The following is a 109,453-nucleotide window of genomic DNA, read 5'->3' as shown; positions in this document are numbered from 1 at the left end:
ACCTGCACTTCACGCTGGTGCCCGACGGTGCCGATTCGTATGGCGAGATCCGCGCCGCCTTCACCACCACCAAGGCCGTGCTGGACGCGCTGGCCTACGCCTACACGCCGCGCTCCACCAACTGGGCCGGCGACGTCTGGCTCAACGGCACCTCCAACTGGACCAATCTGGCCAACGGCAGCTACAACTTCATGGCGCTGATGCACGAGGTCGGCCATGCGCTGGGCCTGTCGCACCCCTTTGGCGGCAGCAGCGCCTTTGGCGGCTCGCTGCCCACGGAGGAGGACAACTACAGCAACACCATCATGGCCTACAACGCCGTGTCGGGCTCCGCCAGCTCGCGCGCCAACACCTACGCCACCACGCCCATGTCGTACGACATTGCCGCCATGCAGTACCTGTATGGCGCCAACATGAGCTACCACACCGGCGACGACAGCTACACCTTCGAGCAGGGCAGCAAATACTTCCAGACCATCTGGGACGCCGGCGGCTCTGACACCATCGTCTGGAAGGCCAGCGCCGCTGCCGGCGTGGCCGCCGAAGGCGCCGCCATCGACCTGCGCCCCGGCGCCTGGAGCGACCTGGGCGACGCGATTGCCTACCGCGACAAGGCGGGCAACGCCCTGTCCACCTCCAACCTCACCGTGCAGATCTACGCCACGGTGACGATAGAAAACGCCACCGGCGGCGACGGTGCCGACACCCTGACCGGCAACGACGTGGCCAACGTGCTGACCGGCGGCGCCGGCAACGACACGTTGAGCGGCGGCGCCGGTGACGACCAGCTGCTGGGCGGCGCCGACATCGACACCGCCGTCTACACCGCCGCGCGCACCGGCTACACCATCACCCGCGCCGACGACGGCACGTTGACGGTCTCTGGCGGCGAGGGCAAGGACACCCTGGCCGGCATGGAGCGCCTGAAGTTCGCCGACGGTGGCCTGGCGCTGGACATGGCCCACGACCAGGCCGGTGGCAAGGCGGCACTGCTGCTGGGCGCGCTGCGCGGCACCGCTGGCCTGGCTGACGCCGCCGAGGTGGGCAAGTTGCTCGCCTACCTGTCCACCCCCGGCGCCAATGCGGCGCTGCCCTCCATCTATGAGGCCGCGGGCTTCCTGATGAACGCCGCCGACTACCCCGCCGCCGCCGACAGCACCAGCAGCCGCACCCTGGTCACCGTGCTGTTCAAGAACCTCACCGGCACCGACATCGACGCGGCCACGCTGCAGGTCTTCGCCAGCCTGCTGGACGACCACCTGGTGACGCAGCCGCTGCTGCTGGGCATGGTGGCCGATTTGCCGCTGAACTGGCAGCAGGTGGGGCTGGTGGGGCTGGGGCAGACCGGGCTGGTCTACGCCTGAGGCCCCACACATGCCGTCACCCAACAGCAGCGCCGCCGCTTACTCGACCCTTCTCTCCAGCGACGGCACGCTCAATGGCCTGCTGGGCGGCGCCTACTGGGCCAGCGGGTCCCTGAGCTACAGCTTTCCCTGGACCAGCAACAGCAGCGCCTACTTCTCCGGCTACAACGGGCAGGCCTACTCCAGCACCGGCGAGAACACCGCCGCCCAGCACTTCGGCTTCAACAGCACCGAGATGTCGGCGGCGCGCGCCGCGCTGGCCGCCTGGGCCAATGTGGCCAATCTGTCGTTCACCGAGGTGTCCGACGGGCAGTCCAACGTCGGCGACATCCGCTTTGCCTTCACCTCGGCAGGGCAGGCCGCTTCTGACGGCTCATCGGCCTGGGGCTGGGCCAACTACCCCAATGCCTACTGGCCCAGCGCCGGGGACATCTGGGTCAGCGCCAGCCATGGCAACGACACGGCCTGGGGCGCGGGCTCCTACGACCTGATGGCGCTGGAGCACGAGATCGGCCACGCGCTGGGGCTCAAGCACCCGTTCGAGGACGAACGTGCCTGGGGCGGCGGCCCCTCGCTGGAGGGCACCAGCTGGGACAGCCGCGTGCTCACCATCATGAGCTACAGCACGCTGGCCTCGCACCCCGACGCCATCGACTTCAGCTACAACCCCACCACGCCCATGGTGCTGGACATCGTGGCCATCCAGTACCTGTATGGCGCCAACCGCGCCTACAACGCCGGCAACACCACCTACAGCTTCAACGACAACCCCGGCCAGTATTACTTCCAGACCATCTGGGACGGCGGGGGCAGCAACACCATCGTCTTCAGCGGCAACTCCAATTCCTCGGTCGACCTGCGCGAGGGCTACGGCAGCCAGATCGGCAACCCGGTCTACGCCGGCACCTACAGCAACGACCGGGCCTACCGGGTCTACAACGTCTGGATCGCCTACGACACCGACATCAACACCGTCACCCTGCTGGGCTTTGGCAACGACACCATCCAGGCCAACAACAACGGCGACTACCTGGACGCCGGCGCCGGCAACGACACCCTGACCGGCGGCACAGGCAACGACACCCTGATCGGCGGCGCCGGCAATGACCTGCTGGAAGGCGGCTCGGGCACCAACACGGCGGCCTATGCCGGCCCCCGCTCGGACTACACCATCAGCTACAACAGCGCCACCGGCACCTTCACCATCGCCGACAGGGTGGGCTCCCGCAACGGCACCGACAGCGTGCACGGGGTGCAGAACTTCTCCTTCACCGACGGTCTGGCCACCTCGGCCCAGCTGATCGGCCTGGACAACACGCCGCCCTTCGTGGTGACCTACAGCCCGGCCGACAACGCCAGCGGCGTGGCCACCACAGCCACCATCACCATCAGCTTCAGCGAGACGGTGAAGCTGGGCGCGGGCAGCATCCAGCTCAAGGACGCCAGCGGCCGCGTGGTGGAGAGCTTCACCAGCGCCTCCATCAACCTCAACATCAACGGCAGCCAGCTGGTCATCCGCCCCAGCAGCACACTGTCGCCCAACACCACCTACACGCTGTCCCTGGCCGCCGGCAGCGTGCTGGACCTGGCCGGCAACGCCTTTGCCGGCAACAGCAGCTACCACTTCACCACCGTGTCGCCGGTGGACACCACGCCGCCCACGGTGCTGTTCTACAGCCCCGCCGACAACGCCACCGGCGTGGCCACCAACACCTTTGTCACGCTGACATTCAGCGAAGCCGTCAGGCTGGGCAGCGGCAGCATCCAGCTCAAAGACGGCGCCGGCCGCGTGGTGGAGACCTTTGCCCCAGGCTCCAGCGCGCTCAGCGTGTCGGGCGCACAAGTCAGCATCAAGCCCACGGCGGCGCTGCTGCCGGGCGTCAGCTACACACTGTCGCTGGCCAGCGGCAGCGTGCTCGACCTGGCCGGCAACAGCTTTGCCGGCAACACCAGTTACCACTTCACCACCGCCGCCAGCGCCGACACCACGCCGCCCACGGTGATTGCCTACAGCCCGGTGGACAACGCCACCGCCGTGCCCACCAACGCCGCCATCACCCTGCTGTTCAGCGAGGCGGTGAAGCTGGGCGCTGGCAGCATTCAGCTCAAGGACGGCAGCGGCAAAGTGGTGGAAACCTATGGCAGCGGTTCCGCCGCCGTCACGGTGGCAGGCGCGCAGGTCATCGTCAAGCCCGCCGCCGTGTTGTCGCCGGGCGTCACCTACACGCTGTCCTTCGCCGCCGGCAGCGTGCTGGACCTGGCCGGCAACAGCTTTGCCGGCAACACCAGCTACCACTTCACCACCGCCAGCGTGCTGGCCGGCGACACCACGCCGCCCAGCGTGCTGGCCATCACGCCGGTGGACAACGCCACCGGTGTTTCCGTCACCGGCGCCATCACGCTCACCTTCAGCGAGCCCATCAGCCTGGGCGCCGGCCAGATCCTGCTGAAGGACGGCGCCGGCAACGTGGTCGAGGCCTTCTCCGGCAGCTCGGTGGCGGTCAGCGGCAACCTGCTCACGCTCACCCCGTTCAAGGCGCTGGCCTCGGGCACGGGCTACACGCTGTCGTTCGCGCAGGGCAGCGTGCTGGACCTGGCGAGCAACGCCTACAGCGGCGCCATCTACCACTTCACCACGCAGGTGAGCGGCTCCACCGTGGTGCCCACGGCGGGCAACGACGTGCTCATCGGCACCAGCGGCAGCGACACCATCGCCGCGCTGGACGGCAACGACCTCATCACCGGCGGCGCYGGCAACGACGTGCTCGACGGCGGCGCCGGCATCGACACCGCGCGCTTCCTGGGCAAGATGGCCGACTACACCATGACCTTTGGCAACCTGCTGATCGGCGGCGCCACCACCGTGTCAGACACGCGGCTCAACCTCACCGGCAACGACGGCCGCGACACCCTGCGCTACATCGAGCGCCTGCGCTTCTCCGACGTCAGCCTGGCGCTGGACGTGGCCGCCAGCCAGCCCGCCGGCAAGACCATCCTGATGATGGCCGCCACGCTGGGCACCGGCTTTGTCAAGGACAAGACCTATGCCGGCATGTTCCTCAGCTACTTCGACACCGGCGCCAGCCTGCTGGAGGGCGCCAACCTGCTGGTCAGCGCGGGCGTCATGGCCGCCTTTGCGGGCGCGGCGGACAACACCACCTTTGCCAAGTTCGTCTACCAGAACGTCTATGGCGTGCAGCCCGACGCCGCCACGCTGAACCAGATCGTGACCGCGCTGAACAGCAAGGCCACCACGCAGGCGCAGTGGATGGCAGACCTGGCCGCCTCCACGGCCAACGAGAACCACGTGGCCCTGACGGGTTACACGCTCAGCGGGTTTCAGTTCCTGGGCTAGGGGCAGCGCTGGTTGAAGGCATCTCGTCAAAGAACTTCCAGGTGTCTGCGCCGTCAAACTTGCGCGCCCTGATCGAGGCGATCAACTCCGGATCAAAGTTCGCCAGGTGCACGCCGTGCTTGGCGCCTGGCTTGGGCTCCAGCGGCTCCCAGTGCGTCACGCACCCGCAGGTGCGGCAACGGATCGTCCGCATCGTTCTGTCGCCCTGGATGTACTCGGCCGTGTTCTCAGGGTGCCCCTGGATCTCGACCGTGCCGAACTCGAAGTAAACCCACGGCCCGCCGATGCGGCGACACAGCGAGCAGTTGCACAACGTAGCCACAGCGGGTGTGGTCGGTAACGTCAGCTTGACAGCGCCACAGTGGCAGGAACCTTGGTGCATGGGAGTGTGCTTTCGTAGATTGCGGGAAGCCGCTGCGGGTGGGAATGCTGGCCTAACGCAAGAGGTGTGGGGCAACGCAGGTGTCCCGCTCGAATGATTGGTTAGCCCGTCTTTTTGAGAACTGCGCCGTCGAGTGTACTCCGTGCGCCGCAAAGCAAATTGCACTTTTCCGACGCGACCGTGTGAACGGAGCGATCAAAGAAGAACAACGTAAGTTGGCACTCGGACTCTGCATTTGAATACAGAATCGCCCTGTCTCGAAGCCACGTACCTGTACCTTCGAACGTGCAGTTATTCCAATTCGTTCCATTGAGCAACACCTTTGCAGCGATGCCATTTTCCTTGCGCCAGACGGCAACCGAGTCAATGGCGGATTGGCAGTTGACCCATTCAAAACTTCCATTGGGTTGCACAGGTCCCACCTCGCAAACTCGTTGTTTAAAGCTGTACGTCCCAAAAATCGAGGCTGGTGGAACATGGATATTTGCCTGTCCCCAACAACGTAGCGTGGAACCCAACAGGCAAACAAGAACAATTGCTTTGGCAAATTGCATAGTGGGCTAACTTTGATATGGCCCGCAAAAGTGCGGAATTACATGGCCGCATGCGGGAACACATGTCGAGCCGAATTCGGAAAGTCTAAATGGTCCCGCGCAATCTCCCAATCCCCCAACGGAAGGAAAGAAGCGAACGATGTTGTTACACGCGCCAACCACGCCGGCAAGATCAGGTCGATGCGGCATTCGGCGCAGCGGCATCAAGGAGGAGGCCGCAGGCCGGGGGACAGCCGCGGAGCCGAGTGCCGCGTCGGCCTGATCCCGCAAACACTGCCGGCAGCAGCCTCAGCGCAGCGCCACTTCCATCTCCACGCGATCACGCCCATTGATCTTGGCGCGGTACATCGCTTCCACCGCGCGGTTCACCGCGTCCGCCATCTTTTCGCCTTGCAGTGCCACCGACACGCCAAAGCTGCAGGTCACCGGCTGCCCGTGCGGCCACTCTTCTGCGCCAATGCGCATGCGCAGGCGCTGCGCCAGCACCATGCCGGCCTCACCACTGATGGCGGGGCAGATCACCAGGAACTCGCCACCACCCCAGCGCGCCACCAGCTCACCATTGCCCAGCTCCTCGCGCACCAGCTCCGCCGCGCCCTTGATCACCAGGTCGCCCACGTCACCCCCGTGGGCTTCGTTGATCTGCCGGAAGTTGTCAATGTCAAACAGCAGCAGCGCCAGCGGGAACAACGCCGGGCCCGTGCGGTCGGCCAGGTGCTGCAGCTCGTCTTCCAGCCCGGCGCGGTTGTACACGCCGGTCAGCGGGTCGCGCCCGGCCACTACGGCAAAGGGCGCGGCCTGCAGCTTCAGGTTGGCATTCACCCGGCCAAAGGCCGGCTCGCCCGAGCGCCGCCCGGGGCGCCGCCGCTGCATCATCAGCCGGTCGGCCACCAGGTAACCGCATGCGGCCAACAGCCACGCCGCGATGATGATCAGCTGCAGCGTGGCGGCAGAAATGAGATCGCCGCCGACGAATTCCATGCGCTCCACCACGATGCGGTGCGCGCCCGGCTGCACATTGCCGGCGGTGGAAATGTCCAGCGCCACGATGTTGTCGCGCTCCAGCCCCTTGAACTGCGCCGGCACCACATGCTGCGCGGCCCACCATGACGCCACCGACATGGCGTTGAGCTTCAGCTCCATCGGCTGCGGGCTGGTGCCCGGCTCCAGCACCATTTCCATGGGCTTGTATGAGCCTGAATCCCCGGGCTTGGAGTAAGCCGGGTTGTACTGGCGCAAAAACACGCGCACCTGCTGCTGGGGCTCGGGCCCTTCGCTGTGCAGCCAGATCTTCAGGCTGTCGTAGCTGCTCAGGTTGATGCCCTGCGGCACCTCGCCCAGCTCCACATTGATTTCACAGTAGGGCCACTGGTAACTGGCGTCGATGGTGCATTCCACCGCCAGTGCGCCGTTGCCACGCAAGAGCCGCGAGCGGCTCTTGCCACCCGAGGCCCGGTCATCGATCGCGCGCATGGTGAAGGGCGAGTTGGCGTCCACCACCAGCACGCGCCCGGGCGCGAAGTGGTGCCAGGCCAGCGCCAGCAAGGTCGCCAGCACCAGCCCCAGCACGAGACGGTTGATGTGCTTGCGGCTCATAGGATCCTCATCATACCCAGGGCGCAGCGCACCCTGTGTGCGCTTGGCAACAGTGTGGCGCCATCTCCTGGCTTACGCTGTACCCATGGCTTACCAGTCTTCCCTGCTCATGCCCCCGGCTTTCGCGCCTGCTGCCCAACAGGTCTTCACCTGGTGGCGGGGCGCGCACGGGCTGTGCGCCGTGCTGGCACTGGCGCTGGCCTTCGGCTTGGCATCTTCCCTGGCCCTGGGCAGCCGCAGCGCGGCCGGCACGCCTGCCAAAGAGCGCCTGGCCACCTATGTGCCGTGGATAGAGAAGACCATGCAGCTGCCCGTGCGCGGCAGCAGGGCAGGGGAGTTTGCCCGCTACTACGCCTGGTCCAAAGGCTACCCCGGCGATGTGCGCGTGGTGCTGATGCGCGACCCCGGCCACGCAGGCACCCACATCGTGGAGGTGGACGACATCCCCACCTCAGCCGCCGGCGCCTGTGACATGGCGGCGCGGGTGGATGTGGTGCGGCGCCGCGTGCTGGAAGTGGGCTGCAACCCCGGCGCCTGACGCCCCGGCAGGTCAGCGTGCCACCGCGTAACTGCGCCAGCTCGCCACAATGGCAGCACCGGTGGAAATGGCCGCCCCGGCCACCAGCGACGCCAGGAACCACAGCACCGTCGTCAGGGCGACCACCTGGTCTTGCGCCGTCCACGCATGCGGCAAGGCCGCGCTCAGCACGATCAGGATGCCTGCCATCACCGTGCCTGCGACGATGGTCGCCACGGCCCAGGCCAGCAGGCCATGCACGCCTTCGCGGGCTGGTGTGGCGCCCCGCCTTTCGCGCGCGAAACCGGTCACGTAGCCACCCGCCGCGCTGGCGGCCAGCTGCATGAAGATCAGCCACGCCCCCACCGCATTGGTGGTCAGCTGGCTGGGCGTGGTGGGTGCGTTCCAGAACGAGACCAGCGCCGCCAGCCCCATCGCCGCGCCCACGCTGGCCAGCACCAGCGACAGCGCCAGCGCCGTGCCGGCGCCCGCCAACACCGAGCCCCAGGAGATCGCCAGGCCGGTGGCCGTGGTGGTGGCGGGCTGCTGGCGGTTGCCTGCCGGCTGCTGTGGGGCATACGGCCCCGGCTCGTGGGGAAAGGTCAACGTGGACATGGGCGCCTCCAGCTTTGGATGATGGCAAAAGCATAGAAACGGCCAGCCCGTGCCGATGCAGGCCTGCAGGTGGTTTGCTTGTCAGAAAAGTCTGAGTTACACCTTGACCGGGTGCGGGCGCCGCAGGCTTGCTTTAAAGTCTGACCGAAAACCACAGCCGCCGAGGAAACCATGACCATGCCTGCCCGCCACTGTTCCCGTCGTTCCTTCACCATGGTGCTGGTTGCCGTGGCCTGCGCCACCGCAGCGTGGGCGCCGCAGGCCTGGAGCGCCGACCCGTCCAAGCGCAAGCCCGACCTGGCCGACGCCGCCGAGGGCCAATACTTTGGCGACGTGATCTCCGATTCCAAAGGCTCGTCCAAAGATGGCGTCACCCTCACCGTCACCCGCGTCGGGCCCAACCTGGTCAAGGTCAGCGCCGACTACGCGCGCCTGCCCACCGTGCAGGTGCCGCTGACGCAGGCCATGGGCAAGATCGTGCAGGCGCGGGGCGACAGCGTCTTCCTGCTGGACCGCGCGCAGGCGCAGCTGGACGTGTCCTTCCTCAACGAAGTCAGCTGGTCTGGCAAGAAGCGTTGACGAGGAGGGCTGCAGCATGACCGTCAAGCGCATGGACAACGTCGGCATCGTGGTGGAAGACCTCGACTCGGCCATAGCATTCTTCACCGAACTGGGCCTGTCGCTGGAGGGCCGCGCCCCCATCGAAGGCGACTGGGCTGGCGATGTGACCGGCCTGCCCGGCCAGCGGGTGGAGATCGCCATGCTGCGCACGCCAGACGGCCACAGCCGGCTGGAGCTGTCGCGCTTCCTGGCGCCGGCCATTGCCGAAGACCACCGCAACGCCCCGGTCAACGCCCTGGGCTACCTGCGCGTGATGTTCACCGTGGAAGACATTGACGACACGCTGGCGCGCCTGCAGCAACGCGGCGCGCAGCTGGTCGGCCAGGTGGTCAACTACCAGGGCGTTTACCGGCTGTGCTACATCCGCGGGCCCGAGGGCATCCTCATCGGGCTGGCGCAAGAGCTGGGGAAATAGCGCCTGCGCGGCGCAACAGCGTCAGCCCGCGCGCCGGTAGCGCATGGCCACCGCGCCGTTGCGCAGCGGCTTGGCCGAGATCAACGCCAGCCGCCGCGTGCTGGGCAGCCCGCTCTCAAACAGCCTCGGGCCGTGCCCGGCGATGCGGGGGTGGACGAGGAACATGTAGTCGTCGATCAAATCCAGCCGGTCCAGCGCGGTCGCCAGCTTGCCGCTGCCAAGCAGCACGCCGGCAGGCGTCGCGTCCTTCAGCTGCTGCACGCCCGTGCGCAGGTCGCCAGTGATGTGGTGGCTGTTGGTCCATGGAAAGTCTTTTCGCGTCGACGACACCACATACTTCGGCTTGGCCTGCAGCTTGTCCGCCCACGCGCGTATCGCCGGCGGTGCGGGCGTGTCGCCGCTGGCGACCCCTGGCCAGTGGCTCTCCATCATCTCGTAGGTCACGCGGCCCCACAGCATCGCCCCGGCTTCGTCCATCAGGCGGGTGAAGAAGTCGTGCGTCTCGTCGTCGGCGATGCCTTCCCGGTGGTCGATGCAGCCGTCCAGGGTGACGTTGATGCTGAAGGTTAAAAGTCCCATGGTGTCCTCTGTTCGGGATGCGCAACGAGCCGCTCGCCGGCCGGCTCCTGGTTCACGAGCCCAATGCGCGAGGTGTTCACACTGTATCGCCTAGACAGACGACTGTACCGATATGCCATAGCGTTCCCTGAGAAGGGCGGCAAGCCCTTCAACGTCATTTCTCTCGTCGTCGAAATGGACCGTTGCCATGCCGAGGCCAGCCGCGGCGAGCAAGTTCTTCGGCGTGTTGTCGATGAAAACTGAATCTCGGGGCGCAACATGGAGCTGATCCAGCGCGTGCTGAAAGATTCTTTGCGATTGCTTGTCGCAGCCAACCGCAGCTGATACGACGATCGGAAAGAACACCTTGTCGAGCGCCTGATGCCGCGTGAGGTGTTCAAACCGGTCGGCCTTGTTGTCCGTGATGATGCCCACCGCATACTTGCTGCTCAAGCCCTCTGCGAGTTCAAGCATGGCGGTGTTGATCGGCGTGCTCTCGAACGCTGCGACAAGGAATTCCAGCGGCAGGTCTTGCCCAAGTGTTTCGCACACCGAGCCCCAGATGTCTGCGTATGAGGTTTCGCCAAGGTTCAGGGCGGCATTGTGAGGCTTGAAGGCCGCCGCCACCGCCGCGTAGGGAATGCCAGTGCGATCGCTCAGATAGCGGCAGGTGGTGACTGATCCAGTTCTGTCGGTAGTCAAGACACCGTCGTAGTCGAAGAAGATCGCTTTCATGGACTTGCGCTACGCGCTAAGCTGAGCCGTCTAACGTTGGAGCTGAGCCGACCGCAGCGGCTGGCTGCGTAAGGCCAAGCATGAAATGGTGGCCTGAAGCAGACAGGCACTGCGAGTCGGTCCGAGCGACCTGTTAGCCTTCACTTGGAACCCGTCTCAGCACTCCTCGTGCCGCCATACCAAATATTGGAAGTCCAGTCTTGCCAGGATCGAGATTGTTTACAACCCGGCTCCACTCAGCAAGCACAGTGTCATCATTTTCAGCCGTGAGCAAGATCGACCAATTCTCTATCCAACCTCGTGTGCCGTCATGATCGGACATCACCCCAACAATTGACGCATTGGTCATGACATTAGATAGCATGAAGCGTCCGGGCATCATCTCAATCCACTTGCCGTTTTCGCTCAAGTAAACGCGGGCTTCTTCTCCATCAATTTTGATTCTGAGGACTATGTCAGTAGCTACTGGTGGCGTGTTTTTTCTGGTTGATGTCAATGGCAATCTCATCACCAGCGTGCCTTCCCATTGACCGTGCAACACCGTCTCAATGCGCCTAGTGAATCTTGACTTCGGAACCAATTCAGTCGAAGTTGCTTCGGCTGTACTCACTTCTTTTGCGGGTTGACTTGGTTCCTTTGGAGCATCTACTTGTGGCGACGCGCAACTGGCCAAGACGGCAGTCAAGCAACAAGTTGTCAATAGGCGTGCTGTTGTGAGCATTTGATCTACAGGTGAAGGCTAAGTTTGATGTATCCCGCAAACCTGGGGAACAACATGGCCGCCTGCAGTCTACGTGCTCAAGCGCCATCCCCCAATCCCCCATCAGGGGGAATGTAGAGGTCGGCCCTTGTGCTTCTGATACATTCAAACCGTCGAGAAAGGGCCGGTTCGGTAAATTGGTAAGCCCGAACCCTTCCACCCGTTTGGAAGAACCTGTTTTCGCTTCCGCGAGAACCCGCGACAAGCCTGTGGCGTGCTGTACGCCATATGCTTGTTCGTGCGCGTTCATTCATTCAATCGTGGAACCCTCGCCGCACGGGCAAGCGCTTTTCTTTCAAGGAAAAAAGCCATGCCAACCATCCAAGCCAACCCCGATGTGGTGACACAGATCAATGTGTTCACCACCACGCCCGAGAACCAGCAGGCGCTGATCGACCTTCTCACAGCTGCTGCGCGCCACGTGCAGCACGTGCCCGGCTGGCTGTCTGCCAGCATCCACCGCGAAAGGGACGGCACCCGCGTCGTCAACTACGCGCAGTGCGCCAGCCATGCGGCGTGGGAGGCAGTGATGGCCAAGCTCATTGAAGGGGGCTTCCTGGCCCGCAACAAGCAGCTGGGGCAGGCCGCGCCTGGGCTTTACCAGGTGGTGTTCACGCTGGAAAACTAGCCAGCGCCAGGCGCTTTTTTTGCGCCCGCCAAAAGCCCGCCTGGTGCGGGCTTTTTTGCTTGCGTACGCCTGCCACGGCAAGTTATCCACAGCACATTTCCACAATTTATCCCCACAAGATACATTGAACTGATATTGAACTATAGATCAATTTCGGTTTAATATCGGTGCATGCCCGGCACCTTCATCAAGCAAAACCTGCCCAGCCCACAGGCCTATTTCGAGGGCCAGGGCCTGGTGCTGCAGCCCGGTGGCAAGCGCTGGCGCACCACGCGGTGCGAGTTCCATGGCGGCAGTGATGCCATGCGCGTGCACCTCGGCACAGGCGCCTGGGTCTGCATGGCCGGCTGCGGCGCGCGTGGGGGCGACGTGCTGGCCTACCACATGGCCGCGCACTGCCTGAGCTTTGTGGAAGCCGCCAAGGCGCTGGGCGCCTGGCAAGAGCACCCCGCTCAAGACCATGGCCCAGGCCATGAACACCGGCGCACGCGCCACCAGCGCGACGACAGCCACCGCCACCCGGCCCAGCCGTCCCCCCGCAGCGCCATGGCGCTGGTGCGCGAAGAGCTGCTGCTGTGCGCCATCCTGATTTCTGATGCCTTGCGCGGCCGCCTCACGCAGGAGGGCCACGCCCGCCTGTGCCAGGCGGCCGGGCGGGTGCGTTTTGTGGCCGAACTGGCCGGTATCACCGAGGAGGAGTTTGCAAACCATGATTGACGATCACCAACCCAACCACCACACCGACGAGCGCCCCCCGTGGCGCCGGCCGCCGTCGGCAGCGCAGCGCGGGCGTGCCGAGGTGGACGCGGCCATCCAGGCCCGCCGGCGCGAAGACCCCTATGCCGAAGGCGAGGCCCAAAACGCCGAGCAAGACACCGCGCTGCGTTGGCCCGACCCCGGCGCGCTGCTCGTCAACGGCATGGATTTGCACCCCGAGCCCGTGCGCTGGCTGTGGCCCGGCTGGCTGGCCCTGGGCAAGCTGCACATCCTGGCCGGCGCGCCGGGGCAGGGCAAGACCACCATCGCCATGGCGCTGGCCGCCACCGTCAGCCGCGCCCAAGTGTGGCCCGACGGCTCGCACTGCATGGCGCCCGGCAACATCCTGGTGTGGAGCGGTGAGGACGACCCCGGCGACACCCTGCTGCCGCGCCTGATAGCCGCCGGCGCCGACCGCGAGCGCTGCTACTTCGTGCACGGCACGCGCCGCGCCGACGGCCGCGTGCACCCCTTTGACCCCGCCACCGACATGGCGCTGCTGCTGCAAAAGGCCCAGCAGATAGGCGGCGTGCGCCTGCTGGTGGTGGACCCCGTCGTCTCTGCCGTGGCGGGCGACAGCCACAAAAACGGCGACGTGCGCCGCGCCCTGCAACCGCTGGTGGACCTGGCCCGCGCCCTGGACGCCGCCGTGCTGGGCATCAGCCACTTCAGCAAGGCCGGCGGCAGCGGGGCAGACCCGGTCAGCCGCGTGGTGGGCTCCATCGCCTTCACGGCAGTGGCGCGCGTGCTGATGATCGCCGCCAGCGTGCGCGGTGGTGGCGGTGGCGGCCTGCCCGGGCCCGACGGCGTGCCCGCCACCCGCCGCATCTTCGCCCGCGGCAAAAGCAACATCGGGCCGGACGACGGCGGGTTTGAATACCAGATCGAGCAGCTGGATGCACTGCCCGGCCTGCCCGATGTGCCGGCCTCGCGGATTGTGTGGGGGCAGGCGGTGAGCGGGTCGGCAAGGGAGCTGCTGGCCGAGGCAGACGACAGCAGCGACGAAGGCGCCGCCGGCCGCAAAAGCGCGATGGAGGCAGCCCAAGACTTCCTGCGCGAGTTTCTCGGCGACGACCAGGTGCCGGTCAAGTCGGTGATGGCTGAGGCCGACAAGGCGGGCGTCTCCTGGGCCAGCCTGCGCCGCGCATCAGAGCACCTGTGTGTCATCAAAAGCCGGGGCGGCGTCAGCGGGCAGTCGTTCTGGAAGCTGCCCAAAAAGCTCAGCTAGTTGCTCAATGTGTTCAGCGTGAAAAGTTGAACAAGTTGAGCAAGTTGAACAACAACAGAGAGAAGAAATAGAGGAGAGAGATATGAAAGAGAACCCAGGTGTTCAAGCGGTTCAACTTGTTCAAGCTTATACGCTGAACAAGCTGAGCAAGTGCTTGAACAAGTCACCGAATGCCACCAACACCACCACCATGAAAGGAACCACCATGTTTGAAATCCACCTCGTCAAGGGCGACAGCATCCCCGTGCTGGTCTGCGGCATCTGCGGCGAGCACCTGCACGACGCATCCGCCGCCGCCGCTGTCTACAACGCCAAAGTTCGCGACGGCGAACAGGTGCAGCCCCTGTATGTGCACAAGGGCCGCATCGATGGCCACACCTGCCACGACGAAGCCGACGCGATGATAGAAGCCAACGGCGGCATACCCGCCTGGCAGGAACTGCGCGGCCACCTGATGAGCCTGGTGGCGAACTGCGGGATTACGGTGGAGCAGTTGTTGGATGAGGAGCGGAGGAATCCGAGGGAGTGAATAGGGGCGGGTGATCGTGCAGTCGCTCACCGGCCACCAAGTGGCTGGTGGCTCCCTCAATCAAAACTCCGAATACCGGTCGCTGGTCTAGGTCGGCTTGGTGCCCAAAGCAGCTGTAGTCTGCGTGCCGCCAAGTCCGATATTGCTCACCTTGCGGATTCAGGCGCGACAGTCCACAAGCACATCCTGCAGACTCGTGGCGCCACCCGCCGCTGCCTTGGGCGCATTTGAACACGCCAGCTATGGCGGATGCTGCCGCTGTGCGGCATGGGCGACGCCCAGACGTTTCGACTAAGCGGCTTGTTGCCTTCGCTCCCTTAACGCCGCCAGGTGCAAGCAGATTGTCCATCGTTGCTTGCGGGTGTGCATAGGCTTATAGTTGGCGCAATGCCCCAACCTGCACGGAGCAATGGGTATGGCGCATTGGGAGGATTCGATGACCAAGTCCCGCGCCATTTTCAAACGGTTGATAGCCCTAATTGCCTTAGCTGGCTTGCAAGCCTGCTCTACTTGCTACACCAGGGACATGGTGAACGTGCGACCCAAGGTACTCAGCCCGGACTTTGAATTGCAGGAAACCCAGCCTTATGTCACCCGGCTGCTAGTGCCTAACGTTTTGGACGTGCGGCTTGGTTTGTGCGGCGACCCAGAGCCTTACGTTTGCGTGCATCTGCGCGTGAGTCCCGGACAAACGGCAACTCTCACGCAGTCAGAATTTCGCCTTATCCGGTCCGATGAATCAGTTCGGGCGCTGCCATTTCCATCTCAGAAGTACAACATCGTCTGCCGTTCTGAAGGCAACGGCCCCATGCAGTGCCCAAACCCTCCAGAGATCGCCAACCAGCCCAATGCCCCCAGAGTGCAGACCACCTTCTTCCGTACTGAAAAAGGCGCGGTTGAAGTATGGGTGCACACCGTAGAACCTTTGAAGTCATTCGTAGGCATGAGTGGCAGTTCCGATCCGCCAGGATGGAAGTTGTTTTCAAAGTATTCTGATTGGCGCGAATACACACTGCGGCTCGCACCAGCAGCAAATTTCAACGGCACGGAAACTTTGCTCGAACTGCCCGATATCGTGATTTCCGGCAGGCGGCTCAAGATACCGCCAATGACTGTCAAATCGGTCCCCACCCGACTGTGTCCTGTCTATGTCTAGGACGAGATACTCGTCCATGTTCTTGTGGCGCCGACTTGAATCCGTTATTGAGCGCCAGAATCTTTAGCGCAAGCAGAAGGAACAGGCGCATGCGGTTTAACAGGTCGGCCCACGCGGACACACGACACCAGGTTGCCGCTTCGCGGCGAGTGTTGTGCGTCGGTGACCTCTAGCTTTAAGCGTCCGCTCTCCTACGAAGCGGTCATTCGACCGGAAGGTGCCGACCGTCCGCAACTGGTCGAAAGGCGCCTTTCCATGAGCCGACCCCATGCCCCTGAAGCTGACATCCAACTGTCAGCAGGCTACGGTGTCTGATCTAGAAGCGTGGGACGGCCCCACCCGCAGCGCCCGCAGCGGGGGGCAAACAAGGTTGCCAGCGGCCGGGCTTGCTGATATGGTCTGGCCAACGAATTCAGGGAGTTGCTCAGCGCATGTCCAGCCAGCCCTCGCCGCCTGCCGTGGCCGAACCGGCAGCAACACCCGCAACACCAGCAACAACACCCCCGCCGGCGCTGGGCAGCCGCTGGCTGGCCACCCTCAAGCGTCTGAAGGCGCCCATCATGGCCGTGGCTGGCGTGGGCGCCGTCCTCAGTGGCCTGGTGGGGTGGTACACCACCTACAACGCCGTTAAAACCGCTGCGCTGCCCCCGGCCAGCAGCGCGGCCGCCGCTGGCATTGCCGGTGGCAAGGCGGAGGACGCCATCTACCCCTTGTCCATCATGGTGCTGCCGTTTGCCAACCAGACGGGCGACGCCGCCAAGGCCTACATGGCCGACGGGCTGACCTCCAGCATCACCTCCGACCTGTCGCGCATTCGCGATGCCATGGTGATGGCGCCGGGCCAGGCCTATGCCTACAAGGACAAGGCGGTGAACCTGCAGCAACTGGGGCGCGAGGCGGGCGTGCGCTTCATCGTGCAGGGCGCCTTGCAGGCCAGTGCCGACAAGGTGCGGGTGGCGGTGCAACTGGCCGAGACCGGCAGCGGCGCGCTGCTGTGGAACGACACCATCGAAGGCAACCTGGTCGACCTGTTCAACCTGCAGGACACCGTGACGCAGCGCGTCAGCGCCAGCATGGATTCCGCCATGGTCGTCTCGGCGGCGCGTGCCAGCGAATCGCGCAAGAGCAACCCGCGCGCGGTGGACCTGATCCTGCGCGCCCGGGCGCAGACCCTGCAGCCCATGAGCCGGGAGTCCTACCAGAAGATTGAGGTGTTGTTCCGCCAGGCACTGCAGATCGAGCCCGACAACATCGCCGCCCAGTTCGGCTTGGCGGGGGTGCTGATGGGCGAGGTGACCAATTTCTCCAGCATGGTCACCGCCGAGCAGACGCAGAAGGCCACCCGCGAGGCGCAGGAGCTGGCCACGCGCGCGCTGCAGCGCGAACCCGACAGCCCGCGCGGGCTGGCGGTGCTGTGGGCCATCTCCCGCAATGTGCGCGATTGCCCCAAGCTCGCCACCATCGGCCCGGCGCGCCTGGCGCTGGAGCCCAACAGCCCCTCGGCCAACACGGTGTATGGGTTTGCCGTGGCGCTGGCCGGCCAACCCGAGGCCGGCATGCGCTACATCAAGCGCGCGCTGGAACTGAACCCGCGCCGGCCCGGCATCGCCAAAACCATGCTGGGGGCGGCGTATGTGCTGCAGGGCGACGCGGCGTCTGCCGTCCGGTCGCTGCAAGAGGGCGTCCAGGCGCAGCCGAAGTTCCCCGACACCTATGCCTGGCTGGCCATGGCCTACGAGCTGCAGGGCGACAAGGAGCAGGTGAAGGCGACGCTGGCGCAGCTGCACGCCTTGGCCCCCGGCTTCAGTGTCAACGACCTGGACCCACCGGCTGCCACCTGCTCGCAGGCGGAAAAGGATTACTGGAACACCCGCGTGGCCGCCATCGCGCAGCGCGTGGGCCTGCCGCGCTGAGGCTTGCGGGCTTGTGTCAGCGTGGCGTGCTCATTCGGGCAGGCCCGCCAGCCGCCATGCGGGCAGGTACTGGGTGTCGAAATAGCTGGCGTACTGCGCTTCCTTGCCGGGCCAGGGCAGGTTGTCCTTGGTGTTTTTCAGGCGCAGGCTGCTGTTCAGGCGCAAGGCCTCCGCGCCGCTGCTCCTGGCCAGCGCCAGGTTGCCCTGCATGGCATAGGCCAGCGCCAGCTTCTCGTGGCACAGGTAGTAGTTGGGGTTGGCGGCCACGGCCTTCAGCGCCCAGGAGACGGACTCGTCGGCCCGCCCCAGCATGAAGGTGGCGGTGGCCAGGTTGGCATAGGTCTCGGCCGGCGGGCGCATGTGCCCGACCAGGCGCAGCCCGGCTTGCAGGATGTCGATGGCCTGCGCGGCGTCACCCCGCATGACCAGCGCCTCACCCAGGTTGTTGTGCACGCTGGAGCTCAGCGGTTGCAACTCACGCTGCTGCATGAAGGCATGCACCGCCTCGTCCACCCGGCCGGTGCACAGGCCGTGGATGGCGATGGGCAGGTAGACCGCCGGGTTGTTGGGCTCCTCAGTCAGCACCTGCCGGGCCAGGTCGGCGGCCTGCCTGGCCAGGGCCGCGCGCGCCGCCGTGTCCAGCCCCAGCTGGCCGAAGAAATTGCCGGCCTGAATGCTCAAGGCACCCGCAAGCCCCACGGTGGCCTTGCTGTTGCCGGGCTCCAGCGCCAGGGCCTGGCGGTACAGGGCTTCCCTGGCCTGCAGGTTCTCCAGCGTCTGCTGGCGCAGCGCCAGCGCGCTGGCGCGCATCAGCAAGTCGGCCACCTGGGGCGTGCCCTTGCGCTTTTCGCTTTCGCGGGCCGCGGCGATGACGATCTCGGGGCGGATGCTGCCGGCAATGCGCGTGGTCACCTGGTCTTGCAGGCTGAACAGGTCGCCTTGCTCGCCATCGAAATGCGCGCTCCAGAGTTGCGAGCCGGTGTGGGTGTCTGACAGCTGCGCGCTGATGCGCAGCTTGTCGCCGCTGCTGGTGACGCTGCCCATCAGCACGAAGTGCACGCCGGCCTCACGGCCCAGCTGGGGCAGCGTGAGCTTCTTGTCCTGGAAATACAGCGCGGTGGAGGCAGGGACGATGAAGCTGTCCTGGATGCGCGACAGGTCGCTGGTGACGCTTTGCGTCAGCGCGTCGGCCACATAGGCCTTGGCGGGGTCGCCGGTGTGGTTGGCAAACGGCAGCACCATGATGGACAGCGCGGCGTGCTCAGCCTGCGCCGCCGCCTCGGTGGGCGCGTGCTGCGCGGCACTGGCGGGGGCGGCCACTTTCTTCACCGTGTGGTAGGTGTTCCAGTAGCCGGCCAGGCCACTGAGCACCGCGCCCACGCTGGCCACCGTGACAGTGACCTTCCACAGCACGCTGAGCTCGACAAAGAAGACCAGGCCGCCGCCCAGCGCCAGCAGCGCGCCGCCCACCAGCAGCCAGACCTTCCACCGCGCCAGCTTGCGCCCCCAACGCGCCATGCGCGCCGGCGGCTGCGCCTGTGGGGCGTCCGCGGCGGCTGCGGGAAGGGACGACGGCTGTTCGCTCATGCATGAACCCCTTGGCGGTAATTCCGGGCTGCTGCCGGAGTGGCCTGCATTCTATCCAGGCGGCTTCGCTGCTCAAATGTCGAGAGTTTCCAGGGCCATGCCTGTGCCACCGGCAGGTTTGGCGGCACCGTCTTACACTGCCGGCTTTTCCAAGCGCCCAGGATTTCTCTGATGCCCTCTCTCTCGACCCACCCCATCACCCACAAGTGGCCCGCCCAGCACCCCGACCGCCTGCAGCTCTACTCCCTGCCCACCCCCAACGGCGTCAAGGTCTCCATCATGCTGGAGGAGATCGGCCTGGCGTATGAGGTGCACCGCGTCGCCTTCGACACCAACGACCAGACGTCGCCCGAGTTCCTGTCGCTGAACCCCAACAACAAGATTCCCGCCATCATCGACCCCAACGGCCCGGGCGGGCAGGCGCTGCCGTTGTTTGAGTCCGGCGCCATCCTGCTGTACCTGGCCGAGAAGACGGGCCAGCTGATCCCGGCAGATGCGGCGGGGCGCTACACCTGCATCCAGTGGCTGATGTTCCAGATGGGCGGCATTGGGCCGATGTTTGGCCAGGTGGGCTTCTTCCACAAGTTTGCCGGCAAGGACTATGAGGACAAGCGCCCGCGCGACCGCTACATTGCCGAGGCGCGCCGCCTGCTGGCCGTGCTGGACGCTCACCTGGCCGGGCGCGAGTGGATCATGGGTGAGCAATACACCATTGCCGACATCGCCACTTTCCCCTGGGTGCGCAACCTGGTGGGCTTTTATGCCGCGGGTGATCTGGTGGGGTGGGACGACTTCAAGCACGTGCAGCGCGTGCTGGCGGCCTTTGTGGCGCGGCCGGCGGTGGTGCGGGGGTTGGCCATACCGCCGGCACCTGTGAAGGGCTAAGGCGCCCCGGGGCGCCGTGTGCCGGGCGCGTCCGGCGCGGTGATGGCGTGGTTCAGCCTGTCCAGCACCGCCTTGGGCACGCGCCTGGCGCACATCACATACACCTTCTGGCCCTCGGCGTCGGGCAGGTAGGTGGCCTGCAGCGTGCTGGGTTTGGCGGCGGGCTGCTGCGCGCGATAGGCCTCCAGCACGTCCATGGGCAGGATGGTGAATTCCACCCGGCCGGCCTCCACCATTTTCAGCAGGCCGGTGGGGCTGTCGCCGGTGCGTTCGGGCCTGGGCCACATGTCGGCGATCAGGCCGTCCACATACTTGCCGTGCGACAGGCCGGCCAGGAACACGGCGCGCAGCGGGGTGTGCGTCAGCAGCTCCTTCAGCGTGCCGGCTTGTTTGATGGGGGCCACCGCCTGTGCGCGGCTGATCACCGGCCAGGGCTGGTCCTGGTGCATGGGCAATGAGAACTGGGCAAAGGCCTCGCGCTCGGGCGTCTTGTACACGCCCAGGGCGCAGCTGTCGCTGGCGTTGGCGCTGATGATGGCGTCGCGCCGGCGCTGCGGCACCGCGCGCAGCTGCATGCGCAGGCCGGCGTGGCGAAACAGCTCTTGCACCCGCTCCAGCACAAGGCCCTTGTAGTGCTTGCTGCCGTCGGCCGCGGTTTCCACAAACGCATAGTGCGGGCGCTCGGCAAACACCATGTCGATGTCGGGCAGGGGCTGGGCTTGCGCGGGCGGGCCGCCAGCCAGCAGCAGCGCAGTCAACAACAGCGCAGGTGCGCGGGCAAGGGCAGGGCGGCGGCGCATGGGGGTGCGGTGCAGTGCAGGGGCGCTCAGGATGGCTTTGGCGTTTCGACAGCTTTCTTCACCAGGCGTTCCACCGCATGCTGAAAATCCTGGATGAACAGCGCGTTATCCCCCAGCGGCTGCTGGCGCAATTGCGCGCGCAAGCCGCTGCGCAGCGCCTGGCGGCGCGGCAGGTCGGCCGCCAGCGCCAGCGCCTTGGCGATGTAGTCGTCCCGGCTGAAGGCGCACAGGTCGGCCAGGCCGGCGTTGACCAGCACGCTGTGGCTGAGCCGCTCAAAAAACGCCTCGCCCACCAGGGTGACCACGGGCACGCCCATCCACAGGCATTCGCAGGTGGTGGTGCCGCCGGTTTGCGGAAACGTGTCCAGCGCGATGTCGATGGCGTTGTAGTGCTGCATGTGGGTGCCGCGCACGGCTACAAAGTCCAGCCGGTCGCCGCTGACGCCGCCGGCCTCAAACGCGGCGCGCATGTTGTCGCGAAACGCCGGTGTGCCGCCCTCGGGCCGCACGAAGACGAAGCGCGAGCCGGGCACGCTGCGCACCACCTCGGCCCACACGGCCAGCGTGGCCGGGCGGTATTTGTAGGGGTTGTTCATGGTGCCGAAGGTGACGTGGCCGCTCTGGCCGGTGCCTGCGGCTGCGCGCTCTTGCGGCGTGCCGGGGGTGATGGCCGTGCGGTCGTTGAAGCCCAGCCGGCCCAGCGTGAGCCAGGCGTGGGCCAGCTCCAGCGGCTGCTCCATCATCAGGCCCAGGTCCGACGGTTTCACATACGGGTCCACCACCAGGTGGTCGATGGCGGCCAGGCCGCTGGAGTGGGGGTAGCCCATCCAGCTGACCTGCAGCGGCGCGGGGCGCCAGGCCATGGCCTCGAGCTTGTTCATCTCGGTGGTGCCGCCCAGCTCGAACAAAATGTCCAGCTCGTCATCCATCATCAGCTGCGCGGCGTCGCGGTTGGACACATCGGGCACGCATTTGAAGCTGTCGACGATGGTGGCAATGTGCTGCTGCACCTTGTCGGCCTCGCGCGCTGACCACGAATAGCCATAGATCTCAAACCGCGCCTTGTCATACCCCTCCAGCAGCGGCAGCAGGAAGTAGCTGACCGGGTGGTTGCGCAGGTCTGACGACATGAAGCCGATGCGGATGCGGCCGGTGCTGCGGTCTCGCGTGGGCGGCTTCTTCACCAGCGGGCTGCGCGCGGCCATGGCTTCCACACTGCGGCCCCACAGTTTGTGGTGTTCCAGCAGGTCGCGCCGGTCTTGCGGGGTTTGCACCCGGGCCAGGTGGTTCAGCAGCGCGCCGGGCTGGTTGGTGCTGGCCCAGAAGCGGCCCAGCGCGTCAAACGTGCCCAGGCGCTGCGTGGCGGCGTGGTTGCCGCAGCGCTCCAGGATGGCGCCCAGGCTGCGCGCGTGGCGCAGCAGGTTGCCGGGCATCTCCAGGCAGCGCAGGGCCAGCGCGTAGGCCTCTTGCAGGTTGGCGCCTTCGTCGCCTGTGCGGGTGCGGTGCAGGCTGTCGGCCAGCTCGGCCACGTGTTCCAGGCGCGGGGCCAGGTCCATCGCGCGGCGGTAATGGGTGTTGGCCTGCGCGCGGTCAAACGGCGCCGTGGTCAGCCCCAGCTGAAAATGCGCCCACGCGGCCTGTGGGTCGTCCGCCACCACGCGCTGCAGCAGCGCAATGGCGTGCGGCGTGCGGCCGGCGGCGCGCAGCACCTGGGCTTGCGTGGCGTCTATGCCGGTCAGCGGCTGCACCACGGCGCGGGCCTGCTCCAGCAGCGCCAGCGCGTCGTCGTGCCGGCCCATGTCGCGCAGCAGGCGGGCGGCGTCTATCCAGGCGCGGTCACCCGCGGGCTGCTTGGCGCGGGCTTGTTCAAACTGGCGCAGCGCCTCTTCGGGCTGGCCCAGCAGCCGGTAGGCCAGGCCCAGCTGGCGCTGCGGCTCGCCTTGCGCGGGCAGGGCCTGCACCAGCTGCTGGAACACCGGCACGGCGCGCGCACCATCGCCCAGCTCCAGGTAGATGTCACCCTGGTGCACCAGCGGCGCCAGGTGTTGCGGGTTGGCCTGGCGGGCCAGTGCCAGCGCCTGCAGCGCGGGCTCAAACTGGCCGCGCATCTTCAGCAGCACGCCCAGCAGGTTGTTCAGCGCAAAGTCTTGCGGCAGATGTTGCAGGCCCTGGCGCAGCCGCTGCTCGCAGGCGGCAATCTGCCCGTGCTCAAACAGCATCAGCGCCAGCGGGTAATACACGCTGGGGTGCACCGTCTGGCCGGTGGCCTGGGCCAACTCCAGCCCCTGGGTCATCAGCGCGATGGCTTTGGCGCGGTCGCCGGCTTGCGATGCGGCGGCGGCTTCGCGAAACAGGTCTTGCAGGGCCGGGGACGGCGAGGGTGGCTTGGCGGTGGGCATGCGGTGTGAGCGGATTCTAGCCAGCGAAGGTTGCAGCTTCGCCGGTCGTGGCAGGTTGGCGGGCACGCCCCGGGATGCTTCGCCGGTCGTGGCCGGTTGGCAGGCGCACCGGGCAGCCGTATCCGGACTGCCGGCGGACCGCGCGCAGATGATGTGTGTGGCGCGCCATGAAGTTGGCGCGACCACCGTGGTTGGGGCGCGTGACTCTGTAGCATGCGTCGCATGCCACCGGCAACCCGGATACGTCAACCCGGCACGCCGCGTGTCGGGGTTGGTGCGCGAGGGCTTGCACGCGATGGCCTCTGCGGTTCGCGTGGCGAAGCGGCTGTTCGGCTGTTGGTCACGTTCACCAAGCGCGACACGCGGCGCGCCGGGTGGCTGCATTGGGGCGCAGGGGACATTCGTGCCCACGAGTAGCTATCCCGACCAGAAGCGGTGTTGAGGCCAGCCCAGCCCGCGTGAGAAGGGCCTGCCACCGTGCGGCTCCCCGGAGAACCAATGCGGACGCCCGGCGTGCCTGCCAACCGGCCACGAGCGGCGAAGCAAGCCAGGAAGCGACGTTATATACTTCCGTATATCGCGCTCAGACACATCCCCAGCCGCCCGCCCATGCTCAAAACCGCTTCCTTGCCGCGCGCCCTGGGCGCTGCTGCGCTGGCCCTGGCAAGCCTGGCCGCGCAGGCGGCTGACCTCACGGTGTCGGCTGCCGCCAGCCTGAGCAATGCCTTTCGCGAGCTGGCGCCTATCTATGAGGCACAGCACCCGGGCACCAAGCTGCTGTTCAACTTCGCGGCTTCCGACGCGCTGCTGGCGCAGATCGCCAACGGCGCGCCGGTGGACGTGTTTGCCTCGGCCGACCAGGACGCCATGGACAAGGCCGCCGCCCAGAAACTGTTGGCCCCCGGCAGCCGGCGCGACTTTGTCAGCAACAGCCTGGTGCTGGTCACCCCCCGCGACAGCGCCATCGGCCTGAAGACGCTGGACGACGTGCAGCGGCCCGAGGTGAAGCGCGTGGCCATGGGCAACCCGGCCAGCGTGCCGGTGGGCCGCTACACGCAGGGCGCGCTGGAAGCGGCCAAGCTGTGGAGCGTGGTGCAGCCCAAGGCGGTGCTGGCGCTGAACGTGCGCCAGGCGCTGGACTACGTGGCGCGCGGCGAGGCCGAAGCCGGCTTTGTCTACGCCACCGACGCGGCCTACGCCCGCGACAAGGTGCGCGTGGTGACCACGGTGACCACTGTGAAGCCGGTGACTTACCCGATCGCCCGCATCGCCCGCACCGACGGTGGCCCCAACGCGGCCGAGGCGGCGCGCTTTGTGGACTTCATCCTGTCGCCGCCGGCGCAGGCCGTGTTGGCGCGCCATGGCTTTGGCAAGCCCTGAAGCATAGACATGGATGAAGCCACCTGGATCACGCTGGCGCTGACGCTGAAGGTGGCGGCCTGGGCCACGGCGCTGAACCTGTGCCTGGGCGTGGGCCTGGGCTGGCTGCTGGCGCACAAACAGTTCGTCGGCCGTGAGCTGCTGGACGCGGTGCTGACGCTGCCCATGGTGCTGCCGCCCACGGTGCTGGGCTACTACCTGCTGGTGCTGCTGGGCAAGCGCGGCTGGCTGGGCCACTGGCTGCAGGACAGCTTGGGCATCAACCTGATCTTCACCTGGCAGGGGGCGGTGATTGCCGCCACGGTGGTGGCGTTTCCGCTGCTGCTCAAATCGGCCCGCGCCGCCTTTGAGGGGGTGGACCCGCAGCTGGAGCGCGCCGCGCGCTCGCTGGGCTTGAGCGAGTGGGCGCTGTTTTTGCGCGTCAGCGTGCCGCTGGCGTGGCCGGGCATATTGGCTGGTGCGCTGCTGGTGTTCGTGCGCGCCATGGGTGAATTTGGCGCCACGCTGATGGTGGCGGGCAGCATCCCCGGGCGCACGCAAACCTTGTCCATCGCGGTGTATGAGGCGGTGCAGGCCGGGCAAGACTCGCTGGCCAATACGCTGGTGGTCATCATCTCGGTGGCGTGCACGCTGGTGCTGCTGGCGGCGGGCAAGCTGGGGCGCGTGCAGCGCTGATGGGCCGGGCACCATGAGCCATTTCGACGTCGACATCAACAAGCGCGTGGGCAGCCCGCGGCGCTATTTCAACCTGCGCGTGCGCTTTGCCACGCAGGGCCAGCGCACGGTCATCTACGGCCCGTCGGGCGCCGGCAAGAGCCTGCTGCTGCAAGCCCTGGCCGGGCTGCTGCGGCCGGACAGCGGCCGCATCAGCTTCGACGGCGAGCCGCTGTTTGACAGCACGGCCGGCACCGACGTGCCGGCACGCGCACGCCGCTTTGGCTATCTGTTTCAGGACTACGCGTTGTTCCCGCACCTGGACGTGCGGCAGAACGTGGCCTTTGGCCTGCATGACGGTTGGCGCAACCCCGGCAGCAAACTGCGCGTTGAGGCGGTGGAGCGCTGGCTGGCTGCCTTCGAGCTGCAAGAGGTGGCGCACCAGCACCCGGCCGACCTGTCGGGCGGCCAGCGCCAGCGCACCGCACTGGCTAGAGCCCTGGTGAACACGCCGCGCGCGCTGCTGCTAGACGAACCCTTTTCCGCGCTGGACCCCGCCCTGCGCCTGACGCTGCGCCGCGAGCTGGACCAGCTGCTCACAAGCCTGGACATCCCGGTGCTGATGATCACCCACGACCCCGACGACCTGCCATGGTTTGGCGCCCAGACGCTGCAGCTGCGCGATGGCGTGCTGGTGGAGCAGGGGCCTGGGCAACCGTTGACAGCGCGCGGGGCCCCGATAGCATTGGTGTCCGCACACACGAGGCCGTCGCCATGAAAACCAGCGCCAGAAACCAGTTCCTGGGCACCGTCACCTTGGTGCGCGAGGGTGCCATCAACGACGAGGTGGAGCTCACCACCGCTGGTGGCCAGCACATCGTGGCCACCGTCACACGCGAGAGCCGCAACGCGCTGAAGCTGGAGCCGGGCGCGCGTGCCTTTGCGCTGGTCAGGGCCTCGTCTGTGGTGCTGGTGACGCAGGACGAAAACGTGCGCCTGTCGGCGCGCAACCAGCTGCGCGGCAAGGTGACCAGCATCGCGCCGGGCGCCGGCAACGTTGAAGTGGTGCTGGAGCTGCCCGGCGGCGCCAGTGTGGCGGCCGTCATCACGCAGCACGGCATGCATGCGCTGGGGTTGGCGCCGGGCGACCCGGCCACGGCGCTGTTCAAGGCTTCCAGCGTGATTCTGGGTGTGGTGGTGTAAACACCACCGTATAAGCACCATCTCTTGGTGGGGCCCAAACCGTTTAGGATGCGAGCCTGAACACATCAGGAGGCATTTTCGTGTCCGTCATCACCCACCACTTCACCGCAGCGGCGCGCCGCGCATTCCTGGCACTGGCTTGCGTGGCCAGCGTGGCGGCGCAGGCGCAGCCGTCCATCGTGGTGGCGTCCACCACGTCCACCGAGCAGTCGGGCCTGTTTGCCCATTTGCTGCCGGCCTTCACCCAGGCCAGCGGCGTGCAGGTGAAGGTGGTGGCGGTGGGCACCGGCCAGGCGCTGGACATGGGCCGACGGGGCGACGCCGACGTGCTGTTTGTGCACGACACGGCGGCGGAGGAAAAAATCGTCGCCGAGGGCTTTGCCGTCAAGCGCTTTGCAGTGATGTACAACGACTTCGTGCTGGTCGGCCCGGCCGCCGACCCGGCCAAGGTGCGTGGCAAGGACATCGTGGAGGCGCTGAAGAAACTGGTCGCCACCAACGCCACCTTCATCTCGCGCGGCGACAAGAGCGGCACGCACGCGGCTGAGCTGCGCTACTGGAAGGCCGCTGGCGCCGAGGCCAGCAAAGGCAGCGGCTACAAGGAATGCGGCTGCGGCATGGGCCCGGCGCTGAACATTGCCGCCGGCTCCGGCGCCTATGCGCTGACCGACCGTGGCACCTGGCTGAGCTTCAAGAACCGGGGCGACCTGCAGGTGCTGGTGGAGGGCGACACGCGCCTGTTCAACCAGTATGGCGTGATGCTGGTCAACCCGGCCAAGCATCCGCATGTGAAGGTGGCCGAGGGTCAGAAGTTTGTCGACTGGGTGGTGTCGCCAGCCGGCCAGGCGGTGATCGCCAGCTACAAGATTGGCGGCGAGCAATTGTTCTTCCCCAACGCCGGGCGCTAGTGGCTGCACGCGCACTGTGACGTTGCGACGCCGTTCCCTGCTGAGCGCCGCGGCGGCTTTGCCGCTGGGTGGCGCGCTGGCGACTGGTCTGGCCAGCCAGGCGCCGGGCAAGGCCGCGCCGCTGCGCCTGGCGTATTTCGAGACCTACAGCCCGTTCAGCTTTCGCGAAGGCGGCACGCTCAAGGGCGTGCTGGTGGACGTGCTGGAAGAAATCTTGGCGCGCCAGCTGGGCGTGACCGTGCGGCACAGTGGTTACCCCTGGGTGCGCGCGCAGGCGATGGTGCAGAACGGCGACGCCGATGGTTTCTGCACCACCGTCACGCCGGCACGGCTGGCCTTTGTGGAGCCGGCCCATGAGCCGGTGCTGGTGCAGCACAGGCGCATGTTCGCCCGCGCCGACAACCCGCTGCTGCCGCAACTGCAGCAGGTGCACAACCTGCAGGAGCTGCGCCAGCTCAATCCCCGCATCGTCACCTACGTGGGCAATGGCTGGGGCAGCATCAACTTCGCTGGCTTCCGCGTCGAGACCGGGCACGACTACATCAGCGCGCTGCGCATGCTGGTGGCCCGGCGGGCGGACGTGATGATCGACTACGCGCAGTCCATGCAGTACAGCCTGCGGCGCGTGGCTGGCGGCGACGCGGTGGTGATGCTGCCCGCGCCGATGGCGCAGACGTCCTTTCAGCTGATGCTGAACAAGCGCTCGCCGCACGTGGGTCTGCTGCCCGCTTTTGACAAGGCGCTGGCGCAGTTCAAGAAGGGGCCCGGTTACGCGGCCATCTTCTCGCGCTACGGCGTGTCGCTGTAAGCTTGCGCGGCCCGTTGCGGCCGTGTCCTTGACCGAACAATTGCTGGCAGTTTGTCGCTTTCAGTTACAGGCGCTTCGCAGTACTACATGGTAGAACCACAGGGCTGGCGCACAGTGGTGCCCAGCGTCTTGTGTGTCATGTTCATGGAGCCCCTCATGTACCCTGAGGAAAGCAGCCAATCCGCCGCGCCCGCCGTGGCGGCGTCCGTCATTCCCATTCCCGAGCTGGTGGGGGAGGTCTACGAATCCGCACCACCTGCCGTGCGCCGGCGCATGCTGGCCCAGCTGGTGACCCAGGTGTATGAGGCGGCACCCCTGGCGCTGCGCGGGCGCCTGCTGGAGCAGATGCTGCGCCCGCTGGGCGTGTTGTCGCTGGTGGCGGTGGCCAATGGCATCTTTGCCAATATCCGCTTTCGCGCCGGCTGGCCCGAGGCCCAGGTGCGGATGGAAGACGCGCAAAACGTGCGCGCCGACGATGTGATGGCCCTGGCAGACCATGTGCAGCAGGTCAGCATGGAGGCCTTGTACAGCCTGGCGCGCACCATCAGCGCCTCGCCGGTGCTGACCGGCTCGGCTGCCGCTGCGGTGCTGGTCACGCTGCTGCTGCAGCGCGCGCGCCAGCGCCGCGCGGATGACGCCAGCGGCCCCGACGCCGGTTGAACCCATTGCGGGCCAGCGCCCACCTGGCGCTCTCCCGGCGATCACCTGGTTTTGCACCGGGCGCCCGCCGGGCTTTTGCCGCTGTGGCCCCCTGCCTGCCCTCATGCCCGCTGTCTTGGCGCTTGCCCACTGTTGGGCCGACGCGCCAAGATGTGTACTAGTACCGCTTATAAAAGTATTAGTATAAATAAAATAGTTGATGAAATTATTGAATTTATGTTTTCTGTAAGCATAATAGTTACAAAATAAACGTACTGTACGCGTAATTCATATGCCTACTCAAACAGCAAATCCTGTTGTCAAACCCAAGGCCACGCGCCGCCGCTCTGCGGCCAGCCAGGCCGAATTCCGCCAGCAACTGCTGGCGCGCGCCAAGGACATCTACCGCACCCAGGGCTACGCCGCGCTGACCGTGCGCGCCATGACCCAGGCCATGGGCATGTCGCCGATGGCCTTTTATTCGTATTTCCCCAGCAAGCAGGCGCTGGTGGGCCACATCTGGGTGGACATCTTCCGTGAGCTGCTGGACCAGTTGCTCGCCGCCGGGCGCGACTCCGGCTCGCCGCGCGAGACGCTGCGCGCGCACGTGGTCGCCTTCATCGACTACTGGGACGAGCACCAGGACCACTACCGCATGGTCTACGGCACCGATGGCCGTGGCCCGGACACCGAGCAGCCCGACATCGCCGCCGACCCGGTGTACGCCAAGGTGATCGACCTGTTCCGCGAGCGCGTGGTGGCCTGCGCCATCACCGGCTCGGTGCCCGAGGTGGACGCCCGGCGCATCACCGGCCTGGTGATGGTCAAGCTGCTGGGTTACCTGCATGCGCTGCTGGGCGTGCCCGGCGGCGCCATGGTGGCCGACCCGGAATTCCGCCAGCTGCTGGTGTTTGACGTGGTGAAAGCCGGCGAGCGCGCCGTGTTTGACGCCGTGCGCCGCGCCGAGAAGGCGGAGGCTGCCATTGCGGCTGGCCCGACCTTGGCAGCAGCTTGACTCGGCGCTGAACCTGAACGCCGCTTGGCGGCAGCTCTGAATTTATCGGCCGCTTGACGCAGCCGGCGAGGGCAGGGCGCTGGCCTCGGCAGCCTGCCCGGGCTTGGCCTGGCCGGAAGCCGCGCGCAGGGCCTCGGTGGTCAGGCCCTGGCCATCGGGCCGCCAGCCCGGCGGCATGAACAAGTGGCCCAGCACGGCGCGCAGGCTGCGCGCGGCCAGCAGGTCGCGGCCCAGCTTGCCCCATTCGGTGAACTCCACCCGCACGATGTTGTAGCTGGTCAGCGGCTGCACCCAGCCGTAGCGGCAGGGCACATCGGCACGCTCGGCCACATAGGTGCCAAACAGGCGGTCAAACACCACCAGCACGCCGCCGTAGTTGGCGTCCAGGTATTCCAGGTTGGCGGCGTGGTGCACGCGGTGGGCGGAAGGGGTGTTGAACACGTATTCCATCCAGCCAAGCCGGGGGATCCAGGTGGTGTGTATCCAGAACTGGTACAGCAGGTTCAGCGTCAGCGTGGCGGCCACCACGCGCGGTGAAAAGCCCAGCCAGATCATGGGCAAAAAGAACGCGGTGACACCGGTCAGCTTGCCCAACATGCCGATGCGGTAGGCGGCGGCCAGGTTCAACTCATTGGGCGAGTGGTGCACCGCGTGGTTGCACCAGAACCAACGCACCCGGTGCGCCGCCCGGTGGTACCAGTAGTAGCAAAACTCTTGCAGCACAAACAGCAGCAGCACAGCCTGCCAGCTGTCCAGCTCTATCGTGGTGTAGCGGTGCTGCCAGGCCAGCGTGACCAGCGGCGCCACGATGGACAGCGGCAGCAGGATGGTCACCGTGGTGCGCAGGAACAGGTCGCCGATGGACACCGCCATGGACTTCCAGTCGTAGGCCTGGCGGCGCGACAGCACCCAGGCCTCCAGCACGGAGAGCAGCAGCACGCCGGGCAGGGCCACGAACAGCAGGAATTTTTCGAGCGGGTAAAACGTGTACATGGGCGCAACAGAGGGGCTGGGCGAATTGTGACAGGGCCCATGGGGTTTGGCACGCCGCTTTACCTGCCGGGGGCGGCCAGCGTCTAACATGCGGGTTTGCGCAACAGCGGACCTGCCGCAACAAGGCAGGCCCCCACACCATGAAAATCTGCGTAGTCGGCGCCGGCGCCATTGGCGGCATGCTGGCCGTGAAGCTGGCCGCCACCGGACACACCGTGACGGTGATCCTGCGCGGCGCCAACCTGGCCGCCGTGCAGGCCAACGGCATGCTGCTGATCGAGGAGAACGGCACCGAGGTGCTGGCGCAGGTGCGCGCCACCGACCGCATCGCCGAGGCGGGGTTGCAAGACGTGGTCATCCTGGCGCTGAAGGCGCACCAGCTGGCGGCCGTGGCGGCCGAGCTGCCGGCGCTGCTGGCGCCGCACACCCGCGTGGTGACGATGCAAAACGGCATCCCCTGGTGGTATTTCCACAAACTGCCGGGCGAGGCCGGCAAGGCTTACCAAGGCATGGCGCTGAAAGCGGTGGACCCGGACGGCAGCATTGCGCAGCACATCCCGATCGACAGCGTGATCGGCAGCGTGGTGTACCCGGCCAGTGAGGTGGTGCGCCCGGGCGTGATCCAGGTCATCGAGGGCAACCGCTTCTCGCTGGGCGAGCTGGACGGCAGCGACACCGAGAGCCTGCGCACGGTGGCCGATGCCTTTAAGGCTGCCGGCTTCAAGGCGCCGATTGCGCGCGACATACGCTCCGAGATCTGGCTGAAGGTGTGGGGCAACCTGAGCTTCAACCCCATCAGCGCGCTGACGCATGCCACGCTGGAAGACATCTGCACCTATGCCCCCACGCGCGACCTGGCCGCCAACATGATGCGCGAGGCCCAGGCCGTGGGTGAGCAGCTGGGCGTGCAGTTCAAGGTCAGCCTGGAAAAACGCATCGATGGCGCCCAGGCCGTGGGCCAGCACAAGACCAGCATGCTGCAAGACGTGGAGGCCGGCCGCCCGCTGGAGCTGCAGGCGCTGGTGGCCTCGGTGATGGAGCTGGGGCGCATCACCCACATCCCCACGCCCACCATTGACGCCGTGCATGCGCTGGCCAGTTTGCTGGCGCGCACGCTGGAGCAACAGCACGGGAAGTTGCGCATCGCTGGCTGAGGGCGCTTCGCTAAACGTGTCCGGTTGGCAGGCACGCCGGGCGTCCGCATTGGTTCTCCGGGGAGCCGCGCGGTGTGAGGCCCTTCTCACACCAGCTTGGCTGGCCTCAACACTGCTTCTGGTTGGGGTGACTGCTCGTGGGCACGAATGTCCCCTACGCCCCAATGCAGCCACCCAGCGCGCCGCGTGTCGTGCGTGGTGACGCGCCCAACAGCCGAACGGCCGACAGCCGCTTCGCCACGCGAACCGCAGAGGCCATCGCGCGAAAGCCCTCGCCCCTCAACCCCGACACGCGGCGTGCCGGGTTGACGTATCCGGGTTGCCGGTGGCATGCGACGCATGCTACAGAGTCACGCGCTCAAACCACGGCGGTCGCGCCAACTGCATGGTGCGCCACACACACCATCTGCGCGCGGTCCGCCGGCAGTCCGGATACGGCTGCCCGGCGCGCCTGCCAACCGGCCACGAACGGCGAAGCGTCCCAGAAGTACGCCTGCCAACGGGCCACGACCAGGCGAAGCACGCCAAGCAACGCGGTACCATCAGCGGCGAGCAGTCAACTCATTGGGTTTCCATATGGCCACCACCTTCACCACCCTGCACGAAATGATCGCCGCGCACGCGCGGCAAACGCCCGACGCCACCGCCATCACCGGCCCCAGCGCCGTGCCGCTGAGTTACCACGGGCTTGAGAAACTGGTGGAGCGCACCGTGGCGCGGCTCAACGCCTTGGGCATAGGCCGTGGCGACCGCGTGGCCCTGGTGCTGCCCAACTGCCCTGAGATGGCCACTGCCTTCGTGGCCGTGGCCAGTGGTGCCACCTGCGCGCCGCTGAACACCGCCTACCGCGCTGAAGAGTTCGAGTTCTACTTGAGCGACCTGAAGGCCTGCGCGTTGGTGGTGGCCGCCGGCAGCGAGTCGCCCGCGCGCGCCGTGGCCGAGCGACTGGGCGTGGCGGTGCTGGAGTTGACGGCACAGCCCGAACTGGGCGCCGGCACGTTCACGCTCCACGGTCCGGCGGTGGCTGAGGCGCCCAGCCGGGGCGGGCCGGCGCAGACGGATGACGTGGCGCTGATCCTGCACACATCCGGCACCACTTCGCGGCCCAAGATCGTGCCGCTGACGCACACCAACGTGTGCGCGTCCGCACGCAACATCAGCAACACGCTGCAACTGACGCCGGCCGACCGCGAGCTGCACCTGATGCCGCTGTTCCATATCCACGGGCTGATCGCCGGCGTGCTGGCGCCGCTGGCGGTGGGCAGCCAGATCTTCTGCACACCGGGCTTCAACGCGCTGAAGTTCTTTGGCTGGATGAAGGAATGCAAACCCACCTGGTACACGGCGGTGCCCACCATGCACCAGACCATCCTGGCGCGCGCCAGCGGCAACATGGACGTGATAGCGGCCAACCCGCTGCGCTTCCTGCGCAGCTCAAGCAGCAGCATGCCCACGCAGGTGATCGCGGAGCTGGAGCGTGTCTTCAAGGCGCCGCTGATCGAGTCCTACGGCATGACCGAGGCTGCGCACCAGATGGCCAGCAACCCGCTGCCCCCGGCCAAGCGCATCCCCGGCTCGGTGGGCATTGCCGGCGGGCCGGAGGTGGCCATCATGGACAACGACGGCAACCTGCTGCCCCCGGGAACGATAGGCGAGGTGGTGATACGCGGCGACAACGTCACGCTGGGCTATGAGAACAACCCCAAGGCCAATGCCGAGGGCTTCACCCACGGCTGGTTCCGCACCGGCGACCAGGGCAGCATGACCGAAGACGGCTACCTGACGCTGACGGGAAGGCTGAAGGAAATCATCAACCGTGGCGGCGAAAAGGTGTCGCCGCTGGAGGTGGACGAGGTGCTGATGGACCACCCCGCCGTGATGCAGGTGGTGACCTTCGCCATGCCGCACGACAAGCTGGGCGAAGAAGTGGCCGCCGCTGTGGTGTTGCGCGAGGGCCAGGCGTTGACGGAGAAAGAACTGCGTGAATTTGCCGCCAAGCACCTGGCGGACTTCAAGGTGCCGAAGAAGATCCTCTTCATGGCGGAGATACCCAAAGGCGCTACAGGCAAGTTGCAGCGGATTGGGTTGGCGGCGAAGCTGGGGTTGTAGGGGTGATTGTGGAGCACGCGGTGGACACTCCAGATTCGTATCGAGTGCAGTGGAGCGGGCTCGCGCAGAAACTATTGAGTGACTCAGCCCAGTCGAGGCTTTCCCCTATTCATTTCATTCCGGTTGCCTTGAATGTAGGCGTATCAATTGCCCGGCTTGACTATGTGACGACACCGTGGGGAGCACCATTAATACTTGGTCACAGAGGTTTCGATTCAGACGGTGCTGAGAGGTTAGTCATTTCTTACGAATGGCCTATCGCCTTATGGCCAGCGGCTCTTTCCATGACCAAAAATCAGAAGGAGGAGACTCACCTCCGCAGGTTTGTTAACGACTACTCGGTTGCAACCGGGAGTGGCGAGTTGTATGACAAAGTCACAGCCGGGGCAGATCCGCCAGATTTCTTATGTCAGAAGGATGATCGAACAGTAAGTGTCGAGTGCACCCAATTCGGTGTTGGGGAGAGAAGAAAGCCACTTGCTTTGCTTGAAGGCGTTCGTAGGAAAATCATGAGGGAGGAGATAGCCCTCTCAAACCTACGTGGATTCTTTATTTACATGGTTTTTGACTTTGGCCAGGGCGAGATAGAAACTGGAAGACCGCCGCACCCCAACGAAAAGCCGTCGATCGATTCACTGGTCGAGGCTTTAAAAGAATACAAACCAAAAAAGGAAATTTTGATGTTGCCTACCGGTGCGCTTCCTGAAGTCGCGCCGGACATCGATGCCCGTAAAACACCTCACGGCGCAATGTTTTATGCGGTGCCGTTTGTTAACGGTACTCCGGCCACGGATTTTTGTTCAAAGTATGGATTTGAGTTGGGGCTTGCATATACCTCGATACATGAAAAATCTGCTCTTCTGAAGGAGTTATCACAACGCATAGACGCCAAGGACAACGACGGCGTTGATCATCTTCTGGTGTCGGTTGGAGCGCCTGATGAGCGGGGAATTTGTTATCCCGCAGAAAGTCTGCTGGTTGACTTTGCCCTTGCGGATCAGAAGCTAGACCTCTCTCCCAAGCATCTAAAGGAGATATACCTTCACTTTTGGTCCACTGGCCTAATTTTCAGACTTTGGCCAAACCCCGAACGATTCACACCGGTGCATCATGGGGGATATCAATTGTCTTGGTACAGCTTTCAGCCTGTCTGATGAAAGTCATTTGCAGTTTTTCTCAGCGCCAGCGCCGCGCAGGCCCCAGTCCATTTGAGTGATGAACGAATGGGCCGGGCCGATGGCGCGGTCATTTAGCAGGGAGGGCTGCATGGTGTTTGGCCATTGCACTGGAACCGACAGCCCGTGAGCTCAATTGGCGTCGGGGCGGTGCGATACTGTTAGCCCTCCTTGGGTTTTCCGGTGTCGCATCCCTTCATCTCTCTCCTGTTTTGCCTGTTCTGGCTACTGCCCAGCACCGCGCACGCCTGCTCCAAGCCCCTGCGCGTGGGCATGATGACCTGGCCGCCTTACTTCTATGCCAACGACAAGGGCGAGGCGGTGGGGGCGGACATCGAGATCATCCAGGCGGTGTTCAAGGAGGCCAAGTGCTCCCTGCTGATCGACCCCGAGACGCCCAGCCAGCGCCGCAACGTGATGTTCACGGAAGGCAAGCTGGATATGCTGGTGGCCGGCACCGACACCGTGCAGCGCCGCGCCTATGCGTGGTTTTCCAAGGCCTACCGCAACGAGACCATCAGCCTGTTTGCGCTGCCCGGCCAGCCCGATGTGCTGCGCGACGTGGCCGGTTTCAAGACCATCCTGACGCGCCGCCTCACCGTGCTCAGCCCGGGCACCGGCTGGTTCGGCACCGAATATGACGAGTTCGCCAAGCCGCTGGAGCGCGCCGGCCTGCTGTCGCATTTCGACTCGTACGCGCAGGGCCTGACGATGCTGAAGGCCGGGCGCGGCGTGCTGATCATGGCCGACCGCGCCTCGATGCTGAGCGAGGCGGCGCGGCTGAACATGGTGTTGGTGGAGTTGCCGCGCCCGGTGTCGCGCACGCGGGTGCACATGATGTTCAACAAGCAGACGGTGGACCACGCCGATGTGCTGACTCTGGACGCGGCGGCCGAGCGACTGGAGGCGCGTGGTGTGCTGAAGCAGATTCGCAAGCGCTACGGCATGGAGTGACGCTGGCTGCGCCTTGGCGTGCGTCGATGCCACGGGGCGACAGGGTCTTTGGCTGCCGACGCCGCTGGTGCGCGTGGCTCCGCGAATGTCCCCCGGCCCTGCGGGCCTCTTCCTTGATTTCGCTACGCCACGCGCCCCAGCGACATCGGGTCACTTGGCATGCGCAACGCTTGAATGCAGAAACACCGGCCCGCCAACCACGCTGGCAGGATCGGGTCGATGCGGCATTCGGCGCAGCGGCATCAAGGAGGAGGCCCGAAGGGCCGGGGGACAGCCGCGGAGCCGAGTGCCGTGTCGGCCTGATCTCGCAATCCAGGTTTGAGCGCAGGCTGCTTCCGTCAGCGTCTGGCTTGTCAGGGGCGAGGTTTTCAGCCAGCAGCAGGCGCCACTGTCGCACCCTGGATGCCATGCCGCGCCAGCGCCTGGGCCACGAAGCCGCTGGCCTTGGCCCATTCGACGAAGCCCTTCAGGGCCTGCTGCACTGCTTCGCCGCGCTCGGCCGGCACACCCATGGCCTGTTCGATCACCATGAAGCGGCCGGGCAGCAGGCGCAGGCCGCCTATGCGGGCGGCGTCCGCCTGCAACTGCTGCTTGACACCGGCGGCCACATCGGCGCGCTCGGCCACAAAGGTGTCCACCACCTTGGGCGAGGTGGGCGCGCGCAGGATCTGCGCCGCCTTCAGCGCGCGGCTCAGGTGCAGGTCATAGGCGCTGCCCTGGCCCACCATCACGCGGGTGCCGGCGGTGTCCACCTGGGCGTTGTCGGTCAGTGCGGAGTCGTTGCGCACCAGGTAGGCGCCCTCGATCAGCACATAGGGCGCGGTGAAGCGTATGCCGTCACCCCGCAGTGGGTCGATGGCGAAAAAGCCGATGTCTGCGGCGCCAGACTTCACCGCCGCCACCGACAGCGCGGCGCCTTCCACCACGTTCAGCTCCAGCGCCAGGCCCAGCTGCTGGGCCAGCGCGCCAGCCAGGTCCACCGACACGCCCTTGACTTGGCCGCTGGCGGCGTCTTTGTTGGCCAGGATGGGGTTGCCCAGGTTAATGCAGGCGCGCAGCTTGCCTGTGGGGGCAAAGGCGCCGGCCAGGGCAGGAGACAGGGATGCGGAGCTGGGGGCGTTGGCGGCAGAGGACATGGGCTTGGCGGGGAGGTTGGCGCATGCGCTGACAGACAGCCATGCAGGGGCGGCGAGCCAGTGCAGCACATGGCGTCGGTGTACTTTGTACATGTACGGCACAAAAAAACAGTTGTAAAAAAACGATAGATTGGCTGGCTTTTACCCAATTCAGTTTATCCCAGCGGCATTCAGGTATCCGCCGGTACCTAGAATGGCGCGGACAAATTCAATAGATCGAAGGAAAGCTCGGGAGTGATTCGATTGCGGACGACTATCAGGACTCAGTGTTGAACTACGCGTTGGCCATCAGCGTCGCGATCAATCTGATCATCGGCACCGCATTGCTGATGGTCTGGCGGGGCAACCCCCGGCAGTCCTTCACCTTCTACATGGGCCTGTGCTACCTGATGGCGGCTGTCGTGGCCACCGGTTACGGGCTGTCGCTGCGCGTGGACCCTGAGCTGAGCCTGGCCGGCTTGCTGGCCCTGCTGGTCAGCTCCATGGGCTACACCACGCTGCTGGCGATGGGCGTGGTCTCGCTGGCACGGCGCCAGATGCCGCTGCGCCAGACCCTGCTGCTGATGCTGGGCGTGCTGGCGCTGACCGGCATGTCCTACGGGCTGGGCGGCGGCACGGCGGCACGCATCTGCACCGCCACCATCAACATGACCGTGGGCCTGTTCGCCACCCGCTGGCTGTGGAACGCCGATGGCCGGCAATTCAGCGCGCTGCGCCTGGTGGGCCCGCTGCTGACGGTGATGGGCGCCAGCCAATACCTCTATGTGCTGCCGATGGAGGAGGGCGTGCTGCTGCAGGTCAACATCTCCTCGGTGCTGCGCGTGGCGCTGGGCGTGGCCATGCTGTATGCGGCCTGGAAGCGTGCCGAAGCGGAGTCCCGGCGCGAGCACCAGCGCTTCGAGGTGCTGACCGAGCGCTCGCACCAGGGCATCCTGATCGCCATCCAGGGTGACGTGGTGTACGCCAACCCGGCGTTGCGCGCCATTTATGGCGTGCCCGAAGGGGAGGCGCTCAGCATCGGGCTGTTCACACGCTTCCTGACGCCTGAGCAGCGCGACGACACGCTGGCGCAGTACCAGCGGGTGCTTGACGGCCAGGCTTACCAGCTGGTGTACGAGGGTGAGCGGGTGTTTGAGCATGGCCGCACCCGCTGGCTGCGGGTGGAGGCCTTTCGCACCGAGTGGGACGGGCAGCCGGCGGTGCAGGCGCTGGTCACCGACGACACCGACCGCCACGGCGTCACCCAGGCCCTGTTGCGCCAGGCCTTGCAGGACGAGCTGACCGGCCTGCCCAACCGCGCCGCCTTGCTGCAGGCCCTGCGCGAGCGCTGCGCCGCCGGCCCGGCGTCCTCACCGTTCGTGCTGATGCTGCTGGACATCGACCGATTCAAGCTGTTCAACGAGGCGCATGGTCACGAGATGGGCGACCAGGTCATCCTGGCCCTGGCCAAGGGCCTGAGCGCGGCCATGCGGGCGCACGGCGCCGGCCATGTGGTGATGCGCCAGGGCGAGGACGAGTTCGCGCTGCTGTCCGGCGCCGGCAGCGGCGAGGACGCCGCGCTGGACATGGCGGCCGTGGTGCGCGAGCTGTTGTCCAACCCGCTGGAGGTGGCCAATCGCGAATTCTTCGTCGACGTCTCCATGGGCATCGCCCTGTTCCCGCAGAGCGCGGCCGACGCCGATGCGCTGTTGCGGGCGGCGAACGCCGCCTTGCATGCGGCCAAACGCACGCCGGGCACCTCGCATGCGCTGGCACGGCCGGAGTTCGAGCGCGGCGCCAGCAACCTGCTGGAGCAGGAGCAGGCACTGCGCACGGGCATTCTGAACGCCGAGTTCCACCTGGTGTACCAGCCCAAGGTGGATGCGCACAACACCGAGCTGGTCAGCTTCGAGGCACTGGCGCGCTGGGAACGCCCGGGCGTGGGCTACGTCAGCCCGGTGGAGTTCATCGCCGCGGCCGAGCGCACCGGGCTGATCGGCGAGCTGGGCAGCTTCTTCCTGTGGGAAGCCTGCCAGCAACTGGCCAGCTGGCAGGCCGACTATGGCTACTGCGTGCCGGTGGCCGTCAACGTGTCGCCGCTGCAGTTGCTGGACGCCGACTTCCCCAAGCTGGTGGCCCGGGTGCTGGCCGACACCGGCACGCCACCCGAACTGCTGACGCTGGAGATCACCGAAAGCTCGGCGGTGCAGAACCTGGAGCAGACCATCCTGCAGATCACCCAACTGCGTGAGATGGGTGTGCAGGTGGCGCTGGACGATTTCGGCGCCGGCTTTTCGTCGCTGAACATGCTGCGCTCGCTGCCGCTGCGCAGCGTCAAGGTGGACCGTGGCCTGGTGGACCCCCTGCCGGCACCGGAGGCGGTGGCGGTGGTGCGCGCCATCTGCCAGCTGGCCGAGGCGCTGCAGCTGACGGTGGTGGCCGAAGGCGTGGAAACCGAGGCCCAGGCCCAATGCGCGCGCGACGCCGGCTGCGCGGAGCTGCAGGGTTACCTGTATGCCAAACCCCTGAGCCGCATGGACGCCGGCCGCTGGCTGTTGGCCAGCGCGCGTGAGCGCGGCCTGCCCGCGGTGCCTCTGGTGTCCTACTTGGTGGCGTAGCCGCCAGCGGGGCGGTCCGGCTCAGCGCGGCTGCCTGTGTCTCGGCGCTGGTCCAGCGCGTACTTGTCCTTCACCGAGTAGTCATTCTGGTCGAACTGGATGCCGCGCTGCGGCAAGGGCTGCGGTGGCGTGGCACCGTTGCCGGGTTGGTCGGCAATCAGCAACGGCGCATTGCGCGGTGTGGTGGGCAATGGGGTGCAGGCGCCCAGCAGGGTGGCGGCAACGCACAGGGCAGTCGCGGCCGCCGGCAGCGCGCGCAGCGTGCGTCTAGGTCTAGGGGGTGTCAGGGGTGAAGGTGTCATGCCAGTCTCCCAGCTTGGGGTGGGGGTTGTGGCGCAGTGCCTTTGCGCCAGCTTTACACCATCGTAGGTGTTGTCCCACAACCTGACTGTGCGCTCTCAAACAGACTTGCGCGCCACACCGAACTACAGTGACTTTACCTGTGGAGAGAAGGCGCAGTGCGCTGCGCAATGGTGCCTCAAGGCCCCGGCTCTGCAGCATGTAGTTTCAAGAATTCCGCAGGAAGGAGAACCCTCATGAAATTTCGCAAAACCACTTTGACGCTGGCCAGCATCGCCGCCCTGGGCGCGGCTCTGGCCATGCCGGCGCAAGCCATGCCTGACGTGACCGTGTACTACGAAACGGCGCCGCCGCCACTGCGCGTGGAAACCGTGCCGTCGCCGCGTTCGGGCTATGTCTGGGCACCCGGCTATTGGGAACTGCGCGATGGCCGCCATGTGTGGCGTGCCGGCCACTGGGAGCGTGAGCGCGTGGGTTACGTCTACCACGCACCCAGTTGGGTACAGCGCGACAACCGCTGGTATTTTGAGCCTGGCCGCTGGGCCAACCGCGACAACGACGGCGACGGCGTGCGCAACGGCGCCGACCGTTCGCCCAACAACCCGTACCGCAACTGACCGTTCTGCGCCGGTCTGACCGACGCTTCGGCCAAGTACGGGGCCTGCGGCACGCCAGCGCGCTGCCGCCCGGCCTCGCATAATCTGCCTTCCACCTTGTCAAAGGGGGGAGGCAGTTGCGCTTTTGGGCGCCGCCGACCCCATCACCTGTGCACGCCTTCTACGCTGACCAGTTTGTGTTGCCGCTGCCGCCGCAGCACCGCTTCCCCATGCCGAAGTACCGGCTGCTGCGCGACCGCCTGCAGGCTGAGCTGCCGCAGGTGCAGATGCAGCCGGCGCTTCCGGCCAGCGATGGCGAGCTGGCGCTGGTGCACACGCCGCTCTACATCGACGCCATCCAGCACGGCACGCTGCCGCCGGCCGCGCAACGCGAGATCGGCTTCCCTTGGAGCGAGGCCATGGCCGAACGCGCGCGCCGCTCGGTGGGCGCCACCATCTCGGCGGCGCGCGTGGCGCTGGGCCTGCACCAGGGTGCGCAGCAAGACGGCCAGGGCCCGCAAGGCCTGGCCGCCAACCTGGCCGGTGGCACCCACCATGCCTATGCCCACAAGGGCGGTGGCTTTTGCGTCTTCAACGACGTAGCGGTGGCCGCGCGGCTGATGCAGGCCGAGTGGCGACGCCAAGGCGGCAGCAGGGGGCGCCAGCCCTTGCAGGTGGCCGTCATCGACCTGGATGTGCACCAGGGCAACGGCACCGCCAGCGTGTTTGCCGGCGACCCGTCAGTGTTCACGCTGTCACTGCACGGGGCCAAGAACTTCCCTTTCCGCAAGGAGGCCAGCAGTCTGGACGTGGAGCTGCCCGACGGCTGCACCGATGCGCCCTACCTGCAAGCACTCGAAGAAGCGTTGGACGAGCTGGAGCGCCGCTTCACACCCGGTTTGGTGCTGTACCTGGCTGGCGCCGACCCGCACGAGGGCGACCGCCTGGGCCGCTTGAAGCTGACCTATGACGGCCTGGAAGCGCGTGACCGCCGCGTGTTCGACTGGGCCTGGCAACGCCGCATTCCGCTGGCCTTCACCATGGCCGGCGGCTATGGCGTGGATATCCACCAGACGGTGCAGGTGCAGGTGAACACCTTCAAGGTGGCGTTGGCTTACTGGCAGCGCTGGGCCGGCGCGGGCAAGGCCGCAGGCGCTGCCGTTTCGTCATAATCCGGCAGCCGCTTTTCGCCAGCTTCGATGACCAACAAACCCCTGCAATCCTTCCGCGTCCGCGTGCCCGCCCTGTGGCGGCAAATCTTCCCCATTGGCATTGTGCTGACCGCCGTGCTGCGCCTGGGCAGCTGGCTGTCAGGGCAGCCGTTCTCATGGCCCTCCACGTTGCCACTGGCCGTGGCCGCCGGCTTCATCGTGCTGCTGTTCTACTTCCTGCGCCCGGTGCAAGCCGGCCCCGAGGGACTGATGCTGCTGAACCGCCTGGGTCGCCGCCGGCTGGTGGCCTGGGACGAGGTGCGCGACGTCAGCTTCGGTCACCGCCAGCCGCTGGAGCCCGCCTTTCGCGTGGCCGACACCCAAGGCAAGGTGCATTGGATACCCCGCCACACCAGGGACCTGCGCGCGCTGCAACGCCTGGCGGTGCAGTACGGCGGCCCGCGTCATCCGTTGGCCGTGGTGCTGGAGACGCCTTTGTGTGACGTGCCGTGAACAGCCGGTGAATAGCCCTTGGCACGCTTCCGACGCCGCTGGTGCGCGTGACTCCGCGAATGTCCTCCGACCCTGCGGGCCTCCCCCTTGATTTCGCTGCGTCACGCGCCCCAGCGACATCGGGTCAATTGGCACACATGACGCCGGAATGCCGGATTACCGCACGCCAGCCACGCTCGCAGGATCAGGACGTCATGGCACTCTGCGCAGCGGCATCAAGGAGGAGGGCCGAAGGCCCGGGGGACAGCCGCGGAGCGGAGTGCCGTGGCGGCCTGGTCCCTGCGAATCGCGTAGGCGTGAAGGGCTTGTTTGGAGGGTGGGGGGCACAGGGTGGGGCCAGAGGCGCTACCAGCGCTCCATGTAAGGCCGTAGGTCCAGCTCAAACGTCCAGGCATCGCGCGGTTGGGTGTGCAGGTACCAGTAGTTGTCGGCGATGTGCTCGGGGTTCAGGATGCCGTCCTGGTCTTTCAGCGCATAGCGCTCGGGGAAATTGCTGCGGATGAACTCGGTGTCGATGGCGCCGTCCACCACCACGTGGGCGACGTGGATGTTCTTCGGGCCCAGCTCACGCGCCATGCTCTGGGCCAGCGCGCGCAGCGCGTGCTTGGCGCCGGCAAAGGCGGCGAAATTGGCCGAGCCGCGCAGGCCCGCCGTGGCGCCGGTGAAGATGATGGTGCCGCGCCCGCGTGCCACCATGCGCCGCGCCGCCTGCTGGCCGGTCAGGAAGCCACTGAGGCAGGCCATCTCCCAGATCTTGAAGTACTTGCGTGCGGTTTCTTCCAGAATGCTGCACGGCACATTGGCGCCGATGTTGAACACCAGCACCTCCACCGGGCCGTGCTCGGCCTCGATGCGCTCGAACAGCGCCGCCACCTCTTCCTCCTTGCGCGCATCGCTGCCGTAACCGAAGGCCTGGAACCCCTCGGCGCGTATGCTGTCCACCAGCGGCTGCAGCTTGTCGGCTGAGCGGCGCGTCAGGCAGGCGGTATAGCCTTCGCGGGCAAAGCGGCGTGCGATGGCGCCGCCGGTGGCGTCGCCGGCGCCGATGACCAATGCCACTTTCTGGGTGTTGTCGTTGCTCATGGGGGGTCTCCTGAGAGGCTGTGTCAGCCCTGTTGAATTTTGTCCACCTGGCGCCGGCCGGCGGCCAGGATGTCCTTGCGCGCTCTGTCACTCTCCACCACGCGCGCCAGCATCAGCGTGCCCACGCATTGCGCCAGCAGGGCCCAGGCATCGTCGCCATCGCCCAGGCGATCGGTCCAGCCTTGTTGCAGTGCCTTCAACTGTTGTTCCACCTTGCCGCGCAGCGCGGGTGTCGAACGGGCAATCTCCGCGCCCAGCGTGGGCAGGGCGCAGCCTTGCTGCGGGTTCAGCGCGTGCGCGCTGCTGAGGTAGCCGCGCAGGCGCTTGGCCACGGAGGCGGTGGACTCCTCAGGCTCACCGGCCAGCAGGTCGCGGCTGTTGGCCAGCTCGTCTTCCACCAGTGCCTCAAACAGTGCCTGCTTGGAGTCGAAGTGGCTGTAGAACGCGCCGCCGCTCAGGCCCACGGCGGCCATCAGCGCGTCCACGCCGGTGGCCTCGAAGCCGCCTTGCTTGGCAATGGCGCGGCTGCTGGCCAGCAGCTTGGCGCGGGTTTCGGCTTTGTGGCTGGCGGGGTAGCGCATGGCGGGCAGGGCAGGGTTGTTCGGGTTGACAGTGCTGGCAGGATAGCATAACGTTCGTTTGCCAAACGTTCGTTATTCAAAATAAATCAGGAGCCCCTGCCGTGAGCAAGACCGTGGAGTTTTATTTCGATGTCGGTAGCCCTGCCTCCTACCTGGCCTGGACGCAGTTGCCCGCGCTGTGCAGCCAGCAGGGTGCCGAGCTGGTTTACAAGCCCATGCTGTTGGGCGGGGTGTTCCAGGCCACCGGCAATGCGTCGCCCGGCACCGTGCTGCCCAAGGGGCGCTACATGGACATCGACCTGGGGCGCTTTGCCAAGCGCTACGGCGTGACGCTGGTGATGAACCCGCATTTCCCCATCAACACGCTGATGCTGATGCGTTTGCTGATCGGCGTACAGATACGCCAACCGCAGCGCTTCGACGCGCTGCTGACCGTCGTGTTCAACGCCATGTGGGTCAACGCGCGCAACATGAATGACCCCGCTGTTGCAGCCCAGGCACTGGGTGATGCGGGTTTCTCCGTAGACGAGGTGGGCGCGCTGGTGGGCGACCCTGGCATCAAGGCGGCGCTGAAGGCGCAGACCGAAGAAGCGGTGGAGCGGGGTGTGTTTGGTGCGCCCACGATGTTTGTGGGTAAAGATATGTTTTTCGGCCAGGACCGGCTGGACTTTGTCCGCGAAACGCTGAGCTGATGCGTTAGTGGGGTCACTGCGGGTTGTGTAGCATGCAGCTGCCAGCCAGGTGCGCGTGGCATCGTGCTGCGCCGGGCTGCTCCCGCGTTGAATGCCCATGCCGACAAAAACTTTGCCTGCGCCGCTTGCCGGCGCCCTCAGCAGCGCGTTGTTGTGTGCCCTGGTGTTGGCTGGCTGTGCCGCCCCCACGCGCGCACCTGATGCGGCCCTTGCTGCCAGTGAATCCCAGCAGCGCTATGCGCTGATCAACCGCCTCAGCTGGGGCGCCACGGCGTCGCAGATGGAGGCCAGCACGGCCCTCAGCCCCGAGGCCTACCTGGCCAGCCAGTTGCGGCCGGCCCCGGCTACATTGCCCGAGCCGGTGCAGGCGCAGATCACCGCCATGACCATCAGCCAGCAGCCGCTGCCGCAACTGGTGCAGACCATGGAGCAGCGCCGCAAGGATTCCGACGCGGTGGTGGACAACGACCAGAAGAAGGCCGCGCAGAACGCCTACCAGCAGGAGATGAACCGCCTCACGCGCGAGGCCGCCACCCGCCACGTGTTGCGCGGCCTGTATTCCAGCAACCAGGTGCAGGAGCAGATGACCTGGTTCTGGCTGAACCACTTCAATGTGCATTCGGGCAAGAGCAACCTGCGCGCCATGGTGGGCGATTACGAAGAAACCGCGATACGCCCCTATGCGCTGGGCCGCTTTCGCGACCTGCTGGGCGCTGCGACGCTGCACCCGGCGATGATCCGCTACCTGGACAACGAGCAGAACGCCGCCGGTCGCATCAACGAGAACCTGGCGCGCGAGGTGATGGAGCTGCACACCATGGGCGTCACTGGCGGCTACAGCCAGCAGGACGTGCAGCAGATGGCCCGCGTGCTGACCGGTGCCGGCGTCAACCTGCAGGGCACCGAGCCCAAGGTGAAGCCCGAGCTGCAGCCCTTTTACGTGCGCCGTGGCCTGTTCGAGTTCAACCCCAACCGGCACGACTTTGCACCCAAGACGCTGCTGGGCCAGCCGCTGCAGGCCAAGGGCCTGGCCGAGGTGGACGAGGCGCTGGACCGGCTGGCCCGCCACCCGGCCACCGCTGCCTACGTGAGCCGCAAGCTGGCGCAGTTCTGGCTGGCCGACGAGCCGGCGCCGGCGCTGGTGCAGCGCATGGCGGCCAGTTTCCTGGCCAGCGATGGCGACATCCCCACCACGCTGAAGACGCTGTTCACCGCGCCCGAGTTCGCAGCGGGTGGCGGTGCCAAGTTCAAGGACCCGATGCACTACGTGATGTCGTCGGTGCGGCTGGCCTACGACGACAAGCCCATCCTGAACGCCAACCCCATCCTGTATTGGCTCAGCCGCATGGGCCAGCCGCTGTATGGCAAGGCCACGCCCGATGGCTACGCGCTGGACCAGGGCGCCTGGGCCAGCCCGGGCCAGATGGCCACACGCTTCGAGATCGCCAAGGCCATTGGCACGGGCAATGCCGGCTTGTTCAAGACCGAGGGCCCGGCTCCGCAGGAGCGGCCGGCATTCCCGCAACTGTCGAACGCGCTGTATTTCCAATCCATCAAGAAGACGCTGGGTGCCGGCACCCTGGCCGCGCTGGACCAGGCCAGCACGCCGCAGGAATGGAACACCTACCTGCTGGCCTCGCCCGAAATGATGGTGCGCTGATGCCAGCCTATCTGTACACAAGGAGCTAACGATGATGCACCGACGTCAATTCCTTCAGGCCGCCGGTGGCGCGGCAGCTGCCGTCAGCGCCGGTCGCCTGTTTGCGGCAGGCAGCACGGGCAGCCCGAAGTTCCTGCTGGTGTTCCTGCGCGGCGGGTATGATTGCGCCAACCTGCTGGTGCCCATCAGCAGCGATTTCTACTACCAGTCGCGCCCCACGATCGCCATCGCCAAGCCGTCCACCGAGCTGAACACGGCGCTGCCGCTGTCCGCCGACTGGGGCCTGCACCCGGCGCTGCGTGACAGCGTGTACCCGTTGTTCCAGGCCGGCCAGGCGGCCTTCATTCCGTTTGCCGGCACGCCCGACACCTCGCGCAGCCACTTCGAGACCCAAGACAGCATCGAGCTGGGCCAGCCGCTGGACCAGAGCAAGAACTACCGCTCCGGTTTCATGAACCGCCTGGCCAGCATGGTGCAAGGCAACAAGTGCATGGCCTTCACCGACCAGTTGCCGCTGGTGTTCCAGGGCACGGTGGGCGTGCCCAACACCTCGCTGCGCAACCCGGCCAAGCCGGGGGTGGACGCGCGCCAGAGCGGCGTCATTGCCAGCATGTACCAGGGCACCCCATTGGCCGGCACGGTCAGCGAGGCCTTTCGCGTGCGCGACGAGGTGGCGCGCGAGATGGGCCAGGAGATGGAAGCCGCCAGCCGCAACGCCATCACCGCCAAGGGCTTTGAGCTGGAGGCGCGCCGCATCGCCCGCCTGATGCGCGAGCGCTACAACATGGGTTTTGTCGACGTCGGCGGCTGGGACACCCACGTCAACCAGGGTGGCGCCACCGGCTACCTGGCCAATCGCTTCGACGAGCTGGGCCGGGGCCTGGCCGCCTTTGCCGACGAGATGGGCCCGCAGTGGCGCGACACCACGGTGGTGGTGGTGAGCGAGTTCGGCCGCACCTTCAAGCAAAACGGCAATGCCGGCACCGACCACGGCCACGGCAGCGTTTACTGGGTGCTGGGCGGCAGCCTGCGCGGCGGCCAGGTGGCCGGCGAGCAGGTGCTGGTGCGGCCCAACACGCTGTTCCAGAACCGCGACTTCCAGGTGCTCAACGACTACCGCGCGGTGCTGGGCGGCCTGTTCGCGCGCCAGTACGGCCTGAACGCCGGGCAGGGCGACCAGGTATTTGCCGGCGTGCCGGCGCGGGACCTGGGGCTGCTGTAATTGTTGGCGTTGGCGTGGCTCCGCAGCGCGCCAGCCTGAAAATTGGCCTTCCCAGGTTTCACATGGGGCCCTTTGCCAATTTTCAGGCTGACACGCCGCTTCCTTGTTAACGGAAAAGTACTGGCGTGAAGCTTTTTCAGTACTTGCAGGTTTTCGCCGGTGTTCCGCATTCAGACGTTGCGCGTGCCAATTGACCCGATGTCGCTGGGGCGTGTGGCGGAGCGGAATCAAGGGGGAGGCCGAAGGCCGGAGGACATCCGCGTAGCCACGCGCACCAGCGGCGTCGGCAGCCAGAGACCTGATGCCCTAGTGGCGTAGGCTGTTGATAGTCACAGGTCAACGCCGGTGTTACAGTGTCCCCCGTGTTCGTGTCCCGATTGACCTCATGAAGCGTGGCTTTTATGCCGTGATGGCCGCGCAGTTTTTCAGCTCGCTGGCCGACAGCGCCTTGCTGGCCGCCGTGCTGGTGCTGATGCAACTTGATGGTGCACCCAAATGGCAGCAGGCCGCGCTGGTGCCCATGTTCGGCTTCTTCTACGTCGTGCTGGCGCCCTTCGTTGGCGCCTTTGCCGACGCCGGCCCCAAGGGGCGGGTGATGTTCAACGCCAACCTGATCAAGGTGTCCGGCTGCCTGCTGATGCTGTTCGGCGCCGACCCGCTGGTGTGTTATGCCATTGTGGGCCTGGGCGCGGCGGCGTATTCGCCGGCCAAGTACGGCATCCTGACCGAGATGCTGCCGCCCTCCATGCTGGTCAAGGCCAATGGCTGGGTGGAGGGGCTGACCATCGCCTCCATCGTGCTGGGCACGCTGCTGGGCGGCCAGCTGCTGCGGCCCACGGTGGCCAAGCACCTGCTGGAGCTGGACCTGCCCTTCATCGACCTGGGCATCTGCAACCCGCCGGAGGCGGCCATTGCCATGCTGCTGAGCTTTTACCTGCTGGCGGCGCTGTTCAACCTGCGCGTGCCGGCCACCGGCGTGGAATACCGCCCGGTGCCCGAGCGCCTGCTCAGCCTGGTGCCGGACTTCTGGGCCTGCAACATGCGGCTGTGGCGCGACAAGCTGGGCCAGATCTCATTGGGCGCCACCACGCTGTTCTGGGGCGTCAGCGCCAACCTGCGCCTCATCGTGCTGGGCTGGGCCGCCGCCGCGCTGGGCTATGACGTGCCGCACGCCACCACGCTGGTGGGCGTGGTCATCATCGGCACGGCGGCCGGCATTGTGCTGGCGGCGATGAAATCCAAGCTGGAAGACGCACCGCGCCTGCTGCCTCTGGGCATAGGCATGGGCGTGCTGGTGCTGGGGCTGAACTGGATTACCAACGTCTGGGTGGCCGCGCCTTTCCTCATCTTGCTGGGCGCATTGGGTGGTTATCTGGTGGTGCCCATGAATGCGCTGTTGCAGCACCGTGGCCACAACCTGATGGGCGCCGGCCGCTCGATTGCCGTGCAGAATTTCAACGAGCAGGCCTGCATCGTGCTGCTGGGCGGCATGAACGCCGTGGCGGCTGGCGCGGGCATGTCGGTGTTCTTCGCCATCGGCCTGTTCGGCATCCTGAATGCCGGCGTGATGCTGCTGATACAGCGCCGGCACAGCAGCAATTGCCGCCACCATGGGGAAGAGGTGGGCCGCCTGCTGCAGATTGCGCGCGGCGAGAAGGCGCACGGCTGAGCCGCCGCCGGGCCGGGCAAGGTCCCGGCATGATCATCTCAGACAGGGCCGGGCGTCAGGCCGGCTTGCCGTTCTCGTACAGCACCAGCCCGCGGTACACCGCGCTGTGGCCCGGCGTGGGCACACCCAACTCCAGGCCCAGGCCGTGCAGCCGGCCCGACAACCAGCGCAGTTCCAGCGGTTTGCCGCGCTCCAGGTCTTCCGACATGGAAGAGCGGAAGGCCGGTGGCATGGCGGCCAGCCGGTTCATCACCTCGCTCACCAGGCCCTCGCGCATGGGTTTGCCGGCGGCGCGGGCCACGGCGATCACCTCTTCGATCAGTTGCTGCTGGAAGGCACGGGTTTCCGGGTGGCCCAGGATCTGGCCCGTGTTGGCGCGTAAGAGCGAGGTGGCGCCCGACAGCGAGGCCAGCGTGACGAATTTTTCCCAGATGGTGGTGTCCACCGCATCGCTGGCTTGGGCCTCCAGCGCCTTGGCGCGGTCGCAGGCGGCGCAGAAGGCCACCACCACGGGGTCGCCACCGGCAGCGTCCAGCACGATGCGGTGCATGCCCCCGGGGCTGCGTATCACACCGGGCCGGTCGATCACGGCCGACACATAGATCACCCCGCCCAGCACTTTGGCCTGCGGCAGCGCACTCTGGATCATCGCCACCGAATCAATGCCGTTTTGCAGCGTCAGGATGCGGGTCCGGGGGCCGGCAATCGGGGCCAGCTGGCGGGCGGCGGTGTCGGTGTCCCACAGCTTGACGGCGAACACCACCAGGTCCACGTGGCCCAAGGTGGCCGGGTCCTCGGTGGCGCTGACCTGCGGCAGGTGCAGCGGCTCCAGCGGGCTCTCCAAGCGCAGGCCGTCGCGCTGCATGGCCTGCAGGTGGGCGCCACGGGCGATGAAGTGCACGTCCTCACCGGCGGCCTGCAGCCGCGCCCCGACATAGGCGCCTACGCCTCCTGAACCCATGATGGCGATGCGCATGTTGGTGCTCTCCTCAAGCGAAATATTCCCAGCCGCTTTGAGCGTAGCCGGTCAGGTTGACGTGGTTCTGGTTGGCGTTGGAAGCCACCATGTCGGCCATCCACTGCGCGGCGGTCTGCGTGCCGGCGTTCAGCGGTGCCACCAGGGTGGCCAGCGTGGCGGCGCTGGGGGCGCTGCCGTTCACATTGGTGTACACCAGCTTGACGATGCTGGCATTGTCGCTGCCGCCGGCAATGGCCTGCATGATGCCGGCCGCAAACAGCAGGCTGGTGCCGTCCGCAATGCTGGCGCCGCTGTCGAAAAATCGCAGGAAGGTGCCGGCCCAGGCCTTGTCGGTGGGAAAGGCCGCGCCCAGCGTGGCCGCCATGGTCAGCAGCGCCTTGCCGCCGGCTTGGGACAGTCCCAAGTCCAGCGCCAGGCTTTCGTTGGCGAACTGCAGGCGCTCGACGTTGACCACCGTGTCGGTGCCGTCGCTGTTGGCGCCGGTGGTGGTGTCGCGCACGGTGCTGGTGGCGCTGGTGCTGCCGCCCAGGGTCAGCGCATAGTTGCGGAACGGGCCGACGAAGACGGCGATGTCGGTGCCGGCGCCGCCGTCCAGGTTGTCGTTGCCCTGCTCGGTGATGAAGGCCTCGTTGCCGGCACCGCCCTTCAGCGTGTCGGCGGTCGTGCTGCCATTGACCACCGTGGGCACCAGCGTGGCGCTGGGGCCGTTGGTGCTGTTGTAGCCCCAGGTGCCGCCCAGCCCATCACCCCCGTACAGCCAGCTCAACACGGCGAGGTCGTCCGGGCTGTAGGTGTCGCGCACACCACCCACGCGGGTGTAGGACATCAGCGAGTGGGCCGTGTCGTCCTGGTCGCTGGGCAGCGTGGGGGTGCCGGCGAAGGGGTGCTTCAGCCCCATGGCGTGGCCGATCTCGTGCAGCAGCAACTCGAAGCCGTAGACGCCGTCCACCGGCGCGGCGTTGATGGCGGCATATTGCACATTGTCCAGGTAGATGTAGGCGTCGGCGGTGTAGCTGGTGACGGTGTTGCCGCTGCTCTTGTAGTTCCAGAACCAGGCCGTGTAGCCGGCAAAGCCGGGGTCGGTGATGTCGGCCTGGCCGAAATGCATGTCGGCCGCGCTGCCACTGGCCACCTGCGTGAACACGATGCCGGTGACGCGCCCTACATAGGCCAGCGCGGCGGTGACGGCCGCCTGCTGGGTGGGGTTGAAACTGGTGACGGCACTGGACAGGATGTTGGACGCATTGGGGTTGCCGTCGGCCAGGTCAAAGGTGTAATACAGCACATTGCGCACCGGGGCCAGCCAGTTCCAGCCCGGGCCGGTGTCCATCACCGAATCGATGGAGGCGATGCCGCTGCTGGGGCGGGCCGTGACTTCGGCGATGGTGGCCATGGCGAGACTCCTTGAACCTGCCCTGAAGGCGGGCAGGCCACTGATTCTAGGAGGTCAGCGGCCCTTGCGCTGGCGCTCCTGCCGCCGCCAGTATTGGAAGGCATCCTCGTGGAACTCGATGTCCAGCTCCTGCACACGCTGCTGCAGCCGCTCCTGCAGCTCGGTCACCGCCTGGTTGTACACCAGCGGCCCCAGCTCCTCCAGGAAATAGCCCAGCAGCGCGCCGGCGGCGATGTTGCCGATGCGCTCGTCCATGTTCTCTTCGAAGTAGCGCTGGATGGAGGCGATGGCTTCCTGCCGCGCTTCCTTGGGGATGTCTATCGTCACGGGCTTTTCTCTCGGGAGGCGAGTCAGGCGGCAGCCGCGCAGCCGGCGGGCTTGTGCACGCGCTCGGTGGAAGCCGGGTACTTGGTCAGCTTGTCGGCCGGGCGGCGTGGCCGGCGCACAAATTCGCCGCCACAGTTGGGGCATTTGCCTTGCAGCACGCCGTCGACACAGTCGGCGCAGAAGGTGCACTCAAACGTGCAGATGCGCGCCTCGGTGGAGTCGGGCGGCAGGTCGCGGTCGCAGCATTCACAGGAGGGACGCAGTTGCAGCATGGTGGGGCTTCCTTTCAAGGCAAGCCACGATGTTAGCGCCCCGCGTTGCGCAACGCGCGCTGCGTGAACAGCGCGATGGGCACGCCCACGCCCAGCATGTGGATCAGCAGGCCGCCCACCACCGGCCACAGCGCGAAGTTCTGCGGGTTGGGAAAGGCCGACAGCGGCAGCACGATGAAGTTCATCACCGCGTAGATGCCCAGCCCATACGCCATGCCGGCGGGCACGGGGTGCTGCCCCAGCCACGGCAGCCGGCGGGCCGCGGTGTAGAACACCAGGGCCATCACCACCGTCATGCCGAAGTGCAGGGCCAGGCCCAGCAGGCCCGTCAGCCAGCCGCCGCTGTAGGCCGCCCGGCCCAGCAGGCCGCTGGCCACCGACTGCAGGATGCGCAGGGGCGGCACCCCGGCGCGCAGCGCCCAGAAGATGATGGCGTAACAGATGTCCAGCACGCCGGCGGCCATGCCACCGGCGATGACCGCACGCAAGTGGTAGTGGGCTGGGACCATGGCCATGGGATGCTCCTGCCGTTGACGGACAAGTTCTAAGCCTTGGGCGGCTGGGCGATGAACTGCTTGGGGTCGTAGAAGAACTGCTCCTGCGCAATCCGCTCGCCCTCCCAGCGCTGCCAGGCCAGTTCCTCGATGCGGCGCTGGCTGCCATCCGGGTAGCCGAACTCGAAAATCCAGCGAATCACCACGTGGTCGCCGTTGGCGAAGGCCGGGCGCACGCAGGCTGAGCGCACCCATGCGGCGCGCGCCAGCGCGGCGGCCTCGTGCGCCATCAACACCTCGCGGCCGACGCGCGGCGGGTTGTTGTTCTCCTGCATGGAGGCGCCTTCGGTGTAGAACTCGGCGATGGCTTCCACGTGGGCGTTTTCCTCCACGCGGGCGATGAAGCGTTCCAATGTGTCCATGCTCGGCATCGGCAAACTCCTTGAAATGGGGTGTCAGGCTGCGTCCGCCCGCGCCAGCGGCAGCACCAGCGGCAGCCGTATCAGCACCCGCGTGCCCCGGCCGATGATCGATTGCACCTCGATGTCGCCGCCCAGCGACTTGGTGACCAGGTTCTTCACGATGGCCATGCCCAGCCCGGTGCCGCCCTGGCCGATCTTGGTGCTGAAGAAAGGCTGGAACAGCTTGGCCAGGTTGTCCGGTGCGATGCCGGCGCCGTTGTCGCTGAAGCTCATGTGCACCTGAGCGCCCTCGGCCTGCGCGGCAATGGTCAGCACGCCGTCGCTGCGGCCCTCAAAGGCATGCTGGTAGGCGTTGTTGACCAGGTTCACCACCACCTGGCCCAGCGGGCCGGGCAGGCTGTCCATGCGTATGCCTTCGGGAATCTCCAGCACCACCTGGTGGGCGTGGCGCTTCAGGCTGGGCGACAGCGTCTGCAACACCTCGCGCACCGCGGCGGCCAGGTCGAACTGGCGCCGTTGCTCACTGGCCTGGTCGGCCGCCACCTGGCGGAAGTTTTTCAGCAGTTCCTCGGCGCGCAGCAGGTTGCGCTCCACCAGCTCGGTGCCGTCGGCCAGCGTGGTCAGGAAATCGTTGAATTCGCTGCGCTTGAGCGCGCCGCTGTTGAGTTGCTGCTGCAGCTTGCGTGCCTGGTCCTTCAGCGTGGTGGCCACCATCACGCTGTTGCCTATGGGGGTGTTCAGCTCGTGCGACACGCCCGCCGCCAGCGTGCTCAAGGTGGCACGGGCCTGGCTGTGCGCCAGCTCTTCCTGCGACTCGCGCAGCCGCTGCACGGCGGCCTCCAGCTCGGCGGTGCGCTCGGCCACGCGCTGCTCCAGAAACTCGTTGAGCTGCACCACTTCCAGCTCGGCCGCCTTGCGCTCGGTGATGTCCTGCACGGTGCCCGACACGGCCACCGGCTGGCCCTGGGCGTCCAGCCGCAGCTTGCCCCTGCTGTGCACCCAGCGCGTTTCACCGTCGTTCTGGCGCACGATGAGGTATTCGCGGTCGAACGGCAGGCGCTGCTCGTACACGGTGTTCCAGTAGGCCTGGATGTCGCCGCGGAACTCCTCGACGATCAGCTTGAGCATGCTGTGGATGTCATGCGGATACTCGGGCCCGATGCCGAAGATGCGCAGCGTGGTCTCCGATGCGCTGAGGCGCAGCGTGCGCAGGTCGACGTCGAAATTGCCCAGGTTGGCGATGTCCTGCGCGGCGCGCAGCGCCGCCACGTCGCGCTGTTGTGAGCGCCAGGCGCGCGACAGCAGCCGCGCAAAAACCCAGGACGACAGCATGAAGGCCAGCACCATGGCGCCGGCGATCCAGGCATGCTTGCGCCACTCGGCATAGGCCACCTGGTCGCTCAGGCCCACGGTGACCACGAAGCCGTATTTGTCGCTCTTGACGAAGGAGAAATGGCGCAGCACGCTGTCCAGCTTGGTGCTGTTGCTGGTGTAGCTGTTGGCGCGCGGGTTGGCCTTGAAGGCGCGCTGGAAGTCGGCCGACATGGTGCGGTCGCCCACCGGCGTGGGGTAGCGCTCGGCGCCGTTCAGGCGGCCGGCAATCAGCCCGAAATTGGCGTCGCGCAGCGCCAGCGTGCTGTTGGGGTAGAGCTGGATCTGCGCCAGCACCTTTTCGATCTCTGTCAGCTCGATGCGGGCAAACACCACGCCGCCAAAGCTGCCATCGGGCTTGTTGATGCGCCTGGCAAACAGCCACAGCCACTTCTTGATGATGCGGCCTATCAGCGGTCGGTCGATGATCAGGCCGGCCTGGGGGTTGTCGCGCAGCTTGGTGAAGTAGTCGCGGTCGGTGATGTCGGTGGCCAGCGCCAGCGCGCCTGGCACGAACACCACCTGGCCTTGCTCGTTGCTGGCGCGCAGCACCACGCCGGGCAGGCGGCTGGTCTGGCGTTCCAGGTAGGTGTTGATGGCGGCCGCGTCGGGCTTGCCGGTGGCCAGCTGGCGGCTGATCTCGTCGGCGCTGGACAGCAGGGCCACGTCGATGGTGTCTATCAGCCCGTTGAAGGTCAGCTCCATGGACTTGGCCAGGTTCTGCGTCGTCACGGCCACCCGCAACTCGGCCTGCTCGCGCGCATAGAACAGGCTGGCCCAGGCCAGCACGGCGGCCAACAGGTTGGCCGCCACAACGGCCACCACCAGCAGGGTGCGGGGCGGCAAGGCGTTGGGGCGCGGGGCGCCCGGGCTGCTGTCAGGCATGGTGGCGTTCGTGGCGACGGTGGGGCGGGGCGAAGCGGCTCAGGCACCCCCCCGGTGCGGCATCATACTGTGTGGCGGCGTCACTTCAACGGGATGGCCTGGCCCGCAGCCACGGGCACCGCCGTCACGCTGTTCTTGGGGCTGCCGTCCACCAGCCGGTCCGAATACACCAGGTACACCAGCGCGTTGCGCTTGGGGTCCACCATGCGCACCACCCGCACATGCTTGAACAGCAGCGAGGCGCGCTCGGAAAACACCTCTTCCTGCTTCGGCAGCGGGACGCTGAAGCGTATCTCGCCCACCTGGCGGCAGGCCACGGACGAGTCCGCCTTGTCCTCGGCCAGGCCGATAGCGCCCTTGAAGCCGCCGGTCTTGGCGCGCGACAGGTAGCAGGCCACGCCGCCCACCTTGGGGTCGTCAAACACCTCCACCACCACCTTGTGGTCGGGGCCCAGCCACTGGAAGGCGGTGTCCACCGAGCCCACGGTCTCGGCGCGGGCGCTGCCCAGCAGGGCCAGGCACAGGGGAAGGGCGAGCAGGTTGCGGGTATGGGGCATGGTGGTGAACCTCCGGTTGGTGCAGTGGGTGCGCGGTGCGCGTAAAGTCATCGCGCACAGTGTATCGAGCCGGCGCCGGTGCTAAGCTGTGTTTGATGATCCGGCAACACCTTGGCTCACGGCACTTTTTTGCCACCCGCCCATTGGCGTACGCAGCCGCCTGCGCGCTGGCATGGGCCTGCACCGCCGCGCTGGCCGCGCCGGATGAAGAGTTGCTGGGCAAGTCGCGCGGCTACCCGGTGGGCACGGCCAGCACCTGGTTCACAGACCCCAGCGTGCGCGTGGGCTCGTTCACCCACCTGGCCGAGATCCCTGGCGTGCAAAACGGCCAGGTGCATGAACTGCCGCCCAGCAGCCAACCCCTGCCATTGCCGCGCGCACCGCAAGAGCCCGCCTACCGCTGGAGCGTGGGCGCCGAGCGCGAGCTGACGGTGGACGACTACCTGGCGCGCCAGCGCATCATGGGCCTGATCGTGGTCAAGGATGGCGTGGTGCAGCTGGAGCGCTACCAGTACGGCCGCACCGCCCAGGACCGCTTTGTGTCGCAGTCCGTGGCCAAATCCATCACCGCGCTGGCGGTGGGCATGGCCTTGCAGGAAGGCCGCCTGCGCGCGCTGGACGACCTGGCCGAGCAATACGCGCCTGCCTTGCGCGGCACGCTGTACGGCGAAACCAGTGTGCGCAACCTGCTGCGCATGGCCTCGGGTGCACGCTTTGTCGAAGACTACAGCGGGCATGATGACTCGGCGCGCTTCTCGCAGGCTTCCGCTCGCAGTGGCATCGAAGCGGCGGCGCGCGTCATCACCGAGCGCGAAGCGCCGCAAGGCACGCGCTTCAACTACGCCAGCGCCGAAACCCACGTGCTGGGCGCGGTGCTGCGCGGCGCCACGGGTGTTTCCGTCAGCGACTACCTGGCGCCGCGCCTGTGGCAGGCCATGGGGGCCGAGACCTCGGCGCTGTGGCGCACCGATCGCACCGGGTTGGAGCTGGCCGCCGGCTACTTCAACGCCACGCTGCGCGACTATGCGCGCCTGGGGGTGCTGCTGGCCAACGACGGCGTGCGCACGGACGACCCCGAGCGACGCCCGCTGATCAACCGCGACTACCTGCTGGACGCCACCGACGCCCGTCGCGTGGCGCCGCCGTTTCGCCCCGGCACCGCCACGCCGTACTTTGGCTATGGCTACAAGTTCTGGCTGTATCCGGGCACGCAGCGCCGCTTTGCGCTGCTGGGCGTGTACGGCCAGATGATCCTGGTCGACCCGCAGCTGAAGCTGGTGATGGTGCAGACCGCCGCCAACGCCACGGCCAAGGCCGGCCAGACCAGCCTGGGGCGCGAGGCCGATGCGCTGTGGCGAGGGCTGGTGCGGCACTATGGGGCGACCTGGTGAGCCTGCCATGTGCAAAGGCAGGGCCGGCCCGCTCAAGCTGATCCCATGATGCGCCACTTTAGCTTGCTGTTGTCTTTGGTGGTGGCCTTGCTGCAGGGCTGCGCCTCTCTGGCGCCGGTGGCCAAGCCGGCAAGCCAGGCGTTGCCGCTGTCGGCGCGGACCGAGCTGGGCCGCATGGCGCAGCTCAGCCTGCCGCCGCAGGCCAGTGCCGGCGTGCGCCCGCTGGTGCAAAGCGACTTTGCGATGGACGCGCGGCTGTCACTGGTGCACCGCGCCAGCGCCAGCCTGGACGTGCAGTACTACCTGCTGCAAAACGACGGCACCGGCAAGGCTTTGCTGCGCGCGTTGCGCGACGCCGCCCAGCGCGGCGTGCGGGTGCGCCTGCTGGTGGACGACCTGTACACCGCCAGCACCGACCACCTGCTGCTGGCGCTGGCCGCCCACCCCAACACCGAGGTGCGGCTGTTCAACCCGTTTGCTGCCGGGCGCGGTTACCTGGCCACGCGGCTGATGTTGTCGTTGTTTGATTTCGCGCGCATCAACCACCGCATGCACAACAAGATGTTCATCGCCGACGGTGCCTTCGCCGTGGCCGGCGGGCGCAACATGGCCGACGAGTACTTCTTCCACAACCCGCAGGGCAACTTCATCGACTTTGACCTGCTGCTGGCCGGCGAGCCGGTGGCCCAGATGGCCACCATCTTCGACGACTACTGGAACAGCCCCTACGCCTACCCGGTGCAGGCGCTGGCCTTGGGCGCGCGCCAGCCCGAGCAGCTGCGCGCGCAGTTCGAACGCGAGACCACACCGGCGCCTGACAGGCCCCCATTCACCACCGGCACCCTCACCGCTGCTTCCCGCGACGTGGTGGGCTACCGCCCGCTGAGCGTGGACCTGGCCCATGCCCCCTTGCGCCTGTTGCCCGCCAAGGTCACGGTGTGGGCCGACAGCCCCGACAAGGTGGACGGCCGCGCCGAGGGCGGGCGCGACCCGAGCACGGTGACCATGCGCTTCATCCGCGCGCTGGCGAGGGTGCGCGGCGAGGTGTTGCTGATCACGCCGTATTTCGTGCCCGGCGAGATCGGCCTGGACGCGCTGCGCCGCGGCATTGCCAACGGCCAGCACCTCACGGTGATGACCAATGCGCTGGGCAGCGGCGACGAACCCTTTGTCGGCGCCGCCTACGCCCGTTACCGGTTGGCGCTGTTGCGCATGGGGGTGGAGCTGTACGAGGTCAGCTCCGGCGAGCTGAAGAAAGACCCGCTGATCGCCAAGGCGCTGGGCAGCTCGCAGGGCCGCTCGCACGCCAAGCTGGCGGTGATGGATGGCCGCGCGGTGTTTGTCGGCTCCATGAACCTGGACGCGCGCTCTTCGCGCGAAAACACCGAGCTGGGCCTGTGGGTGGAGTCGCCCGAGCTGGCCAGCATCGTCAGCCAGGTGGCCAAGCGCGTGCGCGAGGTGGGCAGCTACCAGTTGCGGCTGGAGGCCGGCGGGCAGGGCATTGAATGGGTGACGCGCGACGATGGCGTGGAGCGGGTGCACAAGGACGACCCCGAGGTTGACCTGCTGACGCGCTTGCAGATCTTCCTGCTGTCGCCCTTCATTCCCGACCGGCTGCTGTAGCCGGTGGATTTTGCTGTGCCGCGTCAGCTTCGCAGATGGCAGGCCACCCAGTGGCCCTCGGTGGTCTGCTTCAGCTCGGGCGACTGCACGTCGCACAGGCCCTTTTGCGCGATCGGGCAGCGGGTGTGGAAGTGGCAGCCCGTGGGCGGGTTGATGGGGCTGGGCACGTCGCCCTGCAGGATGATGCGCTTGCGCTTCACCTGTGGGTCCGGTATGGGCACGGCCGACAACAGCGCCTCGGTGTAGGGGTGCAGCGGGCGCGTGTACAGCGCATTGGCGGAAGCCAGCTCGACGATGCGGCCCAGGTACATCACCGCCACCCGGGTGCTGATGTGCTCGACCACGCTCAGGTCGTGGGCGATGAAGATGTAGGTCAGGCCCAGCTTGGCCTGCAGGTCTTCCAGCAGGTTGATCACTTGCGCCTGGATGGACACGTCCAGCGCCGACACCGCCTCGTCACAGACGATCAGCTTGGGGTTGACCGCCAGCGCCCGGGCAATGCCCACGCGCTGGCGCTGGCCGCCAGAGAACTCGTGCGGGTAGCGCCGCATGTGGTCGGCGTGCAGGCCCACCGTCTCCAGCAGTTCCACGATGCGGTCGTTGTAGGCGCTGCGGGTGGGGGTCAGCTTGTGGATGGTCAGCGCTTCGCCAATGATGGAACCCACCGTCATGCGCGGGTTCAGCGACGCAAACGGGTCCTGGAAGATGATCTGCATGTGCCGCGCCATGCTGCGCAAGGCCTTGGCGTCCATGGCCGTCACGTCATGGCCCTCGAACCAGACACGGCCAGAGGTGGGCTCGATCAGCCGCAGGATGCAGCGCCCGGTGGTGCTCTTGCCGCAGCCTGATTCGCCCACCACGCCCAGCGTCTCGCCGGCCTGCAGCTCGAAGCTGACGCCGTCCACCGCGTGCACCTGACCCACCACGCGGCGCATCACGCCGCCACGCAAAGGGAAATGCTTGACCAGCCGCTCCACTTTCAGCAGCGGTGTCTTGGTCGCCACAGGCGCCGGGGATTCTTGCAACACGGCGCTCATGGCTCAATATCAAAGATGCAGGCCACCTGGTGGCCGGGGCTCACCTCGCGCAGCGGCGGGGTGGCGGTGGTGCAGGCCGGCTGCACGTGCTTGCAGCGCTGGGCAAAGCGGCAGCCCTCGCCCGGCGCTATCAGCTTGGGCACGCTGCCGGCAATGGTCTCCAGCCGCACCTTGTGCGTGGCGGCGGTGTCTATGCGCGGGATGGAGCGAATCAGCCCCTGGGTGTACGGGTGGCGCGGGCGGGCGAACAGCTCGGCCACCGGGGCCTGCTCCACCACCTTGCCGGCATACATCACCACCACGCGCTGCGCCACCTCGGCCACCACGCCCATGGCGTGGGTGATCAGCATGATGGCCATGCCGAACTCTTCCTTCAGCTGCTGCAGCAGGTCCAGTATCTGCGCCTGGATGGTCACGTCCAGCGCGGTGGTGGGCTCGTCCGCAATCAGCAGTTGCGGCCCGCAGGACAGCGCCATGGCGATCATCACCCGCTGGCGCATGCCGCCGGAAAACTGGTGCGGGTAGTCGTTGACGCGCCGCTCGGGTGTGGGGATGTTGACCCGGCGCAGCATCTGCACCGCGCGCGCCAGCGACTCCTTCTTGCTCAAGCCCTCGTGCAGGCGCAGCGCTTCGCCGATCTGCTCGCCCACCGTGTACACCGGGTTCAGCGAGGTCATCGGTTCCTGGAACACGATGGCGATTTCCTTCATGCGCAGCGCGCGCATCTCGTCCTCGCTGGCCTGCAGCAGGTCGCGGCCCTTCCACAGGATCTGGCCACCGGCAAAGTGGCCCGGCGGGCGGGCGATCAGCCGCATCACCGACATCGCGGTGACCGACTTGCCGCAGCCCGACTCGCCGACCACGCAGACCGTTTCGCCCTTGTCGACGCTGATGTCCACGCCGTCCACCGCATGCAGCCAGCCGTCGTCGGTCTTGAAGTGGGTCTTCAGACCCTGAATCTCTAACAGTGCCATTTCGTTACATGACCCGGCGCGGGTCCAACGCATCGCGCAGGCCATCGCCTATGAAGTTGATGCTCAGCACCGTGAGGAAGATCGCCAGGCCGGGGAACAGCGCCCAGTGGGCGGCAATGTCCAAGTAGTCCTTGCTGTCGAACAAGATGCGGCCCCAGGTCGGGATGTCGGGCGGAAAGCCCAGGCCCAGGAAGGACAGCGTGGACTCGGCGATGATCGCCGCTGCCACGTCGATGGTGCCGGCCACGATCACCGGCCCCAAGGCGTTGGGCAAGATGTGACGCAGCACCTGGCGTGGCGTGCTGGCGCCCAGGGCGCGTGCGGCTTCCACAAATTCCTTCTCGCGCAAGCTGAAGAACTGGGCGCGCACCAGGCGCGCCACCGGCATCCAGCGGAAACCGCCCACCACCAGCACGATCATGATGAACACGCCCACCTCGGGGCCGAAGCTGGCCTTCAGCGCGTCGCGAAACAGGTAGATCAGCAGCAGCAGCAGCGGCAGTTGCGGCAGCGACAGGAACAGGTCGGTCAGCCACATCAACGCGCTGTCCACCCAGCCGCGCGAGATGCCGGCAATGGCGCCCAGCGTCACGCCCACCGTGATGGCCATGGCCATGGCCGCCAGGCCCACCGCCAGCGAGATGCGCCCGCCATACAGCATGCGTGCCAGCAGGTCTTGGCCCAGGTCGTCGGTGCCCAGCGGGTGCGCCAGCGACGGGCCCTTCAGGCGGGCGGTGAAATCAATGTCGTTGATGGCCAGCTTCCACACCCAGGGGCCAAAAATCACGGCCGCCATCAGCAGCAGCAGCACCACCAGGCTGGTGAAGGCAAGCTTGTGGCGCCTGAAGCGGCGCCATGCCTCGGCGGCTGGCGTCACGCTGCGGCGTTTGGCCTCAGCAGCCAGCGGCGCGCTAGCGGAGGGAGATGCGGGGGTCGAGCCAGCCATACAGCAAATCAGCAATCAGGTTGAACAGGACCACCAGGCAGGCGAACACGAAGGTCACCGCCATGATGACCGGCGTGTCATTGCGCAAAATGGCGTCGATCAGCAGCGAGCCAATGCCGGGGATGCGGAAGATCTGCTCGGTGACGATGGCGCCGCCGAACACCTGCGGCATGGTCAGCGCCACCAGCGTCACCACCGGGATCAGCGCGTTGCGCACGATGTGTTTCATGATCACCACGCGCTCGGACAGGCCCTTGCTGCGCGCCGTGGTCACGTGGTCCAGCCGCACCACGTCCAGCATGGACGAGCGCACATAGCGCGTCCAGCTGGCGCCCTGGAACAGGCCCAGCACCATCACCGGCATGATGGACTGGCGCAGCTGCTCGCCCCACCAGGCCCAGCCGGTGGCGGCGATGTCGGCGCGGTAGACGAAGGGCAGCCAGTCCAGCTTGATGGAAAACAGCAGGATCAGCAGGATGCCGGTGAAGAAGGTGGGCAGCGAAAAGCCCACGAAAGCCAACGAGCTGGCGATGCGGTCAAACCAGGAGTAGGGGCGCACCGCCGAATAGATGCCCACCGGCAGCGCAATGGCGATCGCCAGCAGCTGCGAGGCGCCGATGACGGCCAGCGTCACCGGCACGCGCTGCCAGATCAGTGTGTCGACATCCACCCGGCTGATGAAGGAAAAGCCCCAGTTGCCTTGCAGCATGGCCAGCAGCCAGCGCACATAACGCTGCCACACCGGGTCGTCCAGGCCGAACTGCGCGCGCAGGTTGGCGCGCACCTCGGGCGGCACGTTGGGGTTTTGCACCAGCTCGGAGAACGGGTCGCCCGGTGCCAGCGCCAGCACGGTGAACAGCACCGCGCTGATGCCCAGCAGGCTGGGCAGCGCGATCAGCAGGCGACGCAGTAGGTAGGGACCCACGCTTTAAGCGTCTCGGTACCAGTTGTGCAGCGCAGAAAAGTCCAAATCCCAGCCGGACAATTGCGCCGTCAACTTCAGCGACACGCCGCGCACGCGCGGGCGGCTGATCAGCGGCACACAGTAGCCGTCCTTGATGACCAGGTCGTTCATCTTGATGTACAGCGCGGCGCGCTTGACCGGGTCCAGTTCCACTTGGCCGGCGCGGAAGGTGGCGTCGTATTCGTCGTTCTTCCAACGGTTGATGTTGCGGCCCTGCCACTTGTTGGCCTTGCTGGAAATCTCCCAGGACACATACTGGTCCATGAAGCGCTCGCCATCGGGCTGGGTCATGGTGGTGGTGTACATCTGCATGTCGGCCCAGAATTTGCCGTAGGTGTCCGGGTTGGCAACGTCGGAGGAGAAGAACACCGAACCCACCACGGATTTCAGTTCCAGGTCGATGCCGGCTTTCTGACAGGCCTGCTTGATGATGGCCTGCTCCTTCTGGCGCGTCGGGTTGATGGACGTCTGGAACAAGAACTTCATCTTCTTGCCGTCTTTTTCGCGTATGCCGTCGCCGCCCTTTTTCCAGCCCGCCGCGTCCAGGATCTGGTTGGCCTTGTCCACGTTGAACTCGTACTTGGTGTTGGGCGACTTCAGCTTGGGCGGGTTGTTCAGGAAGTTGCTGGTGGCAAAGCCGGTGCGGCCATAGATGTACTGCTGTATGCCGGCGCGGTCCGCCAGCAGCGCCATGGCTTGGCGCACCTGCGGGTCGGTGAAGGCGAAGTGCTTGGACTTGATGCTGCCGCGCTCGCCGTCGACCTCGTTGGCCGGGTCGGTGGGGTTCAACTGGATGAACTCGATGTCGCCGCTGGGAATCACGTGGGCCTTGCCCTTGCCGCCGGCTTCCATGCGCAGCAGCACTTCGTCTTCCACCTGCAGGTTCCAGGCGTAGTCAAACTCGCCGGTCTGCAGCACCGCGCGCGCGGCCGAGGTGGCGTCACCGCCGCCCTTCATCTCGATGGCGTCGAAATACGGCTTGTTGGGCATGTGGTAGCTGGTGTTGATCTCGCCGCGCACGATATCGCCGGGCTTGAAATCCACAAACTTGTAGGGGCCGGTGCCCACGGGCTTCAGGTTGTTGGGTGCCTCGCGCGACTTGGCGCCGATATAGGGCCCGAACAGGTGCTTGGGGATGATCATGCCCTCGGCCGCCACGAAGGCTGCCGCCCAGAACGGCGTGGGCTTGGAGAAGGTGATTTTCACGGTGTGCGAATCGACCTTCGTCACCGTGATGTCCTTGTACACGCCACTGGTCACGGCCGCCGTGGCCGGGTCCTTGGCGTATTCCCAGGTGAACACCACGTCGTCGGCGGTGAAGGGCTTGCCGTCGTGCCAGGTGACGCCTTTTTTCAGCTTCCAGGTCACCGTCTTGCCGTCCTTGGACAGGCCGCCATTGGCGATGCTGGGGATTTCAGCGGCCAGGATGGGCAGCAGGTTGCCGTCGTTGTCCCACACGGCCAGCGATTCGTAGAAGATGCGCGAGCCTTCCTGGTCCTTGGTGCCGTTGGCAAAGTGCGGCTGCAGCAACGTCGTGCCCTGCCACCACAGCACCTTCAGCAGACCGCCGCCGCCGCGCTTGGTGGGCTTGTAGGGCGCCACGTTCATCTGCGCATTGGCCACGCCAGCGCTCATCAGCAGTTGCGAGGCCAGCGGAGCCGACAGGCCCAGGGCGGCCATGCGCTGTATGAAACCCCGGCGCGGCAACCGGCCGGTACGTACGCGTTCAATCAGGGCGCGCAGCTTGCGTTCTTCTTCCATGGGGTAGCCTTCCAACGGTGTGGGCGGAATGTAAAGTGATTGAAATGTAGCGCAATCCCCGAGCCGGCGACAAGATAAATGGCTAGTGGTTTGCCCTGTTATTCAATATGGGCTGGCTTGGTGCGAAAAGGGCACTGTCGCAGTGCGGTGTGGTCGTTTTATTCCCATTTTTGGTGAGCTGTAGGTCGCCTGGGGTTGCCTGGCGGCCATGTGGGTGGCCATGCGAGCATGGTGACCCTCCTCAGGGAGCAATTCGGATGCCACCTGCCTTCAAACCCTGCTGGGAGGCAGATGGCGGGAGCGCCACGCAGTACCGACAAGCTCATGGCGCGGAACGTGTTGCATCGAACGGACGGAAGGGTGGTGGTTGCGGCATAGTGGCGGCATGTTGTCACACCCCGCCGTCTTCCTGGGCCACCGTGGTTGGCTGTTCGCCGCCGCCGTGGGCCTGATGGCCGCGAGCGGCGGCGCCTGGGCCCAGGCGCCTGCTGCGGAACCCTCGCTGCCCCAGGTCACGGTCAAGGCCACGCGCGACCCGGTGGAGAAGTCTTATCGCAAGATGGTGCAGGGCATGGACGTGTTCGAGCGCCTACACGCCATGGCGCCGCAGGCCACGCTGCGCTACAAGCTGCTGCCGCGCCAGCCCGGCACGCCGCTGGACGGCATTGTGCTGAAGGTGGTGGGCGACACCATGGCGCTGAACATACCCATTGCCGCCGACTACACTTTCACACTGCCGCGCGACAAGCGCGCCATGGACGAAGACGCCCAGGTCATTCCCAACCGCAAGACCCGCAGCATGACCTGGCGCACCGACATCCGCACCCCCGGCTTGCCGGCCAACGTGCGCCGCCTGGGCGACCTGCGGCTGGAATGCGAGGTGGGGGTTGAAGCCAACCTGCTGTCCGAGAACCTGCCGCTGCTGGGCCCGCTGGTGCGGCTGATGTCCGGGCCCGAGGGCATCTGCCGCAGCCAGCCGTCGCGCTACCTGCTGTTTGCCGACAAGCCGGTGTTTGGCGTCACCATGGTCCATGGCAGCCGCCGCTGGGTGGTGCCGGTGAATTACCTGTACATGGCGCAGTCGGTGCAGAAGGTCTCGGCCAGCGAGCTGAGCCGCTCCGACGCCCAGTCGCTGCTGGACCGCACCTATGCCGTGCCGCTGGGCGACCGCAGTTGGCCGGACGACACGCTGATCGAGTTCGACTGGATGGAGGACGGCGCATGAACGCCCGCATCGCCTCGTTGTTGCTGGGCCTGGCCGTCTGCGTGGCTCTGGGCGGTTGCGCCGCCACATCGGTGGCGCGCAAGCTGGCCAATCAGGCCGGCGCGCGCACGCCGGTCAAGTCCGAGCCGGCAATGGCCCAGGTGCGGCCGGGCGCCAGCACCCGCGAAGAGCTGCTGGCTACGCTGGGCCCCACCACGGTGGTGCGCTTTGACACCGGCTACGAGGTCTGGGTCTACCGCCTGAATGCCGAGCGGCCCGATCTGCCGCCCAAGGGCGAATTCGTGGTGTTGGTGGCGCCCTCGGGCCTGGTCACCAAGACCCGCGTGCGCATCACGCCGCTGGTCGCGCAGGACAAGGGCCCGCCCGTGCCTGAGGAGGAAAAGGACGAGGGCGGCGCCTGACCGTACGCCCTAGGGCGCGTTGTAGGGGGCCGCAGCCCACCCGCCGCCCAGCGCCTTTACCAGCTGCACGCTGGCGCGGCGCTGGCGGTTGCCCAGGTCCAGCGCATTGCGTTGCGCCTGCAGCGCAGCGGCCTGGGCGGTGACCACTTCCAGGTAGTTCACCACGCCTTCGCGGTAGCGGCCGGTGGCCAGGTCCAGCGCGCGCTGGGCGGCGGCCACGGCGGCGCGCTCGGACTGGGCGGCACCATGGTAGTGGTTCAGCAGCGCCAGGTTGTCCTCTACCTGCTGGAAGGCGCCCAGCACGGTGCCGCGGTAGCGCGCGGCGTTCTCTTCCAGCACCGCCTGCACGCGCTCCACCTCGGCCTGGCGCCGGCCGCCGTCGAACAGCGACACGAACAGCGTCGGACCTATGGCCCAGAACAGGTTGGGCGAGCGCACGAACTGGTTGATGTCGCTGGTCTGGTAACCGGCCTGCGCGCTCAGGTTCACGGTCGGGAAAAAGGCCGCCTTGGCCACGCCCACGCTGGCATTGGCGGCCACCATGCGCCGCTGGGCGGCGGCGATGTCGGGTCGGCGCTGCAGCAGCGTGGAGGGCACGCCGATGGGGATCTTGGGCAGCGTGATCTCCCCGGTCTGCGGCGCCAGGCTGAAGCTGGAGGCCGACTCGCCCACCAGCGCCGCGATGGCATGCTCCAGCACCGCGCGCTGCGCCAGGTTCTGCGCGGCTTGCGAGCGGGACGACTCCAGCTGTGTCTGCGCCCGCGCCACGTCCAGCCCCGAGGCGATGCCGCCGCTGTGGCGCGACTGCGTCAATTCGAGTGCGCGGGTGTAGGCCGCCACCGTGTCACGCAAGAGCGCGCCTTCGCGGTCCAGCCCGCGCAGCGCAATGTAGCTGTCGGCCAGCTGGGCCTGCAGGCTCAGGCGGGCCGATTCCAGGTCGGCCTGGGCGGCCTGCTGGCTGGCGTCGCCGCTGGCCACCTGGCTGCTGACGCGGCCCCAGAGGTCGAATTCGTACTGGAAGTCCAGCCCCAGCGTGTAGGCGCCATACTGGTCGGGCGAGGTCGGCCCCAGCACGCGCAGCGGCCGCATCTGCGACTGCTGGTTGCGCTGCAGGTTGGCGTTGGCCCCCAGCGTGGGGAACTGCGCGGCGCGCAGCTGGTCGGCGCTGGCGCGCGACTGCTGGTAACGCGCCAGCGCGGCGGCCAGGTCGGGGCTGTTGGCCAGCAACTGCTTTTGCAGCGCGTTGAGCTGCTCGTCGCCAAACAGCGTCCACCAGGCTTCGCGTGGCAGCGCGTCGGCGGGTTGGGCCGGCGTCCACGGCGCGGCCTCCTTGAAGGCGGCACCGGCCGGCACCTCGGGCACTTTCAGCACCGGGGCCTGCGAGCAGGCGGCAAGCACCAGGCTGGCCAGCAGCGCACACAGCGGCAGGGCCGGGCGGGGCATGCGGTGGTGCGGCTTCACGTGCGGCCCGGGCATCACTTGGCGACGGCCTTGGGCGCGGCGGCCTGGGCGATGCGCACCTCGTCGCCATCCACCACACCGTCGGGCGGGCTCTCGATCACCTTGTCGTCGGCCGACAGGCCCGAGGCCAGCTCGATCGTCTTGCCGAAGTCGCGCAGAATGGTCACGGGTTTCAGCTTGACCTTGTTGGCGCCGTCCACCGTGGCCACGCGCAGGCCCGATTTGTCAAAAATCAACGCGCTGGGCGGAATGCTCAGCGTCTGCTCGTTCACCGGCAGGTCCAGCTTCACGCTGGCAAAGCTGCCCGGCAGCAGCTCGCCCTTGCTGTTGTCCACCGACAGCTGGATCAGCATGCTGCCAGAGCCGCTGGCCACCGCCTGCGACATCGATTCCACTGCGGCGGTGTAGACCTGGCCCGGCCGCTCGGGCACTTTCAGCTGCGCCTTGCCGCCGCGCTTGATCAGCGCCACATAGTTCTGCGGCAGGCTCACATACACGCGCAGTTTGCGCGTGTCCGACACCACGAACAGCTCCTGCCCGGCGCCGCCGCCCCCGGCGTTGATCAGCGCGCCCACGTCGGTGGTGCGGGCCGTCACCGTGCCGTCAAACGGCGCCACGATGCGGGTGAAGTTCTTGGTCGCCAAAAAGCGGTCCACATTGGCCTGGGCGGCGTTCACCATCGCCTGCTTGGTGGCGGCGTCGTTGGCCTTTTCGTCGGCCTCCTGGCGCGACACCGAGTCGCTGGCCAGCAGCGACTGCCAGCGCTTGGCGGTGGCCGTCGCCAGCGAGGCGTTGGCCTGCGCGCTGGCCAGGTCGGCCCTGGCCTGCAGCAGTTGCTGGTCCAGGTCGGGCGTTTCGATTTCGGCCAGCAGCTGGCCGGCCTTCACCGGCGTGCCGATGTCCACCTTCCAGCTCTTCAGGTAGCCGGCCACGCGGGCATAGATGGGCGCGCGCGCCTGCGCCTCCAGGCGGCCGGGCAGCTCCAGGCCGCTGCCGGCGCCGGTGCCAGCACGGCCCGGCGCGATCAGCACCACGGTGGGGATGGCCTGGGCGTCGGCGCGCTCTTTCAACGCGGCGGCGTCGGAGCGGCGGCCCACCACGCCGATCACCACCACGGCCAGCGCCAATACGGCCAGCGTGATGCCGCCCAGCCGCAGCGCGCGTGGCGAGATGGCGGGGGGGCTGTTGGGGGTCGGGTTCTCAGGCTGCATGCAACTCTCCGGAAACGGGGCGGGGCGCGGGTTTGTGGCGCGCGTGCGCCATGCTGAACACCACGGGCACAAACATCAGCGTGGCCACGGTGGCAAAGATCAGGCCGCCGATGACGGCTCGGCCCAGCGGCGCGTTCTGCTCGCCGCCTTCACCCAGGCCCAGCGCCATGGGCAGCATGCCGATCACCATGGCCAGCGCCGTCATCAGCACCGGGCGAAAGCGCACGAAGCCGGCGTCCAGCGCAGCGGCGGTGGCGTCGCCCAGCTCTTCCAGCCGCTCGCGCGCAAAGCTGATCACCAGCACGCTGTTGGCGGTGGCCACCCCCATGCACATGATGGCACCGGTAAGCGCCGGCACCGACAGCGTGGTGCGGCTGGCAAACAGCATCCACACAATGCCGGCCAGCGCCGCCGGCAGCGCGGAGATGATCACCAGCGGGTCGCGCCAGGACTGGAAATTGACCACGATCAGGAAGTAGATCAGCACGATGGCGCCCAGCAGGCCAAACAGCAGGCCGGAGAAGGCGCTCTCCATGGTGCGCACCTGGCCCATCAGCGCCACGCTGGAGCCCTTGGGCACATCCGCAGCGGTGTCGGCCATCAATTGGCGGATGTCGGCCGCCACCGCGCCCAGGTCGCGGTCCTGTGTGGTGGCGTTGATCTGGACCATGGTCTGGATGTCGTACTGGCTCAGCACCGCGTTGCTGGTGCGGCGCGAGAACTCGGCCAGGCCGCCCAACACCTGCGGCGTGGCGTTGCCGGCCGCTGCGGCGCCTGCGCCGTTGATCGGCAGGTTGGCCAGCGCCGCCATCGAGTCCAGGCTGTACTGCGGCACCTGCATCACGATGGGGTAGGACACGCCGTTGGCCGGGTTCAGCCAGAAGGTCGGCGCCACCTGGCTGCTGCCGGCCAGGTTGACCACCAGGCTGTTGGTGACGTCTCGGGTGGTGATGCCCAGCTCCTGCGCCCGCGTGCGGTCGATGCTGACGTCAAACACCGGGTTTTTCATCGACTGCTGGATGCGCGCGTCCGCCACCCCGGGGATGCGTTTGATCGCCTTCAGAAGCTTGGTGGCGTATTCGAAGTTGGCCTGCAGGTTGTTGCCGCGCACCTGCAGGTCAATCGGTGCAGGGGCGCCAAAGTTCAGGATCTGGCTGACGATGTCGGCCGGAGGGAAGGAAAACGTGGTGTCCGGAAACAGCCGGGGCAGCACCTCGCGCAGCTCGCGCACGTAGTCGGCGGTGGGGCGGTGGTCCTTGCGCAGCGCGATCTGGATGTCGCCGTCCTGCGCGCCGATGACGCCGGTGTTGTTGTAGGTCAGGTTGATGGAGCTGGGCGGCAGGCCGATGTTGTCCACCAGCGTGGTGATTTCCTCGGCCGGGATCACCTTGGCTATGGCCGCTTCGATGGCGGCGAAGCGCGCGGCGGTTTCCTCCACCCGGGTGCCCACTGGCACGCGGGCGTGCATCAGGATCTGGCCACCGTCCACCGACGGGAAGAAGTTGCGCCCCAGGAAGGGCGCCAGCGCGAACGAGCCCATCACCACCGCCATGAAGCCGACCACGAACACCTTGCGGTGGGCGAGGGCCAGCGCCAGCAGGCCGCGGTAGCCATCGCGAAAGCGCGCAAAGCCGGCCTCGAAGCCGCGCTGAAAGCGAATCAGCGGGTTGCGCGTGGGCGGCAGCGTGGCGGCGTTGCCATGCAGGTCGGTGTGCGGCGCGTGGGGTTTGAGCAGGTACTTGGACATGGTGGGCACCAGCGTGCGCGACAACACGAACGAACACACCATGGCAAACATCACCGCCTCGGCCATGGGCACGAACAGGAAGCGCGCCACGCCCTGCAGGAAAAACATGGGCACGAACACGATGCAGATGCACAGCAGAGACACAAAGGCCGGCGTGACGATCTGGCGCGCGCCGTCCATGATGGCGGTCTCCACGTCCTTGCCCTGCTCCAGGTGCCAGTTGATGTTTTCTATCGTCACCGTGGCGTCGTCCACCAGGATGCCCACGGCCAGTGCCAGGCCGCCCAGCGTCATGATGTTCAGCGTCTCGCCAATCGCCGCCAAACCGATCAGCGAACCCATGATGGACAGCGGGATGGACACCGCGATGATCACCGTGGAGCGCCAGCTGCCCAGGAACAGCAGGATCATCAGGCTGGTCAGCGCGGCGGCGATTACCCCTTCCACCGCCACGCCGCTGATGGCGGCGCGCACGAACAGCGACTGGTCGTTGATGGGCTGCACCGTCAGGTTGGGCGGCAGCGAGGCCTTGATCTGCTGCAGCTTGGCGCGCACGCCGTCCACAATGGCCAGCGTGGAGGTGGCGCCGTTCTTCAGCACCGACATCAGCACCGAACGCCCGCCGTCCACGTGCACCACGCTGGTCTGCGGCGAATTGCCGTCGTGCACGTTGGCCACGTCGCGGATGTAGACGGTGGCGCCGTTCACCACCTTGATCGGCAGGTTGCCCAGGTCGGCAATGGCCGAGGGCGAGTTGTTCAGTTGCAGCGTGTATTCCAGGCTGCCGATCTTTTGCGTGCCAATGGGCACGATGACGTTTTGCGCCGCCAGTGCGTTGGCCACGTCCTGCGCCGACAGGTTGCGCGCCTGCAGCGCGCTGGAATCGAGGTCGATCTGCACCAGCCGCTGCTTGCCGCCATAGGGGAAGGGGATGGCCGCGCCGGCCACGGTGACCAGTTGTGGCCGCAACTCGTTGACGCCGAGGTCAAACAGGTTCTGCTCCGACAGGCCCTTGCCCGACAGCGCCAGCTGCAGGATGGGCACGGTGGAGGCGTTGTAGTTCAGGATCAGCGGCGGCGTGATGCCTGGCGGCATCTGGCGCACCACCACTTGCGAAATGGCGCTGACCTGGGCATTCGCCACCGCGATGTTCACGCCGGGCTGGAAGAAGATCTTGACGATGCCGACGCCAGCATAGGAATTGGCCTCGATGTGCTCGATGTCGTTGACGGTGGTGGTCAGCACCCGCTCGAACAGCGTGGTGATGCGCCCGGCCATCTGGTCCGGCGGCAGGCCGGTGTATTGCCAGGCCACCGCAATCACCGGGATGCGGATCTCGGGGAAGATGTCGGTGGGCGTGCGCAGCGCCACCAGCGGCCCGGTGATCAGCAGCAGCAGCGCCAGCACGATGAAGCTGTAGGGCTTGCGCAGCGCGACGCGGACGATGTCTACCAGCATGAAGGTTCCTTGCGTGGCGTGCCGGGGCGGCTTGCGCAGGGGGGTGAAAATGCAGTGTGCGGCATGTGCAATGGCCCGGGGTTCATGGGGTTAAGGCTCATGGGTGAGGGCCGAGGCGCTGCCGGGCATCAGGGCGTCCAGGTTGGCGTGCACCCGCTGCAACAGACCCATCAGCTGGGCGCGCTCGGCCTCGTTCAGGCCGGCCAGCGTCTCGCCGCGGGCGCGGTCCGACACGCGCCAGATTTCTTCCAGCTTGGCCTGCGCGGCCGGGCGCAGGTACAGGCGGTGGGCGCGGCCGTCCTCGGGGTCAGCGCGGCGCTCTATCAGGCCGTCGGCCTGCATGCGCGTCACCAGCCGCGTCATGGTCATGGCGCCGGTGTCGGTCAGCTCGGCCAGCCGCACTTGCGAAATGCCCTGGTTGCGCTGCAGGTAGCCCAGCACCTTGCACTGCGCCAGCGTCAGCTCCAGCCCGGTGGAGTGGCGCTCGAAATTGCGCGTGTACAGGCGTGCCACGTCCTTGATCAGGAAACCGAAATTGCGCAGGTTGTCCATCTGAGCCGAGACCAGTGCCACCGGAGAATGAGGTCGCAAATACTATCATGTGATACGAACGAGGCGAGGGCTGAAGGGTATCGCTGGTGTAAAGCGTGTTTTTTGGACGCCGACGCTTTCAGGGATCGCCGGTTTGCGGTCGCCGACGACGCTGGTGCGCGTGGCTACGCGGATGTCCCCCGGGCCTGCGGCCCTCCTCCTTGATTCCGCTCCGCCACACGCCCCAGCGTCGCCGGCGGCGTGGCTGGGCTGGCGCGCATTGGTGGCAACCGCCTGAGCCGTGTGGGTGCCATAGCTATTGCGCCGCTAGGGGAGGGTAGATCTATTAGCCTTGCGGCGCCAAGGTGAGAAGTCCTTTCGATCGAAGGGTTGGAAGTCATGGTCTTTCCGCCTCCACAGGGAGTGGCGGACGTTGAGCGCCCAACGGCATATAGAAATGACGCTCAATCACCCGTTGGGTAACCTGACAAGCGAGCACTACGTGGCTGGCCTCAACAGGACTATCCGAGTATGGGTCGGTGAAGTGGGCCAAGCCTTTGTTGGCTGCCCCTATCGCAGAAGCTACGGCCAATTGAGCGAGCGCGGGATCGTGAGGGTGTGCAGCCCCAACTTCTTCCGGGCGCACAAGTGGCAATGGGCCCGCTTTAGACGTAAACATTTCGATGCCTATGTCATCTCTCTTCCGTCGGGAAACGTCGATTTGGTTGAGAGACGACCCCGAGGCTTTTAGTCCGACGAACTCCATCAGTGCGCGAACGTTAAGGATTGCAATCTCAAAAATTGGGTTCGTGAACATAGACGTGAGCCCTTTGAACTGGCGCTTTCCGTCAACGAGAATTTCCATGGGTCGTGGTTCCTCCCAACGTAACCTGAACTCCAACATTAACTCGGCAATGCTGAGCGCATCAAGGCGATGTGGCATCAATCTGGTGAGATAGTCGCTTTGATCCATTGGTTGTGCCTAACTTTGATATGGCCCGCAGAAGAGGGGATAACTTTGCCGTATGTGAAAAGCCGTGGCGTCCGACAAAGTTGTCACCGTGTTGTAGCCTCGAATCAGTCTAAATGGCAGTACGCAACTTCCCAATCTCCCAATAGAGGGAAAAAGAGACCCGGTTCCGGGACCTAGCGAGGGCACTGTGTGCCAACTACGCTGGCAAGATCAGGTCGATGCGGCATTCGGCGCAGCGGCATCAAGGGGGAGGCCCGAAGGGCCGGAGGACAGCCGCGGAGCCGAGTGCCGCGTCGGCCTGATCCTGCGGACCAAGCAGACGTTGAGCCATCAAGAGGCAACCGGCGGCAGCTCCGGCGCATCCAACCCTGCAAACGGGTCTGCCCAAGCTGGCAGCGCCATTAGCCGCTGGTGCCATGCCGCCACCGACGGGTAGTCGCCCAGCGGCAACTGCGCCGCATCGTTGAAGGGCAGGAAGGTGGCCATGCGGAAATCGGCATAGCTCAGTCCACTGGCCAGCAGCCAGTCACGCTGGCGCAAGTGGGCGTCAAGAATGGCGGCGCGCTCCTGGAAGTCTGCCAGGCCCTGGGTCACCTGCGCCGGGTCGATAGGCCCCAGCTGATAACGCTGTTTGGTGCCACGCTCAAAATGCACGACGTCGCAAGCGCGCACGAAGTTGAAGTGCGCCCAGCTGATCCAGCGGATCATGTCGGGCAACTCCGCGCCGCTGCGCCAGAAGTCGGAGTTGACCATCTGCGACAGCCGGCAAGCAATGGCATCGGCTTCCCACAGCGAACCACCTTCTTCGGCCAGGATGGGCAGGCGAAGCGACGGGTTCAGCGGCCGGAAGACCTCTATCTGGTCGGGGGCGAGCGGCGCGGCCCATTGCAGGCTGACCGGTGCGGCCAAATGCCTGGCTACAGCCACGGCGAGTCGGGGGTTGGGATTGCGTGAAAAGTAGAGGGTGGCAGTCATGGGCAGAGGGGGTGACAAGATCAGGTCGTGGTGGCGTTCAGCGCAGCGGCATCAAGGAGGAGGGCCGCAGGCCCGGGGGACAGCCGCGGAGCTGAGCGCCGCCGCGGCCTGATCCCGCCAACCATGGCGGCGATTCGGGAAGTCTCATTTGGCTTTCGGATGCAGCACCATCTGCGTGCAGCGAAACAGCGCCAGCGTCTTGCCGGTTTCGCGGTGCGTCACCACCGCGTCCCACACCTGCGTGGTGCGGCCCAGGTGCACCGGCTTGGCCACGCATTCGATGTGGCCGTCCAGCGCCGTGCCCAGGTGGTTGGATTTCAGCTCCACCGTGGTGAAGCCGGCCGCCTCCTTGGGCAGGTTCAGCACGCAGCCGTAGCCGCAGCAGCTGTCGGCCAGCGTGATCACGCTGCCGGCGTGCATGTAGCCGTTGGGCGCCATGGTGTGCTTCACCACCGCCAGTTCGGCGCGCAGCTCGGCCTTGCTGGCGTAGGTGATGACCACGCCCACATGGCCCGGCAGTTTGCCGACGCCGCGCTCGTTGAATTGCTCCACCGTGATCATGGTTGCTTGTCTCCTGTTGGTGGCCCTGTTGTGGCTGGGCCGGCTATGTTGTGCTTTTTGGCCAGCATTGTGGGGGAAGGCAGGCGGCGCGTCCAGTCACCCCGGGCCGCGGGCCCGGGTGTGTGCCAATACCCGGAATCCAAGTGGGCCCACACCACCTTGGGCCCACTCGCTTTTGCATTGCGTCGCGCCATGGCTGTGCCTACCATGGCGGTCCACACCACCACACACACGAAAGACGTTCGCATGGGCACCAACCTCGCCACCTGCCTCTGGTTCAACGGGCAGGCCGAAGCCGCCGCGCAGTTTTATGCCGGCATTTTCAAGAACTCGCGCATCACCGCCACCACCCGTTACCCCGAGGGCACGCCGGGCCTGGCCGGCTCGGTGATGACGATTGCCTTTGAGCTGGACGGGCGCGAGTTCGTGGGGCTCAACGGCGGACCGAACTTCAAGTTCTCACCCGCCATCTCGTTCATCACCTACTGCGACACGCAGGCCGAGGTGGACCAGATGTGGGACGCGTTGAGCGCCGGTGGCAAGCCCAACCAGTGCGGCTGGCTGGACGACAGGTTTGGTGTTTCGTGGCAGGTGGTGCCGCGCATGCTGCCGGCGCTCTTCACGCAGCCCGACAAGGCCGCCGTCAACCGCGCCACGCAGGCAATGATGGGCATGACCAAGCTGGACATCGCGGCGCTGCAACGCGCCTTTGACGGCGCGTAAGACGTCCCTGCCTTTGATGGCGCCTAGTCGTCCAGCCCCATGCCGTCCAGGATCCGCGGAATGCACTTTTCCACCCGCGCCTCGCGCGTCTTGGACTGCTTGGCGCCGGCAAAGTGCAGCAGGTAGCCGCGTTGCCGCCCCGGCGTCAAGGCTTTGAAGGCTGAGCGCAGGGCCGAGTGGCGGTCCAGCTGCACCTGAAACTCCACCGGCATGGTGAATTCCTCGGTCGCCTTCATGGCCACCTTCAGGCCGGCCTTGTCCACTGCCATGGCCTCGCGGATGTAGGCCTTCAGCGTGGCGCGCATCTTGGTGATCTGCGCCGCGCTGGTGAAGCGGATCTGACGCGCCGACTGCACGTTCTCGGTCTGCTGCACCAGGATGCCCTTGGGGTCCTTCAGCAGCGCGCCTTTGTGGAACAGCAACGCGCAATAGTCCTTGAAGCCGTGCATCAGCACCACGTTGTGGTCGTCTTGCGTGTAGCAGGGCTGGCCCCACTTCAGCTCTTCGGTCAGCGCGCAGTCCAGTGCGATGGCGCGCAGCGCCTCGAACTCGGCACGCCATGTCTTGGCGCGAGCCATGAAGGCGTCCACCTTGGGGTTGGAGGCGCCCACCTTGGCAAGGGTGCCTGGCTGCGCGGCGGGCTTTTTGGCGGCCGCCTTCTTCGTGGCGGGTTTCTGCGGGGCGGGCTTTGGCTGGGTGCTCATGGCGGCGCTGTCTCCTGTGTGCAGTTACAGGGCCGCATTGTGCTGCATCAGGGACCCAGGTGCACCGCCGTGACGCGGTTGCGCCCCGCCTTTTTGGACGCATACAACGCCTCGTCGGCCGCCTTCAGCAATTCGGCGGGTTCGCAGCCGGTGGTGGGGGCGCTGGCCACGCCCAGGCTGGCGGTGACGATCAGCGGCTCGGCAGCGGCGTCGCCACCCGTGTCGCCACTCATGTCGTCCGTTGGCGCGCGGTTCAACGCGTGGTTCAGCGCCGCCAGCTTCTGGCGCAGGTGCTCGGCAAACTGCATGGCGCCCTCGGGGCCGGTTTGCGGCAGCAGCACGCAGATTTCTTCACCGCCATAGCGGCCGGCAATGTCCACCGCGCGTATGGTGCTGGCCACCAGCTTGCCCACGTTATTCAGCACGGCGTCGCCGGCGGGGTGGCCCAGCGTGTCGTTGATGTGCTTGAAGTGATCCAGGTCCAGCAACACCAGGGAGAGCGGTGTGCCGTAGCGGCGGCACTTGGCCGCCTCGTTGTCCAGCCGCTCGAAGAGGGCGCGGCGGTTCAGCAGGCCGGTCAGCACGTCGGTGGCGGCCAGGTATTCGGCTTTTTCCAGTGCCTCTTTCAGCAGCCGCTGGTGGGCGCGCAGCTCGATCAGCGACATCACCTGGTGCGCCAGCCCGGTCAATATGCGGCGCTGGCGTTCGCTCAAGCTGCGTGGCTGGGTGTCCATCACGCACAGCGTGCCTATGCGCTGGCCGTCGGAGGTGACCAGGCTGGCGCCGGCATACATCTGCGCGCCCAGGTCCTGGCGTATGCGCGTCAGGCCGATGGTGCGCGCGTCTTGCGCCAGATCGGGGATTTCCAGGTAATCGCCCGTCACCACGGTGACGGAGCAGCAGGCCTGCGCGCGGGGCATGTCGCCGCGCGGCAGCCCCAGGCCAGCCTTGACCCACACGCGGTCGCGGTCCACCAGTGACACGGTGGCAAAGGGGGCGTGGCAGATTTCGGCGGCGGCCTCGGTCAGCAGGTCGAAGGCCTCGTCCTCCGGCGTGTCCAGCACCAGGTAGCGGTGCAGCGCCTGCAGGCGTTGCTCTTCCTGCGCGGGCGGCAGCACGGTCAGCGCGGTGTCCATGTCATGGCCCCTCCGGGGTGGCTTGGGTTGCTTGGGTGAAGCGTATCAGGCTGTCGCGCAAGGCGGCAACGTCTTGCTGCAGCCGGGCAAACTCTTGCGGCCCCAAGCCGGTGGCCGCCACCAGCCCGCTGGTCACCGTGCGCGCCTTGTCGCGCAGCGCGCGGCCAGGTTTGGTCAGGCGCACGCGCACCTGGCGCTCATCCAGCGGGTCGCGCTGGCGCTCCACATAGCCCATGGCTTCGAGCTTTTTCAGGATCGGTGTCAGCGTGTTCGATTCCAGGAACAGCTTCTCCCCCAACCCGCCCACGGTCTGGTCGTCTTGCTCCCACAGCGCAATGACGGTGATGTATTGCGTGTACGTCAGCCCCAGCTCGTCCAGCATGGGCTTGTAGGCCTTGCCGAACGCCAGGTTGGTGGAGTAGACGGCGAAGCACAGGTAATCGGACAGCAGCGCGTCTGGGGCGCGGGCTGGGGTGCGGGAGGGTTGGCTCATGGCAGGTGGTGGTGGTGAACAGGTTCAGATCGCGCAGGCGTCGGCCTGGTAGTCGGCCAGCCGCACGCCATCGGCTTGCAGCAGGCGGTCCAGCCGCAGCGTGTCGCCGCCGTCGGTGCGCAGGTATTCCTCGCCGCGCTGGCTGTACAGGTCGTCTATGCGGGCGGTGCGCTGCTGCACGCTGCCGTCGGCCGCGCGAAAGCGCAGCTGCACCGGCTGGCGGCGCATGGCCAGGTGCTCCAGCACGTCGTGGAAGGCGCAGCTGATGGGCACATAAGGGATGTTGAAGGCAGTCATGGTCATGTCCTTTCAAGGGTTGACCGGTCATTCATCGATGCCGATGGTATCGCATACGATGAATGCCGGCAACAAAAGGGGTTACTGGGCTCAGTCGGTCAGCACCGTCAGCACCACGTCGATGTTGCCGCGCACGGCCTTCGAATAGGGGCAGGTGTCGTCGGCCGCGTGCGCCACCGCCAGGGCGACGTCGCGCGGCAGGCCGGGGGCGCGCACGGTCAGGCGGGCTTGCAACAGGTAGTCGGTGCCGCTCATGGCCAGGTCGACCTCGATGTCCACCGACAGGTCGGCGGGCAGCTGCACCTTTTGCGCCTGGGCGGCCAGGTCCAGTGCGCCGGTGTAGCAGGCCGACCAGGCGCCGGCAAACAGCTGCTCGGCAGTGGGGTGGGCGGCTACGTTGGTGAACACGTGCTGCGGTGCCGTGCCCTTGACGGCCGACAGCGTCATGTCCACCTTGTCGTGGTGGCCCGCGCGGGCGCCACCGTGCACGGTGGTGTGGGTCTTGCCGGTCAACAGTACTTTGGTGAGCTTGCTCATGGTGAATCCTTCAGGTTGGGTGGGTTGAGAAAGTGGTAAACGCCATTTAAATCGAATACGTTTAAATCGTATGCGATGTATTATTGTAGGGGAAGCGAAAACCGGTGTCAAGCGGCAGCTATTTCCGGCGTTGGTTCAACATCGTGCGATCGAATTCGACCGACATCTCTGCCGACTCAGAAAGGGCACTTGCATGGGCTTGCAGCCTGCTGTCTTGCGCTGCAACCGCATCCTCCCAAAGTGCCCAGTCTGACTCGCTGTTGCCCTCGGTGGCCTCGGGCACTGGGATGGGTTCGTAAAACGGGTGCATGCGTGCATGGTGCACCGGCCCTTCGTGAAAATCTGTCGCCGGTGTCCACTAACTCGTGTAGGTCTGCGCCGCGTGCGTGCCCTTGCCGGCGCGGACGACAGACACCTGCCCATCGCCCTCCATGCAGGCCAGGTGCACTTCGCTCAGATCTTCGATGCCATGTTGGCGCAACTGGCCCATCAGCTCGTCCTGGCTGATCAGCTCCTGGCGCATGTTGCGGCGGTTCACCTTGCCGTCCTTCACCAGCGGCACCGGCGGCGCGCTCAGCAGCCGCTCCATCGCCGGGAAGTGGTAGCCCAGCCAATCCAGCAGGTTGTCCCACAGCACCAGCGTGCCGATCAGCACCGCGCCCTCGGTCAGCGTCTTGTATTCGGCCGACATGGCATTTTGCGAGGCGTCGGCAATCAGCACGACCACCAGCAGGTCCGACAAGCCCAGCGACCCCGCCTGCCGCTTGAAGATGCGAAACAGCACCAGCAGCAAAAAATAGATGGCGGTGCCGCGCAGGAAGATTTCCAGCAGCGACACGCGCGGCACGAACATCCCTGCCCAGTCAATCGCCAGCAGGGTGTCCATCACAGGCACGCTCAGGCGTTAGAGCCTGCCGGTGAATACCAGGATCAGCAGTATCAGCACCACCAGGCCCAAGCCACCGCTGGGGTAGTAGCCCCAGCCTCGGCTGTGCGGCCAGGCGGGGATGGCGCCTATCAGCAGCAAGATCAGCACGATCAAAATAATGGTTCCCATGGTTGTTCTCCTTGTGGGGTTGTAGTGCTGGCAGGTTAGGGGCATTGGCGCCGCGCGTCGGTACGCTAGGGCACCAAGTGGCGTGGGCCTGCTCCTACGCCGCAACCCCTCGCGCGCCGATGTACGGCGCCGCGCCACAGGCGCACAGTGGCACCATGGCAGCATCCATTGCGCGCGAGGCGCTCATCCGCAACCCCGGGCTGGCAGCGTTCAAGCCCTTGCTCGGCACCTGGGCCACCACGGGGCACCACCCCCTGGTGCCGGGTGTGACGTTTCATGGCCGCACCGTGTTCAACTGGCACGAGGGCGGCGCCTTCGTGGTGATGCGCAGCGAGATTGACGAGCCGCAAATCCCCAGCGGCATCGCCATCTTCGGCAGTGACGACCAGGCGCAGCCGCTGACCATGCTCTATTTCGACGAGCGCACGGTGGCCCGCCGCTACGAGGCCGAGCTGCAGCCCCGCGTGCTGCGCTGGTGGCGCAATTCGCTGGAGCTGTCGCAGCGCTACACCCTCACCCTGGCAGAAGACGGCCGCACCATGCAGGGCGTGGGGCAGATGTCGCGAAACGGCGGGGCTTGGGATGAGGACTTGTCGCTGAACTACACGCGGGTGGATTGACCGCTTGCCGTTCGGCCGCATCAGGGTACAGTACGAATTGACTTTCTGGGTGCCAACCCTGATAAAGACAGTCTCTATCGGGATTGGACATGACACAGAAGATCGGACTCATAGGCCTGGGCGCGATGGGCAAGGGCATGGCGGGCTCGCTGCGCCGGGCTGGTTACGCCGTGCATGTCTGCGACGTGCGGCCCGAGGCGGCGCAGGCCTTTGTGGCCGAGGGCGGTGGGGTGGCCTGCGCCACGCCGGCCGAAGTGGCTGCGCACTGTGAGGTGGTCGTCAGCGTGGTGGTCAACGCGGCGCAAACCGAGTCCGTGTTGTTTGGCAGCGATGGCGCCGCGTCCACGCTGAACCCGGGCAGCGTGTTTGTGATGTGCTCCACGGTGGACCCCAATTGGTCCATCGCCCTGGAAGCGCGCTTGGCCGGGCAGGGCATCCTGTACCTGGACGCGCCCATCTCTGGCGGGGCCGCCAAGGCGGCTTCAGCGCAGATGACGATGATGACGGCGGGCACCGCCGCCGCCTATGCCAAGGTGGGCGGGGCGCTGGACGCCATGGCCGCCAAGGTGTACCGGCTGGGCGACAAGGCCGGCGCCGGCAGCAAGGTGAAGATCATCAACCAGCTGCTGGCCGGCGTGCACATTGCCGCCGCGGCCGAAGCCATGGCGCTGGGCCTGCGCGAGGGGGTGGACGCCAACGCCATTTATGAAGTCATCACGCACAGTGCCGGCAACAGCTGGATGTTCGAGAACCGCATGGCCCACGTGCTGGCGGGCGACTACACGCCGCTGTCGGCGGTGGACATCTTCGTCAAGGACCTGGGCCTGGTGCTGGACACCGCGCGCGCGAGCAAATTCCCCTTGCCCCTGTCGGCCACGGCGCACCAGATGTTCATGCAGGCGTCCACCGCCGGGCATGGGCGGGAGGATGACGCCGCGGTGATCAAGATCTTCCCCGGCATCACGCTGCCCACGCAGCACAAACCGTAGTCACCCCGTTGCTTGCCAGATGACGACACACCCCGTGCTGGGTTGCATTGCCGACGACTTTACCGGCGCCACCGACCTGGCGAACAACCTGGTGCGCAACGGCCTGCGCACCGTGCAGACCATAGGCGTGCCGGCGGATGCGCACGCGCGGGTGGCGGCGGAAGCCATCGTGGTGGCCCTGAAGACGCGCACCGTGCCAGCAGCCCAGGCGGTGGCGCAATCGCTGGCCGCGCTGCGCTGGTTGCAGGCGCAAGGGGTGGAGCAGGTCTATTTCAAATACTGCTCCACATTCGATTCCACGCCCCAGGGCAACATCGGCCCGGTGACCGATGCACTGCTGGATGCGCTGCACGGCCCCGGCCAGGGCTTCACCATCGTGTGCCCGGCGTTTCCGGAAAACCAGCGCACCGTGTTCAAAGGCCACCTGTTCGTTGGCGACGTGCTGTTGAGCGACAGCGGCATGCGCCAGCACCCGCTCACCCCCATGACGGATGCCAACCTGGTGCGCGTGATGCAGGCGCAGACCCAGCGCCGTGTCGGCCTGGTGGCCCACGACGTGGTGCGCCAGGGCGCAGCCGCCATCGCCGAGCGCTTTGCGGCGCTGCAGGCCCAGGGTGTTGGCGTGGCGGTGGTGGACGCCATTGCCAATGCGGACCTGATGGAGCTGGGTACGGCACTGGCAGGCATGCCCCTGGTCACCGCCGGCTCAGGCGTGGCCATTGGCTTGCCGCAGAACTGGCCAGCCGCCGCAGTGGCCGACGCTCGCCAGGCCGCCAGGCTGCCGGCCCCAACCGGCTGGTGTGCCGTGGTGTCCGGCAGTTGCTCGCAGGCCACCAACGCCCAGGTGGCCCACTTCAGGCAGCAGGGCCGCCCGGCCTTTGCGGTGGATCCGCTGGCCCTTGCCGAAGGGGCGGGCGTGGTCGCCCAGGCGCTGGCCTGGGCCAAGCCGTTGCTGCCGCAGGGGCCGGTGCTGGTCTATGCCACGGCCGAGCCGGCGGCGGTGCAGGCCGTGCAGGCGCGCCTGGGCGTGGCGCGTGCCGGCGAGTTGGTGGAGCATGCACTCTCCAGCATCGCCACCGGCTTGGTGGACCTGGGTGTGCGCCAGCTGGTGGTGGCCGGCGGAGAAACCTCGGGCGCCGTGGTGCAGGCGCTGGGCGTGCAGCGCATGGCCATTGGCCCGCAGATCGACCCTGGCGTGCCATGGACTGCCGTGCAGCCGGCGCAATGGCCCGGGCAGACCCTGCATGTGGCGCTGAAGTCTGGTAATTTCGGCACAGTGGATTTCTTCACCAAGGCTTTCAAGATGTTGAGCGAGGCGGCATGAGCAGTGCACTGCGTGACGAAATCTGCCGCGTGGGTGCCTCGCTGTTCGCGCGCGGCTATGTGCATGCCACGGCGGGCAACATCAGCGTGCGCACCGACGACGGTTACCTCATCACCCCCAGAGACGCCTGCCTGGGCCAGCTGGACCCGGCGAAACTGGCGGCGGTGAACGCGGACGGCCAGCAGACCGGCGGCGACCCGGCCTCGAAGACGCTGGCCTTGCACCGACACATTTACGCCGCCGATCCGCAAGCCCGCTGCGTGATCCACACCCATGCCACCCATCTGGTGGCGCTGACCCTGGCCGGCGTGTGGTCGCAGGACGACATCCTGCCTCCCATCACGCCCTATTTTGTGATGAAGGTGGGCCATGTGCCCCTGATCCCCTACCACCGGCCCGGCGACCCGGCAGTGGCGGCCCGGGTGGCTGAGCGCATCATGGCCGCGCGTGACGCAGGGGTGCCCATTCGCGCCGTGATGCTGGAGCGCCTGGGGCCCACGGTGTGGCACCAAACCCCGGCACAGGCCAGCGCCGTGCTGGAAGAGCTGGAAGAAACCGCGCGCCTGTACCTGCTGGCGCGCCCAAACCCCCTGACGGACGCGCAGCTGGACGAGCTGCGCCTGCACTTTGGAGCGCATTGGTAGCCTATGCCACGTTTCGCCGCCAACCTGAGCATGCTCTACAACGAGCACGACTTCCTGGACCGCTTCGCCGCCGCGGCGAAAGATGGCTTCAAGGCCGTTGAGTTCCTCTTCCCCTATGTGCACGACGCCAGGGAACTGGCCCTGCGCCTGCGAGACGCGGGTCTGCAGCAGGTGCTGTTCAATGCGCCGCCAGGCGACTGGGACGCCGGGGAGCGCGGCATGGCCTGCCTGCCCAGCAGAGAGGCGGAATTTCGCGATGGCTTGCTGCGCGCGCTGGACTACGCGCAAGTGCTGGACTGCCCGCGCATCCATGTGATGGCGGGCAAGGCGCCACAGGGCATTGAGCCGGCCGCTTTGCGGGCAACCTACCTGGCCAACCTGGCCTGGGCCGCCGCGCAGGCTGCAGCCAGCGGACGCGATGTGCTGATCGAGCCCATCAACACCCGGGACGTGCCGGGCTACTACCTGAACCGGCAAGACACCGCGCACGCGCTGGTGCAAGAGGTTGGCGCTGCCAACCTGAAGGTGCAGTTTGACCTGTACCACTGCCAGATCGTCGAAGGCGACGTGGCGACCAAGATCCGGCAGTACCTGCCCACCGGCCGGGTCGGGCATTTTCAGATCGCGGGTGTGCCCGAGCGGCATGAACCGTCGGTGGGAGAGTTGAACTACAACTACCTGTTTGACGTCATCGACGAGGTCAGCACGGCCTGCCGCTGGAATGGCTGGGTGGGGTGTGAATACCGGCCCCGGCTGGGTGCCGTGACGGCGGGAACCTCCAGCGGGCTGGGCTGGTTGCGCAGGTGATCGCTGGTCAGTATCCGCGCGGCATTTGGTTGGCGGGGCTGGGGATACGGGTCAGCAACGTCAAGGGGTTGGGTCAGTTGGCTTGCCCGGAAGCTGACCTTTGCCGCCGTCTGCAAGGTGCCAAAGCAGCTGTCCAGGATAGTGCCTCGCGCGTCCTCCCGGAGATACCACTAAACCGTGTACTGCAGCCCTGTCCCCGCATACCCGACCAGATTCACATGCGTCTGGTTGGCGGTTGATTCCGCCATATCCGCCATCCACTGCCCTTGCGTGAGGGTGCCCGCGTTCAGCGGCGCCACCAAGCTGGCCAGGGTGGCTGCATCAGGGGCATGTCCGTTGACGTTGTTGTAGACCATCTTGACCAGGCTGGCGTTGTCGTTGCCGCCGGCAAAGGCGGCAACGATGCCGGAGCTGACCAGCAGGTTGGCCCCATCCAGCAAGCTGGCTCCGGTGTCGAAATAACCCAGGAATAACCCCGCATACAACTGGCTACCCACAAATGCCGGGCCCAGGCTGGTGGCCACGGCCATCATCAGCACGGTCTTGCCAGCGGCTTGCGTGGCGCCCATGTCAAGCGCCAGACGCTGGTCGCTGAACTGCAGCCGCTCTATGCTGGTCAAGCTGTCGGTGCCGTCGTTGCCGGCGGTGCTGCGCTTGTCGGCCACTGTGAGGGTGCCGCCCAGCGTCAGCGTGTAGTCGCTGCGAGCTCCGGTGTACTGTGCCGTGTCCGCACCGGCACCGCCGTCGATGCTGTCGGTACCGCCTGCGCCTTTCAGTACGTTGTTACTCTCATTGCCCGTCAGCACATTGTTCAAGTCATTGCCGGTGCCGCTGAGCCTGCCGGCTGCAGCGGCCAGGGACAGGTTCTCCACGAAGTTGCCCAGCGTGAAGTTGATGCTGGCAATCACCTTGTCTATGCTCTTGCCATTGGCCGCACCAGGAAGGGTTTCGGTGGTGTCTACCGCCACCTCCTGCACCTGGTCGGTGGCGTCGTCCACGTAGTAGGTGTCGGAGCCGTTGCCGCCGTACATGCTGTCCGCACCTGCACCGCCGATCAGCGTGTCGTCGCCATCGTTGCCAATCAACTCGTTGTTGCCTTCGTTGCCGGTGAGGATGTTGTTTTGTGCATTGCCGGTGGCCTTGAGGTTGCCGGCGGCGGCGGCCAGCGCCAGGTTTTCAACAAAGTTGGTCAGCGTGTAGTTGATGCTGGCAATCACCTTGTCTACCGAACGGCCCAGGTCGCCTTGCGGGCCGCCGCCGGGGGCGGGTTGTTGGGCGCTGTTGGTGGCGGTTTCGGTGACCAGATCGCCGGCGTCATTGACGTAATACAGGTCCGCGCCATCGCCACCCTGCATGGTGTCGGCGCCGCTGCCGCTGATCAAGATGTCGCTGCCGGTGCCGCCCAGCAGCAGGTCACTGCCGTTGCTTCCCTTCAGCACGTCGTTGCCGGCGCCGCCGTCCAGCGTGGCATCGCCGGGGCCGGCGATCAGGGTGTCGTCGCCGGCGCCACCGCTGACGCTGGGGCTTGCGGCGGTGCCCACCAGCGTCAGGCCGGTGCCGGCCGTGGTGAAGCCGTAGCCCAGGTAACCGGCAAAGGCGTTGCCGGCCAGGTCCTTGACACTGTTGGCACCCAATTCCAGCGTGTAGCTGGTGCTGGTGGCCAGCGGCGTGGTGAAATGGATGGTCAATGTGCCGCCGCTGACCAGCAGGTTGGCCGTGTTGGCGGCGGTGAAGGTGGCGACGACGTTGCCGTCAGCGTCCTTCAACACCACGCTGCCACTGCCAAGGGCTATGGCTTCATTGAAACTGATCTGGATGTCGGCAGACGGCGAAACCGCCACTGTGCCGTTCAGGGGGGTAATGCCCAGCAGCAGCGGCACAACGGTGTCCGGCACGGCGCTGGCCTGCAATTGCGCCGCGCTGCGAGTGCCATCCGAGAAGCTGAAGCTCTCCACATTGCGGACCTGGTCCGTGCCGTCGCGGCCAGCCACGTTGTCGATGATGGTGAAGCTTGCGGTGGTGGCGGAATACACCACGGTGTAGTCGGCGCGCGGGCCGTTGAAGAAGGCGTTGTCATTGCCAGCACCACCGTCCAGGCTGTCGTTGCCGCCCAGACCCCAAAGGATATTGCTGTTGTTGTCGCCGCTCAGCAGATCGTTGTAGGAGGAGCCGCGTACCTTCTCGATGCTGATCAGCGTGTCGCTGTGCCCAAAGTTGTCGGTGGCCTTGCCGGTGGCCAGGTCAACGAGCACACCTTGGCCGGTGATGAATACGGTGCCTGGGTTGTCGAAGGCGACGGCGTTGGGCTCATATGACACGTAGTCGCTGCCGCCACCGCCGTCCAGGGTGTCGTTGCCGCTGCTGCTGTACAACGTGTTGTCGCCCGCGCCGCCGATGACATAGTCGTTGCCGGCCTGGGGGAAGGCGTAGGCACCGGCTACATCAGGCAAGCGTATGACATCGTCGTAATAGGATCCGTTGACGCTTTCAATCGATAACAGCGTGTCGGTGCCTATGCCGGCACCCGTGGCTGTGCCCGCGATAAGGTCAATGTTGATGCCTGACGTGGACTGGAAGTACGCCACTGCGTCCGAGCCCGCACCGCCGTCTATCGTATCGTTGCCGGCCCCCACCTCAAACAGGTTGCTGCTGGCATTGCCTCTGATGAAATCGTTGAACGCAGTGTCTCTGACGGCCTCAACGTTGTTTAGTGTGTCTGTTCCACCTTGGCCATCGCTGGCTGTACCCGCCGCCAAGTCCACCACCACGCCCGTGGTTGCGCTACTGTAGATCACCCTGTCCGTGCTTCCAGCCCCGCCATCTATCGTATCGTTGCCGGCGCCGCCATTCAGGAAGTCATCGCCACCCAGCCCGCTGAGGCTGTCGTTGCCGTCAAGCCCATTGAAGTTGTCGCCACTCTCGGTACCCGTGAGGACGTCGTTGCCGCCGGTGCCGTTGATATTCGCCATGGCCGCTCCCTGCCGTTGCTGCCGCGCTCAAGCACGTAGGCCGCGCATGTTGATGGTTCAATTTCCGAACTTTGCAGGCGCAAATATAGGGTAGGGCTTTTGGAATGTAAAGTTAGCGGTTCTGTAGTGATTGCGGTGCATGCTGCAGCTCCCGCCAGGTACTGCAAGCCGGTTCCGGCATTGGGCGTCCGTCATAGCAAGGACCAGGCACCTGATCAAAGAAGCGCCAAGCGTCAGCACTTGGTCGACATCAGATCTTGCCCGGGCCATCCTGAGTGGCCTGCACAGGGCACTGGCATCTCCTTCGCATCGCCCGTAGAACAGGCGTCTTGGTGCTCGGCGCAGCCCGGTTGGCTGGGCTGAACCCGCCCGTTCCTGCCTGCCCCTCGCACGCTGTCACACAGGCTCCACATAACCCCACTATGGTGGCGCTCATGCGCACAAACCACCCAAATAGGGAAAATACCGATACTTATCGACCAGAAACGAAACAAAATCGCGCTCTTAATTGTTCGATTTTGTTCGTATTCGGCGGAGGGGCGTGTGCACGAAGTCTGGGAATTCGTTCGGGAGCACTTGTTGTATGGGGACCGGCTGGAGATCGTGGCGCGGCTGTTCGCGGCACTGGCAGCCGGTGCGGCCATTGGTCTTGAGCGCAGTTTTCACGGTCGGCCGGCGGGGCTGCGCACGCATTCGCTGGTGTGCCTGGCGTCGGCCATGCTGATGCTGGTCACGGTGTACCAGGCGCAGTGGTTTCACGGCGGGCCGGACATGGTGCGGGTCGACCCCACGCGCATGGCGCAGGGGGTGATGACGGGCATCGGCTTCCTGGGCGCGGGGCTCATCATCAAGGAGGGGGCCGCGGTGCGCGGCCTCACCACGGCGGCGTCGATCTGGATCACCTCGGCGCTGGGGCTGCTGGCGGGCATCGGCTTTTACTTTCCACTCGTCGTCGTCACCATGGCCACGCTGTGCGTGTTGGCGGTGTTTCGCCGGCTGGAGAGCGTGTTGCCGTATTACGCCTACGCGCTGCACAGCGTGATGGTGCCGCTGGAGAGCGGGGAGGACGAGGCGTCGCTGAAATCCTTCCTGAAGTCCATGAAGTTTGACGTGCACCAGATCAGCTGCAAGTGCGACCACAAGGAACGCACGGTGCGCTACGACATGACGATACGCACCAACGTCAAGGGCGGCTTTGAGCAGCTCAACAAGGCCTGGGCCTCGCGCAACCAGGTCGTCAGCTACAGCATCACCCCCTTATGACAGACATCGTCCTCGACAAGCTCACCAAGACCTGGGACACCACCACGGTGGTCAACGGCATCAGCTTCCAGGTCAAGGCGGGCAGCTTTGCCGTGCTGCTGGGCCCGTCGGGCTGCGGCAAGTCGACCACGCTGCGCATGCTGGCCGGGCTGGATGCGCCCAGCAGCGGCCGCATCGCCATCGGCGGGCGCGACGTGACGCACGCCAGCCCGTCGGAGCGCAAGCTGTCGATGGTGTTCCAGTCGTACGCGCTGTTTCCGCACATGAACGTGCGCGACAACATCCTGTTCGGCCTGAAGGTGCGCAAGGAGCCGGCCGCCGACTACGACAAGCGCCTGGCCCGCGTGCTGGACATGCTGTCGCTCAACGGCCTGCAGGACCGCCGGCCCGGGCAACTCTCGGGCGGGCAGCAGCAGCGGGTGGCGCTGGCGCGCGCCATCATCGCCGAGACGCCGGTGTGCCTGATGGACGAGCCGCTGTCCAACCTGGACGCCAAGCTGCGCCAGGAGATGCGGCGCGACATCCGCGAGCTGCAGCGCAAGCTGGGCGTGACCATGGTCTACGTCACGCATGACCAGACCGAGGCCATGAGCATGGCCGACCAGGTCATATTGATGCGTGCCGGCCAGATCGAGCAGGACGGCACGCCGGAAGATTTGTACAACCGCCCGGCGACGACCTTTGCCGCCACCTTCATCGGCACGCCGCCGACCAACCTGTTTGCCGAGCGCGAAGGCGCGCCCTACCTGCGCGGCGTGCGCCCGGAGCATGTGCGCGTGGTAGAGGCCGGCGGCGTGGAAGGCGCGGTGGTGAGCAACGAGTACCTGGGCTCGGACACGCTGGTGGCTTGCGAGGTGGGGGCAACGGACAACGCTGCGGCACCCTGGCGCATTGTCGCCAAGCTGCCGGGCCGGCTGCAGCCGGCGCCGGGCACCCGCATGCGCCTGGGCTGGGACGCGCAGCACGAGCACCGCTTTGACAGCATCAGCGGCCGGCGTGTTGCCTGATGTTCTGGCGGATGGTTTTTTTGAGTGAGCTGGATTTTCCAAACAACGAAAGGAAGAGACCGATGAAACGCAATTTCTTGAAGGCCACCGTCGCGGCGGCGGCCCTGTCCCTGCTGGGGGTGTCGGCCTGGGCGCAGAAGACGACCGAGATCAGCTTCTACTACCCGATCGCCGTGGGTGGCCCGCTGGGCAAGGTGATCGACCAGTTCGCGGCCGACTTCGAGGCCGAGAACCCGACCATCAAGGTCAAGCCGGTGTACGCCGGCACCTACCAGGAAAGCCTGGTCAAGGCGCTGACGGCGGCCAAGAGCGGCCAGCCGCCCACCATGGCGGTGCTGCTGTCCACCGACATGTTCACGCTGATCGACCAGGGCGCCATCGCCACGGTGTCGGAGCTGGCCACCACGGCCGAAGACAAGAAGTGGCTGGGCAGCTTCTACCCCGCCTTCATGCTCAACAGCCAGACGCCAGGCAAGGTCTGGGGCGTGCCCTTCCAGCGCTCCACCATCGTGCAGTTCTGGAACAAGGAGCTGTTCAAGGAAGCCGGGCTGGACCCCGAGAAGGGCCCGGCCAACTGGGACCAGCTGGTGGAGATGAGCAAGAAGCTCACCAAGACGGACGCCAACGGCAACGTGACGCAGTGGGGCGTGAAGATTCCGGCCACGGGCTTCCCCTACTGGCTGTTCCAGGGCCTGGCCACCGCCAACGGCGCCACGCTGATGAACGTCGAAGGCAACAAGACGGCGTTTGACGAGCCGGCCGTGGTGGAAGCGCTGCAGTACTGGGTGGACCTGTCGACCAAGCACAAGGTGCACCCCACCGGCGTGGTGGAGTGGGGCACCACGCCCAAGGACTTCCTGGAGAAGAAGGCCGCCATCATCTGGACCAGCACTGGCAACCTGACCAACCTGCGCACCAACGCCACGTTCCCCTTCGGTGTGGGCGTGCTGCCGGCCAAGAAGCGCCAGGGCAGCCCCACCGGCGGCGGCAACATCTACTTCTTCAAGAAGAACACGCCCGAGCAGATGGCGGCGGCGGTGAAGTTCGCCAAGTTCCTGACGCAGCCGCAGCGCGCCGCAACCTGGAGCGTGGCCACTGGCTATGTGGGCGTGTCGCCCGCATCGTGGGAAACGCCGGAGATGAAGAAGTACGCCACGGACGTGCCCGCCTCCATGGTGGCGCGTGACCAACTGCAGCATGCGGTGGCTGAACTCTCCACGCACGAGAACCAGCGTGTGACCAAGGCGCTGAACGACGCCATCCAGGCCGCGCTGACCGGCGCCAAGCCGCCGGCCCAGGCGCTGAAGGAAGCGCAAGCCGAAGCGACCCGCATCCTCAAGCCCTTCCAGTGAACCGGGGGCGCCTGATGAGCCAGAAGAACGGTCAGCAGAGCCAATGGCAGGGGTGGGCACTCGTCCTCCCCGCCCTGGTGCTGCTGATCGCCTTCACGCACTACCCCGCGGTGGCGACGCTGTGGCACAGCCTGCACAGCAACGCCACGGAGATCAGGCCCTCGGCGTTTGTCGGCGCCAGCAACTACCAGACCATGGTGGAGGACCCGGTGTTCTGGGCCTCTCTGCGCAACAACGTCTGGTTCGCGCTGGTCACGGTGCCAGCGTCCATCGCGCTGGCGATTGTGATGGCGCTGTTCGTCAACGCCAAGCTGCCGGGCAAGGGTTTCGTGCGGCTGGCGTATTTCACCCCCACGGTGTTACCCATGATTGCGGTGGCCAACATCTGGCTGTTTTTCTACACGCCTCAATACGGGCTGGTGGCGCAGGTGCTTTCGCCGTTTGGCATCACCTCGCCCAATTGGCTGGGCAGCAAGGACACGGCGCTGGGAGCGATGATCGTCGTCGCCATCTGGAAAGAGGCCGGTTTCTTCATGATCTTTTATCTCGCCGCGCTGCAGCAGATGTCGCCCAGCCTGGCCGAAGCCGCGGCGCTGGAAGGCGCCTCGCGCTGGCAGTATTTCTGGCGCGTGCTGTTCCCGCTGCTGATGCCCACCACCATCTTCGTGCTGGTGAACGCGCTGATCAACGCGGTGCGGCTGGTGGACCACATCATCGTCATGACCAAGGGCGGGCCGGACAACGCCAGCTCGCTGCTGCTGTACTACATCTACCAGGTGGGTTTCAGCTTCTGGGACAGCGCCTATGCCGCCGCGCTGACGGTGGTGGTGCTGGTGGCTCTGGGCACCATCGCACTGGTGAAGTTCACCTACCTGGACAAAAGGGCGCACTACCAATGAGCCAGACCTCTGGAGAGCGTGGCCGCGCGCTGCCGCTGCTGGAGACGGTGGCCGCCTGGCTGCTGGGCCTGCTGTGGATACTGCCGCTGGTCTACGCGGTGTGGACGGCCTTCCACCCCTCGGCCAACGCCACGCGGTTTGACCTGACGGCGCCGCTGACGCTGCAGAACTTCCGCGACGCCTGGGCCGCCGCGCCGTTTGCCCGCTACTTCGCCAACACCACCATGCTGGTGGCCATGGTGCTGGCGGCGCAGCTGGTGCTGGGCACGCTGGCGGCCTATGGTTTTGCGCGCTTCGAGTTCCGCGGCAAGGACTTCGTCTTTTTGCTGGTGCTGCTGCAATTGATGGTGATGCCCGACGTGCTGATCGTCGAGAACTACACCACCATGAACACGCTGGGCCTGCGCGACACCATCTTTGCCATCGGCTTGCCGTACTTTGCGTCGGCGTTCGGCATCTTTTTGATCCGCCAGACCTTCAAGACAGTGCCCAAGGAACTGGACGAGGCAGCGCGGGTGGAAGGCGCCTCGGCCCTGCAGATCCTGTGGAAGGTGTATGTGCCGCTGGCCAAGCCGGTGTACCTGGCCTACGCGCTGGTGTCCACCAGTCACCACTGGAACAACTTCCTGTGGCCGCTGATCATCACCAACTCGGTGGAGACGCGGCCGCTGACGGTGGGCCTGCAGGTGTTCTCCAGCAGCGACCAGGGAGTGGACTGGTCCATCATCACCGCCGCCACGCTGATGACGTCGGCACCGCTGCTGGTGGGCTTCTTGCTGTTCCAGCGCCAGTTCGTGCAGAGCTTCATGCGCGCGGGGCTGAAGTAGGGGCGCGGGATGAAGCTGCTGACGTGGAACGTGCAATGGTTCAGGGGTGTGGACGGCGTGGTGGATGTGCCGCGCGTCATCGCCCATGCGCGCGGCCTGTGTGATTTCGATGTGCTGTGCCTGCAGGAGGTGGCGGTGCACTTCCCCGGCCTGGGCGGCGGTGAGACCGGCGACCAGGTGGCCGCTGTGGCGGCGCTGCTGCCTGGGTATGAGGTGTTCTATGCGCCGGGCATTGACTACCGGCTGTCTGCCAGCGGGCCGGAAGGCCCCCTTTGGTTGGGCACGCCGCGCGCCGCCTTTGGCAACCTGCTGGCCACTCGGCTGCCGGCGCTGGCGGTGGAGCGCCACCTGCTGCCGCTGGCGCACGAGCCGCGAACGCCCAGTGCGCGGCGCAGCGCGGTGAGCGCGCTGCTGCAGGCCCCGCACGGCCCGGTGACGGTGATGACCACGCACCTGGAGTACTACTCGGCCGCGCAGCAGGCGGCGCAGGTGCACCGCCTGCTGGCCATCCACCGCGAGAACATGGCGCTGGTGGACTTGGATGCCAGCCGCGCCTTCCTCGGCACCTACCAGCCCCGGCCGCGCACGGCCAGCACCATTTTGTGCGGGGACTTCAACTTCGTGGCCGAAAGCGCCGAGTACCAGGCGCTGATGCAGGGCGGCGCCCCGCATGACTTTTGCGACGTGCAGACCGAGGTGCACCCCGGCAGCGCACGGCCGCCCACCTTCGGCTGCTTTGACAACACCTATGTGAAGACCCCCATCGCCTGCGACCATGTGTTTGCCACGCGCGACATCGTGGGCCGGGCCAAGCGCATCGCGGTGGATGGGGCCACGCAGCTGTCGGACCACCAGCCGGTGTATGTGGAATGGGAGGGGCTGTGATTCCGATTTCCGAACTGGGTGCGGCGCAGGCTGCGGCCATCCACACCTTCATCACCGATGTGGACGACACCATCACCACCGAGGGCGCGCTCACGCCCCCCGCCTACGCCGCGCTGGGCCGGCTGAAGGATGCTGGCCTGCGTGTGATCGTCACCACCGGCCGCCCGGCCGGCTGGTGCGACCACATCGCGCGCATGTGGCCGGTGGACGCGGTGGTGGTGGAAAACGGCGCCGCCTGGTTCAGCTATGACCACGCGGCGCGCAAGCTGCGCGCGCACCACTCGCTGCAGGGCGACGGTTTCACGCAGAACCGTGCGCGCATTGACGCGGTGACGCAGGCGGTGCTGGCCGGCGTGCCGGGCTGTGCGCTGGCGTCGGACCAGTTTTGCAGGTTGTACGACCTGGCCATTGACTTCTGCGAAGACGTGCCGCGCCTGGGCGATGCGGCGGTGGACGAGATCGTGCGCATCATGGAGGCCGCCGGCATGACGGCCAAGGTCAGCTCCATCCATGTCAACGGCTGGTTCGGCAAGCACGACAAGCTGTCCACCACCCGCACGCTGATGCGCACGTTGTACGGCCTGGACCTGGACGCTGAACGTGCTCACGTCATGTATGCGGGCGACTCGCCCAACGACGCGCCGATGTTCGCGCACTTCCCCTTCTCGGTGGGGGTGGCCAATGTGCGGGACTTCGCCGGCCGCATGGCAGCCATGCCGGCCTACGTGACGCAGGGGCACAGCGGCGCGGGGTTTGCGGAACTGGTGGCGCAGCTGCTGGCGCTGCGTGGCGCCGGGGGCCAGCAAGGCACATGACAAGCGACAACGCCGAGAGCCCTGACAACCAGCGGCTGGCCGTGCTGCGGGCCCTTTCCGGCGAAACCTTTGACGTGGTGGTGGTCGGCGGCGGCGCCACCGGCCTGGGCATTGCGCTGGACGCCGCACTGCGCGGCCACCGCGTGGCGCTGGTGGAGCGCGGTGACTTCGCGCAAGGCACGTCGTCCCGCTCCACCAAGCTGGTGCATGGCGGTGTGCGTTACCTGGCGCAGGGTGATTTCGGCCTGGTCTACGAAGCCCTGCATGAGCGCGCCAACCTGCTGGCCAACGCGCCGCACATCGCGCAGCCGCTGTCCTTCGTCATGCCGGCCTTCAAGCTCTGGCATCTGCCTTTCTACGGCATGGGGCTGAAGGCCTATGACCTGATGGCGCGCGGCGCGGGCATTGGCGCCACGCACTGGCTGGGCCCCCGCAGCGTGCGCGAGCGCCTGCCGACGGTGAAGCCCCAGGGGCTGTGTGGCGGCGTGACCTACTGGGACGGCCAGTTTGACGACGCGCGGCTGGCCGTGGCCATTGCGCGCACGGCGCAGCGCCATGGCGCCGTGCTGGCCAACCACTGCGAGGTGACCGGCCTGGTCGGCGACGGCCAGCGGCTGGCCGGCGTGCAGGTGCGGGACCGCGAAACCGGGCAGGCCTGTGTGGTGCGCGGCCGCTGCGTGATCAATGCCACCGGTGTGTGGGTCGACCGCTTGCTGCGTGCCGCGGGAACCCCTGGCACGGCCGGTCCAGCCGGGGGGACTGCCACACAGAAGCCGCTGGTGGCCCCCAGCCAGGGCGTCCACCTGAGCTTCGCGCGCGCGCTGCTGCCCACCGACTCCGCGATCTTCTGGCCCAAGACCAGCGACGGGCGGGTGCTGTTTGCCATCCCCTGGCTGGGCAAGACGATTGTCGGCACCACGGACACCCAGCGCGACCAGGTGCTGGACGAACCCGAGCCTCTGCCCGGCGAGATCGACTACCTGCTGCGCGAATGCGCCGGCTTCTTTGCCGTGCCGCCCCAGCGTGCGGACATCCTGAGCACGTGGGTGGGCCTGCGCCCGCTGGTGAGCCCGCCCGACACCGGCAACCCGCAGGAGACCAAATCCATCAGCCGCGAGCACACGGTGCTGATGCGGCCGGACGGCCTGGTCAGCGTGACCGGCGGCAAGTGGACGACCTACCGCTCCATGGCGCAAGACGTGCTGGACCAGTGCGTTGAGGCCGGCCTGTTGCCACGCCGCGGCCCCTGTCTGACGGCCACCACACGGCTGGTGGGCGGTGAGGGTGGGGGGCCAGGCGGCTCCATCCGGGACCTGCCCGGCTTGCACTCGTATGGCAGCGAAGCCAAGCGGGTGGGCAGCCTGCCGGGCGCCGGGCGCGAGATCGCGCCCGGGCTGACCGAAGCCATGGTGCGCTTTGCAGCGCGGTACGAGTTTGCGCGCACGGTGGAAGACGTGCTGGCCCGCCGCTCGCGCCTGCTGTTCCTGGACGCGCAAGCCGCATGGGACAGCGCCGAGGCGGTGGCGCAGGTGCTGGCCTCTGAAACCACGGCGCCGCAGCGCCTGGCCGAGTTCCAGGCGCTGGCACGCCAATATGCCGCACCACGCAGCTGAGGCAGCTGAGCCCCCATGACGCGGCATACAATTCTGGCCAACTCACCCAGTGGCCGTCCCATGAACCCCAGGCAGGAAAAGCTGATCCAACTGGCGAAGTCGCAGGGCCATGTGTCGCTGGAAGACCTGGCCGCAGAGCTGCAGGTGTCCGTGCAGACGGTGCGCCGCGATGTGCAGCAACTCGCGCTGAGCGGGCAGCTGATGCGCTTCCATGGTGGCGTGCGGGCCAGCGCGACCGCCGCCAACATCACCTACCAGCAACGTGAAACGCTGAACGCGCAAGCCAAGGCGCGCATTGGCCGCGCCGTGGCGGCGTGCATCCCCAACGACAGCTCGCTGATGCTCACCGTGGGCACCACCACCTGTGCGGTGGCGCGCGAGCTGCGCGACCACAAGGGCCTGCGGGTGGTCACCAACGACATGACCATCGCCCAGGTGCTGAGCGCCAACCCCGAGGTGGAGGTGCACATGTGCGGCGGCTTTGTGCGCGCGCGCGACCACGCCATCGTGGGCGAGGCGGCGGTGGATTTCGTCAAGCAGTTCCGCTTTGACACCGTCATCATCGGCGTGGCAGGCATCGAGCCCGATGGGTCGATGCGCGACTTCGACTACCGCGAGGTCAAGGTGACGGAAGCCGCCATCGCGCACTCGCGCCAGGTCTGGGTGGTGGCCGACGCCAGCAAGTTCGAACGGCGGGCGATGGTGGAAGTGGCCCACGTCTCGCGCATCAATTCGCTCTTCACCGACGCCCCGCCGCCTGCGGGCCTGGGCCAGTTGCTGGAGGACGCCGGGGTGATGGTGCAGGTGGTCTGAGCGGCTGCGCGCTCATTCCTCAAACACTTTGAACACCCCCCGGCCACGCGCCTCGGCGATGGCCGCTTGCAGCCGGGCCACGCGCCGGGCGTCCAGCTTCAGGTTGCAGGCCATGTGCCCTTCCCAGTTGGCAAAGGCATAGGCCGCGCGCAGCTCGGGCAGCTTGTGCGTCTGCAGGGTGACCTTGGCGATCAGGTCCATGTTGGCCCAGACGTCGATGCGGCCGGCCAGCAGCTTGCGCGCGTTGTTCTCGGGGGTGGGGGCCAGCTCGGGCTCCACGCCTTCTGCCTTCAGGTAGCCAATCACCGCATTGCCCAGTTCCGCGCCCACCCGCAAGCCGCGCGCATCGGCCAGCGACTTCAGCTCCAGCGTGCTGCCCGGCGCCGTGTACAGCACCAGCTTGCGGTAGAAGATCGGCCCCACCCACTGGTACAGTGGCGCGCGCTCGGGCGTGCGCGTCACCAGCAGCAGGCAGGTGTCGTCCGTCGCCTTGGCCACCTCCAGCGCGCGTGGCAGCGGGTAAAAGCCCGCGCGCGTGGCAAAGCCCGCCTGCTGCACCACCTCGACAATGCGCTCGGCCAGCGGGCCGGCAAACGTGTCGGGCAGATCGCCTTTGACGATCAACGGCGGGTAGGGCGCGGCCACCAGGGTCAGCAAGGGCGGCGTTGTGGGCGGCGCCGGTGTGCGCTGGCCCCAGGCAGACACGCCCGCGCAGAACAGGGGCGCGCCAACCAGGCCGGCGCGGATGAAACAGCGCCAACACATCCGCCAAGCAGATCTCCAACCGGTTGCACGGCCAGTTGCCATGTCTCAACCTCTCTTGCGCTGAGTTGCCCCCTGATTTGTTTGTTATCCCAGCATACCCCCAAGGCGGACGAAATGGGCGCTTCACCGCTGAGATGCGGCGCTGTCTTACAGGCCATGCGTGTGCTTGCCGACAGACATGGCGTGTGTGGCGGTGCACCATGCTCACTCAATGGCAACTGCACCCAAGGAGGACACCATGGCGACGAAATACGGGCCTAAGGCTTCAGAAAAAGTCGAGCGCGCACTGCACGAAGCCAAGCGCGGCGAATTGAAGAGCGGCGGTTCCGGCAAGACGGTGACCAGCCGCAAGCAAGCCATCGCGATTGGCTTGAGCGAGGCCCGGGCGGCCGGCGGCAAGGTGCCGGCGCGCGCTACAGCCAGCAGCGGCAAGGCGCGCAAATCCACCAAGTCCACCAAGTCCACCAAGACAGCGTCTGAATGAGGAGCCGGTCATGACCACCCCAAAGATCAACCACGACGAGCAACAAAAGCAAAACGAGCGCCAGACCGGCGGGCGCCAGATCTACGCCGATGACGTCGATGTCGGCCGGGGGAAGGACACCCCGGCCAAGCCCGCCAAATCCGACTCCGGCCGCGACCAGAAGCCGAATGCCGAACGCCCGCCTGCCACCGACGACAACACCAGCGTGAAGGACAACAACCGCGTCCGTTGAACGGAAGGACGTCAGATCGACTGCGAAGTGCGGCTGCTGCCGGTCGCACGGCAGGGTCTACAGGATTCGCATCGTTGGTGGCCTAGCGTGGCTTGCGCCGTCGGTAAAGCGCCGCGATGCAACAAATGTAAAAATTCTAGACAGCAGCGGCTTTGGGCTTAGCCTCCGTTCTGCGGCACATGGAATGGGTAAGCGGAGAACAGCATGCTGGACAGAGCGAGACGAAACTTTGAGAAAACGCGGCCCGGCGGCGTCGGGGTTTTCCAGCCGGGCGTGCCCGGCATGTCCGCGCTGGAAGATTTTCAGGTGGTGGAGGCTTACGCCGACGCGCTGCAGGCGGATGGCTTGATTCGCATCACCCGCAAGCACCGCGAAGAGCACACAGGACGCCACCTGATTGACGTGATCGAGTTTGAACGCCTGCCGGGCACGGAGTCGCAGCTGGCCGGACTGTGAGCGCGCCGCTGGCTAAAATTGCTGACTGATGTTGCAATCCAACACGGGGAACGCGATGGAACCTTCTAAGCCAACGGCGTCTGTCACCACCATGTCACTGCGGTCCATGGGGATGGTGGCCTTGTCGGCATTGTTGGTTGCCGGCGGCACTTGGATGGCGCTGACGCAGCCCGCCGAGGCGCAAAGCCGCGATTGCATGCGCAACCTGGCGGGGCAAACCGTCTGCCCACCGCCCAAGACCCTGTGCCTGCGTGAGCTGGACAATCCCGCCATCAAGTGTTCACCCCCGGATGGCGGCATCCTGACCAACCGCTATGGCAAGGCGGTGTGCGGTGCCGGCAGTTGCGTGGTGGACTTGCACGGCGACGTGTTTTGCTCCAAGTCAGCCGGCGGCGCCGCGTCCATCAGCATCCAGAGCGTGCCGGTCTGCACGGATGGGTGCGAGGCGGCCAGCGCCGCGCGCTGCTCGACGCTCAGCCAGTAGGGCGTATGGATGACCAGGGTGTAGTCGGGCTGGTCGATGCCTTTGAGCACTCGATAGATGCCGGTTTGGCCGTAGCGACGCGAGAGCCGCGCCTGATTCGCGAACGCTCGTCACTTGGTGAAACCGCGCTGCATTTGTTGGTGCTGGGTCCTTCGACGGATGCTGTTCGTTTCCTTTTGAAGTTGGGTGCAGATATCAATGCCGTGTGCTTGATTGGCGAAACAGCTTTGTCGCTCGCAGCTTCAGGCGGGAAGGCCGAAGCGATGAAAGTCCTTCTGCAAGCAGGCGCTGCGCTGAAATGTGATGGGCAACTTGAACCCACGCTCCACAAGGCAGTCCGCAGCGGCAACATCGAGGTTGTGCAACTAGTGTTAGATGCCGGGGCGGATGTCAACGAGCAGGCCGACTTTGCGGAAACGCCGATTCATGTCGCCGTCGAAGGAAGCTTTGCTGCTATCGCGGCGTTGCTCATTTCGCGGGGGGCTGATCTGTCGCTGCAGAGCAGCTTTGGCGGCACGGCGCTTGACATTGCTCGGAAAGTCGGCAGCGAGGAATGCGTCGCATTGTTGTCAAACAAACACTGATCAACGAGATCCCCGTGTCCTCCACAATACGCCGCATCCTGTGGATTTCGCTCGCTTCGGCATGGCTGGCTGCTGCCGTGGGAGCCTTCGTATTCAGGCACGAACTGAGTGCGAGTACGACAGGAATGGTGGTCCTCGTCGTGCTGCTTTTGCCGTTGGCGTTGGGGCTGTATCTGCTTGCCGAAGCACTTGGCGAAGGCTTGATTTATATCTTGCTGATAGGCGCTTTCAAGGTCGTGACCATCGGGCTAATTCGCACGGAATTCACAGCGGGATCGCTGGACTTTGCGTGGCACGGGTTTGCGCGCACCAGCGATGGTAAGTTGGTTGCATCTGAAAACGCCGTTGCCATTATTGGCGTCCTTACTTATCTGACTGCCGGCGCCGTTTGGTATTTCGGTTTCTACCGCAGCTGAGTTGTTCGGCAAAGCCTGTTGCCAAAGCCGGTTGGCACAGTTACAAGCGCGGCAACGCCTCGCCAGCACCTTCCACGGCCTGGCCGGCCCCCGCCACCGCCACCCGCCACCATGCCGGCAGCAGGGCGCGCACCTGGGCACGCTGGAAGCGGTCATCCATCAGCCACACCACGCCCTGATCCTGCGGCGTGCGTATCACGCGGCCGGCGGCCTGCACCACCTTGTGCAGGCCCGGCACCAGGTAGGTGTAGTCGTAACCCTGGCCAGGCCCCAGGTTGGCCTGCACGCACTGCATGATCTGCTCGTTGACCGCGTTCACCTGCGGCAGGCCCAGCGTGGCGATGAAGGCGCCGATCAGCCGCGTGCCGGGCAGGTCTATGCCTTCGGCAAACGGGCCGCCCAGCACGGCAAAGCCTATGCCCTGGCTGTGGTGCGTGAAGCGCTGCAAAAACTCGCCGCGCAGCGCCTCGCCCATGCTGCGCTCCTGCAGCCAGATGGGGGTGTGCGGGTAGCAGGCTTGCATTTGCGTGGCGGCCATCTGCAAATAGTCATAGCTGCTGAAGAAGGCCAGGTAGTTGCCGGGGCGGGCGGCATATTGCGTGGCCATCAGCTCCACCAGCGCGGCCAGCGAGTGCGCGCGGTCGGCGTAGCGGGTGGAGATGTGGCGCGCCACGCGCACCTGCAGCTGGCTGGCGTCAAACGGCGAGGCCACGTCCACCTGCGCGGTGTTGGCGGGCAGGCCCAGCATGTCCTGCTGGTATTGCGCCGGGCTCAGCGTGGCGGAAAACAGCGTGGCCGAATGCGCGGCCTGCCAGCGCGCGGCCAGCATGGGGGCGGGCACCACGTTGCGCAGGCACAGTGTGGTGCTGTCTTGCAGGCCGTTGCCCTCGTGCAGCGTGACGTCAAACAGCGCATGCGCGCCGTGCAGCTCGGCCAGGCGCAGGAAGTGCAGGGCGTCGAAGTAAAAGGCCAGCAGCGTGGGTTCGTCGGCCTCGGGGTGGTCGGCCATGTGGTCGGCGATGTCGCCGGTCAGCTTTTGCAGGGCCTGCAGCAGCTTGTCCGGCAGCTCGGGGTAGAGCCGGTAGGGGGCTTCCTGATCGCGCACCAGCACCTCCCAGGCACGGTGCACGCGGGTGAAGCCGCCTTTGAGCGACTTGGGCGCCTCGGCCGCCGTGGCCAGCAGCGCGCGCTGGTCCAGCTCGGCGGTGTACATCTTGCGGGCGCGCTCCACCAGGTTGTGCGCCTCGTCCACCAGCAGGCTGATGCGCCAGCCGTCTTCCAGCGCCAGGCCGTGCACCAGTGCGGACACATCGAAGAAGTGGTTGTAGTCGCCCACCACCACGTCGCTCCAGCGCAGCAGGTCTTGCGTCAGGTAATAAGGGCACACGCGGTGTTGCGCGGCCAATGTGCGGATGGCGGGCTTGTCCCAGGCGCTCAGGCTCAAAGCGGCCTCGCGCGCCTGCGGCAGGCGGTCGTAGAAGCCCTGGGCCAGCGGGCAGGATTCGCCGTGGCAGGCCTTGTCGGGGTGCTCGCAGGCCTTGTCGCGCGCCACCAGTTCCAGCACGCGGGGATTGGCGACGCGCTCGCCGCCGGGGCCGCCATCGGGGCCAGGCACGCGCAGCTGTTCCATCGCGTCCAGCGCCAACTGGCGGCCGGTGGTCTTGGCGGTCAGGAACACCAGCTTGTCCAGCTGCTGGCCCGGCGTGGCCTTCAATAGCGGGAACAGCGTGCCCACCGTCTTGCCGATGCCGGTGGGGGCCTGGGCCATCAGGCAGCGGCCGGCGACGTTGGCCTTGTAGACGTTTTCGGCCAGGGTGCGCTGGCCGGCGCGAAAGTCGGCATGCGGAAAGCGCAGTGTGGCCAGCAGTGCGTCGCGCGCCGCGCGGTGCGCCTGCTGCTGCTGCGCCCAGCCCAGGAAGCGCTGGCACAGGGCTTCAAAGTGGTCGCGCAGCGCATCGGCGGTGTGGTGCTCGCTCAGCACCGTCTCGGTGCGGCGGCTGATGTCGTAATACACCAGCGCGATGTGCATGTCGGCCTTCTCGCGCTGCTGGCACATCAGCCAGCCATACACCTTGGCCTGGGCCCAGTGCAGCGCGCGGTGGTTGGCGGGCATGCGCTCCAGGCGGCCACGGTGGGTCTTGATCTCTTCCAGCCGGTTCAACTGGCTGTCGTAGCCGTCGGCGCGGCCGCGCACGCGCAGGGTCTGGTAGCTGCCGGTCAGCGACACCTCGCGCTCGTAGTGACGGCTGTCGCGCTGGTTGGCCACCTCCAGGTGGCCCACCATGCCCTGCATGGCCGTGGGCACGGGGGTGAAGCGCAAGTCCAGGTCGCCCCGCTTGGCCGTGAATTCGCACAGTGTGCGCACGGCCACGGTGAAGGCGGCGTCTGGGGTGTCCATCCGCCCTAATATACTGTGAAAATCACCAGCTCATGCACAGTTTGGGCGGATCACGCTGGGGCAGGCCCCATGCCGTGGTTTTTTGGGCTCGGCTGGTCGCGCGGTGTCAGGCTTTGGCGCCCTGGGTTGTCGTGCCTGCGCCAGGGGCCGCCGCCGTCTGCTTACGCAGCCAGCGCACCTGCGCAATGGCACCCGCAATGAAGATCAGGAACAGCACGCCGGCTGCCTTTTCCAGCACCGGGTCTTCCGCGCTGGCCAGCAGCGGGTGACCCAGCGGCAGGCGGGTGCTGGTCTCGGTGATGGCCGGGATCATGTGGAACAACAACGTGATGGAATAGCTGAGCATGGCCACATAGCGCCCCACCGTGCCCAAAGCGCCGGGCCGGCCAGCCCACCCCGCCAGCGCCAGCGCCACCAGCGTGACGATGCCCAGCACATGCGGCTTGCCAAAGCCGCCATGCTGGAAGATGCCAAAGCCGGTCACGCAGGTCATCACCGTGGTCAGCACGTAGACCTGGCCCAGCCGGGTGGCGGGGCTGATCTGCTTGTCGCGGGCCAGCGCCCAGAAGCCCGTGGCCACGGCCACCAAGCTGATCAAGGTGTGTACGACGCCCAGCGGCGTGAGTCCATAAAACATAGTGTGTTGCCTCCCTTGGGTTGATGGTGCGGCCTGGTTTGAAGCGAGGAAGCCGCCGCGCCACTGTAGCTGGCCCGGCCTGCATTTGCAGCAAAAACAATGCCAGAAGCTGCATGGGTGCGCTTCATGGTGGCCGTTGCTCAGGCAGATACCATTGCTACATCTGCTTACCTGAGGCAGCGCTTTGAAAGCATGGGACTGACCTACAGTTGGTACCCAGGATACGTCGTTGGAAAAGAGATCACGCGCATGTTGAGTCAGGACACGCTGCCGCTGCCCGGCAGAGGGCGCCCGCCCGCAGGTGGCGCAACCGCTTCGAACAAGCCTTTGGGCGCCATGCCCAAGGCGCCTTCACCCACCGCTTCGTCCGCCACGTTGGCCCTGCTGCAGCGGGTGCTGACCGGCCGCGCCGCCCCCAGCGCGCTCAGTGCGCCGGCGATGCCTGCGTCGCGCCTGGTGCGCACCCCGGTGGGGCTGCGTTCGGTGGCGTTGGCCGGCGAGGGCGGGCCCACGGTGGTGTTCGAATCCGGCCTGGGGCAGGGCAAGGAGGCCTGGGCAGCGGTGTTCCAGGCCGTTGCTGGCCACGCCCGCGCACTGGCCTATGACCGCGGCGGCTATGGCGACAGCGAAGCCGCGCCGGGGCCGCGCGACGGCCAGCAGGCGGTGCAGGAGTTGCGCGCGCTGCTGCAGACGCTGGAGTTGCCACCGCCCTATGTGCTGGTGGGCCATTCGCTGGGCGGCACGCTGATGAAGTTGTTTGCCCGCCTGTACCCGCACGAGGTGGCCGGCGTGGTGCTGGTGGACGCGCGCGATTCCGATTTTTCCAAGCGCGCGCGCCACATGGGTGTGCGCCGCATGTGGTACGAGCCGCCGAAGGCGCTGTATTGGCTGGCGCGTGCGGCCACGCGGCGCGAACTGCGCGCCATGCCGTACACCATGCAGCAGGCCAGGCGGGCTGGGCCTTTTCCCACGGTGCCCCTGATCGTGCTGACGCACAGCCGCGCGGCCACCCACTGGCCGCTCACCCTGGGCCGCGCCTGGCTGCACAGCCAGCACAGCATGGCGCGGCTGTCGGCGCTGGGGCGCATCGCCGTGTGTGACGACGCCGGCCACCACCTGCACCGCGACCGGCCGGAAGTCGTGATGGAAGCCGTGCTCAGCGTGCTGGAGGCTGCGCGCTACCTGCAGGCCAAGCGGCGTGTCAGCGTGCAGCACCCGGCGTCAGTCGTTTCTCCATGAACAGGCTCAGTGGGTCGCTGGCATAGCCGCCGAATGGCCCACGCCGTGCATAGCCCAAGGACGTGTACAAGCCTATGGCCTCGGGCTGGCGCACACCAGTCTCCAGGCGCGCAACGGCGATGCCCTGCGCGACCAGGTGTGCGTGCAGCCGCTGCATGAGGGCGCGCGACAAGCCCTTGCCGCGCTGCTGCTCAGCCACAAAGACGCGCTTGATTTCCCCGTAGGAGCCGCCGCCCTCGTCGCGTTCGGTGCGCACAGCGCCGCATGCTGCCAGTGCGCCGTCCACCCAGCAGCCCAGGAACAGCACGTTCGGCTGCATCAGCGCCTGCGCACTGGCCGGGTGGTTGCTCTCGGCCGGGTACAGCGCGGCCATGTGGGCGTCGGACTGCGCCAGCAGCGCCTGGGCGGCGGGCAGCAACGGGTCCAGCGGCTCGATCGTGACCATGGACGCCTCAGGCCTCGCGCGCGTAGACGATGAAGCCCATGTGTTTGGCCACCTTGTCATACAAGGCCCGGCCGGTGGCGTTGGTTTCGTGGGTTTGCCAGTACAGGCGGCGCGCGCCCAACTGTTGCGCATGGGCATGCGCCCCTTCGATCAACGCGCGGCCCACGCCCTGGCCGCGCGCGCTGGACAGCGTGAACAGGTCTTGCAAATAGCACACCGGCTCGATGCGGGTGGTGCTTCGGTGCAGCAGGTAGTGCGTCAGGCCCAGCAACTGGCCATCGCGCTCGGCCACCAGCGCGTAGACCGGCTCGCTGTCGTCAAAGAAACGCTGCCAGGTGGTCTGGGTGATGGCCAGCGGCAGCGCGGTGGCACCCAAGCGGCCATAGAAGGCGTTGTAGCCGTCCCACAGCGGCAGCCATTGCGCGTGATCCTGTGGCGTGATGGGACGCACGCGCAGGCCGGGGTGCGCGTGGTCTGCCGGGCTGGCGCTCATTGCGGCTGCGGACCGTCGTAGCCCTCGATGATGACGATGTCGGCAGTGGAGACATGCTTGCGCAACGCCAGTGCTTCCTTGTACTCGGGCGATTCCCAGCAATCCAGCGCGGCCTGGTAGCTGGGGAATTCGAGCACGATGTTGCGCGCGCGGCTGACGCCTTCGGGGTTTTCGAACTTGCCGCCGCGCACCAGGAAACGGGCGCCATAGGCCGCGAAAGGCTTGGCGTTGGCGGCCACATAAAGTTTGTACTGCTCGGGGTCGGTGACGTCCACGCGCGCTATCCAATAGCCTTTGGCCATGCGGTGCTCCTGGGGTTGCTGTGTTGATTGACTGCCAGTGTAGAACCGAATCGCCCGGCTTGGCTGGCGCGCCCGGCTGGGCTACAGTGGCGGGCATGAACCGTCTGGCGTGGTTTGCTGTCGTGCTGGGGCTGCTCCTGGCGCTGCCGTTGGGCGCACAGCAGCCGGCGAAGGGTGAGGTGGCCAAGGGTGAGGTGGCCAAGGGCGAGGCGGCCAAGGAAAGCCTGGTGCAGCTCGACCCCTTCCTGCTGGTGGTGGACGCCATGCCCCAGTGCCCGCGCCAGCAGCCTACGCTGTCGACGCCCAGCGAGGTCAGGGCCGTGGCCCATTACCGGGCTGAGCGCGGCACCAGTTGCTACCAGGCCGGCCGCTGCCGCCTGCCCAACGCCTTTTTGTACGACCCCGAGATCATTCCGCGCGTGAAGAAGGCGCTGCTGGCCGATGACCGCTTCGCCGACACCAGCATCTGGGTGGAGGGCAGCCGCCGCTGGGTCTGGCTGAAGGGCTGCGTGCGCAGCGCCCAGCAGGCCGCGGATGCCGAGCAGCGGGTGCGTGGGCTGGATGACGTGGAGTCCGTCATCAACCAGCTTGAAGTCAGGTAGCGTGCCTAGACCCGCACCAGGTTGGTGACCCGCACCACGTCGCCGTCTATGGTGCCGTTCACCTGCACGCTGACGCCGGTGCGGAATTCCTGCGCCTGGATGCCGACCAGGCTGGCCACCGTGGCGTCGCAGGGCTGGCCGCGCACCGTGAAGCTGGCCAGGCTGTTGAACTGCTCGATGGGCGCGCTGATCTGCACGGTGCGGCGCGCCTGTTCGTCGTTGATGGTGACGCTGCTGACCTTCAGCACGCCCGCCTGCCAGCTGCCGCTGACGCGCACCTGTGTGCCCACGCTCAAGGCGCTGCCGGCCGGGCTGATGGGGGCACCGGTGCAGTCCACCGGGTAGTTGCCCAGCGTGAAGTTGGTGTAGGCGCCACCCGCGCCGCCAGAAGAGGTGATCAGGCCGGCCACTTCGCACTGCACCTGGGGCGGCAGGCTGGCGGCGGTGCTCTGCACCTGTGCGCCGGTCAGTGCCAGGCTGCTGCCATCGGCCGACAGGCTGCCCTGCACGCGCAGCAGCGGGCCGCTTTGCAGCGTGTCGGCCAGGGTGCCGGTCAACAGCAGGCCGTTGAGCAGGCGCCGGCCGGCGGACAGCGTCACGTAGCCGGTGCTGGCCACGGCCGTGTCGGTGGTCAGCGCCACCCGGGTGGCGCTCCAGCTGTAGCCGTCGGCACCGCCTTGCAGGCCCCACACCGTCACGCGCTGGCCCAGCGTGAGCTTGGCCGCGTTGCTGATGCCCTCCAGCACGGTGGCGCTGTCGGTGCGCACCGTCATGCCGGCGAGGCTGAACTGGCCGTTGGCGCCGAGTGCCGTCACCAGCCCCTGGGCGACGGACCACACCTCGATGCTGGTGGCGCTGCCGGTGTTGCTGCCGCTGCTGGTGCGCTGGCCGCTGACGGCGGCCACCATCCCCAGACGCAAATCCGCGCTGCGGGCGTCGCGGCCATCCAGCTTCACGCTGGCGCTGCTGTCGTCCAGCCGCAGGCCGTTGACGATGACGCTGCCAAAGCCGCCGATGGCGCCTGATGCATACAGGCCGCTGCCACCGGTGCCGGGCGGCCCTTCGGCCGTGCCGCCGCCGCAGCCGCTGAGGCCGGCGGCACCCGCCAGCACCAGCCATTGGCGGCGCGTGGTGGCGGGGAAGGGGTGGTGGGGATGGTCGCTCATGCGGAGGGTTTCCTGGTGCGGCCGCCGGCAGGTGCCGGCGCCTTGGCCGGCTTGGCCACGGGGGTTGCGGTGGTCTTGCGCGCGGCCTTGGGGGCGGCCTTGGGGGCGGTTGTGCTCGCGGCTTTGTGCGTGACTTTGGGCGCTGCGGTGCCCGCGGGGCTGCCCGGCTGCATGTCGTCATGGAAGTAGACACCAAAGCGTATGCGCCGCTTGGGGCCGCTCTCTCCCTCGCTGCGCTGCCAGGCCACCATCGCGGTCTGCAGGAACTGCTTCAGCGCCGCGGCCCACAGCTGGCGCGCGCGCTGCTGCAACAACTGCGCCTGCTTGGGCGACAGGTCTTCAGAGAACGCGCTTTGCTCCAGCATCAACCCTTCGCGCCGGTTGGGTGCCAGGTTGTGCACGGCGGCGGCCAGGTGGTCGGCCACGTTGGCGATGGGGAAATGAAAGGCCTCGCCGGTGCCACCCCTGGGCACGAAGGCCTGAGCGCGCAGCACCGCGTGGCCGTCGGCGCTCAGGTCCACCGTGCCCAGGCGCACCAGCTCGTCCAGCACGGCGCGCGCGCCCACATCGCGGCTGATCTCGGACACCAGCGTGGTGAAGTCGGGCTCGCCCGGTGTGCTGCGCCGCGGTGTGCGGGCCAGCGGGCGTGGGCTCTGGTCGGCATTCAGGTAGCGCGGCTCGCTGATCCAGCGCGCCACCACCATGGAGGCCACCGACATCATGGCCGCGCCCTCGGGCGGGCCGCTGGCCTCATCACGCAGGCGCTTCACGTCCTTGCGGTGCACGCCGGTCAACAGGGCAATGCGGCTGTCGGTGCTGCCCTTTGCCGCCAGGCTGTAGCTCTGCGCCGCCTCGTCCACCAGGGCTTTTTTCAGCAGGTCCACCATGGTGGGCAACTGCAGGCCGTGGTCGATCATCAGCCGCGCCAGCGGGCGCAGCATGGTGCCCACCGCCTGCGCGGCCTGGGCAGGCTCGGGCAGGCCGGCCGGGGCGGCGGCGTCATCGGCGGCGGGAAGGGTGGGCTTGTCTGTCATCAATGCATGCACCTGATGAGCGCATCATGGCGGTGCATGGTCATAAGCATACCTATATTTTGGGCTTTTTTACCAAAATTCTATAAATTTCTTCCGGCGGGCACTTGCCATATTCCAAATTTGTGGGAAACTTACCCAATATTTTATTGACGACCATGAAACGCCATCCACCCACACGCCCGCACATGCCCAGACCTGCCACCTTCATGGGCCGCACGCTGGGCGGGCTGGTGTTGTGCCTGGCCGCCCTGGCCGTGGCCCTGCCCGCACGGGCGGTGGAAGGGGGCCAGGTGGCGCCCGAGTTCGAGCTGCCGGGGCGCACTGGCCCCGTCAAGCTCAGCGACTACAAGGGCAAGCTGGTGTACCTGGATTTCTGGGCCTCGTGGTGCGGGCCGTGCAAGCAGTCCTTCCCGTGGATGAACGACATGCAGGCCCGCTACGGCGACAAGGGCCTGCGC

The 109,453-nt window shown here is 66.5% G+C and carries 111 protein-coding genes (2 of these 111 cut by a window edge); 60 read left to right on the top strand and 51 right to left on the bottom strand.

Annotation, left to right across the window (positions count from 1 at the left end; translation table 11 throughout):
- A protein-coding gene (locus tag AC1DX2_RS23600) for a M10 family metallopeptidase (RefSeq protein ID WP_477198873.1) crosses the window boundary here: on the top strand, positions 1–1,364 show its 3' portion. The gene continues 265 nt to the left of window position 1, outside the view; only the last 1,364 of its 1,629 coding nucleotides appear in the window; its start codon lies beyond the left edge, outside the window; it ends in the stop codon at positions 1,362–1,364.
- 10 nt (positions 1,365–1,374) lie between these two features.
- Positions 1,375–4,719, top strand: a complete 3,345-nt coding sequence (locus AC1DX2_RS23595) for an Ig-like domain-containing protein (protein ID WP_477198872.1) — start codon at positions 1,375–1,377, stop codon at positions 4,717–4,719.
- Here the strand turns inward: AC1DX2_RS23595 and AC1DX2_RS23590 are convergent.
- From AC1DX2_RS23590 to AC1DX2_RS23580, 3 genes are all read right to left on the bottom strand, one after another.
- Positions 4,694–5,101, bottom strand: coding sequence for a GFA family protein (locus AC1DX2_RS23590; protein WP_477198871.1), 408 nt, complete (start codon positions 5,099–5,101; stop codon positions 4,694–4,696). The two genes, AC1DX2_RS23595 and AC1DX2_RS23590, sit on opposite strands and share 26 nt — an antisense overlap.
- Before the next feature lie 101 nt (positions 5,102–5,202).
- Positions 5,203–5,655 (bottom strand): hypothetical protein, encoded by a 453-nt coding sequence (locus AC1DX2_RS23585; protein ID WP_477198870.1) that lies wholly within the window; start codon positions 5,653–5,655, stop codon positions 5,203–5,205.
- 288 nt (positions 5,656–5,943) lie between these two features.
- A complete protein-coding gene (locus AC1DX2_RS23580) occupies positions 5,944–7,251 on the bottom strand; it encodes a GGDEF domain-containing protein (protein ID WP_477198869.1) in 1,308 nt (435 codons plus the stop codon).
- Positions 7,252–7,336: 85 nt separating this feature from the next.
- On the opposite strand from AC1DX2_RS23580, the gene AC1DX2_RS23575 reads away from it, so the two are divergent.
- Complete coding sequence (locus AC1DX2_RS23575; protein WP_477198868.1) at positions 7,337–7,789, top strand: hypothetical protein; 453 nt, start codon at positions 7,337–7,339, stop codon at positions 7,787–7,789.
- Positions 7,790–7,801: 12 nt separating this feature from the next.
- On the opposite strand, the gene AC1DX2_RS23570 is transcribed toward AC1DX2_RS23575, so the two are convergent.
- On the bottom strand, positions 7,802–8,383 hold the full coding sequence (locus AC1DX2_RS23570) for a hypothetical protein (protein ID WP_477198867.1): 582 nt from the start codon (positions 8,381–8,383) through the stop codon (positions 7,802–7,804).
- A 177-nt stretch (positions 8,384–8,560) separates the two neighbouring features.
- Between AC1DX2_RS23570 and AC1DX2_RS23565 the strand changes: the two genes are divergently transcribed.
- Both AC1DX2_RS23565 and AC1DX2_RS23560 read left to right on the top strand, forming a co-directional pair.
- Positions 8,561–8,962, top strand: coding sequence for a hypothetical protein (locus AC1DX2_RS23565; RefSeq protein ID WP_477198866.1), 402 nt, complete (start codon positions 8,561–8,563; stop codon positions 8,960–8,962).
- Between the two features lie 16 nt (positions 8,963–8,978).
- On the top strand, positions 8,979–9,419 hold the full coding sequence (locus AC1DX2_RS23560) for a VOC family protein (protein ID WP_477198865.1): 441 nt from the start codon (positions 8,979–8,981) through the stop codon (positions 9,417–9,419).
- A gap of 21 nt (positions 9,420–9,440) precedes the next feature.
- On the opposite strand, the gene AC1DX2_RS23555 is transcribed toward AC1DX2_RS23560, so the two are convergent.
- The 3 genes from AC1DX2_RS23555 to AC1DX2_RS23545 form a co-directional block, all read right to left on the bottom strand.
- On the bottom strand, positions 9,441–9,998 hold the full coding sequence (locus tag AC1DX2_RS23555; protein WP_477198864.1) for a dihydrofolate reductase family protein: 558 nt from the start codon (positions 9,996–9,998) through the stop codon (positions 9,441–9,443).
- A 90-nt stretch (positions 9,999–10,088) separates the two neighbouring features.
- Entirely contained in the window at positions 10,089–10,712 is a 624-nt protein-coding gene (locus AC1DX2_RS23550) for an HAD family hydrolase (protein ID WP_477198863.1), read from the bottom strand.
- 133 nt (positions 10,713–10,845) lie between these two features.
- Positions 10,846–11,397 (bottom strand): hypothetical protein, encoded by a 552-nt coding sequence (locus AC1DX2_RS23545; RefSeq protein WP_477198862.1) that lies wholly within the window; start codon positions 11,395–11,397, stop codon positions 10,846–10,848.
- 385 nt (positions 11,398–11,782) lie between these two features.
- Between AC1DX2_RS23545 and AC1DX2_RS23540 the strand changes: the two genes are divergently transcribed.
- The 6 genes from AC1DX2_RS23540 (at position 11,783) to AC1DX2_RS23515 (ending at position 17,682) form a co-directional block, all read left to right on the top strand.
- The gene (locus AC1DX2_RS23540; protein WP_477198861.1) at positions 11,783–12,100 is read left to right on the top strand and encodes an antibiotic biosynthesis monooxygenase family protein; all 318 of its coding nucleotides are present in this window, start codon (positions 11,783–11,785) and stop codon (positions 12,098–12,100) included.
- Between the two features lie 171 nt (positions 12,101–12,271).
- Positions 12,272–12,817, top strand: a complete 546-nt coding sequence (locus AC1DX2_RS23535; protein ID WP_477198860.1) for a CHC2 zinc finger domain-containing protein — start codon at positions 12,272–12,274, stop codon at positions 12,815–12,817.
- Entirely contained in the window at positions 12,810–14,084 is a 1,275-nt protein-coding gene (locus AC1DX2_RS23530; RefSeq protein ID WP_477198859.1) for an AAA family ATPase, read from the top strand. The genes AC1DX2_RS23535 and AC1DX2_RS23530 overlap by 8 nt, the downstream gene beginning before the upstream one ends.
- Before the next feature lie 82 nt (positions 14,085–14,166).
- On the top strand, positions 14,167–14,613 hold the full coding sequence (locus tag AC1DX2_RS23525) for a hypothetical protein (RefSeq protein ID WP_477198858.1): 447 nt from the start codon (positions 14,167–14,169) through the stop codon (positions 14,611–14,613).
- 436 nt (positions 14,614–15,049) lie between these two features.
- Complete coding sequence (locus tag AC1DX2_RS23520) at positions 15,050–15,769, top strand: hypothetical protein (RefSeq protein WP_477198857.1); 720 nt, start codon at positions 15,050–15,052, stop codon at positions 15,767–15,769.
- Between the two features lie 431 nt (positions 15,770–16,200).
- Positions 16,201–17,682, top strand: coding sequence for a tetratricopeptide repeat protein (locus AC1DX2_RS23515; RefSeq protein WP_477198856.1), 1,482 nt, complete (start codon positions 16,201–16,203; stop codon positions 17,680–17,682).
- 30 nt (positions 17,683–17,712) lie between these two features.
- Here the strand turns inward: AC1DX2_RS23515 and AC1DX2_RS23510 are convergent, their stop codons facing one another.
- Positions 17,713–19,269 carry a hypothetical protein gene (locus AC1DX2_RS23510; protein WP_477198855.1) on the bottom strand — a complete coding sequence of 519 codons (1,557 nt, stop codon included), beginning with the start codon at positions 19,267–19,269 and terminating at the stop codon, positions 17,713–17,715.
- Positions 19,270–19,440: 171 nt separating this feature from the next.
- Here AC1DX2_RS23510 and AC1DX2_RS23505 point away from each other — a divergent pair, with 171 nt between their 5' ends.
- Positions 19,441–20,154, top strand: coding sequence for a glutathione S-transferase N-terminal domain-containing protein (locus AC1DX2_RS23505; protein ID WP_477198854.1), 714 nt, complete (start codon positions 19,441–19,443; stop codon positions 20,152–20,154).
- Here the strand turns inward: AC1DX2_RS23505 and AC1DX2_RS23500 are convergent.
- Complete coding sequence (locus AC1DX2_RS23500) at positions 20,151–20,954, bottom strand: substrate-binding periplasmic protein (protein WP_477198853.1); 804 nt, start codon at positions 20,952–20,954, stop codon at positions 20,151–20,153. The two genes, AC1DX2_RS23505 and AC1DX2_RS23500, sit on opposite strands and share 4 nt — an antisense overlap.
- A 26-nt stretch (positions 20,955–20,980) precedes the next feature.
- On the bottom strand, positions 20,981–23,353 hold the full coding sequence (locus AC1DX2_RS23495) for a tetratricopeptide repeat protein (protein WP_477198852.1): 2,373 nt from the start codon (positions 23,351–23,353) through the stop codon (positions 20,981–20,983).
- A gap of 609 nt (positions 23,354–23,962) precedes the next feature.
- On the opposite strand from AC1DX2_RS23495, the gene modA reads away from it, so the two are divergent.
- The 8 genes from modA (at position 23,963) to AC1DX2_RS23455 (ending at position 29,960) form a co-directional block, all read left to right on the top strand.
- Positions 23,963–24,733: a molybdate ABC transporter substrate-binding protein gene (modA, locus tag AC1DX2_RS23490; protein WP_477198851.1), complete on the top strand. Its 771-nt coding sequence runs from the start codon at positions 23,963–23,965 to the stop codon at positions 24,731–24,733.
- Between the two features lie 9 nt (positions 24,734–24,742).
- Complete coding sequence (gene modB, locus AC1DX2_RS23485) at positions 24,743–25,408, top strand: molybdate ABC transporter permease subunit (RefSeq protein WP_477198850.1); 666 nt, start codon at positions 24,743–24,745, stop codon at positions 25,406–25,408.
- 13 nt (positions 25,409–25,421) lie between these two features.
- Positions 25,422–26,165, top strand: a complete 744-nt coding sequence (locus AC1DX2_RS23480; RefSeq protein WP_477198849.1) for an ATP-binding cassette domain-containing protein — start codon at positions 25,422–25,424, stop codon at positions 26,163–26,165.
- Complete coding sequence (locus AC1DX2_RS23475; protein WP_477198848.1) at positions 26,162–26,590, top strand: TOBE domain-containing protein; 429 nt, start codon at positions 26,162–26,164, stop codon at positions 26,588–26,590. The genes AC1DX2_RS23480 and AC1DX2_RS23475 overlap by 4 nt, the downstream gene beginning before the upstream one ends.
- A gap of 128 nt (positions 26,591–26,718) precedes the next feature.
- Positions 26,719–27,498: an ABC transporter substrate-binding protein gene (locus AC1DX2_RS23470; RefSeq protein ID WP_477199044.1), complete on the top strand. Its 780-nt coding sequence runs from the start codon at positions 26,719–26,721 to the stop codon at positions 27,496–27,498.
- A 22-nt stretch (positions 27,499–27,520) separates the two neighbouring features.
- The gene (locus AC1DX2_RS23465; RefSeq protein WP_477198847.1) at positions 27,521–28,306 is read left to right on the top strand and encodes a substrate-binding periplasmic protein; all 786 of its coding nucleotides are present in this window, start codon (positions 27,521–27,523) and stop codon (positions 28,304–28,306) included.
- Positions 28,307–28,462: 156 nt separating this feature from the next.
- Positions 28,463–28,966 (top strand): hypothetical protein, encoded by a 504-nt coding sequence (locus tag AC1DX2_RS23460; protein WP_477198846.1) that lies wholly within the window; start codon positions 28,463–28,465, stop codon positions 28,964–28,966.
- Between the two features lie 271 nt (positions 28,967–29,237).
- Complete coding sequence (locus AC1DX2_RS23455; protein WP_477198845.1) at positions 29,238–29,960, top strand: TetR/AcrR family transcriptional regulator; 723 nt, start codon at positions 29,238–29,240, stop codon at positions 29,958–29,960.
- Between the two features lie 42 nt (positions 29,961–30,002).
- Here AC1DX2_RS23455 and AC1DX2_RS23450 read toward each other — a convergent pair whose 3' ends face one another.
- Positions 30,003–30,953: a sterol desaturase family protein gene (locus AC1DX2_RS23450; protein WP_477198844.1), complete on the bottom strand. Its 951-nt coding sequence runs from the start codon at positions 30,951–30,953 to the stop codon at positions 30,003–30,005.
- Positions 30,954–31,093: 140 nt separating this feature from the next.
- Here AC1DX2_RS23450 and AC1DX2_RS23445 point away from each other — a divergent pair, with 140 nt between their 5' ends.
- From AC1DX2_RS23445 to AC1DX2_RS23430, 4 genes are all read left to right on the top strand, one after another.
- Complete coding sequence (locus tag AC1DX2_RS23445; RefSeq protein WP_477198843.1) at positions 31,094–32,107, top strand: 2-dehydropantoate 2-reductase; 1,014 nt, start codon at positions 31,094–31,096, stop codon at positions 32,105–32,107.
- Between the two features lie 576 nt (positions 32,108–32,683).
- Positions 32,684–34,216, top strand: a complete 1,533-nt coding sequence (locus AC1DX2_RS23440; RefSeq protein WP_477198842.1) for an acyl--CoA ligase — start codon at positions 32,684–32,686, stop codon at positions 34,214–34,216.
- Between the two features lie 74 nt (positions 34,217–34,290).
- Entirely contained in the window at positions 34,291–35,370 is a 1,080-nt protein-coding gene (locus AC1DX2_RS23435; protein ID WP_477198841.1) for a hypothetical protein, read from the top strand.
- A 204-nt stretch (positions 35,371–35,574) separates the two neighbouring features.
- Positions 35,575–36,345 (top strand): substrate-binding periplasmic protein, encoded by a 771-nt coding sequence (locus AC1DX2_RS23430; RefSeq protein ID WP_477198840.1) that lies wholly within the window; start codon positions 35,575–35,577, stop codon positions 36,343–36,345.
- A 368-nt stretch (positions 36,346–36,713) separates the two neighbouring features.
- On the opposite strand, the gene AC1DX2_RS23425 is transcribed toward AC1DX2_RS23430, so the two are convergent.
- Complete coding sequence (locus AC1DX2_RS23425) at positions 36,714–37,481, bottom strand: transporter substrate-binding domain-containing protein (RefSeq protein WP_477198839.1); 768 nt, start codon at positions 37,479–37,481, stop codon at positions 36,714–36,716.
- Between the two features lie 269 nt (positions 37,482–37,750).
- Between AC1DX2_RS23425 and AC1DX2_RS23420 the strand changes: the two genes are divergently transcribed.
- Positions 37,751–40,078 carry a putative bifunctional diguanylate cyclase/phosphodiesterase gene (locus AC1DX2_RS23420; RefSeq protein ID WP_477198838.1) on the top strand — a complete coding sequence of 776 codons (2,328 nt, stop codon included), beginning with the start codon at positions 37,751–37,753 and terminating at the stop codon, positions 40,076–40,078.
- On the opposite strand, the gene AC1DX2_RS23415 is transcribed toward AC1DX2_RS23420, so the two are convergent.
- Entirely contained in the window at positions 40,063–40,380 is a 318-nt protein-coding gene (locus tag AC1DX2_RS23415; protein ID WP_477198837.1) for a hypothetical protein, read from the bottom strand. The two genes, AC1DX2_RS23420 and AC1DX2_RS23415, sit on opposite strands and share 16 nt — an antisense overlap.
- A gap of 234 nt (positions 40,381–40,614) precedes the next feature.
- Between AC1DX2_RS23415 and AC1DX2_RS23410 the strand changes: the two genes are divergently transcribed.
- From AC1DX2_RS23410 to AC1DX2_RS23400, 3 genes are all read left to right on the top strand, one after another.
- On the top strand, positions 40,615–40,995 hold the full coding sequence (locus AC1DX2_RS23410; protein WP_477198836.1) for a YXWGXW repeat-containing protein: 381 nt from the start codon (positions 40,615–40,617) through the stop codon (positions 40,993–40,995).
- A 149-nt stretch (positions 40,996–41,144) separates the two neighbouring features.
- Complete coding sequence (locus AC1DX2_RS23405; RefSeq protein ID WP_477198835.1) at positions 41,145–42,146, top strand: histone deacetylase family protein; 1,002 nt, start codon at positions 41,145–41,147, stop codon at positions 42,144–42,146.
- 27 nt (positions 42,147–42,173) lie between these two features.
- Positions 42,174–42,638 carry a PH domain-containing protein gene (locus AC1DX2_RS23400; RefSeq protein ID WP_477198834.1) on the top strand — a complete coding sequence of 155 codons (465 nt, stop codon included), beginning with the start codon at positions 42,174–42,176 and terminating at the stop codon, positions 42,636–42,638.
- Positions 42,639–42,983: 345 nt separating this feature from the next.
- Here AC1DX2_RS23400 and AC1DX2_RS23395 read toward each other — a convergent pair whose 3' ends face one another.
- Both AC1DX2_RS23395 and AC1DX2_RS23390 read right to left on the bottom strand, forming a co-directional pair.
- Positions 42,984–43,721 carry an SDR family oxidoreductase gene (locus AC1DX2_RS23395; RefSeq protein WP_477198833.1) on the bottom strand — a complete coding sequence of 246 codons (738 nt, stop codon included), beginning with the start codon at positions 43,719–43,721 and terminating at the stop codon, positions 42,984–42,986.
- A gap of 23 nt (positions 43,722–43,744) precedes the next feature.
- Positions 43,745–44,302: a TetR/AcrR family transcriptional regulator gene (locus AC1DX2_RS23390; RefSeq protein WP_477198832.1), complete on the bottom strand. Its 558-nt coding sequence runs from the start codon at positions 44,300–44,302 to the stop codon at positions 43,745–43,747.
- A gap of 101 nt (positions 44,303–44,403) precedes the next feature.
- Between AC1DX2_RS23390 and AC1DX2_RS23385 the strand changes: the two genes are divergently transcribed.
- The 4 genes from AC1DX2_RS23385 to lplT all read left to right on the top strand — a co-directional run bounded on the left by AC1DX2_RS23385 (position 44,404) and on the right by lplT (position 49,545).
- Positions 44,404–44,994 (top strand): 2-hydroxychromene-2-carboxylate isomerase, encoded by a 591-nt coding sequence (locus tag AC1DX2_RS23385; protein WP_477198831.1) that lies wholly within the window; start codon positions 44,404–44,406, stop codon positions 44,992–44,994.
- A 97-nt stretch (positions 44,995–45,091) separates the two neighbouring features.
- Positions 45,092–46,654 (top strand): DUF1800 domain-containing protein, encoded by a 1,563-nt coding sequence (locus AC1DX2_RS23380; RefSeq protein WP_477198830.1) that lies wholly within the window; start codon positions 45,092–45,094, stop codon positions 46,652–46,654.
- Between the two features lie 34 nt (positions 46,655–46,688).
- Entirely contained in the window at positions 46,689–47,876 is a 1,188-nt protein-coding gene (locus AC1DX2_RS23375) for a DUF1501 domain-containing protein (RefSeq protein WP_477199043.1), read from the top strand.
- A gap of 385 nt (positions 47,877–48,261) precedes the next feature.
- Complete coding sequence (lplT, locus tag AC1DX2_RS23370) at positions 48,262–49,545, top strand: lysophospholipid transporter LplT (RefSeq protein ID WP_477198829.1); 1,284 nt, start codon at positions 48,262–48,264, stop codon at positions 49,543–49,545.
- Positions 49,546–49,600: 55 nt separating this feature from the next.
- Here lplT and AC1DX2_RS23365 read toward each other — a convergent pair whose 3' ends face one another.
- From AC1DX2_RS23365 to AC1DX2_RS23330, 8 genes are all read right to left on the bottom strand, one after another.
- The gene (locus AC1DX2_RS23365; protein ID WP_477198828.1) at positions 49,601–50,521 is read right to left on the bottom strand and encodes a ketopantoate reductase family protein; all 921 of its coding nucleotides are present in this window, start codon (positions 50,519–50,521) and stop codon (positions 49,601–49,603) included.
- A 13-nt stretch (positions 50,522–50,534) separates the two neighbouring features.
- Complete coding sequence (locus tag AC1DX2_RS23360) at positions 50,535–51,917, bottom strand: hypothetical protein (RefSeq protein ID WP_477198827.1); 1,383 nt, start codon at positions 51,915–51,917, stop codon at positions 50,535–50,537.
- A gap of 54 nt (positions 51,918–51,971) precedes the next feature.
- Positions 51,972–52,244, bottom strand: coding sequence for a DUF2164 domain-containing protein (locus AC1DX2_RS23355; protein WP_477198826.1), 273 nt, complete (start codon positions 52,242–52,244; stop codon positions 51,972–51,974).
- Positions 52,245–52,267: 23 nt separating this feature from the next.
- Complete coding sequence (locus AC1DX2_RS23350) at positions 52,268–52,516, bottom strand: DUF1272 domain-containing protein (RefSeq protein ID WP_477198825.1); 249 nt, start codon at positions 52,514–52,516, stop codon at positions 52,268–52,270.
- Between the two features lie 32 nt (positions 52,517–52,548).
- Entirely contained in the window at positions 52,549–53,031 is a 483-nt protein-coding gene (locus AC1DX2_RS23345; protein WP_477198824.1) for a hypothetical protein, read from the bottom strand.
- A 29-nt stretch (positions 53,032–53,060) separates the two neighbouring features.
- On the bottom strand, positions 53,061–53,441 hold the full coding sequence (locus AC1DX2_RS23340) for a nuclear transport factor 2 family protein (protein WP_477198823.1): 381 nt from the start codon (positions 53,439–53,441) through the stop codon (positions 53,061–53,063).
- Positions 53,442–53,465: 24 nt separating this feature from the next.
- Positions 53,466–55,688: an ATP-binding protein gene (locus AC1DX2_RS23335; RefSeq protein ID WP_477198822.1), complete on the bottom strand. Its 2,223-nt coding sequence runs from the start codon at positions 55,686–55,688 to the stop codon at positions 53,466–53,468.
- Positions 55,689–55,768: 80 nt separating this feature from the next.
- Entirely contained in the window at positions 55,769–56,245 is a 477-nt protein-coding gene (locus AC1DX2_RS23330) for a CreA family protein (RefSeq protein ID WP_477198821.1), read from the bottom strand.
- Between the two features lie 143 nt (positions 56,246–56,388).
- Between AC1DX2_RS23330 and AC1DX2_RS23325 the strand changes: the two genes are divergently transcribed.
- Together AC1DX2_RS23325 and AC1DX2_RS23320 are read left to right on the top strand one after the other, a co-directional pair.
- Complete coding sequence (locus tag AC1DX2_RS23325; protein WP_477198820.1) at positions 56,389–57,636, top strand: serine hydrolase domain-containing protein; 1,248 nt, start codon at positions 56,389–56,391, stop codon at positions 57,634–57,636.
- Positions 57,637–57,681: 45 nt separating this feature from the next.
- Positions 57,682–59,259: a phospholipase D family protein gene (locus AC1DX2_RS23320; RefSeq protein ID WP_477198819.1), complete on the top strand. Its 1,578-nt coding sequence runs from the start codon at positions 57,682–57,684 to the stop codon at positions 59,257–59,259.
- A 23-nt stretch (positions 59,260–59,282) separates the two neighbouring features.
- Here the strand turns inward: AC1DX2_RS23320 and AC1DX2_RS23315 are convergent, their stop codons facing one another.
- From AC1DX2_RS23315 to AC1DX2_RS23295, 5 genes are read right to left on the bottom strand one after another with little or no spacing between them, the layout of a single operon-like run.
- Positions 59,283–60,296, bottom strand: a complete 1,014-nt coding sequence (locus tag AC1DX2_RS23315) for an ABC transporter ATP-binding protein (protein WP_477198818.1) — start codon at positions 60,294–60,296, stop codon at positions 59,283–59,285.
- Positions 60,293–61,270: an ABC transporter ATP-binding protein gene (locus tag AC1DX2_RS23310; RefSeq protein WP_477198817.1), complete on the bottom strand. Its 978-nt coding sequence runs from the start codon at positions 61,268–61,270 to the stop codon at positions 60,293–60,295. Before AC1DX2_RS23310 ends, AC1DX2_RS23315 begins: the two co-directional genes overlap by 4 nt.
- Before the next feature lie 4 nt (positions 61,271–61,274).
- Positions 61,275–62,216, bottom strand: a complete 942-nt coding sequence (locus AC1DX2_RS23305) for an ABC transporter permease (RefSeq protein WP_477198816.1) — start codon at positions 62,214–62,216, stop codon at positions 61,275–61,277.
- Positions 62,182–63,141 carry an ABC transporter permease gene (locus AC1DX2_RS23300; RefSeq protein WP_477198815.1) on the bottom strand — a complete coding sequence of 320 codons (960 nt, stop codon included), beginning with the start codon at positions 63,139–63,141 and terminating at the stop codon, positions 62,182–62,184. Before AC1DX2_RS23300 ends, AC1DX2_RS23305 begins: the two co-directional genes overlap by 35 nt.
- A gap of 3 nt (positions 63,142–63,144) precedes the next feature.
- The gene (locus AC1DX2_RS23295) at positions 63,145–64,941 is read right to left on the bottom strand and encodes a peptide ABC transporter substrate-binding protein (protein ID WP_477198814.1); all 1,797 of its coding nucleotides are present in this window, start codon (positions 64,939–64,941) and stop codon (positions 63,145–63,147) included.
- A 385-nt stretch (positions 64,942–65,326) separates the two neighbouring features.
- Between AC1DX2_RS23295 and AC1DX2_RS23290 the strand changes: the two genes are divergently transcribed.
- Positions 65,327–66,166 carry a hypothetical protein gene (locus AC1DX2_RS23290; RefSeq protein ID WP_477198813.1) on the top strand — a complete coding sequence of 280 codons (840 nt, stop codon included), beginning with the start codon at positions 65,327–65,329 and terminating at the stop codon, positions 66,164–66,166.
- Positions 66,163–66,567: a hypothetical protein gene (locus AC1DX2_RS23285; RefSeq protein ID WP_477198812.1), complete on the top strand. Its 405-nt coding sequence runs from the start codon at positions 66,163–66,165 to the stop codon at positions 66,565–66,567. Before AC1DX2_RS23290 ends, AC1DX2_RS23285 begins: the two co-directional genes overlap by 4 nt.
- A 9-nt stretch (positions 66,568–66,576) precedes the next feature.
- Here AC1DX2_RS23285 and AC1DX2_RS23280 read toward each other — a convergent pair whose 3' ends face one another.
- The 7 genes from AC1DX2_RS23280 to AC1DX2_RS23250 form a co-directional block, all read right to left on the bottom strand.
- Positions 66,577–68,010 carry an efflux transporter outer membrane subunit gene (locus AC1DX2_RS23280; RefSeq protein ID WP_477198811.1) on the bottom strand — a complete coding sequence of 478 codons (1,434 nt, stop codon included), beginning with the start codon at positions 68,008–68,010 and terminating at the stop codon, positions 66,577–66,579.
- 32 nt (positions 68,011–68,042) lie between these two features.
- On the bottom strand, positions 68,043–69,239 hold the full coding sequence (locus tag AC1DX2_RS23275; protein ID WP_477198810.1) for an efflux RND transporter periplasmic adaptor subunit: 1,197 nt from the start codon (positions 69,237–69,239) through the stop codon (positions 68,043–68,045).
- Positions 69,229–72,444 (bottom strand): efflux RND transporter permease subunit, encoded by a 3,216-nt coding sequence (locus AC1DX2_RS23270; RefSeq protein ID WP_477198809.1) that lies wholly within the window; start codon positions 72,442–72,444, stop codon positions 69,229–69,231. Before AC1DX2_RS23270 ends, AC1DX2_RS23275 begins: the two co-directional genes overlap by 11 nt.
- A 90-nt stretch (positions 72,445–72,534) precedes the next feature.
- A complete protein-coding gene (locus tag AC1DX2_RS23265; RefSeq protein WP_477198808.1) occupies positions 72,535–73,035 on the bottom strand; it encodes a MarR family winged helix-turn-helix transcriptional regulator in 501 nt (166 codons plus the stop codon).
- Positions 73,036–73,372: 337 nt separating this feature from the next.
- A complete protein-coding gene (locus AC1DX2_RS23260) occupies positions 73,373–73,948 on the bottom strand; it encodes a hypothetical protein (protein WP_477198807.1) in 576 nt (191 codons plus the stop codon).
- Between the two features lie 330 nt (positions 73,949–74,278).
- Positions 74,279–74,923, bottom strand: coding sequence for a glutathione S-transferase family protein (locus tag AC1DX2_RS23255; protein ID WP_477198806.1), 645 nt, complete (start codon positions 74,921–74,923; stop codon positions 74,279–74,281).
- A 144-nt stretch (positions 74,924–75,067) separates the two neighbouring features.
- On the bottom strand, positions 75,068–75,484 hold the full coding sequence (locus tag AC1DX2_RS23250) for a PaaI family thioesterase (RefSeq protein ID WP_477198805.1): 417 nt from the start codon (positions 75,482–75,484) through the stop codon (positions 75,068–75,070).
- Between the two features lie 246 nt (positions 75,485–75,730).
- On the opposite strand from AC1DX2_RS23250, the gene AC1DX2_RS23245 reads away from it, so the two are divergent.
- A complete protein-coding gene (locus tag AC1DX2_RS23245) occupies positions 75,731–76,207 on the top strand; it encodes a VOC family protein (RefSeq protein ID WP_477198804.1) in 477 nt (158 codons plus the stop codon).
- A gap of 23 nt (positions 76,208–76,230) precedes the next feature.
- Here the strand turns inward: AC1DX2_RS23245 and AC1DX2_RS23240 are convergent, their stop codons facing one another.
- The 7 genes from AC1DX2_RS23240 to AC1DX2_RS23210 form a co-directional block, all read right to left on the bottom strand.
- Complete coding sequence (locus AC1DX2_RS23240) at positions 76,231–76,911, bottom strand: YdeI/OmpD-associated family protein (protein WP_477198803.1); 681 nt, start codon at positions 76,909–76,911, stop codon at positions 76,231–76,233.
- 47 nt (positions 76,912–76,958) lie between these two features.
- Positions 76,959–78,047, bottom strand: coding sequence for a GGDEF domain-containing protein (locus AC1DX2_RS23235; RefSeq protein ID WP_477198802.1), 1,089 nt, complete (start codon positions 78,045–78,047; stop codon positions 76,959–76,961).
- A 1-nt stretch (position 78,048) separates the two neighbouring features.
- Positions 78,049–78,540 carry a MarR family winged helix-turn-helix transcriptional regulator gene (locus tag AC1DX2_RS23230; protein WP_477198801.1) on the bottom strand — a complete coding sequence of 164 codons (492 nt, stop codon included), beginning with the start codon at positions 78,538–78,540 and terminating at the stop codon, positions 78,049–78,051.
- 24 nt (positions 78,541–78,564) lie between these two features.
- Positions 78,565–78,837: a hypothetical protein gene (locus AC1DX2_RS23225; RefSeq protein WP_477198800.1), complete on the bottom strand. Its 273-nt coding sequence runs from the start codon at positions 78,835–78,837 to the stop codon at positions 78,565–78,567.
- Between the two features lie 90 nt (positions 78,838–78,927).
- Positions 78,928–79,374 carry an Ohr family peroxiredoxin gene (locus tag AC1DX2_RS23220; RefSeq protein WP_477198799.1) on the bottom strand — a complete coding sequence of 149 codons (447 nt, stop codon included), beginning with the start codon at positions 79,372–79,374 and terminating at the stop codon, positions 78,928–78,930.
- A gap of 358 nt (positions 79,375–79,732) precedes the next feature.
- The gene (locus AC1DX2_RS23215; RefSeq protein ID WP_477198798.1) at positions 79,733–80,260 is read right to left on the bottom strand and encodes a DUF421 domain-containing protein; all 528 of its coding nucleotides are present in this window, start codon (positions 80,258–80,260) and stop codon (positions 79,733–79,735) included.
- A gap of 18 nt (positions 80,261–80,278) precedes the next feature.
- On the bottom strand, positions 80,279–80,431 hold the full coding sequence (locus AC1DX2_RS23210) for a DUF3309 family protein (RefSeq protein ID WP_477198797.1): 153 nt from the start codon (positions 80,429–80,431) through the stop codon (positions 80,279–80,281).
- A 155-nt stretch (positions 80,432–80,586) separates the two neighbouring features.
- On the opposite strand from AC1DX2_RS23210, the gene AC1DX2_RS23205 reads away from it, so the two are divergent.
- The 5 genes from AC1DX2_RS23205 (at position 80,587) to otnI (ending at position 84,815) form a co-directional block, all read left to right on the top strand.
- Entirely contained in the window at positions 80,587–81,051 is a 465-nt protein-coding gene (locus AC1DX2_RS23205; RefSeq protein ID WP_477198796.1) for a hypothetical protein, read from the top strand.
- Between the two features lie 89 nt (positions 81,052–81,140).
- Positions 81,141–82,040 carry an L-threonate dehydrogenase gene (gene ltnD, locus AC1DX2_RS23200; protein WP_477198795.1) on the top strand — a complete coding sequence of 300 codons (900 nt, stop codon included), beginning with the start codon at positions 81,141–81,143 and terminating at the stop codon, positions 82,038–82,040.
- Between the two features lie 19 nt (positions 82,041–82,059).
- Positions 82,060–83,364 carry a 3-oxo-tetronate kinase gene (gene otnK / locus AC1DX2_RS23195; RefSeq protein ID WP_477198794.1) on the top strand — a complete coding sequence of 435 codons (1,305 nt, stop codon included), beginning with the start codon at positions 82,060–82,062 and terminating at the stop codon, positions 83,362–83,364.
- On the top strand, positions 83,361–84,008 hold the full coding sequence (locus AC1DX2_RS23190; protein WP_477198793.1) for a class II aldolase/adducin family protein: 648 nt from the start codon (positions 83,361–83,363) through the stop codon (positions 84,006–84,008). The genes otnK and AC1DX2_RS23190 overlap by 4 nt, the downstream gene beginning before the upstream one ends.
- A gap of 3 nt (positions 84,009–84,011) precedes the next feature.
- Positions 84,012–84,815 (top strand): 2-oxo-tetronate isomerase, encoded by an 804-nt coding sequence (gene otnI, locus AC1DX2_RS23185; protein ID WP_477198792.1) that lies wholly within the window; start codon positions 84,012–84,014, stop codon positions 84,813–84,815.
- A 170-nt stretch (positions 84,816–84,985) separates the two neighbouring features.
- Here otnI and AC1DX2_RS23180 read toward each other — a convergent pair whose 3' ends face one another.
- Complete coding sequence (locus tag AC1DX2_RS23180) at positions 84,986–87,784, bottom strand: beta strand repeat-containing protein (protein ID WP_477198791.1); 2,799 nt, start codon at positions 87,782–87,784, stop codon at positions 84,986–84,988.
- 543 nt (positions 87,785–88,327) lie between these two features.
- Here AC1DX2_RS23180 and AC1DX2_RS23175 point away from each other — a divergent pair.
- The 9 genes from AC1DX2_RS23175 to AC1DX2_RS23135 all read left to right on the top strand — a co-directional run bounded on the left by AC1DX2_RS23175 (position 88,328) and on the right by AC1DX2_RS23135 (position 97,258).
- Entirely contained in the window at positions 88,328–89,047 is a 720-nt protein-coding gene (locus tag AC1DX2_RS23175) for an MgtC/SapB family protein (protein WP_477198790.1), read from the top strand.
- Positions 89,044–90,054, top strand: coding sequence for an ABC transporter ATP-binding protein (locus AC1DX2_RS23170; RefSeq protein ID WP_477198789.1), 1,011 nt, complete (start codon positions 89,044–89,046; stop codon positions 90,052–90,054). Before AC1DX2_RS23175 ends, AC1DX2_RS23170 begins: the two co-directional genes overlap by 4 nt.
- A gap of 62 nt (positions 90,055–90,116) precedes the next feature.
- The gene (locus AC1DX2_RS23165; RefSeq protein WP_477198788.1) at positions 90,117–91,406 is read left to right on the top strand and encodes an ABC transporter substrate-binding protein; all 1,290 of its coding nucleotides are present in this window, start codon (positions 90,117–90,119) and stop codon (positions 91,404–91,406) included.
- A 14-nt stretch (positions 91,407–91,420) separates the two neighbouring features.
- On the top strand, positions 91,421–92,305 hold the full coding sequence (locus AC1DX2_RS23160; RefSeq protein ID WP_477198787.1) for a carbohydrate ABC transporter permease: 885 nt from the start codon (positions 91,421–91,423) through the stop codon (positions 92,303–92,305).
- Positions 92,302–93,132: a carbohydrate ABC transporter permease gene (locus tag AC1DX2_RS23155; protein WP_477198786.1), complete on the top strand. Its 831-nt coding sequence runs from the start codon at positions 92,302–92,304 to the stop codon at positions 93,130–93,132. Before AC1DX2_RS23160 ends, AC1DX2_RS23155 begins: the two co-directional genes overlap by 4 nt.
- A gap of 9 nt (positions 93,133–93,141) precedes the next feature.
- Positions 93,142–94,017 (top strand): endonuclease/exonuclease/phosphatase family protein, encoded by an 876-nt coding sequence (locus tag AC1DX2_RS23150; RefSeq protein WP_477198785.1) that lies wholly within the window; start codon positions 93,142–93,144, stop codon positions 94,015–94,017.
- Positions 94,014–94,832 carry an HAD-IIB family hydrolase gene (locus AC1DX2_RS23145; protein ID WP_477198784.1) on the top strand — a complete coding sequence of 273 codons (819 nt, stop codon included), beginning with the start codon at positions 94,014–94,016 and terminating at the stop codon, positions 94,830–94,832. Before AC1DX2_RS23150 ends, AC1DX2_RS23145 begins: the two co-directional genes overlap by 4 nt.
- Positions 94,829–96,445, top strand: a complete 1,617-nt coding sequence (locus tag AC1DX2_RS23140) for a glycerol-3-phosphate dehydrogenase/oxidase (RefSeq protein ID WP_477198783.1) — start codon at positions 94,829–94,831, stop codon at positions 96,443–96,445. The genes AC1DX2_RS23145 and AC1DX2_RS23140 overlap by 4 nt, the downstream gene beginning before the upstream one ends.
- A gap of 60 nt (positions 96,446–96,505) precedes the next feature.
- Positions 96,506–97,258, top strand: coding sequence for a DeoR/GlpR family DNA-binding transcription regulator (locus tag AC1DX2_RS23135; RefSeq protein ID WP_477198782.1), 753 nt, complete (start codon positions 96,506–96,508; stop codon positions 97,256–97,258).
- A 12-nt stretch (positions 97,259–97,270) separates the two neighbouring features.
- On the opposite strand, the gene AC1DX2_RS23130 is transcribed toward AC1DX2_RS23135, so the two are convergent.
- Complete coding sequence (locus AC1DX2_RS23130; RefSeq protein ID WP_477198781.1) at positions 97,271–97,915, bottom strand: substrate-binding periplasmic protein; 645 nt, start codon at positions 97,913–97,915, stop codon at positions 97,271–97,273.
- A gap of 346 nt (positions 97,916–98,261) precedes the next feature.
- Here AC1DX2_RS23130 and AC1DX2_RS23125 point away from each other — a divergent pair, with 346 nt between their 5' ends.
- From AC1DX2_RS23125 to AC1DX2_RS23100, 6 genes are all read left to right on the top strand, one after another.
- On the top strand, positions 98,262–98,507 hold the full coding sequence (locus tag AC1DX2_RS23125) for a DUF6496 domain-containing protein (protein ID WP_477198780.1): 246 nt from the start codon (positions 98,262–98,264) through the stop codon (positions 98,505–98,507).
- Between the two features lie 10 nt (positions 98,508–98,517).
- Positions 98,518–98,739 (top strand): hypothetical protein, encoded by a 222-nt coding sequence (locus tag AC1DX2_RS23120; RefSeq protein WP_477198779.1) that lies wholly within the window; start codon positions 98,518–98,520, stop codon positions 98,737–98,739.
- Positions 98,740–98,943: 204 nt separating this feature from the next.
- On the top strand, positions 98,944–99,195 hold the full coding sequence (locus AC1DX2_RS23115) for a hypothetical protein (RefSeq protein ID WP_477198778.1): 252 nt from the start codon (positions 98,944–98,946) through the stop codon (positions 99,193–99,195).
- A gap of 91 nt (positions 99,196–99,286) precedes the next feature.
- Positions 99,287–99,679 (top strand): hypothetical protein, encoded by a 393-nt coding sequence (locus AC1DX2_RS23110; RefSeq protein WP_477198777.1) that lies wholly within the window; start codon positions 99,287–99,289, stop codon positions 99,677–99,679.
- A gap of 5 nt (positions 99,680–99,684) precedes the next feature.
- On the top strand, positions 99,685–100,263 hold the full coding sequence (locus AC1DX2_RS23105; RefSeq protein WP_477198776.1) for an ankyrin repeat domain-containing protein: 579 nt from the start codon (positions 99,685–99,687) through the stop codon (positions 100,261–100,263).
- The gene (locus AC1DX2_RS23100; RefSeq protein ID WP_477198775.1) at positions 100,233–100,679 is read left to right on the top strand and encodes a hypothetical protein; all 447 of its coding nucleotides are present in this window, start codon (positions 100,233–100,235) and stop codon (positions 100,677–100,679) included. Before AC1DX2_RS23105 ends, AC1DX2_RS23100 begins: the two co-directional genes overlap by 31 nt.
- A 40-nt stretch (positions 100,680–100,719) precedes the next feature.
- Here AC1DX2_RS23100 and AC1DX2_RS23095 read toward each other — a convergent pair whose 3' ends face one another.
- Positions 100,720–103,077 (bottom strand): ATP-dependent DNA helicase, encoded by a 2,358-nt coding sequence (locus tag AC1DX2_RS23095; protein ID WP_477198774.1) that lies wholly within the window; start codon positions 103,075–103,077, stop codon positions 100,720–100,722.
- Positions 103,078–103,183: 106 nt separating this feature from the next.
- Positions 103,184–103,714 (bottom strand): DUF2306 domain-containing protein, encoded by a 531-nt coding sequence (locus tag AC1DX2_RS23090; RefSeq protein WP_477198773.1) that lies wholly within the window; start codon positions 103,712–103,714, stop codon positions 103,184–103,186.
- A gap of 249 nt (positions 103,715–103,963) precedes the next feature.
- Here AC1DX2_RS23090 and AC1DX2_RS23085 point away from each other — a divergent pair, with 249 nt between their 5' ends.
- Positions 103,964–104,953: an alpha/beta fold hydrolase gene (locus AC1DX2_RS23085; RefSeq protein ID WP_477198772.1), complete on the top strand. Its 990-nt coding sequence runs from the start codon at positions 103,964–103,966 to the stop codon at positions 104,951–104,953.
- Here the strand turns inward: AC1DX2_RS23085 and AC1DX2_RS23080 are convergent.
- The 3 genes from AC1DX2_RS23080 to AC1DX2_RS23070 are packed head-to-tail and all read right to left on the bottom strand — an operon-like array spanning position 104,916 to position 106,193.
- The gene (locus tag AC1DX2_RS23080) at positions 104,916–105,398 is read right to left on the bottom strand and encodes a GNAT family N-acetyltransferase (protein ID WP_477198771.1); all 483 of its coding nucleotides are present in this window, start codon (positions 105,396–105,398) and stop codon (positions 104,916–104,918) included. The genes AC1DX2_RS23085 and AC1DX2_RS23080 overlap by 38 nt on opposite strands.
- Before the next feature lie 7 nt (positions 105,399–105,405).
- Positions 105,406–105,891: an N-acetyltransferase family protein gene (locus AC1DX2_RS23075; protein WP_477198770.1), complete on the bottom strand. Its 486-nt coding sequence runs from the start codon at positions 105,889–105,891 to the stop codon at positions 105,406–105,408.
- A complete protein-coding gene (locus tag AC1DX2_RS23070) occupies positions 105,888–106,193 on the bottom strand; it encodes a DUF1330 domain-containing protein (protein ID WP_477198769.1) in 306 nt (101 codons plus the stop codon). Before AC1DX2_RS23070 ends, AC1DX2_RS23075 begins: the two co-directional genes overlap by 4 nt.
- 95 nt (positions 106,194–106,288) lie before the next feature.
- Between AC1DX2_RS23070 and AC1DX2_RS23065 the strand changes: the two genes are divergently transcribed.
- A complete protein-coding gene (locus AC1DX2_RS23065; protein WP_477198768.1) occupies positions 106,289–106,795 on the top strand; it encodes a BON domain-containing protein in 507 nt (168 codons plus the stop codon).
- A 5-nt stretch (positions 106,796–106,800) separates the two neighbouring features.
- Here the strand turns inward: AC1DX2_RS23065 and AC1DX2_RS23060 are convergent, their stop codons facing one another.
- Together AC1DX2_RS23060 and AC1DX2_RS23055 are read right to left on the bottom strand one after the other, a co-directional pair.
- Positions 106,801–107,961: a DUF5666 domain-containing protein gene (locus tag AC1DX2_RS23060; RefSeq protein WP_477198767.1), complete on the bottom strand. Its 1,161-nt coding sequence runs from the start codon at positions 107,959–107,961 to the stop codon at positions 106,801–106,803.
- Positions 107,958–108,995, bottom strand: coding sequence for a DUF6502 family protein (locus AC1DX2_RS23055; RefSeq protein WP_477198766.1), 1,038 nt, complete (start codon positions 108,993–108,995; stop codon positions 107,958–107,960). The genes AC1DX2_RS23060 and AC1DX2_RS23055 overlap by 4 nt, the downstream gene beginning before the upstream one ends.
- Before the next feature lie 185 nt (positions 108,996–109,180).
- Between AC1DX2_RS23055 and AC1DX2_RS23050 the strand changes: the two genes are divergently transcribed.
- Positions 109,181–109,453: the 5' portion of a TlpA family protein disulfide reductase gene (locus AC1DX2_RS23050; RefSeq protein ID WP_477198765.1), read on the top strand. Its footprint extends 246 nt past the window's final position; only the first 273 of its 519 coding nucleotides appear in the window; the start codon lies at positions 109,181–109,183; its stop codon lies off the right edge, out of view.

The sequence above is a fragment of the Hylemonella sp. P2_B10 genome, assembly GCF_056404875.1.
The sequence above is the reverse complement of the archived record's forward strand: the minus strand, read 5'-3'. Positions and strand labels throughout refer to the sequence as shown.

What these genes read in the sequence shown, in the direction of transcription:
- AC1DX2_RS23590 (WP_477198871.1), bottom strand. Translation starts at nt 5,101, where the DNA reads ATGCACCAAGGTTCCTGCCACTGTGGCGCTGTCAAGCTGACGTTACCG.
- AC1DX2_RS23585 (WP_477198870.1), bottom strand. Translation starts at nt 5,655, where the DNA reads ATGCAATTTGCCAAAGCAATTGTTCTTGTTTGCCTGTTGGGTTCCACG.
- AC1DX2_RS23580 (WP_477198869.1), bottom strand. Translation starts at nt 7,251, where the DNA reads ATGAGCCGCAAGCACATCAACCGTCTCGTGCTGGGGCTGGTGCTGGCG.
- AC1DX2_RS23575 (WP_477198868.1), top strand. Translation starts at nt 7,337, where the DNA reads ATGGCTTACCAGTCTTCCCTGCTCATGCCCCCGGCTTTCGCGCCTGCT.
- AC1DX2_RS23570 (WP_477198867.1), bottom strand. Translation starts at nt 8,383, where the DNA reads ATGTCCACGTTGACCTTTCCCCACGAGCCGGGGCCGTATGCCCCACAG.
- AC1DX2_RS23565 (WP_477198866.1), top strand. Translation starts at nt 8,561, where the DNA reads ATGCCTGCCCGCCACTGTTCCCGTCGTTCCTTCACCATGGTGCTGGTT.
- AC1DX2_RS23560 (WP_477198865.1), top strand. Translation starts at nt 8,979, where the DNA reads ATGACCGTCAAGCGCATGGACAACGTCGGCATCGTGGTGGAAGACCTC.
- AC1DX2_RS23555 (WP_477198864.1), bottom strand. Translation starts at nt 9,998, where the DNA reads ATGGGACTTTTAACCTTCAGCATCAACGTCACCCTGGACGGCTGCATC.
- AC1DX2_RS23550 (WP_477198863.1), bottom strand. Translation starts at nt 10,712, where the DNA reads ATGAAAGCGATCTTCTTCGACTACGACGGTGTCTTGACTACCGACAGA.
- AC1DX2_RS23540 (WP_477198861.1), top strand. Translation starts at nt 11,783, where the DNA reads ATGCCAACCATCCAAGCCAACCCCGATGTGGTGACACAGATCAATGTG.
- AC1DX2_RS23535 (WP_477198860.1), top strand. Translation starts at nt 12,272, where the DNA reads ATGCCCGGCACCTTCATCAAGCAAAACCTGCCCAGCCCACAGGCCTAT.
- AC1DX2_RS23530 (WP_477198859.1), top strand. Translation starts at nt 12,810, where the DNA reads ATGATTGACGATCACCAACCCAACCACCACACCGACGAGCGCCCCCCG.
- AC1DX2_RS23525 (WP_477198858.1), top strand. Translation starts at nt 14,167, where the DNA reads ATGAAAGAGAACCCAGGTGTTCAAGCGGTTCAACTTGTTCAAGCTTAT.
- AC1DX2_RS23520 (WP_477198857.1), top strand. Translation starts at nt 15,050, where the DNA reads ATGACCAAGTCCCGCGCCATTTTCAAACGGTTGATAGCCCTAATTGCC.
- AC1DX2_RS23515 (WP_477198856.1), top strand. Translation starts at nt 16,201, where the DNA reads ATGTCCAGCCAGCCCTCGCCGCCTGCCGTGGCCGAACCGGCAGCAACA.
- AC1DX2_RS23510 (WP_477198855.1), bottom strand. Translation starts at nt 19,269, where the DNA reads ATGAGCGAACAGCCGTCGTCCCTTCCCGCAGCCGCCGCGGACGCCCCA.
- AC1DX2_RS23505 (WP_477198854.1), top strand. Translation starts at nt 19,441, where the DNA reads ATGCCCTCTCTCTCGACCCACCCCATCACCCACAAGTGGCCCGCCCAG.
- AC1DX2_RS23500 (WP_477198853.1), bottom strand. Translation starts at nt 20,954, where the DNA reads ATGCGCCGCCGCCCTGCCCTTGCCCGCGCACCTGCGCTGTTGTTGACT.
- AC1DX2_RS23495 (WP_477198852.1), bottom strand. Translation starts at nt 23,353, where the DNA reads ATGCCCACCGCCAAGCCACCCTCGCCGTCCCCGGCCCTGCAAGACCTG.
- modA (WP_477198851.1), top strand. Translation starts at nt 23,963, where the DNA reads ATGCTCAAAACCGCTTCCTTGCCGCGCGCCCTGGGCGCTGCTGCGCTG.
- modB (WP_477198850.1), top strand. Translation starts at nt 24,743, where the DNA reads ATGGATGAAGCCACCTGGATCACGCTGGCGCTGACGCTGAAGGTGGCG.
- AC1DX2_RS23480 (WP_477198849.1), top strand. Translation starts at nt 25,422, where the DNA reads ATGAGCCATTTCGACGTCGACATCAACAAGCGCGTGGGCAGCCCGCGG.
- AC1DX2_RS23475 (WP_477198848.1), top strand. Translation starts at nt 26,162, where the DNA reads ATGAAAACCAGCGCCAGAAACCAGTTCCTGGGCACCGTCACCTTGGTG.
- AC1DX2_RS23460 (WP_477198846.1), top strand. Translation starts at nt 28,463, where the DNA reads ATGTACCCTGAGGAAAGCAGCCAATCCGCCGCGCCCGCCGTGGCGGCG.
- AC1DX2_RS23455 (WP_477198845.1), top strand. Translation starts at nt 29,238, where the DNA reads ATGCCTACTCAAACAGCAAATCCTGTTGTCAAACCCAAGGCCACGCGC.
- AC1DX2_RS23450 (WP_477198844.1), bottom strand. Translation starts at nt 30,953, where the DNA reads ATGTACACGTTTTACCCGCTCGAAAAATTCCTGCTGTTCGTGGCCCTG.
- AC1DX2_RS23445 (WP_477198843.1), top strand. Translation starts at nt 31,094, where the DNA reads ATGAAAATCTGCGTAGTCGGCGCCGGCGCCATTGGCGGCATGCTGGCC.
- AC1DX2_RS23440 (WP_477198842.1), top strand. Translation starts at nt 32,684, where the DNA reads ATGGCCACCACCTTCACCACCCTGCACGAAATGATCGCCGCGCACGCG.
- AC1DX2_RS23425 (WP_477198839.1), bottom strand. Translation starts at nt 37,481, where the DNA reads ATGTCCTCTGCCGCCAACGCCCCCAGCTCCGCATCCCTGTCTCCTGCC.
- AC1DX2_RS23415 (WP_477198837.1), bottom strand. Translation starts at nt 40,380, where the DNA reads ATGACACCTTCACCCCTGACACCCCCTAGACCTAGACGCACGCTGCGC.
- AC1DX2_RS23410 (WP_477198836.1), top strand. Translation starts at nt 40,615, where the DNA reads ATGAAATTTCGCAAAACCACTTTGACGCTGGCCAGCATCGCCGCCCTG.
- AC1DX2_RS23400 (WP_477198834.1), top strand. Translation starts at nt 42,174, where the DNA reads ATGACCAACAAACCCCTGCAATCCTTCCGCGTCCGCGTGCCCGCCCTG.
- AC1DX2_RS23395 (WP_477198833.1), bottom strand. Translation starts at nt 43,721, where the DNA reads ATGAGCAACGACAACACCCAGAAAGTGGCATTGGTCATCGGCGCCGGC.
- AC1DX2_RS23390 (WP_477198832.1), bottom strand. Translation starts at nt 44,302, where the DNA reads ATGCGCTACCCCGCCAGCCACAAAGCCGAAACCCGCGCCAAGCTGCTG.
- AC1DX2_RS23380 (WP_477198830.1), top strand. Translation starts at nt 45,092, where the DNA reads ATGCCGACAAAAACTTTGCCTGCGCCGCTTGCCGGCGCCCTCAGCAGC.
- AC1DX2_RS23375 (WP_477199043.1), top strand. Translation starts at nt 46,689, where the DNA reads ATGCACCGACGTCAATTCCTTCAGGCCGCCGGTGGCGCGGCAGCTGCC.
- lplT (WP_477198829.1), top strand. Translation starts at nt 48,262, where the DNA reads ATGAAGCGTGGCTTTTATGCCGTGATGGCCGCGCAGTTTTTCAGCTCG.
- AC1DX2_RS23365 (WP_477198828.1), bottom strand. Translation starts at nt 50,521, where the DNA reads ATGCGCATCGCCATCATGGGTTCAGGAGGCGTAGGCGCCTATGTCGGG.
- AC1DX2_RS23360 (WP_477198827.1), bottom strand. Translation starts at nt 51,917, where the DNA reads ATGGCCACCATCGCCGAAGTCACGGCCCGCCCCAGCAGCGGCATCGCC.
- AC1DX2_RS23350 (WP_477198825.1), bottom strand. Translation starts at nt 52,516, where the DNA reads ATGCTGCAACTGCGTCCCTCCTGTGAATGCTGCGACCGCGACCTGCCG.
- AC1DX2_RS23345 (WP_477198824.1), bottom strand. Translation starts at nt 53,031, where the DNA reads ATGGCCATGGTCCCAGCCCACTACCACTTGCGTGCGGTCATCGCCGGT.
- AC1DX2_RS23340 (WP_477198823.1), bottom strand. Translation starts at nt 53,441, where the DNA reads ATGCCGAGCATGGACACATTGGAACGCTTCATCGCCCGCGTGGAGGAA.
- AC1DX2_RS23335 (WP_477198822.1), bottom strand. Translation starts at nt 55,688, where the DNA reads ATGCCTGACAGCAGCCCGGGCGCCCCGCGCCCCAACGCCTTGCCGCCC.
- AC1DX2_RS23330 (WP_477198821.1), bottom strand. Translation starts at nt 56,245, where the DNA reads ATGCCCCATACCCGCAACCTGCTCGCCCTTCCCCTGTGCCTGGCCCTG.
- AC1DX2_RS23320 (WP_477198819.1), top strand. Translation starts at nt 57,682, where the DNA reads ATGATGCGCCACTTTAGCTTGCTGTTGTCTTTGGTGGTGGCCTTGCTG.
- AC1DX2_RS23315 (WP_477198818.1), bottom strand. Translation starts at nt 60,296, where the DNA reads ATGAGCGCCGTGTTGCAAGAATCCCCGGCGCCTGTGGCGACCAAGACA.
- AC1DX2_RS23310 (WP_477198817.1), bottom strand. Translation starts at nt 61,270, where the DNA reads ATGGCACTGTTAGAGATTCAGGGTCTGAAGACCCACTTCAAGACCGAC.
- AC1DX2_RS23305 (WP_477198816.1), bottom strand. Translation starts at nt 62,216, where the DNA reads ATGGCTGGCTCGACCCCCGCATCTCCCTCCGCTAGCGCGCCGCTGGCT.
- AC1DX2_RS23295 (WP_477198814.1), bottom strand. Translation starts at nt 64,941, where the DNA reads ATGGAAGAAGAACGCAAGCTGCGCGCCCTGATTGAACGCGTACGTACC.
- AC1DX2_RS23290 (WP_477198813.1), top strand. Translation starts at nt 65,327, where the DNA reads ATGTTGTCACACCCCGCCGTCTTCCTGGGCCACCGTGGTTGGCTGTTC.
- AC1DX2_RS23285 (WP_477198812.1), top strand. Translation starts at nt 66,163, where the DNA reads ATGAACGCCCGCATCGCCTCGTTGTTGCTGGGCCTGGCCGTCTGCGTG.
- AC1DX2_RS23280 (WP_477198811.1), bottom strand. Translation starts at nt 68,010, where the DNA reads ATGCCCCGCCCGGCCCTGCCGCTGTGTGCGCTGCTGGCCAGCCTGGTG.
- AC1DX2_RS23275 (WP_477198810.1), bottom strand. Translation starts at nt 69,239, where the DNA reads ATGCAGCCTGAGAACCCGACCCCCAACAGCCCCCCCGCCATCTCGCCA.
- AC1DX2_RS23270 (WP_477198809.1), bottom strand. Translation starts at nt 72,444, where the DNA reads ATGCTGGTAGACATCGTCCGCGTCGCGCTGCGCAAGCCCTACAGCTTC.
- AC1DX2_RS23260 (WP_477198807.1), bottom strand. Translation starts at nt 73,948, where the DNA reads ATGGATCAAAGCGACTATCTCACCAGATTGATGCCACATCGCCTTGAT.
- AC1DX2_RS23255 (WP_477198806.1), bottom strand. Translation starts at nt 74,923, where the DNA reads ATGACTGCCACCCTCTACTTTTCACGCAATCCCAACCCCCGACTCGCC.
- AC1DX2_RS23250 (WP_477198805.1), bottom strand. Translation starts at nt 75,484, where the DNA reads ATGATCACGGTGGAGCAATTCAACGAGCGCGGCGTCGGCAAACTGCCG.
- AC1DX2_RS23245 (WP_477198804.1), top strand. Translation starts at nt 75,731, where the DNA reads ATGGGCACCAACCTCGCCACCTGCCTCTGGTTCAACGGGCAGGCCGAA.
- AC1DX2_RS23240 (WP_477198803.1), bottom strand. Translation starts at nt 76,911, where the DNA reads ATGAGCACCCAGCCAAAGCCCGCCCCGCAGAAACCCGCCACGAAGAAG.
- AC1DX2_RS23235 (WP_477198802.1), bottom strand. Translation starts at nt 78,047, where the DNA reads ATGGACACCGCGCTGACCGTGCTGCCGCCCGCGCAGGAAGAGCAACGC.
- AC1DX2_RS23230 (WP_477198801.1), bottom strand. Translation starts at nt 78,540, where the DNA reads ATGAGCCAACCCTCCCGCACCCCAGCCCGCGCCCCAGACGCGCTGCTG.
- AC1DX2_RS23225 (WP_477198800.1), bottom strand. Translation starts at nt 78,837, where the DNA reads ATGACTGCCTTCAACATCCCTTATGTGCCCATCAGCTGCGCCTTCCAC.
- AC1DX2_RS23220 (WP_477198799.1), bottom strand. Translation starts at nt 79,374, where the DNA reads ATGAGCAAGCTCACCAAAGTACTGTTGACCGGCAAGACCCACACCACC.
- AC1DX2_RS23215 (WP_477198798.1), bottom strand. Translation starts at nt 80,260, where the DNA reads ATGGACACCCTGCTGGCGATTGACTGGGCAGGGATGTTCGTGCCGCGC.
- AC1DX2_RS23210 (WP_477198797.1), bottom strand. Translation starts at nt 80,431, where the DNA reads ATGGGAACCATTATTTTGATCGTGCTGATCTTGCTGCTGATAGGCGCC.
- AC1DX2_RS23205 (WP_477198796.1), top strand. Translation starts at nt 80,587, where the DNA reads ATGGCAGCATCCATTGCGCGCGAGGCGCTCATCCGCAACCCCGGGCTG.
- ltnD (WP_477198795.1), top strand. Translation starts at nt 81,141, where the DNA reads ATGACACAGAAGATCGGACTCATAGGCCTGGGCGCGATGGGCAAGGGC.
- otnK (WP_477198794.1), top strand. Translation starts at nt 82,060, where the DNA reads ATGACGACACACCCCGTGCTGGGTTGCATTGCCGACGACTTTACCGGC.
- AC1DX2_RS23190 (WP_477198793.1), top strand. Translation starts at nt 83,361, where the DNA reads ATGAGCAGTGCACTGCGTGACGAAATCTGCCGCGTGGGTGCCTCGCTG.
- otnI (WP_477198792.1), top strand. Translation starts at nt 84,012, where the DNA reads ATGCCACGTTTCGCCGCCAACCTGAGCATGCTCTACAACGAGCACGAC.
- AC1DX2_RS23180 (WP_477198791.1), bottom strand. Translation starts at nt 87,784, where the DNA reads ATGGCGAATATCAACGGCACCGGCGGCAACGACGTCCTCACGGGTACC.
- AC1DX2_RS23170 (WP_477198789.1), top strand. Translation starts at nt 89,044, where the DNA reads ATGACAGACATCGTCCTCGACAAGCTCACCAAGACCTGGGACACCACC.
- AC1DX2_RS23165 (WP_477198788.1), top strand. Translation starts at nt 90,117, where the DNA reads ATGAAACGCAATTTCTTGAAGGCCACCGTCGCGGCGGCGGCCCTGTCC.
- AC1DX2_RS23160 (WP_477198787.1), top strand. Translation starts at nt 91,421, where the DNA reads ATGAGCCAGAAGAACGGTCAGCAGAGCCAATGGCAGGGGTGGGCACTC.
- AC1DX2_RS23155 (WP_477198786.1), top strand. Translation starts at nt 92,302, where the DNA reads ATGAGCCAGACCTCTGGAGAGCGTGGCCGCGCGCTGCCGCTGCTGGAG.
- AC1DX2_RS23150 (WP_477198785.1), top strand. Translation starts at nt 93,142, where the DNA reads ATGAAGCTGCTGACGTGGAACGTGCAATGGTTCAGGGGTGTGGACGGC.
- AC1DX2_RS23140 (WP_477198783.1), top strand. Translation starts at nt 94,829, where the DNA reads ATGACAAGCGACAACGCCGAGAGCCCTGACAACCAGCGGCTGGCCGTG.
- AC1DX2_RS23135 (WP_477198782.1), top strand. Translation starts at nt 96,506, where the DNA reads ATGAACCCCAGGCAGGAAAAGCTGATCCAACTGGCGAAGTCGCAGGGC.
- AC1DX2_RS23125 (WP_477198780.1), top strand. Translation starts at nt 98,262, where the DNA reads ATGGCGACGAAATACGGGCCTAAGGCTTCAGAAAAAGTCGAGCGCGCA.
- AC1DX2_RS23120 (WP_477198779.1), top strand. Translation starts at nt 98,518, where the DNA reads ATGACCACCCCAAAGATCAACCACGACGAGCAACAAAAGCAAAACGAG.
- AC1DX2_RS23115 (WP_477198778.1), top strand. Translation starts at nt 98,944, where the DNA reads ATGCTGGACAGAGCGAGACGAAACTTTGAGAAAACGCGGCCCGGCGGC.
- AC1DX2_RS23110 (WP_477198777.1), top strand. Translation starts at nt 99,287, where the DNA reads ATGTCACTGCGGTCCATGGGGATGGTGGCCTTGTCGGCATTGTTGGTT.
- AC1DX2_RS23105 (WP_477198776.1), top strand. Translation starts at nt 99,685, where the DNA reads ATGGATGACCAGGGTGTAGTCGGGCTGGTCGATGCCTTTGAGCACTCG.
- AC1DX2_RS23100 (WP_477198775.1), top strand. Translation starts at nt 100,233, where the DNA reads ATGCGTCGCATTGTTGTCAAACAAACACTGATCAACGAGATCCCCGTG.
- AC1DX2_RS23095 (WP_477198774.1), bottom strand. Translation starts at nt 103,077, where the DNA reads ATGGACACCCCAGACGCCGCCTTCACCGTGGCCGTGCGCACACTGTGC.
- AC1DX2_RS23090 (WP_477198773.1), bottom strand. Translation starts at nt 103,714, where the DNA reads ATGTTTTATGGACTCACGCCGCTGGGCGTCGTACACACCTTGATCAGC.
- AC1DX2_RS23085 (WP_477198772.1), top strand. Translation starts at nt 103,964, where the DNA reads ATGTTGAGTCAGGACACGCTGCCGCTGCCCGGCAGAGGGCGCCCGCCC.
- AC1DX2_RS23080 (WP_477198771.1), bottom strand. Translation starts at nt 105,398, where the DNA reads ATGGTCACGATCGAGCCGCTGGACCCGTTGCTGCCCGCCGCCCAGGCG.
- AC1DX2_RS23075 (WP_477198770.1), bottom strand. Translation starts at nt 105,891, where the DNA reads ATGAGCGCCAGCCCGGCAGACCACGCGCACCCCGGCCTGCGCGTGCGT.
- AC1DX2_RS23070 (WP_477198769.1), bottom strand. Translation starts at nt 106,193, where the DNA reads ATGGCCAAAGGCTATTGGATAGCGCGCGTGGACGTCACCGACCCCGAG.
- AC1DX2_RS23065 (WP_477198768.1), top strand. Translation starts at nt 106,289, where the DNA reads ATGAACCGTCTGGCGTGGTTTGCTGTCGTGCTGGGGCTGCTCCTGGCG.
- AC1DX2_RS23060 (WP_477198767.1), bottom strand. Translation starts at nt 107,961, where the DNA reads ATGAGCGACCATCCCCACCACCCCTTCCCCGCCACCACGCGCCGCCAA.
- AC1DX2_RS23055 (WP_477198766.1), bottom strand. Translation starts at nt 108,995, where the DNA reads ATGACAGACAAGCCCACCCTTCCCGCCGCCGATGACGCCGCCGCCCCG.